Below are 111,252 nucleotides of genomic sequence, written 5' to 3'. Positions count from 1 at the left end.
AGGCTGTCGTGACCGCCGCCCGGCCTGCACGGCCCGACCTCATAGGGTGGGCCGGTGCCGATGACCGCGAAGTACGCCACCACCTGCGGCGTGTGCTCCTCCACCATCTCGCCCGGCGAGCAGATCGCCCGGTCCGGTGAGCGGTGGGCGCACGAGGCGTGCGCGGCGTCGGGGGACCAGCCCGCGGGCGCCGCGGCGAAACCCGCCGCGGCGAAGCGGTCCCGCCCCGCCCGCCCGGACATGCCCGCCGCGGACGGAGCGCTGGAGGTGTGGACCGACGGCGCCTGCTCGGGCAACCCCGGCCCCGGCGGCTGGGCGTGGGCCACCCGCGACGGCCGCCGCGACAGCGGTGGCGAGAACCCCACTACGAACCAGCGCATGGAGATCCGCGCGGCCCTCGAGGCCGTGCGTGCCCTCGACGGGCCGCTCGTCGTCGTCAGTGACTCGACCTACGTGGTCAACTGCTTCCGCGACCAGTGGTGGAAGGGCTGGATCGCGCGGGGCTGGGTGACGAGCGCACGTAAGCCCGTCGTCAGCAGGGACCTGTGGGAGCCGCTGATCACGCTGGTGAACGAGCGTGGCGACGTGTCCTTCCGCTGGGTCAAGGGCCACTCCGGCGACGAGATGAACGACCTCGTCGACGCCCTCGCCGTCGAGCAGTCCCACGCGGTCGCCGGCTGAGCCGAGCATGATCACCGAGAGTGAATTTCACCGCGCCGACCTGCGAATCCTTGCGTCGGCGCCCCGCCGGATGTTTGCGGCGTCGGCCTGGTGAGGTAACCCGATCGTGGCGGTCGGGCCGCGCCCCTCACGGGACGCCGCGGCCGGTCGTCGTGCCCGGCCCCCTCCGCCGGGCACACCGCTCGTCCGTCACTGGGGAGTTGGCCGGGTGAGCGACACGGAGTGGCGGGCGCCGGGCCTCGGGGGGTCCGGCGCCCGCCACTCCCGCCGCCGGTCCTGGCGGGCCGCGCCGGTCGGGGTCAGCCACCGCGCGGGCGGGCGTGGCCGTGATGGCGCCGCTCCACCCGGCGGTCGACGAGTGCGAGCGCGGCGTGGTTGCGGCCCGCGCGGCCCGGGGTGTGGCGAGGACGTCGCCGGAACGTGGTGAGCAGGAAGGCGAGCAGAACGACGACACCTGTGCCGAACACGAGCAGCTGGAGCGACATTGTCCGTCCCGTGGTTCCCGAGGCCTGCGTGTGGTGGGTGGCGTGCGCGGAGAACTTCGTCGGCGGGTACGGCCGGCGTTACAGCGTTCGGCTCCGTGACGACGACGCACGCCGCCGCAGCGGCGAACGGGGCGCTACCAGGTCAGGGAGACGGAGGCCCGGCGCGGGTCGGCCGCGGAGTACGGCACGGTGTCGGGGGACAGGCCCGCCGCGACGACCGAGCCGAACGCCCCGTCGCCATAGGGCCGGGCGAGGACACGGTGCCCCCGCCCCAGCAGCGCCTCGCCCAGCGGGTGGCCGGCCTCGACGAGCAGGTTCCCGTCCTCGCTGCGCCAGCGGTGCGCGGACAGCGCGGTCGCGAGGTCCGCGCCGGCGCGCAGGTGGGCGGTGACCTGCAACAGCGTCTGCACCTGACCGTCGGCGCCGGGAGTGGCGAGGGCGAGCGAGGACCCGTCGGGGCGGGTCGCGAGCATCGGCGCGAGGGTGTGGACCGGGCGGGCGCCGGGGCGCGCGGCGTTGGCGCCGCCGGTGAAGCCGTCGGCCCGGTTGTTGAGGAAGATTCCCAGCTCCGGGACGTGGACGGCGGAACCGAAACCGTCGAACACCGACACCAGTGACGACACGACCCAGCCGTCGGAGTCGGCGGTCGCGACACCGGCGGTGTGCAGGTAGGCACGCGGGCCGCGACGGTGCGTCGCGGCGCGTTCGGTGTCGACGTCGAGGGTCTCGCCGAGCAGCGCGGCGCCGCGGGCGGCGCACTCGTCGCGGTGGGCGAAGACCTCCCCGATGACCTCGGCCATGACGTGGTCGCGGACGTCGGCGTCGATGTCGTCCCAGCGGCCGTCGAGCCACTGCAACGCCATCGCGAGCAGTACACCCTGGCTGGCGGGCGGCTGCACGTGGACCCGTGCCCCGGCCCAGCCGACGGTGACCGGCTCGGTGAGCATCGATGTGTGGGTGCGCAGGTCGGCGGCCGTGAGCGCACCGCCCGCGGCGACCGCGGCCCGGGACACGGCCTCGGCGGCGTCCGCCTCGTACAGGGCGCCGGGCCCGGTCTCGCGGGCCCGGTCGAGCAGCGCGGCGAGCGCCGGCTGGGTCCAGCGCTCGCCGCGGGCGACGTCGAGCACGGGGCAGCCGGGCGAGACGGCGCGGAGGCGGTCGCGGTGGGTCGCCACGGCCGCGACCAGCGCCTCGTCGACGATCATGCCGTCGCGGGCCAGCCGCGCCGCGGGTTCGAGGACCTCGTGCAGTGCCAGCGCGCCGTACCGGTCGTTCAGGTCGGCCCAGCCGGCGAGCGCGCCGGGCACCGTGACCGTGTCGCCCGCGCCGCCGGTGCCGAGGGTCGGCCACACCGCGGGTGAGCGGCCGGTGCCGTTGACCGCGGCGATGGCGCCGTCGGGGGAGCGCACCAGCGCCAGCACGTCCCCGCCGACGCCCGCGGCGTTGGGCATCGTCACGCAGATCACCGACTGCGCGGCGACCGCGGCGTCCACGGCGTTGCCGCCGCGCAGCGCGACGTCGCGGGCGGCCGCGGCGGCGAGCGGGTGGGCGGCGGCGACAGCACCTGATCTGCTCACGCCGCCCACCCTACGAGGATCACGTCCCGCGCAGCCCCAGGTACTCGCGTGCCTCCGCGGGCGAGGCGGGGGTGCGGTCGAACAGTGCCGCCAGGTCGACGACCTTGGTGACGAGGTCGGCGTTCGACTTGGCCTGCTCGCCGCGGCGGACCCGCAGGTTGTCCTCCAGGCCGACGCGCAGGTTCCCGCCCATGACCAGCGCCAGCGCGGCGACCTGGTACTGCCCGGGATAGCCGATGCCGGCGCCCGACCACGTGAACCCGCCGACGCCGAACAGCCGCTCCGCGGTGCGGACCATGTGGACGAGCTGGTCGGCCTCGACGGCGTTGGCGCCGAGGACGCCGAGGACGAACTGCAGGTTGAACGGCGCCTCCAGGATTCCGTCGGCCACGAGCCGGCGCACGTTGTACAGCTGCCCGACGTCGTAGATCTCGATCTCGGGCCGGGTCCGGGCCTCCTTCATCAGCCCGGCCAGGTACTCCATGTCGGAGAACGTGTTGCGGAAGACGTAGTCGCGGGTGCCCTCCAGGTACTCGCGTTCCCAGTCCTGCAGGTCCAGGTCGCGTCGTGCCACCGGGTAGAGGCCGAAGTTGAAGCTGCCGGCGTTGAACGTCGCCATCTCGGGGCGCAGCGCGGGCACGACGGCCGCCCGTTCGGTGATGGTCATGCCCCGGCCGCCGCCGGTCGTCGGCTGCAGGACGGCGTCGGTGCGTTCCCGCAGCCCCTCCACGACGCGGGTGAACAGCTCGACGTCCTGCACCGGCCGCCCGGTCGCCTCCTCCCGCACGTGCAGGTGCAGCACGGCGGCGCCCGCCTCCGCGGCGGCGACGCCCTCCTCGACGATCTGCGCCACCGTGATCGGGATGGCCGGGCTCTGCGCGGGCACCGTCATCCCACCGGTGAGCGCACACGTCACGATGACCTTGCCGGAGTCCATCGGGTCCCCTCCTAGACGACGGCCAGCGGGTCGACCATCGACCCGGTCGCTCCCGCGATCTTCAGCGGCAGCGCGACGAACAGGAACTCGTACACCCGTGCCGCCGCGAGCTCCTCCAGGTCGAGGCTCTCCATGATGTAGACGCCGTTGTCCACCAGCAGGTGCACGTGCACCGGCTGCGGGTTGGCGGGCGAACCGGGGTCGGGGGCGGGCTGGACCTCGAAGGTCTCGGTGTCGCTGCCCGCGGCGATCACGCCGCGCTCGGTGAGCATCCGGGCCACCGAGATGTCCGGTCCCGGCGTGAGGTGCTCGGCCATCCGCGCCCGGTCGGGCCACAGCCCCATGTAGCCGGTGCGGAACAGCACGACGTCCCACTGCCCGATCGTCACCCCCTGCGCGGCGCAGATGTCCTCGACCTCCGCGGCGTCGACGGCCGCGCCCGCGGGCAGGCAGTCGACGCCGCGGTGGCCGGCCAGGTCGAGCAGCACGCCGCGGGTGAACATCGCCGGCATGCTCGACGCGTCGCCGACCGTCGGGCCGAAGTCGCCGAGGTGCTCGGCGGCGTTGGCCCCGCCGTACCAGCGGTTGTCGTCGCCGATCGTGATGTGCGCCAGCGCGTCGACGTGCGCGCCGGAGTGGACCGTCCCGGACACGACCTCGGTCATGCAGCCCAGGCCGACCTCGTTGGGGTGCGGTGCCCACAGGTTCTCGCCGGCCTGGCGCAGCCCCTGCGGGGTCCGGTAGCTCGTCACCTGGAACTGCGGGTGCCCGGGGAACAGCGGCATCCCGGGGAACCGGGTCGCGGCCAGCGAGAACGACCGGCCGGTCCGGGCCAGGCCCGCCGCCCGGGCCCGCGCCGCGTCGGGGACGTCGGCGGCGGGCCCGGCAGCGGGCGGGCGGGTGGTGGTCACGGACGGCCCTCCCGCGCGTCCGTGACCATGCCGACGACGCGCTCGGGCGTCATCGGCAGCTCGTCGACCCACACTCCGAGCGGCTTGAGCGCGTCGTCGACGGCGCTCGCGATCGCGGTCGGCGCCACGAGCCGCCCGCCCTCACCGGCACCCTTCACCCCGTACTCGGTGAACGGCGACGGCGTCTGCAGGTGCTCGACGACGATCTCGGGCACCTCGTGCATGCTCGGCATCAGGTACTCGCGGAACGTCGGGGTGTCGAGCGCCCCGTCCTCGCCGTAGCGGTACTCCTCCATCAGCGCCGCGCCGATGCCCTGCACGATCCCGCCGACGATCTGGCCCTCGACCAGCGTCGGGTTCATGAGCGTCCCGCAGTCGTTGACGGCGTAGTAGGCGCGCATGGTGACGACGCCGGTCTCGATGTCGACCTCGACGATCGGGATGTGGCAGGCGTGCGACACCATCGGGTAGAAGGCGCCCATGTCCTTGCGGTCGTCCGACGGCGGCGTCGAGTAGGGGTGGTCGTAGGTGTGCACGGCGACCAGGCCGCTCGACTCGTCCTCGGGCGTGGAGTGGAAGAACAGCGCCGCCCGCATCCCGATGTCGGCCATCGACATCGACGTGCCCGGGGCGCCCTTGGCGCGGAAGGTCCCGTCGACGCACTCGACGTCGTCGGGGTCCATCTCCATCGCGTGCGCGGCGATCCGGATCATCTTGTCCCGGATGGTCCGCGACGCGCCACGGGTCGCGCCCGACAGCATGATCGTGAGCCGGCTGCCGCCCGGTCCGGCCGACATCGCGCCGGTCGTCGAGTCGGCGTAGGTGACCGAGACGTCGGCGGGGTCGATGCCGAACTCCTCGGCCACGACCTGGCTGACGACGGTCTCGGGGCTGTTGCCCCACAACGGGCAGCCGACCTCGACCCGCACCCCGCCCATGGCGTCGACGTCGATCTTCACGCTCTCGGGCGTGCTCGTCGCGGGCAGCGGCGGGTTGTCGTAGAGGAACCACCACTCGGAGGCGTTGTAACCGGTGCGCTCCTGGCAGGTCGCCAGGCCGATGCCCAGGTAGCGGCCCTCGGCGCGCAGCCGCTCCTGCTCGGCGCGCCAGTCCTCGATCCCGGCGAGCTCCAGCGCCTTGTCGAGCACGGCGGCGTAGTCGCCCGAGTCGTAGACGTTGCCGGGCGGGGTCTTGAACGGGAACTGGTCGGGGGTGATGAAGTTGCGCCGCCGGATCTCGGCGCGGTCGATCCCCATGACCTCCGACGCCTTGTCGACGAGCCGCTCCAGCACGAAGTTGCCCGGGTCGGCGCCGGCGCCGCGGAAGAAGCCCTGCTGCACCTTGTTGGTGAGCACGCACGACACGTCGTAGCGCAGCGACCCGATCCGGTACGGGCCGGTGGGCTGGGCCATCGCGTTGCCGTGCTGGCCGTGGGCGAACTGGAAGTAGGCGCCGTAGTCGTCGACGATCTTCAACGTCAGGCCCAGCATCTCGCCGTCCTCGGCCAGCGCCAGCTCCGCGTCGTAGATGCGGTCGCAGCCGACGTTGTCGTTGGCGGAGATGTTGTCGACCCGGTCCTCCATGTACTGCACCGGCTTGCCGGTCGCCTTGGTCAGCGCCCCGGCGATCGCGAGCACCTTCGTGATGAAGTGCTTGCTGCCGAAGCTGCCGCCGACCGCGCACGGGATCATCCGCATCCGGTTCGTCGACACCCCGAGCATCCCCGCGAACGCCCACGGCAGGAAGTTGTGGAAGTTCGAGTTGGAGTACACGATCATCGACTTGTCGAACGGGTTCCACGACGCGACCGCACCTGCGGTCTCCATCGGCGAGGCACACATCCGGTGCCAGCGGGCCCGCGTCCGGACGATCGTGTGCGCGCGGGCCAGGTCGCCCTCGACGTCACCGAAGTCGAGCGTGCGGTGGAAGGCGACGTTCGAGTCGAGCGTGTCGTGGATCCGCGCCGCGTCCGGGGCCATCGCGGCCTCGGGGTCGACGACGGCGGGCAGCACCTCGTACTCGACGCGGATCGCCGCACACGCGTCCTCGGCGATGTAGCGGTCGGTGGCCGCGACGATCGCGACCGCCTCGCCGGGGTAGCGCACCTTCTCGATCGCGACCGCGGTCTGGGGGACCGGTTCGGCGCAGAACGCCGGCATCGGGTTGACGTGCTCGGCGGCCTGCGCGCCGGTGAGCACCACGGCGACGCCGGGGATGGCCTCGGCGGCGCTGGTGTCGATGGAGACGATGCGGGCGTGGGCGTGCGGGCTGCGCAGCACCGCGCCGTGCAGCATCCCGGGCAGCGTGACGTCGCCGACGTAGGTGGCGCGTCCGGCCAGCAGCTTCGGGTCCTCCTTGCGGGGGACGCTGCGGCCGATCCAGCGGCGCTCGGTCCCGTTCTCGCGGGGGGAGCCGGTGGTGGCGGTGGTGGGGCGGTCCTCGACGGTGCTCATGCCTGCGCTCCGTTCTTCGCAGCGGTCATCGACTGCCCGGCCGCGCACACCGACCTGACGATGTTCTGGTAGCCGGTGCAGCGGCACAGGTTGCCGCCCAACGCCTCCCGGACCTCGTCGGGATCGGGTTCGGCGGTGCGTTCGAGCAGCTCGCACGCGCCCATCAGCATCCCGGGGGTGCAGAAGCCGCACTGCAGGCCGTGGTTCTCGTGGAACGCCTGCTGGATCGGGTGCAGCGTGCCGTCGGCACCGGCGAGGGACTCGACGGTCCGCACCGCCGTGCCGTCGAGCTGCGCGGCGAACACCAGGCAGGAGCGGGTCGCGGCACCGTCGACGAGCACGGTGCACGCCCCGCACACACCCTGCTCGCAGCCGATGTGGGTGCCGGTGAGTTGGAGGTCGCCGCGCAGCAGGTCGGCCAGCAGTGTCCGCGGTTCGACGAGCAGGTCGTGCGCCACGTCGTTGACGGTGATCCGGATGCGGACCTTCTCGGGCGCAGTCGTCTCGGGCATGTCAGGCCTCCCCGGCCGCTCGGTGGATGGCGGTGCGCAGCGCGCGGCCGGTCAGGACGCGCGCGAGGTGGCGACGGAAGTCGGCCGAGCCGTGGCAGTCGGCGATGGGGGACAGGCCGTCGGCGGCACGGGCCGCGGCCTCGGCGATCGCGTCGGCACCCCCGTCGGATCCGGTGAGGGCGTCCTCCGCCGCGCGGGCCCGCACGGGCCGCTCACCGGCCCCGCACAGCGCGATCCGCGCGGCGCCGACGGAGCCGTCGTCACCCCGCGTCACGGTCGCTGCGACCCCGCACACCGGAAGGTCACCGTGGCGACGGGAGACCTCGACGAAGGCGGTGCCCGTCCCGGCCGCCGTCACCGGCACCTCGACGGCGACCACCATCTCGCCGGGGGCCAGCGACGTGGTGAACGGGCCGGTGAAGAAGTCGTCGGCCTCGATCGTGCGCTCCCCGAAGCGGCTGCGCGCGACGACGCGGCCGTCGAGGGCGAGCAGCGCGGTCGGCAGCTCGGCCGAGGGGTCGGCGAACGCGACGCTGCCGACGACGGTCCCCCGGCTGCGCACCGGCGCGTGCGCGACGTGCGCGCCGGCCTCGGCGAGCAGCGGGGCGTGCGCGGCGACGTCGGCGGAGAGCTCGCTGGTGCGCTGGCGGACCGTGGCGCCGAGGCGCAGCGAGCCGTTGCGACGCTCCAGGACGTCCAGGCCGCCGATCCGGTTGATGTCGACGATCACGGCCGGTGACGCGAGCCGTGCATTCATGAGCCGGACGAGACTCTGGCCGCCGGCCAGCACGCGCGCGTCGGCGCCGTGTTCGGCGAGCTGGTCGAGTGCCTCGTCGAGGTCGCGCGGTGCCAGGTAGGCGAACGCCGCAGGCTTCACTCCACACCTCCTTGTGCGGGGGAACTGCTCGGGGAGGACCGGTGCAGGTCCGGTCAGTCGGGACGGGCTGTCGGGCCGGTGAACGCCAGCGCGCCGAAGTGCTCGATGTGGTGGCGCATCTCCTTGCCGGCGAGGGCGGGGTCGCGCTGGCGCAGTGCCAGCAGGATCGGCACGTGGGACTCGACGATCTCGGAGAGTCCCACCCGGACACGGTTGTAGGTGACGAGTGCGCGGATCTCGGCGTGCAGCGAGCGCCACACGTCGAGCAGGAGCGCGTTGCCGGCGGTCTCGAAGACGATCTCGTGGAACCGGGCGTCGTGCACCAGCACCGCGTGCACGTCGCCGTCGCGGGTCGCGGCCCGCATGGCCTCGATCTCGTCCTCGAGCAGGGTGAGCACCTCGTCGGTGATGACGGGTGCGGCAGCGCGGCCCGCGACCTCCTCCAGTGCGGCGCGGACCGGGTACATCTCGGCGAGCTCGCGTTCGGAGATGAGCCGGACCCGGACCCCGCGGTGGGGGAAGCTCTCGACGAACCGCATTGCTTCGAGATCGCGCAACGCCTCGCGGACCGGGGCCTGGCTGACCCCGTACTCCTTCATGACGTGGCTCTCGACGATCCGCTCACCGGGGGCGAACTCGCCGTCGAGGATGCGGGCGAGCAGTCGTTCCCGGAGTTGCTCGCGCAGTACCGCGCGGGCCAGACCACCGGTACGGTCGGCCACTCTGCCTCCGAGGTGTGTTCGCGGTCACCAACGTGCTCGATTATCGATAATCGAGCAGCGGGGTCAAGACATCTGTCGTCCGCCTGCCGACCGCTTCCGCGGACGCGGCGTGACGGGACCAAGAAATCCGCAGATCGGGAGCGCGGTGCGGTGAGCGGTCAGGTCCGGCGGGCGCGGCGGCGCTCCGCCTCGCGGCCGCGCACCCGCAGCCACGTCAGCCCGCCACCGAGCACCCCACCCGCCAGGGCGACGATGACCAGCATCTCCGTACGCGGCTTCTGCTGCGGGACGGCCGTGCCCTCGGGGGAGTTCGTCACCTGCACCACATAGGCGCCCGCAGCCTGCGCGACCGCCGGCCCCGCCTTCTCGACGACCGTCGCGGCCACGGCCTCCGCGCCCGACGGCGACGGCGCCGTCGACGAGATGTCGATCAGCGCGGTGTTGGACCCCGTCGCACTCGCGGTCCCCGGCGCGACCGTCACCGAGACGCGATCGACCGGCACCCCCGCGGCCGCCGCCGCCGGGACCAGCCACTGCCCCTGCCGGAACACCACGATCGCGACCGACGTCGCCCGCCCGTTGTTGATGTCCTTCCACGCCTCCGACGCCTGCTGCGGCGTCAGCCCCGGCGCCGGGACCAGCGCCACCGTCGCCGACGCGTCGTAGGCGGGGCGGGCCGCGCCGAGCGCCACGAACGTCGCCAGCGCCGCCACCACGGCCGTCACCAGCGCGGCCACCGCCACGACGATGCGCGATCGCCGCGACAGCGGCACCCGGCCCCATCGGAGCTGCGGCCCCGAGGCGTCCGGCCGCGCGCCCGCCGGGGCGCTCATGCGGACACCGGAACGGGGGCCGTGGTCAGTCGCAACACCCGTCCGAGGGTATTCGCCCGGCCCCACCGCCCCTGCCGGGGCCCGTGCACGGCGACGGTAGCCACCTCACGTGGGCCGCCGGTTGAAGCGCGCCGGCCGCTTCTCGACGAACGCGGCCACCCCCTCGGCCACGTCCGGCCCGCCCTGCAGCCCCACGGCCGCCCAGTAGTTCGTCGCCAGGCTCGAGGAGAGGTCCTGCTGCCAGGCCGCGCGCAGCGACTGCTTCGTCATCTGCACCGCCCGCCACGACCACGCCGCGATCCGTGACGCCGTGCCCACCGCGTCCTCGATCAGCGCCTCCGGCTCGACCACCCGGTTGACCAGCCCGATCTCCAGCGCCCGCGCCGCGCCGAACACGTCGCCGGTGAGCGCCAGCTCCGCGGCGACCCCCGGCCCCACCAGCCGCGGCAGGAACCACGTCCCCCCGTTGCCCGGCGGCAGACCCAGCCGGATGTAGGTCTCGCCGAACTTCGCGGCCGTCGACGCCACCCGGATGTCGCAGGCCAGTGCGAGGTCGAAACCACCCGCCGTGGCGCCGCCGTTCACCGCCGCGACCACCGGCAGCCGCGACCCGACGACCCGCTCGATCACCGGGAAGATGACCCGCGCGTTGTACGGCTCCCCGGTGCGCGGCATCTCCTCGGCGAGGTAGCGGTGCATCTCCACCAGGTCGGCACCCGCGCAGAACTGCTTCCCGGCGCCGGTGAGCACCAGGGCCCGCACCGACAGGTCGGCCTCCAGCGCGGTCAGCGCCTCCACCATGTCGCGGGCCAGCTCCGGGACCACCCCGTTCGCGCGGTCCGGGCGGTTGAGGGTCAGCAGGACGACGCCGTCGGCGACGTGCTCGGTGAACAGGGTCTCGTAGTCGACACGCGCGCTCATCGCCGCAGGCTACGACGCGCCGCGGGCCGTCACCGGCCGCTCGTCCACCCGCCGCGCAGTCGCACCGGACGGCCTGTCCACGTGGCGCGGTGGTCCCCCCGCTTGTACGGTCGCGAGCAGCAGGACCCGTCCACATCCTTCGAGGTGCAGCCAGTCGCCTCGCGCGTCAGTCGAGACGAGCGGGAGCCCCGATGGCCCTCACCGACGAAGTGGCACCGCCGCCCCCACCCAGCGACCCACCCGGACCCGACCAGCCGCCGCCCAGCGAGTACGCGAGCCTGCTCGAACCCCTGAACCGGATGGTCGCCCTCGACCCCGACGACCCCCACCGCCGCGAACTGCGCGACCGGATCGTCGTCGCCCTCCTGCCGCTGGTGCGCCACCTCGCACAACGCCACGCCGCCGGCCACCCCGCCGGCGTCGAGGAGCTCGTGCAGGTCGGCAGCGTCGGCCTGCTCGGGGCCGTCGACCGCTGGGACCCCGGACGCACCGGCGGGGACCTCCTCGGATACCTCGTCCCGTGCATCCGTGGGGAGATGTTGCGCTGGTTCCGCGACCGCACCTGGGCGACGCGGGTGCCGCGGCGGCTCAAGGACCTCAGCGTCGCGATCAACAGGGCGACGGGCCCACTGTCGCAGCAGCTGGGCCGCTCCCCACGCCCCAGCGAGCTGGCCGCCCACCTCGGGGTCGACGTCGGCGAGGTCGTCGAGGCGCTCACCGCCAAGGCCGGGCACCACGCCGACGCGCTCGACCCCGTCGACCCCGACACCGGAACCGGTGTCGGACGCCGCCTCGGCGGCCTCGACGCGGAGCTCGACCACGTCGAGAACCGGCACGCGCTGCGCCCGCTGCTCGACTCACTGCCCGAACGCGAACGCACGATCCTGGTGCTGCGGTTCTTCAAGGACATGACGCAGACCCAGATCGCCGAGGAGGTCGGCATCTCCCAGATGCACGTCTCCCGGCTGCTCACCCGCACCCTCGCCACGCTGCGCAAGGGCCTGTCCGACAACGGTTAACGCACGCCCTCCAGGGCCTGCTGCACCACCTCGGTCAGTGCCGGGTGGATCCAGTACGGCTGCTCGACGAGAGTGCGGGCGTCGACCCCGAGGGTCATCGCCAGCACGAGCGGCTGGATCAGCGTCGAGGCCTGCGGGCCGAGCACGTGCGCGCCCAGCAGCATGCCCGTGCCGGGGTCGGCGAGCACCTTGACGAAGCCGGTCGTGTCCTGCATGGCCCAGCCGTAGGCCACGTCGCCGACCCGCGCCAGCCCGACCCGGAACGGGGTCCCGGCGCCGGCGAGCTCCTGCTCGGTGGCGCCCACCGCCGCGATCTGGGGACTGGTGAAGATCGCCGACGGGATCGGGGCGCCGCCGGTGGTGTGCAGGTCGTCGGGGTGGCGCAGGTTGTGGCGCACCACGTCGGCCTCCCTGTTGGCGACGTGTTTGAGTGGGACCGGCGTGGACACGTCGCCGAGTGCCCAGACGCCGTCGGCGGTGGTGCGCTGGTACTCGTCGACGACGATCCGGCCGTCGTCGTGGACGTCGATCCCCGCGGTGTCGAGGTCGAGCCCGTCGCCGTTGGGCACCCGGCCGACCGCGACGAGCAGCATGTCGGCCTCGACGGTCGTGTCGTCGTCGAGGGTGAGCACCAGTGCCCCCGGCGAGCCCGACACCGCGGTCACCTCGCGGCCCAGCCGCACGTCCCAGTCCCTCGACACGAGCTCGGTGAACTCACGCGCGACCAGCACGTCCTGCCCGGCGAGCAGCGTGTCGGCCATGTCGATCACCGTGACCGCGCTGCCCGCCGCGGAGAACACGTGGGCCAGCTCCGCGGCGATGTAGCCGCCGCCCAGGACGGCGAGGCGGCGCGGTGGGGCGTCGACACGCATGACGGTGTCCGACGTCTCGTACGGCAACCCCGAGTCGGCTACCGGTGGGGGCACCAGGGGTCGCGACCCGGCCGCGACGACGATCCGGTCCGCGCTCACCGCGGTGCCCCCGATGTCGAGGGTGCGGGGCCCGGTGAACCGGGCGTGCGCGTCGTGGACGGTGATCCACGGTGTGTCCTCGCGACCGGCCCGGCCGTCGCGGGCGAGGGCGTCGAGCCTGCCGAAGACGCGGTCGCGCAGGTCACGCCACCGGATCCCGCGCAGGTCGGCGTCGACGTCGAGGCGGCCCGCGTCGGCGACGTCCTCGGCGAGGTCGGCGGCGCGCACGAGCATCTTGGTCGGGATGCAGCCGACGTTGAGGCACGTGCCGCCGAACGGTCCCTGCTCGACGATCGCGACGTCGAGGTCTGCGAACGAGTCGTCGACGACCGTGTTGCCCGACCCGGCGCCGATGACGAGGAGATCGTGGTGCCGCATCCACGGAGGTTATGGGCGCCCGCACCGGCCCACCACCGGAAGCGGCCCGGCGTCCGCGCTGGTGCGCGCCGCGTCGGCGCTGTTGCGCGCCACCGCGCTGCGGTGCAGCCGCAGCACGGTGGTCGCGCCCGATCCGCGGGCGTTCCGCTGCACCGAACACGCGTCTTCCCAGCGCCAGGCCGCCGATGCCACGGTCCCGGGCATGAGCCAACGGTTCGGGCACGTCATCGACGGCGAGGAGCGCGCGTCGCTCGACGGCGCGGAGTTCGACACCGTCGACCCCTACACGCAGCAGCCGTGGGCGACGGTCGCCCTGGGCGGGGCGCCGGAGGCGGACCTCGCGGTCGCGTCGGCGCGGCGGGCGTTCGACGAGGGCCCGTGGCCGCGGATGGGCTACGCGGAGCGCGGGGCGCTGCTGCACCGCTTCGCCGACCTGGTCATGGCGAACATCGACGAGCTGGCGATGGCCGACACCCGCGACATGGGCAAGCCCGTCGCCGACGCGACGGGCAAGGACGTCCCGCGGACCGCGCAGAACCTCCGGTTCTTCGCCGACCACGCGCGCCTGTCAGCGGCCGAGACCTACCCGACCGACACCGGCCACCACACCTACTCCCGCTACGAGCCCGCGGGTGTGGTCGCGGCGATCGCGCCGTGGAACTTCCCGATGATGCTGGGGAGCTGGAAGTTCGCGCCCGCGCTGGCCTGGGGCAACACCGTCGTGCTCAAGCCGGCGGAGGACTCGCCGGTCTCCGCGACGCTGATGGCGCGCCTCGCCCTGGAGGCGGGCATCCCGGCGGGGGTGTTCAACGTGCTGCACGGCTACGGGCCCGACTCCGCGGGCTCGGCGCTGACCGAGGACCCGCGCGTCGACCGGATCACCTTCACCGGCGAGTCGAACACCGGCCGCGCGATCACCGCGGCGGCGGCGCGCAACCTGACCCCGGTGAGCCTGGAGCTGGGCGGCAAGGGCGCCAACCTGGTGTTCGCCGACGCCGACCTGCAGACGGCCGTCGACTGGTCGATCAAGGCGATCTTCACCAACGCCGGGCAGGTGTGCCTGGCGGGGTCGCGGCTCTACGTGCAGCGCCCGGTGCTCGACGAGTTCCTGGCGCGGTTCGTCGCCGCGGCGGAGGCGCTCGTCGTCGGCGACCCGAAGCAGGCGGGAACCCAGATCGGCCCGCTGTCGTCGGCGACCCACCACCGCAAGGTCACCGGCTATCTCGACGACCCGAGCGGCAAGGTCCTCACCGGTGGCCGGGGCGAGGGGCTGTTCGTGCGGCCCACCGTCGTCGTCGACGCGGCGCCGGACTCGCCGATCCAGTGTGAGGAGATCTTCGGCCCGATCGTGACGGTGACGCCGTTCGACACCGAGGACGAGGCCGTCGCCGCCGCCAACTCCAGCCGCTACGGCCTCAACGCCATGGTGTTCACCGAGAACCTGTCGCGGGCGCACCGGGTGTCGGCGCGGCTGCGAGCGGGCACCGTGTGGACCAACTGCTTCTTCGTCCGCGACCTGCGGGCCCCCTTCGGCGGGTTCGGCGACTCCGGGTGGGGACGTGAGGGCGGCACGTTCAGCCGCGAGTTCTTCACCGAGCCCAAGGCCGTGGTGATGGCGATCGACGGCGGCTGAGGTGCCGATCTTCGAGGTGCACGTCGTGGCGGACCGGCATCCGCCGCAGGTTCTCGACGCGCTGCTGCGCCAGCTGTCGGCGCGCTACGCCGAGGTGCTGGGGTCGCCCGTGGAACGGGTGCGCGGATTCGTCACCGCGCACCCGGCGACGCATGTCGTGGCGGGTGGGGAGGTCGGCGTCGAGGCGCCGTACGCGACGGCGCTGGTGCTGCGGGGGCGCCCGGCCGAGCAGCGGCACCGGCTGATCGCGGCGTTCACCGACGTCCTCACCGACGTCCTGGGCGCGTCGCGGGAGTCGGTGCGGGTCCGCATCGAGCAGGTCGACCCGGACGACTGGGGCATCGCGGGCGTCCCCGCCGGCCGGGCCCGCGCGCAGGAGATCGCCGCCCGCGCGGCGCAACAGCCCTGACCCGGGGCGTGAGGCGACGGATCCGTCGCTCCACGTCCCGGATCGCTGTCAGAACAGGCCGCGGCGGGCGCCCGCGTCGAGGGCCAGGGTCGCGCCGTGCAGCGCGTCGGCCTGCGGCGCGAGCAGCGTCGCAACGGTCCAGGCCACCTCGTCCGGCGTCACGAACCGGCCCAGCGGCGACTCCGCGGCCCGCTCGGCGAGGACCTCGTCGACGTCGACGCCCCGGCGCTGCGCGGCGGCCGCGGCGAGCCCGCGCATCCGCGGGGTGTCGACGGGGCCCGGGGCGATCAGGTGCGCGGTGGTCCCGCGCGGCCCGTAGACGGTCGCGAGCTGGCGCACCAGGTTGGCCAGGGCGGCGTTGGTGACGCCCGCGGCGCAGGCGTCGGGGGAGGGCTCGCTGCCGAAGTGCCCGCCCAGCGCCACGATCCGCGACCCGCCGACCAGCTGGGCGTCGACCGCCCTGACCAGCCGTAACAGCCCGCCGACCTTGAGGGCGACCGTCGTGCCGAGCGCGTCGGGGTCGATGGTCGCGAGCGGCCCGGTGGGCGGGAGGCCGGCGGCCTGGACGACCATCCGCACCGGCCCGCCCAGCCCGGCCACCGCGGCCGTGATCGCCGCGGCCCCCTCGGAGGTCCCGACGTCGGCGGCCACAGCCGTCGTCGCCGGGCCGTCGGAACCGCCGTTGCGGGTCACCGCCACGACGTGCAGCCCCGCGGCCCGCAGCGCGTCCGCGATCGCCGAGCCCAGCGCCCCGGAGGCCCCGGCGACGACGGCCAGCTGCGCCGTCACGACGCCAGCCCGAGCGCCGAGCGGGCCACGGCGAACGCCGCGTCCGGGTCGCGCAGATCCAGCTGCACGGCGTGCAGCCCTGCCGCACGCCCGCCCTCGACGTTCCAGGGCATGTCGTCGACGAACACGATCTCGCCCGCAGCCACCCCGAGACCGTCGATCGCGGCGGCGTAGCTGCGCGGATCGGGCTTGAGGATGCCGCTGAGCGAGCCGTCCACCAGCACGTCGACGTCGGCGAGCCCGCGGTGGGTGCCGAGCGGGCCGTCCCCGTGGAAGGCCGCGAGGTCGTTCGTGAGCACGCCCAGGCGCAGCCCGGCGGCGCGCGCGTCGGCCATCAGGGCCGCCGCCCCGGGCCGCACGATCTCCACGCCGGGGCGTTCGTAGAGCTCGACCATGAACTCGTGCGTCGACCAGCCCGCGCGGCCCAGCGCCACCCCGACCTCCGCGGCCCGCAGCGCCCAGTAGCCGCGCTCGGTGATCTCGCCGCGCAGCATGCGCGCCCAGTCGGGGTCGGGTTCGGGACCGAGCGGCCCACGCCGGGCGGTGACCGCGCGGGCGGCGGGTTGGCGCTCACCCAGCAGCGCCAGCATCTCCGACCCGGACCGGAACACGACGCCACCCACGTCGAGCAGCAGAGCCTTCACCCGCGCGCACCCGTGATCGCCACGCGCCGACCCTACGGAGGGGCCGTCGGGCGGTGGAAGCGTCGCGTTCTCCGCCGGGAAACGGCAGCTCATCGGCGCGGGCGACGGGGCGGGCGTTCGGCAGGGGAGAACGGCCGGGTTGCCGCGGGGTGTGTCCGCTGTCACGGTCCGAGCCAGCGTCCCGATCAGAGGAGATCCGATGGCGAACGTCGTCCCTGTCGAGGAGTACACCGGCGAGTGGTATCCCGGCTACAAGCCGGAGCACTTCGACTTCCCGTACGTCGTCGACGCGCCGTCGCCGTTCCGGCCCGGTGACGAGAACGCCTTCTGGTTCCTCGACTTCCACTGGTCGCGCGGGCTCACCCCGCTCGCGGCGACGCTGTGGAGCGCCGACGGCTACTGCGCCGGCACCCAGAGCGCGTCGGAGAACCTGCCGCTGCCGCCCGGGCGCGGCGTCACCTGCCGCTTCGCCGGCACCCACCTCTACGGCTCGCCGATCCCCGAGGAGGACCCCCGCGAGATCGCGGCACGCGCCAACCGCCTGGGCACCAGCCTCCCGCACTTCCTGCAGAACTACCGCTCGATCTGGGAGGCCGGGCGCGACGAGCTCGAGGCCACGTGGGACTACTTCCAGGGCGTGGACCTGACGACGGTCCCGACCGGCGACCTGGGCACCCTGATCCGCCAGGCCCGGCGATACCACAAGCGCGCCATGGAGATCCACTTCGCGGTCATGTACCCGATGCTGGTCAACTTCCTCGGCTTCTACGGCTCCTGTGCCGAGATGGGCATCGACACCAGCCTCGTCGGCAAGTTCCTCCAGGGCGAGGAGACGAAGATCATGGAGCTCGACCGCGAGCTCTACGCGCTGGCGATCAAGGCCCGCCAGGCCGGGCTGTCGCAGGTCTTCGCCGACAACGAGCCGGGGAACCTGCGGGCGGCACTGTCGGCGCACGGCGGGTCGGCCTCGCAGTGGCTCACCGACTTCGACGACTGGCTGCAGGTGTGGGGCCATCGCACCGACGCGACCTGCGACGTCGGCGTCCCCAGCTGGATCGAGGACAACACCAACGCGTTCGGCAACGTCAAGACGTTCCTGATGAAGGACACCGACCACGACTTCGCCGCCGCGGCCCGCAACGCCCTCGAGGAGCGCGACGCCGCCATCGACGCGGCCCGGTCCGGCCTGACCCGTGAGGAGCAGGCGGTGTTCGACGGCGGGCTCGCCGCGAACCAGGCCGCGAACTTCCCGTGGTGGCAGGACGACCACAACTACTACATCGACCTCAAGGTCATGCTGCCGCTGCGGCAGGCGTGCCAGGAGCTCGCGACCCGCGTCGGCGCCGACCACCGCGACGACATGCTCTACCTGTTCTGGCCCGAGCTGCTCGACGTCGCGGGCGGCAAGCCCTACGCCGGCGAGCTGAGCGGCCTGGTGCGCGAGCGCCGGCAGTACTTCGACCACTGGCACGGGCTGCGGGGCCAGATGCCCAAGGTGCTGGGCACGGTGCCGGACTCGGTCGAGGACCCGGTGCTCATCGAGATCTTCGGCATCAACCCCGGCTCGCTGCGCGCCGTGCAGAACCCCGACGCCGCCGACGAGACGACCCTGACCGGGGTCGCCGCCGCGCGTGGCATGGCCACCGGCATCGCGCGGGTCCTGCAGAGCTCCGACGAGCTGCACCGTGTCGCGCCCGGTGAGATCCTCGTCTGCGAGTCGACGTCGCCGAACTGGACCCCGGCGTTCGGCAAGATCGCCGGCGCGGTGTGCGACGGCGGTGGCATGCTCAGCCACGCGGCCATCGTCGGCCGCGAGTACGGGGTCCCCACGGTCACCGCCGTCGGCATCGCCACGCTCGCGATCGGGGACGGCGACAAGGTCGAGGTCGACGGTACGAACGGCAAGGTCACGATCCTCAAGCGGGCCGCCGAGCTCGCCGACGCCGACCCGGGACAGCCGTGACGGGGGTTCTCATGCGCAGCGTGGTGTGGGTCGACGCGGTCGAGCCCGACGAGGCGGTCGCGGCCGCCGGGTCGAAGATCGGCAGGCTCGCCGACCTGTACCGCACCGGGGTCGAGGTGCCGCAGGGCTTCGCCGTGACCGTCGACGCCTACCGCCGGCACTGCGCCGACGCCGGGCTCGACCCCCGCATCGACGCGATCGTCGGCCGCCTCGGTGCCGACCCGTCGGAGAACGAGGTCGAGACGGCGTCGGCGGAGATCCGGGAGCTGTTCGTCGCGACGCCGATGTCGCAGGCGCTGGCGAGCGAGATCACCGACGCCTACGAGGAGCTGTGCGTGCGGTGCGTCGACGTCAACGTGCCGACGGCCGTGCGCTCCTCGGCGACGGGCGAGGACGCCGCCGACGCGAGCTTCGCCGGCATCTTCGACACCTACCTCGGGGTGTCCGGGGCGCCGCGGGTGCTCGCCGCGATCCGCGCGTGCTGGGGGTCGCTGTTCACCGGCCGGGCCCTGGCCTACCGGCTGCGCAAGGGCATCAGCCACCACGACATGCCGATCGCCGTCGGCGTGATCGAGCTGATCCATGCCCGCGCGTCGGGGGTGGCGTTCTCGGTGCACCCGGTGACGGGCAGGCCCGACCGCGTCGTCATCGAGACGTCGTGGGGCTGGGGTGAGGCGATCGTGCAGGGCGTCGTCGACCCCGACCACATCGAGGTGGGCAAGGCCGACGGCCGCGTCCTGCGCTACGACGTCGCCCACAAGGCCATCGTCTCCGCGTTCGACTTCGCCGACGGCCGCGTCACCGAGGTGGAGATGCCGGCGCGGCTGGCCGACCGCAAGGTGCTCGACGAGGAACAGATCGGTGCCGTCGTCTACGCGGTCACCGCGATCGAGGAGCACTACGGCTACCCCGTCGACGTCGAGTGGGTCATCTCCCGGCACCGCCGGGCGGGCGACCCCATCTGCATCGTGCAGTCGCGACCCGTGACGGTCACCGCGCAGGAGTCGACGCCGGCCGCCTACGACCCGGTGGCGCTGGCGCAGAAGTACGTGTTCAGCGGTAGGCCGGTCCCCGGGCGCTGACCGGTGCCGGGTGGGCCGCCCGCTCGCGGCCCACCCGGCCTCTCAGCACTCCGAGGCCCGGCCCAGCAGCAGCGTCCGCTCGGCCTCGTTGCCCGTCGTCGCCGCGGCCCGCGTGAACTCCGCCCGCGCCTCGTCGCGACGGTCCAGGCGCAGCAGCAGGTCGCCGCGCACCGCTGCCAGCAGGTGGTAGCGGCGCATCTCCGGCAGCTGCGCCAGCCCCTCGACGATCTCCATCGCCGCCGCGGGGCCGTCGGCCCTCGACACCGCGACGGCCCGGTTCAGCTCCACCACCGGCGACCCCGTCAGCGCTGCGAGGGCGGCGTAGAGATCGGCGATCCGCCGCCAGTCGGTGGCCTCGGCCGTCGGTGCGTGTGCGTGGCACGCCGCGATGGCCGCCTGCAGCGCGTACGACCCGCTCCCACCCAGCTCGCCGGCCCGGCGCAGGGCCCCGTCGGCGTGGGTGATCAGCAGCCGGTCCCAGCGCCGGCGGTCCTGCCGGTCCAGCGGCACCGGCTCGCCGTCGGCGCCGGTCCGGGCCCGCAGCCGCGACGCCTGGAACTCCATCAGGGCGACCAGCCCGTGGGCCTCGGGCTCGGCGGGCACCAGCGCCGCGAGCATGCGGCCGAGCCGCATCGCCTCGGCGCACAGCTCCGCCCGTGTCCACGACTCGCCGCCGGTGGCGGAGTAGCCCTCGTTGAAGACGAGGTAGACGACCTCCAGCACCGACGCGAGCCGGGCCTCCAGCTCGTCGCCCGCGGGCATCTCGAACGGCACGCCCGCGTTCGACAGCGCCTTCTTCGCCCGCGACACCCGCTGGCCCAGCGTCGTCGACGGCACCAGGAACGCCCGCGCGATCTCCTCGGTCGACATGCCCGCGACCGTCTTGAGCGTCAGCGCGACCCGCGCGTCGCGGCCGAGCACCGGATGGCAGGCGATGAACATCAGCCGCAGCACGTCGTCCTCGACGTGGGTGTCGACGTGGGCGTCGACGTCGAGGTCCGCCACCGGGTCCTCGCCCTCCGGGAGGTCGCGCGCGACGAGCGCGAGCTTGCGGCGCAGGGTGGTCCGGCGGCGGATCGTGTCGACACCCCGGCGGCGGGCGACGGCCAGCAGCCAGGCGCCCGGCTCATCCGGGACACCCTCGCCCGGCCACTGCTCCAGCGCGGCGAGCAGCGCGTCCTGGGCCAGGTCCTCGGCCAGGCCCAGGTCGCCGACGGTCCGGGTCAGCACGGCTACGAGCCGCGCCGACTCGATCCGCCAGACCGCCTCGACCGTGCGCCGGCTCGCGTCCGCCACGGGTCTACTGCTCGGCGGGGTCGGCGATGCCGGCGAAGTCCTCCGCCGAGTACAGCGGCCGGATCTCGACCTCGCCGCCGCGGACCGGCGACCTGCTCACCCAGGCGACGGCCTCCTCGATCGAGGCCACCTCCCAGATCTGGTAGCCGGCGACCAGCTCCTTGGTCTCCGCGAACGGCCCGTCGGTCACACTCACGCGGCCGTCGGCGTCGAAGCCGACGCGCTTCCCGGCCGCGCTCGGCTTCAGCCCCTCGCTCGCCAGCACGATGCCGGACTTCTCCAGCTCGTCGTTGAACGCCTCCATCGCCGCGAACTCCTCGGCGGTGGGCATCGTCGCGTTCTCGGTGGCCTCGGTCGCCTTGCCCAGGATCATGACCCGCATGGCGCGCTCCCTCGTGTCCGCCGGACTCGTTCCGGCTCACCCTCCTGTCGAACGGCGCACGACGGTTTCGACAACGACCCCGGGAGATCCTCCGCCGAGTTCGACGTGAGCCTGGCCCGATCATTCTCGGGGGGCGTCGCACGTCGAACCCGGCGGAGCCCGTCAGCCGGCGAGGCTCGTCCGCACCGGGGTGGGGTTGCGGAACAGGTCGAGCACGGGGCAGTGCTCGTCGACGGTGTCCTTGAGCCGCTGGTAGTCCTGCGCGGAGGCGGGTCCGCGCAGGTCGACGGCGAGGCGGACCTCGCCGAAGCCCGGACGGACGGCGTCGTCGAGGCCGAAGAAGCCGCGGACGTCGAGGTCGCCCTCGGTGCGGACGCTGACGTCGTCGAGCGGGATGCCGAGCTTCGCCGCCCAGAACCGGTAGGTGACGACCTGGCAGGACAGCAGCGCCGCCAGCGCCGACTCGACGGGGTTGATGGCGGCGTCCTGACCGCCGAGCGCGGGCGGCTCGTCGATGGTGACCGCGTGGCGGCCGATGCGGATCTCGGTGCGGACGCCGTCGCTGCCCTCGCCGTCGGCGCGGAAGAGGGCGGCCGCCTTGGCGGGGTCGTCGGCGACGGCGGAGCTGGTGGCCTCGACGATGGCGCGCAGGTCGTCGTCGCGGCTGGTGGCAGTGGTCATGGGGGTCTCCGGGGTGGGTCGGGCCTGTGGTCGGCCCGCGCGGCTCCCGCGCGGGCGGGCAGCGGCACGCCGGTGTCAGCTCTCCCGGCGTGCCCGCGGACACAGGTCGGCCCCGGTGCGGCACAGGTCGACGTGGCGGCGCTCGGTGAGGCCCGCACCGCTCGCGCACGTGATCACGGTTGCAGCACAGCCGTTCGGCGGCCGGGAGTCAACGCCGGTCCCGGATGGCGGGTGGCGCCTGCCAATGTCCGGGCAGCTGCGGTCAGCCGTGGCCGTGGCCGTGGCCGTGATCGTCGGGCGCGGCCGTGGGCGCCCGCCGAGCGGATCGCGAGCCAGGCGATCGGCCGCGGTGTTGGGAGATGACGCTTCCCGAACATCGATCCTGGCTTCGGGTCGGAAGCGTCGACCTACGACCGAGCGGTGGGCGCCGTGGGCCCGCCGTCCCGCTGCCGATCGCGCCGCAGCGGGAGCCGACCCTGTCGTGCGAGATGACGCTTCTCGGATGTCGAAGGTGACTCTGTTTCGAGAGCGTCAACTCGAGACAGAAGCCGGCGGCCGCACCGGGCTTCCGAGTCGATCGGCTCCTCGATGCCGACCCGGCTGCAGGCCCCGGCGCCGCTGCGGCGGGTCCGCCCCGACCCCGACCCCGACGCCGACCCCGACGCCGACCCGACGCCGTCCTGCGGCAGCCGTCCGAGCCATCCGAGGCGCCGAGTCATCGAGGTCGTTCGCGGCCTCCAGGGGGTCGGGCTCGGCGCAGCCGGGCGCGGCCCCGCAGGTCAGGCGCTGTCGTCCTCGGGGCGCAGCAGGGTGCGGGTGCGGGCGCGGACCTAAGGGTCGGGGGAGAAGGGCAGGGCCACGAACTCGTCGACGCCGACCTCGCGCAGCTGCGCGATCCGGGCCGCGACCTCCGCCTCGCCGCCGACGATCGCCGCGTCGCCGGGACCGGAGTACCCCTCGCGGTCGAGCATCGCCCGGTACGACGGCAGCTTCCCGTAGACGGCGAACTGCGTCGCTGCCTCGGCGCGCGCGGCGGGGACGTCGTCGGTGACCGCGACCGGCAGGGACGCGACGACCCGCGCGGTACGGCCGACCTCCGCGGCGGCCTCGCGGAGCGTCGGCACCACGTGCTCGGCCAGGGTGCGGGGCCCGGTCATCCAGGTGACCGTCCCGGCGGTGCGCCGGCCGGCGAGGCGCAGCATCTGCGGGCCGAGGGCGGCGAGGTGGACCTCGGGGGTGGGCGCGCCGGGGTAGCGCAGCGACCCGCGGGCGGTGACGGTCTCGCCCTCCGCGGACACCCGCCGCCCGGCCAGCAGCGGCAGCAGCGCGTCGAGGTACTCCGACATCCGCCGCACCGGCCTGTCGAACGGCAGCCCCCACACCCCCTCGACGACGGGCTTGTGGCTCAGCCCGAGCCCGAGCGTCAACCGCCCGCCCCCGATCTCGTTGACCGTCAACGCCCGCTGCGCCAGCGAGTACGGGTGCTGCGGCTGGATCGGGACGACCCCGGTGCCGACCTCGATGTCGGGCACCTCCCGCAGCGCGACCGCGAGGACGGTGAGCAGGTCGGGGTCGGTGGGCAGCTGGGCGGTCCAGTACCGCCGGAACCCGTCCGCACGTACCTGCGCGAGCTCGGCGACGTAGGCGTCGGTGACGGTGCGCCCGCCGCCGGCGGGGAGGTACCCGAAGAGGCTGATCCGCATCACCCGAATCTAGGCGTGACCCAGCCGTCGCGACAGGACCCGCGCCGCCTCGACGACGGCCTCCCGGATCCGTTGCAGCGCAGCGGGTGCGGCCCGCGCGGTCGGGGCGGCGACGGACAGTGCCGCGATGACGACGCCGTCGCCACCGCGCACCGGCGCCGCGCACGACACGACGCCGACGCGGCTCTCCTCGCGGTTCTCCGCCCAGCCGCGCTCACCGATCTCCCGAAGCCGCGCCCGCAGGACCTCGACGTCGACGATCGAGTACGGCGTCGACCGCTCGGGGCGCCAGCCGGCGAGCCGGGCGTCGAGGTCGGCGGCGGGCAGCGCGGCGAGCAGGGCCTTGCCGGTGGCGGTCGTCGTCGCCGGCAGCCGGGTGCCGACCCGGGAGAAGATCCGCACCGTGTGCGGGCTCTCCAGCCGGTCGACGTACACCGACTCCAGCCCGTCGAGCACCGCGAGCTGCACGGTCTCACCGGTGGTCTGGCGCAGCACCGCCATCACGGGAAGGGCGGCCTCGTGCAGGTCGAGCCGGGGTGCGACGGCGGCGCCGAGGTCGAACATCGCCAGGCCGAGCCGGTAGGACCCCGCCGCGGTGCCCCGATCCAGCAGGCGTTCGGCGGCCAGCGTCGCGAGCATCCGGTGCACGGTGCTGGTCGCGAGCCCGAGGCGCCGCGCCAGCTCGGAGACGCCCAGCTCGCGGTCGGTCCGGGAGAACTCCTTGAGCAGCCGCGCGGCATTGCGCACCGACGTCAGCTCCCACGACGGCCGTTGCTGCCGGTTTCCCTCCATGCGGGAAGGATTCCTTGTCGGGGCCCGTGGTGCCACCTACCTTTCGGCCACCACCACGAGCAGGGGGAGCACCGGATGCTGACGGCGGAACAGAACGACGAGCTGACCCAGGTCGACGCCGGCACGCCGATGGGGGAGGTGCTGCGCCGCTACTGGTACCCGGTGGCGTTCACCCGCGAGCTCGCCGAGTTCCCCGTCAAGCGGGTCGAGCTGCTGGGGGAGTTCTTCGCCCTGTGGCGCTCGCCCAGCGGCCGGTACGGGATCGTGCCCGAGGCCTGCCCGCACCGGAAGGCGTCGCTGGCCTACGGCGTCGTCGAGCCCGACGGCCTGCGCTGCCCCTACCACGGCTGGGTGTTCGACGAGGCCGGCGCATGCGTCGACCAGCCCGCCGAACGCGACGACACCCGCTTCGGCGCCCGCGTCTCCGCCCAGGCCGGACTCGCCGAGGAGATGGGTGGGCTCGTCTGGGCCTACGTCGGGCCGCACTCGCCCGCCAACCCCGCGCCCAAGCTGCCGCGGTTCGACACCTACGTCATGGAGGGCTTCCGCGACATCGGCTGGGCCGACCTGCCCTGCAACTACGTCCAGATCATGGAGAACGCCGTCGACCCGCACCACGTCGAATGGCTGCACGGCCGGTTCTTCCAGTTCATCGGCCGTCACGAGGGGTTCACCTCGCCGGCGTCGTTCGCGAAGAAGCACCAGAAGGTCGGGTTCACGCCGTTCGAGTGGGGGATCATCAAGCGCCGCGTGCTCGAGGGCGCCAGCGAGGAGAACGACGACTGGAAGGTCGGCCACCCGCTCGTCTTCCCGTACAACATGCGCGTGGGCGGCGGCGGGGTGCACCAGATGCAGATCCGCGTGCCGGTCAACCGGACCACCACCCGGTTCATGCTCTACACGGTGCACCGCCCCGACGAGGGCTACGAGCACGTCGAGCAGCCGGTCGTGCCCGACTACGAGATCCCGGTGCTCGACGAGAAGGGCCGCCACGTCGTCAACTACGTCGAGGGCCAGGACATCATGGCCTGGGTGACCCAGGGCGCGATCACCGACCGCACCACCGAGCACCTCGGGCGTTCCGACATCGGGGTGGCCATGCTGCGCAAGATGTTCCGTGAGCAGATGGACTGCGTCGCCCGCGGCGAGGACCCGCTCGGCACGATCCGCGAGGACCACGAGCGCATCGACCTGCCGTGCGAGAAGGACAAGTTCCACGCCGGTGCCCAGTTCGCGCTCGACTTCTGCGACATGGGCTCGACGCGCTTCTCGCCGATGCTCGACGCCATCAAGAAGATCCACGTCAGCGCAGCGGAGCGGGTGGCCTCGTCATGACGGCGCGGGTGTCGGGCCGGGTCGAGCGCGGCCCGGACCGGCGCTTCGCCGCCGACGCCGACGCCCACCGCCGTGATGCGCCCCGGCACTGCCCGCGGTGCGCCGCCCCGCCCGCCCTGGCGACCGAGTTCTGGGAGGGCACCGCCCGCCGGTTCTACTGCTCCTGCTCGGCCTGCGGCTGGACCGGCGAGATCACCCCGACCGGCGACGTCGCCGTCGGCCACGAACCGGAGCACTGACCAGGCCCCGAGCGCTCGAACGCGAACGTGTCGTCAGCGCGGTGACACCGCGCTGAGGACACGTCCGTGCTCCGCGCCGCGCGTGAGCGTGACGTGAGAGCGCCACCTGTGCGCCGGTGACACGGTCGATGCGTCGGCCTCGCCGGCGCCGACCCCGGAGGACACGACGGACGGACGGCCGGCGAGCGTGTGACCAGCGCCGGAGCCCGACGCTGACGACACGCTCGGCCGCGGGTGCGCCGACCCGGCCGCGGGCGTGGCGGCCCGGAGGCGGGCGCGGCGGCCCGGAGGCAGGTGCGACGACGTGGCTGCGGCGGGTCAGCGGCGGGCGAGGCTCAGGGGGTCTCGCCGCGGGCGTGGGCGCGCAGGCGTTGCGACAGCGACATCGCGACGGGCGTCTCGCCGATCTCGGCGACCCAGCCGTCGCCGTCGCGGCGCACCGGGTACACCCGCAGGCGCAGCGCAGGCTGGGTGAGACAGTCGCCGGTGGCGAGGTCGAAGCGGTACCAGTGCCAGGGGCAGCGCAGGATCGCGCCGTCGACCTGCCCCTCCACCAGCGGCCCCTTGTTGTGGGGGCACAGCGGGTCGGTGACCAGGTAGGACCCGTCGACGACGTGCACGGCGAAGGTGCGCCCGTCCTCGGCGCGCAGCACCCGCGCCCCCTCGCCGGCGGCGGGATCGCCGCCGAGGGGGAGCAGGGTCATCGGCGTCCGCTCGCCCGCAGATCCGCGAGCGACTCGCCGCCGACGAACCACAGCTCGGGTTCGCACTCGTTGACGACGACGCGCACGGCCTCCTTCGGCGCCCCGATCGACTCCTCGACGGCGGCGGTGACCGCGGCGCCGAGGGCGGCCAGCTGCTCGGGGGTACGGCCCCGGGCGAGGGTGATCTGCACGAGCGGCATGGTTCCTCCTGGCGGACGGGCGGGTCAGCGACAGCCGAGCTCGAGTGACCCGATGCGGTCGATCGAGGCGACGACGACGTCGCCGGGGGAGACGGGCACGGCGGCGGTGAGCCCACCGGACAGGACGACGTCGCCCGCGTGCAGGCCCTCGCCGTCGGCGGCCATGCGGCGCACCATCCAGGCGACCGCGGCGGCGGGGTGGCCGAGTGACGCGGCGCCCGACGCCGTCGCCACCACCTCGCCGTTGTGTTCGAGGACGACGCCGACGACGCGCAGGTCGATGCCGTCGAGCGGTACCGGGGTGCCGACGACGAAGCGGGCGGCCGAGGTGTTGTCGGCGACGACGTCGGCCATCGTGAACCTGTAGTCGCGGTAGCGGGAGTCGAGCACCTCGATGCCGACGGCGACCCCGGACGCCGCGGCGACGACGTCGGCGGCGCTCACGTGCGGCCCGGCGAGGTCACGCCCCATCACGAACACGATCTCGGGCTCGCACCGCGGCTGGATGAGCTGTGAGGTGTCGAGCGGCTCGCCGATGTCGAGCGCGCCGGAGCCGGGCAGGAACCCGTAGACGGGCGAGGAGACGCCGACCTGGGCCTGCTTGGCGCGTGAGGTGACGCCGAGCTTCCAGCCGACGAGCGGCCCGGCCGCGTCGCGCAGGATCCGTTGCACCGCGTAGCCGGTGTCGAGGTCGAGGTCCGGGAACTCGGCGTTGAGCGAGTCGATGGCGGTGCGCTCGGCGGCGGCCTTCTGCAGCCGCGTCGCCAGCTCGGTGACGTTGACGCTCATGCGGTTCCCTTTCCGACGCGCGCGGTGACGGCCCCGAGCCGGTCGAACTCGGCGCGGAACACGTCGCCGGGCTGCATGGGGACGGCGGCGTGCAGCGCACCCGTCATGACGATGTGCCCGGGTTCGAGGGCGACCCCGTTGGCGCCCAGCACGTTCGCGAGCCAGGCGACGACGGCGACGGGGTCGCCCAGCGCGGCGGCGCCGGCCCCGGTGTCGACGAGTTCGCCGTTGCGGGTGAGCGTCATCCCGAGCAGCCGGGTGTCGATGCCCTCGATCGGCACGATCCGCGACGAGGTGACGATCGCGCCGCAGGAGGCGAGGTCGGCGACGGTGTCGGCGAGCTTGATGCGCCAGTCGGCGATGCGGGAGTCGACGATCTCGAACCCGGCGACGGCCCCGGCGATGGCCTGGCGTGCCGCGGTCACGGTGACGCCCGGCCCGGCGAGCCGCGAGCCCATGACGAAGACGATCTCGGCCTCGGCCTTGGGGGCGATGAAGCCGGCGGGGTCGATGACGTCGCCGTCGGCGTAGACGGTGGAGCCGAGGACGGGCGAGTGGTCGGGGGAGTCGACGCCGATCATGCGCTGCATGGGTTTCGACGTCAGCCCGACCTTGTGCCCGACGATCGTGTCGCCGTCGGCGAGCAGCAGCGGGACCAGCTCCTGCTGGATGGCGTAGCCGTCGGCCATCCCGAGGTCGGGTTCGGCGTCGGTGAACGGTGCGATGGGCACGCGGGTGCGCCGGGCTTCGTAGAGCGCCCGGGCCTTCGCGGGCGCGTCCGTCACGGGCATGGTCCTCCTCGTGCTGCCGCCGGGCGGGGAGCCCGGACGTGCTGACCGCCCGGCGCGGGCCCGGACGTACTCCTGCCGGGCGCCGCGCGCCCGGGGTGGCGACGATCGTCGCCGGGGCGGGCCGACCCTGTCAGCCCGCCCGTTCCGCTCAATGGACCGGCGCCACCACCCGTCGTTCGCCTTCGGGGATCCAGCCGAGCCGGCGCGACACGGCCTCGCCCGCCTCGACGAGCAGCCGCGCGTACCGGCGCCGCGACACCGCGCCGAGCCGAGCCGACGGCGCCCCGATGCTCACGGCCGCTACGACGTCGCCGTGCACGTCGCGGATCGGGGCGGCGACCGAGGTCACGCCGATCTCGCGCTCGTCGACCGACCGGGCCCAGCCCTGCGCGCGGACCGCGGCGAGCTCGGCGCGCAACGCGTCGGGATCGGTGACGGTGTGCGGGGTGAACCGGGGGAGCCCGGCGGCGAGGACGCGCTCGCGCTCGCGGTCGGGCAGGAACGCGAGCAGGATCTTGCCGGAGCTGGTGGCGTGCGCCGGCACGCGGCGGCCGGTCTCGGTGAACAGCCGCAGCGAGTAGGCGCTCTCCAGCCGGTCGACGTAGACGACCTCGGCGCCGTCGAGAATCCCGACCTGCGAGGACTCGCCGGTCTCCTCGCGGAGCCGGACCAGGACGGGTCCGGCGGCGGCGTGCAGGTCGAGATGGATCTTGACGGCTTCGCCGAGCTCGTAGACGACGATGCCGAGCCGGTAGCCGCCGGTGCGGGGGTCCTGCTCGACCAGGCCCTCGTTCGCGAGGGTCGTCAGCAGGCGGTGGACGTTGGACTTGCCGATGCCCAGGCGCCGCGACAGCTCGGAGACGCCGATCGACTCCTCGCGGGTGAGGAAGGCCTTGAGCAGCCGCGCGGCGTTGGTGACGGTGGAGAGCGGGGCGTCGGTCACGGCGTGGGCCGCCACTCGCTGCGCCCGCCGACCGACGCGAGCAGCGCCTTGCGGATGGCGTCGGGGTCGAGGCCGTCGGCGGCCGCCGCGACGCCCGGGTTGTGCGGCGAGATCGCCCTGGCCAGCAACGCCTGCGCGTGCGGCAGGCCCGCGGTCGCGGCGCCGGCCAGCTCGTCGACGAGGTGTTCGCGGCCCCGGACCCGGCTGCGGATCGTCTCGAAGTCGCGCGCCGCCGACGAGTGGCCGCTGGCGAGCCCGGACCCGACGTGGCCGGCGTGGTGCGGGGTCAGCCCGGACCCGGGCTGGGCGACGACGTGGTAGACGACGGTGCCGATCCCGAGGGCGGCCTTCACACCGTCGTAGGCGGGACCGTCGTTCTCGTCGAGCGTGCCCAGCGACGGGACGACGACGGGGTCGTAGAACCGCAGGGCCCAGGCGAGCCCGTCGAGGGAGCCGGCCACCTCGACCTCCTGGCCGCGCAGCGGGCCGAGCCCTTCGCGGGTGGCGAGCAGGTGCAGGTTGCGCACGCCGACGGCGGCCACGGTCAGTGGCGGTCCGCCCGTGAGCAGCGGCATCGCCCCGCGGACGGCGGGGGCGAACGTGTCGGCCTGGGCCAGGTAGGCGCGGTGCAGCGCGGTGATGTAGTCGGCGACGGCGGCGCGCATGTTCTCCGGACTGCTCATGACCCCGTTCCGGGCAGTGATCCACGCTGGGGGCACCGTTCCGATTTGCGGAACGGGATATCTGTTCTCCGGAACGCTAGAGCGGCTACCGTCGACCCGTCAAGACGCCCCGCCACTCCAGGGAGCTTGCGCCGTGGGGATCCTCAGACTCGCTCACGTCGACGTCCGCACGCCGGACCTCGACCTGTCCGCCGCCTACTACACCGAGGTCATGGGCCTGCAGCAGGTGATGCGGACCGACGACACCGTCTACTTCAAGTGCTGGGACGAGGAGGACCACCACTCGCTGCGGATGCGCTACAACCCCCGCACCGGGCTGGACTCGTTCACCTTCCGCGTCGAGTCCGAGGACGACCTGCACGACTTCGAGAGGCGTGTCGAGGCCTACGGCTGCCCGACGACGCGCGTCAGCCACGGCGACGCCGTCGGCCAGGGGGAGTCGCTGCGGTTCGAGGTCCCGAGCGGCCAGATCATGGAACTGGTCTGGGACATCGAGAAGACCGGCAACATCCTCGGCAAGCACAACCCCTCGCCCGTCCCGCCGCCCGACCTGCCCGGCATCGCCCCGCCCCGGATGGACCACATGCTGGTCAACGCCGAGGAGGTCGCCGAGGCCGCACGCTTCTTCATCGACGTCCTCGGCATGCGGCTCACCGAACAGGTCCTCGACGGCAACGGCCACCAGCTCGGGGTGTGGCTCGCCGGGCGCACCAACTCGCCGCACGACATCGCGATCGTCAACGGCCCCAACGGCGCCCTGCACCACTGGGCCTACTGGCTCGACGACTGGGACCACATCCGCAAGGCCGCCGACACGCTGGCCTACAACGGCGTCCAGATCGACCAGGGCCCGACGCGCCACGGCGTCACCCGCGGCAACACCATCTACTTCTTCGACCCGCTCGGCATTCGCAACGAGGTCTTCACCGGCGGGTACTGGGTCGATCCCGACCACGAGATCATCACCTGGACCGAGCAGGAGTTCGGGAAGGGCCTCTTCTACTACGAGAACGTCATCAGCCAGCGCTTCCTGCGTATGCACACTTGATCGACCCGCCCCGCCGGTTCCGCAGTCTTCACCGGCTTCCACCCCCCTCCCGCGCGGGTGGTCGATCGAGCAGGCGCCGCCGGCGTCCATCCCTCCCGCGCGGGTGCTCATCCGCGTCGCGTGTGCCGCACCGGTCGACGAAGTCGGTAAGCGAAGGAGCCCCACACATGCCCGACCGAATCCTGAGGCTGCAGCACGTCGAGGTCCGCGTCCCCGATCTCGAGCTCTGCACCGCCTACTACACCGAGGTCCTCGGCCTGATCGAGACCGCGCGCGACGTCCGCGACGGCGCCGACCGCGTCTTCCTCAAGTGCTGGGACGAGCAGGAGCACCACTCCGTGGTCCTGCGCCAGGCCCCGACCTACGGGCTCGACCACATGTCGTTCAAGGTCGCCGACGCCGGCGACCTCGACCATTTCACGACGAAACTCGAGGCGGCGGGTGTGGTGGTCAAGCGGTTCGCCTCCCGCGAGCTCGGTCCGGGCTGGGGTGCGGCGATCCGGTTCGAGGCTCCGTCGGGGCACCTCGTCGAGCTCGTCCACGGCATGGAGCGCCTGGGCAACATGCTGCCGATGACGAACCCGCCGCCCCGGCCCCAGGACCTCGTCGGCATCGCGCCGCCGCGGCTGGACCACGTGTTCGTGATGGCCGAGGACGTCGAGGCGTTCACGACGTTCTTCACCGACCTGCTGGAGTTCCGGCTCACCGAGCAGATCCTGGCCAACGACGGGCACCAGCTCGCGACGTTCCTGGAGCGCAGCCACACCCCGCACGACATCGCCGTCATCACCGGACCGAACGGCGGGCTGCACCACTTCGCGTTCTGGATGGACGACTGGAACGGCATCCGCGACGCCGCGGACACGCTGGCCTACCACGGGGTCCAGATCGACGTGGCGCCCACGCGCCACGGCGTGACCCGCGGCTACACGACGTACTTCTTCGACCCCGTCGGAAACCGCAACGAGCTGTTCACCGGCGGCTACTGGGTCGACCCGGACTTCGAGCCGATCACGTGGACCGAGGAGGAGATGGGGCGGGCCATCTTCTACTACCACCGCGAGGTCAACGAACGCTTCTTCACGGTGCACTCATGACCGACGCGCGCAAGCTCGACCGCTACGAGGCCCCCGGCTACCTGGCCCGCTACCGGGAGCGGCGCGAGGCCGCGGCCCCGGAGCAGAACGGTTCCGACGGGACACCGCTGTACCTGCGCCGGTTCCGTGATCGCGGCGCGATCGCCACGGTGGCCCCGCCGTCGCCGGTCGTCGAGTTCGACGGCGCGACGTTCACCCCCGCCCTCGCGGAGGCCAGCCGGGGCAAGGAGATCGCGGCGCCCGTCGAGCGGCGGGCGTCGGAGAAGGTCGTCTGCGAGATCTCGATCATCCGTCACGGCGTCACGCAGGGCTACTCGACCGACGCCGGCCTGACGCCGATGGGTGGCTGGCAGGCGCATCGCCGCGGCCACGAGCTGGCCCGGCGCTGGGACGCGGGTGACAAGGTGCGGCTGGTGTGCGCGGCGACCAACCGCGCCCGCCAGACCGCCGAGCAGATCTACCGCGGTGCCACCGACGGCATGCAGATGTGGGGCCACGACGTCGAGCTGTCCGAGCCCGAGGCGATCCCCGAGCTGCGCAACTTCGGGGTCTGGACCCCCGACGGGCTGCGCGACGTGACGTCGGCGTTCCGCCAGTACCAGGCCACCATGGAGAAGCTCGAACGGATGGCGGTGGGGGACCGGCCGCGCTGGCTCGTCGAGATCGACCGTTTCTACCGCGCCCAGCTGGGCGGGGCCGACCCGATCCAGATGTGGCTGACGATCCCGCTCATGTACTTCGAGCCGCCGGCGCTGTGCGTGCGCCGGTTCTGGCGGGGGTTCCACCGGCTGATGGCCGAGAGCCCCGACCACGGGCGGATCGTCGCGGCCACCCACTCCGGCCCGATGCGCGCCTTCGCGACGTGGGCGCACGGCTACGACCCCGGCGAGCCCTTGAACACCGAGGAGATCCGGGTCAAGCTGCGCGAGGGCGGCCGGACGGCGTTCGTGTCCTACCGCAACCGTGTCACCGAGGTGCACGTGCCACCCGCCGACGAGTTCCCGGCCTGGGACGAGGTGTGAGTCCATGACGGTGCTCGACGGACGGCCGGTCCTCGCCGACGCTGTGGACACCGCCGACGGGGACCCGGGAGAGGACCCGGGCCCGCTGCGGTCGGTCGCCATCGCGATGGCGGTGCTCGACTGCTTCGGCGAGGAGCCGGAGCTGGGGGCGACGAAGGTCGCGCAACGGCTCGGCGTCGCGAAGAGCACCGCGTGCCGGATGCTGGCGGCGCTGGCGTCGGGCGGGCTGCTCGAACGCAGCGGCGCCGGCCGTTACCGGCTGGGGCTACGGCTGTTCGAGATGGGTCAGCTGGCCGTCGACCGGCTGATGCTGCGCGAGGTGGCGCTGCCGGTCCTGGGGGAGCTGCGCGACGTGCTGCGTGAGACCGCCCAGCTCGCCGTCCCCGTCGGTGCCGACGTGCTCTACGTCGAGCGGCTGGAGAACTCCGACGTCGGCATCATGTTCCACACCGAGCTCTACCGGCGCGGCCCGGGCCATTCGTCCAGCGCGGGCAAGGCGATGGCGGCGGTGAACCCGGCGATGGCCCGGGCGATCCTGGACCGCGGGTTCGTGCGGCGGACGCCGTTCACGATCGTCGACCCGGGCCGCTACCGGCAGGTGCTGCGGCAGGTGCGGGTCGACGGCTTCGCCGTGTCGCGGGAGGAGCACACGATCGGCATGTCGTCGATCGCGGCGCCGGTCGTCGTCACGCGCGGGGACCACCGGGTCGCCGTCGCCGCGATCTCGGTGGTCGGGCGGACGGCGAGCATCCTGGGCGCGCGCAAGATGGCCGTGGTCCAGAACGTGCGCCGGGCCGCGGCCGCGGTGTCGGCGGAGCTGGACCGCTCCCTGTGAGCGGCGTCGGTCGCTGTGGCGACCACCGCCGCTCGACCGCTCACTGGGTGCGGTAGGGGCGGAGCCGGACGAGGGTGATCCGGCGACGCACGCCGGCCTGGTACTTGTCGTACATCGCGCCGATCGCGCGGAAGCGCTCCCACGTCGCCGCGTGGTCGGCGTCGGACACCGGCTCGGCGACGACGGCGCGCCGCTCGCCCCGGATCTCGATCTCGGCGTACGGGCATTCCTGCAGGTTCAGCCACCACTGCGGCTCGGCGTCGACCCCACCGTTGGAGGCGGCGACCAGCACGTCCTCGCCGTCGCGCAGGTACAGCAGCGGCACGGTGAAGTGTGTGCCGCTGCGCCGTCCGGTGTGGGTGAGCAGTACGACGTCGCCACCTCGGAAGCGCCACATCGCCCGGCCGCGGAACGCGCGCAGCACGGCGGTGTGCAGCGGCCCGAAGCGCCGCATGAGGGTCGTCGCGCGGCGGTCCTGCGGGGTCATGGTCGGGGTGGTCATGGCGCCTCCTCAATTCGCTGTAGTCATGACTCTATGAATTGAGCAATGCTACAGTCAAGAGGTGGCCACGCGTTCGTACACCTCCGCCCTGCGCGACGAGCAGGCCCGGCGCACCCGTGCCACCGTGCTCGACGCGGCGACCCGCTGCTTCGAGCGCGACGGCTACGCGGCCACCACGATGAAGGCGATCGCCGCCGAGGCGGGGGTGTCGGCGCAGACCGTCTTCACCCAGGGCACCAAGCCCGCCCTGCTGCTCGCGGCCGTCGACCGCGGGTTCACCGGCGACGACGAGGACGTCCCGTTGCTGGCCCGGGACGCCTTCCAGGCGTTCATCGCCGAGACCGACCGCGGCCGCAAGCTCGCGATGCTGCGCGACCTCGCCGTCGGCTACTACTCCGGGGCGCCGGCGATGCTGCGGGTCTTCCGCAACGCGGCGGGCGGCGACGCCGAGCTCGCGGCGGCGTGGCAGGAGTACGAACGGCGTCGCTACCAGGACATCCGCGCGATCACCGAGTCGTTCGCGCCGATGCTGCGCCTCGACCTGGACCAGGCCACCGACGTCTACTGGGCGCTGGCCGGCCTGGAGTTCGCCGACGACCTGATCCGCGTCCGGGGCTGGACCGTCGAGGCGTACGCGGACTGGATGGCCGACTCGATCGAACGCCTGCTCCTCGCACCGTTGTGAGGAGCGGTCAGTAGAGTCGCTGCGTCGCCAGCCGCGCACCCTCGGACAGCGCCCGGAACTTCTCCCACACGACGGTCGGGTGTACCTCGGGGTGGAACGACGCGCGCGAGGAGAACCCGCAGTCCGCACCGGCGATGACGTTCTCCCTGCCGACGATCCCCGCGTACAGCTCCAGGGTGTCGGCGATCAGCTCCGGGTGCTCGACGTAGTTGCTCGCGTGCCCCAGCAGCCCGGGGATCAGGACCTTGCCGTCGGGGAGCGGCACGTCGCGCCAGATCTTCCACTCGTGCTGGTGGCGCGGGTTGGCGACCTCGAAGGAGTAGGCGCCCGCGTCGACCTTGAGCATGAGCGGGGCGATGTCGCGGAACGCCAGGTCGTGGATGCGGGGGCCGTGGTTGAGGCCGTAGCAGGTGTGGAGGCGGACCTTCTCCGCCGGGATGCCGCGCAGCGCGTGGTTGAGGATCTCGATGTGCTGCTCGGCGTCGCGGACGCGCTGCTCGGGGGTGGTCGCCGGGTTCTCCGACAGGTACTCGATGAGCCACGGGTCGTCGACCTGCAGGACGAGACCGGCGTCGACGATCGCCAGGTACTCCTCGCGCAGCGCCTCGGCGACGGCCGCCAGGTACTCGCCGTGCGAGCCGTAGAACTCGTTGCGCCCGAACCCGCTCGGGCTGGTCGAGGGCAGGAACGCCTCGGTGACCTCGCCGGGTGCCGCGGCGATCGCGGCGCGCAGGTTCTCGATGTCGGTCTGCAGCTGCGCGTGGCCGTCGTAGGTGACGGGCCCCGTGCAGACCATCGTCGTCATCGGTGAGACCTGGTCCTTGTACTTGCCCAGGTAGCCGGCGTAGTAGTCGGGGAAGGCGTCGATCTCGACCTGCCACGACGGTGGCATCAGCTTCTCACCGGTCCCGGTGTCGAAGCCGGTGAGCCGGTCCTTGACGTAGGTCAGGAAGCTGACCTTGCTCATCTCGCCGTCGGTGACGACGTCGATCCCCGCCGAGGCCTGCTCGCGGACGACCTCGTCGACCGCCGCGGTGACGCGCTTGGCGTACCCGTCGACGTCGTAGGGGCGGCCGTGCTCCTTCTCCCGCATCACCTCGAGCAGGTCGCGCGGCCGTGCGAGGCTCCCGACGTGCGTGGTGAGGATCCGGTCGTCGCTGCGCTGCATGGCCGGGACCCTAGGAGCCCGTGATCGGACCGGCCAGGGCGTTGTTCCCGCTCAGGGAACGCCGCCCGCGTTAGGCTCCCGGGATGCCCCGTCCCAGTCGTTGGTCGGAGATCCTCGTCGCCGCGGGGGCGGAGTTCCGCGAGCGCGGCTTCGAGACGGCGACCCTGGAGAGCATCGGCGCCCGCGTCGGGATCCTGAAGGGCAGCATCTACAACTACGTCGCCAGCAAGGAGGAGCTGCTGCTGGCGGTCGTGGAACAGCCGGCCAAGCAGCTGCTCGCCGAGCTCGACCGGCTCAACCAGGACACGGGCAGCAGCGCCTCGGTGCGGCTGCGGGAGCTGATCCGCACGCAGGTGCGCATCTTCAGCGACTGCTATCCGGCCGCGTTCGTGTACCTGCAGCACATCGGGCGGATGGGTGGCGAACGGTTCGACGAGTTCCGCGCGATGGACGCCCGCTACATGGCGGCCGTCGAGGAGCTGGTCGGGGAGGGCGTCCGGACGGGGGAGTTCTCGCTGGCGGGCGACGCACGCACGACGGCCCGCGCGATCGTCGGCATGCTCGACTGGATGCAGCACTGGTTCTCCCCGCGCGGCGAGCGGGCCGACCGGGAGCTCGCCGACCAGCTGTTCGCGATGGCCCTCGGCGGCCTCGCCGCGGGCGGCGCCGTGCACGCGCTGGCCCGGGACGTGCCCTGAGGTCGCCACTCAGCGGGGTTCGAAGGTCACCGGCAGGTGCACGAGGCCGCGGGAGAGCAGCACCGGGTGCCAGCTCAGCGGCTCGGCGGTGAGAGCGAGGTCCGGGAGCCGGCGCATCGCCGCCGGGATCGCGACGGACCCCTCCAGCCGGGCCAGCGGCGCGCCCAGGCAGTAGTGCAGCCCCACGCCGAAGCCGAGCTGGCGGCCCGTGGCGCGGCCGGGGTCGAAGCGGTCGGGGTCGTCGAACACCGCCGGGTCGCGGTTGGCCGCCGACGGGCACAGGAACACCCGGTCGCCGCGGCGCAGCGTCCGGCCCCGGACCTCGACGTCGGTGGCCATCAGCCGGGCGATGGTCTTGGCGGGCCCGTCGTAGCGCAGGACCTCCTCGACGAGCCCGTCGGCGTCGGCGCCGACCCCGGGGTGGCGCAGCAGGGCGAGCAGCCCGTTGCCGATGAGGTTCGTCGTCGTCTCGTGGCCGGCGAACAGCAGCAGGACGCCGGTGGACACGACCTCGTCGTGGGTGAGGGCGTCGCTTGCGTCGCGGGCCTGGATGAGGGCGGTCAGCAGGTCGTCGGCCGGCTCGCGCTCGTGCCGGGCGACCAGCTCGGTGAGGTAGGCGGTCAGCTCGGCCATCCCGGCGGCCCCCGCGGAGTGCCGCTGCGGGTCGCCCATGCCGCCGAACACCAGTCCGGCGATGGCGTCGGACCAGTCCTTGAACAGGTCGCGGTCGGCGCGCGGCACCCCGAGCAGCTCGGCGACGACGGACGCGGTGAGCGGGTAGGCGAAGTCCCCGACGAGGTCGGCCCGTCCCCGGGGGGCGAGCGCGTCGAGCAGCTCGTCGACCAGCTCCCGCACCCGCGGGCGCACCCGCTCCACCGCGCGGGGGGTGAACGCGCGCGACAGCAGCTTGCGCAGCCGGGTGTGGTCGGGCGGGTCCTTGAACACCATCCAGTCCTCGAGCACCCCGAACGCCGCGCGCACGGCGGGGTCGGCGTCGTCGCGGTCGAGGCGGGCCCGGCGGTAGGGGGCGATGCGGTCCGACGAGAAGCGCGGGTCGCGCAGGGCCGCGTCGACGTCGTCGTAGCGGGTGAGGAACCAGGAGCGGTAGCGCTCGCTCCAGTGCACCGGGTCGCGCTCGCGCAGCGCCGCGAGCAGCGGGTAGGGATCGGCGACGGCGTCGGGCCCGAGGATGTCGGGGACCACGGAGGTCACGGTGCCTCCAGGACGGCGACGACGCAGGCGTTCCCGTCGAGCGCGCTGACCCCGCCACCCATGGTCTCGACGAGCCCGAGCCGCGCGCCCTCGACCTGGCGCCCGCCCGCCTCGCCCCGCAGCTGCCAGACGATCTCGGCGAGCTGGGCCAGCCCGGTCGCGCCCAGGGGGTGCCCGCGCGAGAGCAGCCCGCCCGACGGGTTGACCGGGTGCGCGCCGCCGAGCGCGGTCACCCCGGTCTCGGCGGCCTTCCCGCCCTCGCCGGGCGCGACGAGGCCGAGCGCCTCGGTGGTGACGATCTCGCCGATGGTGAACGCGTCGTGCACCTCGACGACGTCGACGTCGGTGGCGGCGTGCAGGCCGGCGGCGGCGAGCGCCTCGGCGGCGGTCTCGGCGACGATGTCGTGGCCCCACACGTGGGGCGAGCGGCGGCCCCAGGGCGCGCCGGAGCGCAGCGCGACCCCGCGGACGCCGACCTCGCGCGTGCCCCCGGTCGCCGGACCGACGACGGCCGCGGCCGCACCGTCGGAGGTGGGGCAGCACTGCAGCAGTGTCAGTGGGTCGGCGATCATCCGTGAGGCCAGCACCTCCTCGACGGTGTAGCGCCCGGAGTACTGGGCGCGCGGGTTGTGCAGGGCGTGCGCGTGGTTCTTCACCGACACCGCCGCGAGCTGGGCGGGGGTGACGGCGCCGTCGTGCAGGTAGCGGGTGGCGGCCATCGCGTAGAGGGCCGGCAGGGCCAGGCCGGCGGCACCCTCGGGGTCGGTGCTCTCGGGCGTGATCGCGCCGTCGAACGCGGTGCTCATCTGCTCGATGCCGAGCGCGAGGACGCGTCCGTAGCGGCCCGTGCGGACGGCCTCGCACGCCTCGGCGAATGCGGTGGTCCCGCTGGCGCAGGCGTTCTCGACGGTGACGACGGGGACGCGGGTGATGCCCATGGCGCGCAGGACCCGTTGCGCCACACCGGCCGGCGCGAACACGGTGCCGACCCAGACCGCGTCGACGGGCTCGGGCCCGGCATCGGCCAGTGCCTCGGAGACGGCGTTCCAGGCCAGGGTGACCAGGTCGGTCCCGGGGGCCCGGCCGAAGTGCGAGGTCCCGACACCGTGTACCGCGACGTCGCTCATCCGATGACCTCCACGTGTGGATCGGGAGCTCCCGCGCGGAGCCGGACCCGGGCGCCGACCGCGGGTGCGGTGTCCCCGTCGACGTGGGCGAGCAGCCGCGGGCCGTCGTCGAGGTCGACGTAGGCCAGCGCGTACGGGGGAGTGCGGCCGGCGACGGGGATGCGGACGACGGTCGCGCTCCACACCACACCGTCGGGGCCGAACTCGGCCGCGACGACGGGACCGCCGCATTCCGGGCACGCGGGCCAGGGGTAGGCGACCGGTTCGGCGCACGCCTGGCAGCGGACCCCGGCGACGTGCGCCGCGCCGTCGGGCGCGACGACGATGCGCGGGCGTGGATCGACGTCGGTCACGCCGACATGAAACCAAACCACGGGTCGGCTATCAATGGTACGCAGTGTGTTCGCCCTTCGGGATGACCACCCGCAGGAGCACGTTGATTGCGGAGTCTTGACACCCGGCGAGGGCTGGGGACACAGTGACCTGGAGCACCTTCAGCAAACCGGCGTTTGTCAAGTTCGTCGACCGGGGCCGTCGGGCTGACCGCCCGGAACCGGACGACCGGAGCCGTCGAAAGGACCCCGACCGATGAAGTTCGGCTTCTTCACCATGCCCGAGCACCCGCCGCGCGAGAACTGGACGCTGTCCTACGACCGCGACATCGCGAACATCGTGGATGCCGAGCGGCTGGGCTTCCACGAGTTCTGGGTCGGTGAGCACCACACCGGCGGCTACGAGAACGTGCCCGTCCCCGAGTACATGATCGCCAAGGCGTCGGCCCTGACCCACCGGATCAGGCTGGGCACCGGCGTCATCAACCTGCCCTACCAGGACCCGTTCATGGTCGCCGAGCGCATGGCGTTCCTCGACCACCTCACCCACGGGCGCCTGGAGTACGGCTTCGGCGGCGGCGGTCTGCCGACGGACAAGGAGCTGTTCGGGCTGGAACCGTCGGAGGCCGCGCCGCGGACCAACGAGGCGCTCGAGATCATCTGGGAGCTCCTGACGTCGGAGGACCCGGTCAGCTACGAGGGCCAGTACTGGAAGTACGAGAACCGCCAGCTGCAGGTCGGCCCCTACCAGGACGTTCCGCCGTTCGCGATCGCGGGCCTGACCGGCACCCACAACTACGCCAAGTGCGGCGAGCGCGGCTGGAAGCCCCTGTCGGTGCACTTCGCCCCGATCGACAACGGCACCTACGACATCGCGCCCGACCTCAAGGGGATGGGCAAGGCGATGCTCGACGCCGGCGCGGCCGCCGGGATCGACCCCGCCGTGACCCGTGAGAACTGGCGGATCGTCCGCGAGGTCTACGTCACCGACGACAAGAACCAGGCGCTCAAGGACATCCGCGAGGGCGTGAAGCTCTCCTACGACTACCTGTTCGGGCTCGGCCTCGGCGCGCTGATGAAGATCGGCGACGGCATGGAGGACGCGGACCTGTCGTTCGAGTGGATGGTCGACAACATCCCGTGGATCGTCGGCAGCCCGGAGGACTGCACCCGTCAGCTCAAGGAGCTCGAGGAGGAGGTCGGCGGCTTCGGCACGCTGCTGATCAACGTCCGTGACTGGGTGACCACCGACAAGTGGAACCGGTCGAACGAGATGTTCGCCCGCTACGTCATGCCGCACTTCACCAAGCGTGAGCGGCTGGACCGGCGCCAGAAGCTCGCGAACCGCGCGCTCGGGATCGACTGACGTCCTCGGCGGTGCGCACGACCCTGGGTGAGGAGTTCGACCACGCGTTCCGGCGGTACCGGGCGCGGGTCGCGGTGGAGTACGCCGGCCGGCGGTGGACGTTCTGCGACGTCGACCGCTGGTCGGCGGCTGTCGCCCTGCAGCTCGCCGACCACGGCGTGCGCCCCGGCGACGCCGTCGCGCTGCATCTGCGCAACTGCGTCGAGTTCGTGGTCGCCGACGTCGCGGTGGCCCGGCTCGGCGCGGTGAAGGTGCCGGTCAACCCGCTGCTGCCGCCGTCGACGGTCGAGCACGTCCTGCGCGCGTCGGGCGCCCGCGTGGTGGTGCGGGGCACGAGCCTCGCTCCGGCCGGTCAGGTCCCGGCGCTGGTCGTCGACGACGGGGGCGGGCGGCCCCGCGCCCGCGACGAGGTGCTGGTGCCCCCGCCGCCGCCCGGCCGCCCCCCGCCCGGGGCGGCGCCGGCGCCGCCCCGTCCCGGGATCGGCCCCGGGGACCGGGCCGCGATCTACTTCACCGGCGGCACGACCGGCTTGCCGAAGGGGGTCGTCCACACCCAGGCGTCGACGGTCGCGCTGCACCGGGCCCAGCTGCTCGAGGCCGAGATCACCGCCGACGACCGGCTGCTGCTCGCCACCCCGCTCGCCCACGCCGCCGGGCTGTTCGCCCAGAGCGCGCTGATCCGGGGCGCGACGTCGGTGATCGAACCCGGCTTCGACGCGGAGCGGGTCCTGGAAATGTTGCGCGACAACGGAATCACCTGGACCTTCCTGGTCCCGACGATGCTCTACCGGCTCCTCGACGCCGCCGGTGGGTCGGCGGAGCACGCGCTGCGGACGGTCGTCTACGGCGCCGCCCCGATCGCCCCGAGCCGCCTCGCCGCCGCCCTGGACGTGTTCGGCCCGGTGTTCGTGCAGCTCTACGGGCAGACCGAGTGCCCGAACTGGGGGACCCGGCTCGCCAAGTCCGACCACGACCCCGCGCGTCCCGAGCTCCTGGGATCGGCCGGGCAGGCGTCGATCGACGCGGACGTGCAGGTCGTCTCCGACTCCGGCGAGACCCTCCCCGCGGGCGAGACCGGTGAGATCTGCCTGCGCTCGCCCTACACGCTGGAGTGCTACCTCGACGACCCCGACGCCACCGCGGCCAAGTTCCTCCCAGCGGGCTGGATCCGCACCGGCGACGTCGGGTTCCTCGACGAGGACGGCTACCTCCACCTGCGCGACCGCACGTCGGACATGGTGATCAGCGGTGGGATGAACGTGTACTGCCGCGAGGTGGAGGACGCGCTGGCCCGCCACCCGGCGGTCGCCCGCGTCGCCGTCATCGGTGTGCCGCACGAGGACTGGGGCGAGGCGGTGCACGCCGTCGTCGTCCCCGGCCCCGCCTTCGATGCCGCGGATCTGCTGGAATGGGCGCGCGACGAGCTCGCCGGCTATGCCCGGCCCAAGACGGTCGAGGTCGTCGACGCGCTTCCCGAGACCCCGTTCGGGAAGATCGACAAGAAGGTCCTGCGTGCTCCCCACTGGGCGGGCCGGGACCGCGCGATCGGATAGGAGCCCCCATGTCCGGACCCCGCTCGGTCGCGGTCGACGCCCGCGGCTGGCCCCGCTTCTGGGACGAGGAGCGCGAGACCCTCGACCCTGCGCGGCGCGACGTCCTGATCCTCGACCGAATCCGCCACCAGCTCGCCTACGCGTGGGCCGAGCTGCCGTTCTACCGGCGCCACTGGCAGGCCCACGGCTTCCACCCCGACCAGGTCACCGCGCTCGAGGACTTCACCACGAAGGTCCCGGTGATCACGAAGAAGATGCTGGTCGCCGACCAGGCCGAGCACCCGCCGTTCGGCAGCTACGCCCGCGACGTCCCGCCGGGGGGCATCGCCCGCATCCACGGCTCGTCCGGCACCTCCGGCACGCCGACGATGTACGCGGTGTCCAAGGCCGACTGGGACCGCGCGGGCGACGTGCACGCCATGGCGCAGTGGTGCGCCGGCGTGCGACCCGACGACGTCGTCCAGGTCGGGTTCCCGTTCGGGCTGTTCTTCGGCGGCTGGGGTGTGGTGCAGGGCGCCGAGCGGATCGGCGCGACCCTGTTCCCGCTGGGGATCACCGACTCCGAGAAGCACCTGCAGCTGATCTCCCGCCTGGGCTCGACGGTGTTCAGCGCGACACCGTCGTACTGCATCCATCTGCTCTCGGTGGCCGAGAAGCTGGGGATCGACCTGCGCGCGTCGACGATCCGGCACCTGCTCGTCGGCGGCGAGCCCGGCGGGTCGCTGCCCGGCACCCGGAAGATCATCGAGGAGGGCTGGGACGCGATCGTGTCCGACGCCGGGTCGACCTCGGAGATGTACCCGTTCCAGACCAGCGTCGGCTGCGAGGCCGGCACGGGGACCCATCTCTACACCGACGAGGTGTACACCGAGGTCGTCGACGGTTCCGACCTCAACGCGCCCGTCCCGGTGGGGGAGCGCGGCGCCGTCGTCTACACCCACCTCTGGCGCGACTCCCAGCCGATGATCCGCTTCGCCCCCGGCGACGAGACCTACCTGGCGACCGACCCCTGTCCCTGCGGGCGCACCTATCCGCGGATGCCCGAGGGGGTGCTCGGCCGCCTCGACGACATGCTCGTGATCCGCGGTGCCAACGTCTTCCCGTCCGCGGTGGAGACGGCGCTGCGCAGCGTCCCCGAGCTGGGCCCGGAGTTCCGCATCCGGGTGTCCAAGCGGGGCGCTCTCGACGAGCTGACCGTCGAGGCCGAGGCCGACCCCGGTGACGACGGGCTGCGCGCCCGCACCGAGGAGGCGCTGCAGCGGGTCCTGGGGATCCGTACCGGTGTCACGCTCCTGGCGCCCGGCACGCTCCCGGAGACGACGTTCAAGGCCCGCCGGGTGGTCGACGAACGCTGACCCCACGCCCCTCACGCGGGCTCATCGCGGCCAGAGCGGCTCCGTCGCCGCCTGTTCGGCGTCGTGCAGGACGCGCAGGACGTTGCGGCCGGTCAGGGCCTCGAGGTCGGCGCGCGACCAGCCGCGGCGGGCCGGCTCCGCGAGCAGCCGCGGGTAGCCGGAGACGTCCTCCAGGCCGGTGGGCTGCACGTCGACACCGTCGTAGTCGCCCCCGATCCCGACGTGCGCGACTCCCGGACACGGCGTCGATCTGTTCCAGTGTCGCGACGACGGCGTCGGGCTCGGGCAGGTCCGAGGGCACCCACACCGACCAGAACTGGGCGCCGACCCCGCCGGCGCGCAGCCGGGGCAGGTCGGTGTGCAGCTCGGGCCGGGGGCCGTCGAGCCCGTCGACGGCGTAGCCCGCGACGCCGCGCAGCGCGGCGGGCAGGTCGTTGTGCCCGTCGATCACCGGCACGTCGCGCAACACGGTGGCCACCAACGACTCCGGGCGAACGGTCGCTGTCGTCGTGCACCTCCTCGCCGCCCGACGGTGCCACACCGGGTGGCCCCGGACGAGCAGGTCACGGTCGGTGGCGAAGACGGGCGCCGAGGCTACGGAAAGTGAGGCCGACGGTGCCCGGCCGCTGCGGACGTTCGGTCCCGTCGCACCTCGAGGTGAGGCGCGGCCGTTCGGGTCTTGTGTCGTTGCTGTTGGGGTGCATCATGATCCGATGCTGTTCACCGGGACGATGCCCGGAGTGGAGGGGCACGTCGGATACCTGGCCGGTCGGTACCGCAACGGAGCGTTGAGCGACGTGTGGACCGACGTCTCACGCTGCGCCGAGCGCACCTTCACCGCGTGGGCGGCGGGGTGTTCGTGCGGCTGGTACGGCCCCCTCCAACCGCTGACGACGGTCGGCCAGTACGGCGCCCGCCGGCAGTGGGCCGGCGAGCACCTTCCCGAGGTGATCGCGACGGCGGCGGACGCCGCGGTCACGCCTGCGGCGGGCTGAGCGCGGTCACCCCTGCGGTGGGCTGAGCGCGGTCACGCCGCGGCGCCGACGTCGCGGGCAGCGGTCGTCCGCACGAGGTGGCGGTCGTCGGCGTGCTGCAGCAGCGGGACCGCGACGGCGCCCAGCAGGCAGATGGCGACCCCGCCCCACGCGGCGACGTTCCAGCCGCTCACCAGGCTCGCCACCGGGTCGGGGGAGTCGGGGCGGATCGCCAGCACCGCGGCGATGGTGACGCCGAACGCGGCGCCGACGTAGCGGGCGGAGTTGTTGATGCCGCTGCCGGTGGCGGCCCGCTCGGGCGGTACGGCGGCGACGGCCTCCCGGCCGAGGGTGGCGTTGGCCAGCCCGGTCCCGGCACCGGACACGATCAGCCCGGGCAGCAGCGCCCAGAGTCCGCTCGCCGGGGTGAGCAGGGCGAGCGGCACGAACCCGGCGGCGGCGACGGCCAGGCCGATCGCGAGCCGCGCGCCGCCCGACAGGCCGGCGGGCAGCTGCCGGGCGCCGAGCGAGGCGAGGACGCTCGTCAGCGACCAGGCCAGCAGGATCACCGACGCCGCGACGGCGGACTGGGCCAGCCCGCGTTCGAGGACGGTGCCGATGAACGACATCAGGCCGATGATCGCGCCGCCGGTGACGAAGGCCGCGAGCGTCGCGCCGACGAGGGCGGGCCTGCGGAACAGCGATGGCGGGAAGAGCGGTTCGGCGCTGCGCGCGAGGTGGATTCCGGTGGCGACGAGTGCGGCGACGGCGACGGCGGCCAGGATCGCGACGAGCGGTTGGGTCCAGCCCTGGCGGCCCTCGGTGAGGGCGGCGAGCAGGCAGCCGAGCCCGGTGCCGAGCAGGAGTGCGCCGAGGACGTCGGTTCGCCGTGCGGTGTCGCCGCGGGACTCGCGCAGCCACTGCTGCCCGGCGGCCGCGATGACGACGGACAGGACGGCGAGGACGAGGTAGCTCCACCGCCAGCTGTGGACCGCGTCGCTGACCGAGCCGAGCAGGGGGCCGATGCTGGGGCCCGCGCCCATCGCGGCGCCCCAGACGGCGGTCGCGCGGGTGCGGGGCGGGCCGGGGGCGAAGGTAGCGCTGATCAGCGCGAGCGCGCAGGCGAGGAGCGCGGCGGAGCCGAGGCCCTGGACGACCCGCCCGGCGACGAAGAGTGCGGTGGTGGGCGCGATCCCCGACAGGGCCGCCCCGACGGCGGTGAGCACGGCGCCGGCGACGAACACGCGCCGCCTGCCGACGATGTCGCCGACCGCGCCCGCGCTGAGCAGTGCGACGGCGAGCCCGAGGCTCATGGAGCTGAGGATCCACGCGGTGCCGACGGGTCCTGCCCCGAGGTCGGTACTCACGGTCGGGACGATCGAGAGCGGCGCGGTGAACGCCGTCATGGCCACGAGGGTGCCGCCTGCGGTGATGGCCAGGCAGCGCCCCGGAGCCGTGTCGGGTGCGGTCATCGTTGCTCCAGGCGTCGGCGTGATGTCGGTGGGGACCGTACCACTGGTGGTTCGGTGAACGAACTGTGTGCGACGATGGTCGCATGGCGCTGCCCCGCGAGTACCCCGGCCAGTCGTGCGCGATCGCACGGGCGCTGGAGATCGTCGGTGAACGCTGGACGTTGCTGATCCTGCGCGACGCGGTCTTCGGCGTCCGCCGGTTCAGCGACTTCTCCCGCCATCTCGGGGTGCCCCGCGCGGTGCTCGCCGAGCGCCTGGAGTTCCTCGTCGCCGAGGGGGTCCTCGAGCGGGTGGCCGGATCCCGGGGGCGCGACGAGTACGTGGTGACGGACAAGGGGCTGGGCCTGTGGCCCGTCCTGCGGGCGCTGGGTGCGTGGGGCGACGCGCACTACTCGCCCGCGGGGCCGCGCCGGGTCTTCGAGCACGCCGGCTGCGGCGGCGACGTCGCATCCGGAGGGCGCTGCGCCCGCTGTGGGGCCCAGGTGCCCGTCGCGGCCACGGTGCTCGTCCCGGGGCCCGGCTACGAGGGCCCGGCCGAGGGCGACGCGATCAGCGCCGCCCTGGCCGCGCCGCACCGGCTGCTGGAGCAACTGGGGTGAACCCGCGCCCGGCTCCGGGGCCGGGCGCGGCCTACTCCGACAGGAACCCGCCGGACTGCCGCTCCCACAGCCGTGCGTAACCGCCGCCGCGGGCGAGCAGCTCGGCGTGCGCCCCCTCCTCGACGACGGCGCCCTTGTCGAGCACGACGAGCCGGTCCATTCCCGCGACCGTGCTCAGCCGGTGTGCCACCGCGATGGCGGTGCGCCCCTCCATGAGCCGCCACAGCGCCGCCTGGATCAGCGCCTCGCTCTCCGAGTCGAGCGCGCTCGTCGCCTCGTCGAGCAGCAGGATCGGCGCGTCGCGCAGGACGGCGCGCGCGATCGCGACCCGCTGCCGCTGCCCGCCCGACAGCGTCACCCCGCGCTCGCCGACGAGTGTGTCGAACCCGTCGGGGAGCGCCTCGACGAACTCGAGCACGTGCGCCGCCCGGGCCGCGTCGAGGATCTCCTGGTCGCTCGCCCCGGGGCGGCCGAACGCGATGTTCTCCCGCAGTGTGCGGTGGAACATCACCGGGTCCTGGGGCACTGATGCGATCAGTCCGCGCAGGTCGGCCTGCGACAGCTTCGTGACGTCCTGGCCGCCGACGAGGATCCGGCCGCCCTGGACGTCCATGAGCCGCAGCAGCAGCCGCACGATCGTCGTCTTGCCGCCGCCCGAGCGGCCGACCAGCCCGACCCGCTCGCCGGGCGCGATCACCAGGTCGAGCCCGTCGAACAGCGGCGCGGTGCGGCCGGCGTGGGTGAACCGCACACCGTCGAACGCCACCCCCGCGGGCCCGCCCGAGACCGGTTCCGGATCGGGGTCGTCGACCACCGTCGGGTCGTCGAGCAGCAGTTCGGCGAACTGGGCGGCCTCGGTCAGCGACCGTTCGAGGTGGCGGTAGGTCTGATTGAACTCGAACAGGATCCGGGTGGTCTGGGTGAAGTACGCGACCGTCACCACGACCGCGCCCACACCCGGGCCGCCCTCGCGCACCGCGACCAGCAGTGCCAGCACGAGGCCGGCCGTGTTGGTGAGCACCGACATCGGTGCGACGAGGGTGTCGATCCGCAGGTTGTTGTAGTCCCACGCCCGCAGCGTCAGCCGCTTGTGCTCGGCCACCCGCCTGCGGTGCTCCGCGGCTTCGCGCAGCTCGGAGGCGTAGGCGCGCACCGCGTCCATGTTGGTGAGCGTGTCGGCGACGTGCCCGGACAGCCGCGTCCACGACGCCTCCCTGGCGTCGACGAGCACCTGGCGCCGGCGGATCAGCGGGACCACGACGATCGCGGTCACGACGATCATCCCGACCAGCACGACGACCAGCCACGGGTCGTAGCGCCACAGCACGACCGACGCGAAGGTCAGCGGCAGCAGCTGCGCGACGACCTGGAACGCCAGCGTGTCGACGAAGTCCTCGTACTGCGAGGCGAAGCTCAGCACGCGTTTGGTGAGCGAGCCCGAGAAGTTCTCGTGGAAGAACGACGCGTCCTTGGCGAGCAGCGCGTCCATGCCGTCGACGTAGAGGTTCTCGATGCCCCGCGCGTCGGACCGGTTGAGGCAGTGGATGCCGAGCCGCCAGCACGCCTGGCCGGCGAGCAGCGACGCGAGGAAGCCGAGCACGAGCGGCAGCACCGTCGCCGTGGTGAGGGCTGTGCCGGTGGCGAGCTCGTCGACCAGGGCCGCGACGGCCAGCGGTGGCAGGTAGGACAGTGCGATGTTGCCCATCGCCGGCAGCAGGAGCGCGGAGCCGGTGAGCAGTTTGTGGCGAGCGAGCTCGCGTCCATAGATTCGGGTGGCCAGGCGCAGCGCCGCCCCACGGCGCGACCGGACCTCCGGCCCGGCGGGGATGCCGGTCGGTGGTGCGGGCGCGGCCGCGGGATGTGCTCGGGCCGGAGCGGACACAGGTCTCCTCACAGACGGTGGACGGGGAACCGAACATGGTCCGCCTGCGGCGTGGGTGGGTCCACCGGGTTTCGTGACGGCGACGTGGCCGGTTTCCGGTCGGCGCCGAACGGTCTGCCGTGACGGTGCCCGGTGCGGTGTACACGACGAACGGCGGAGTCTAGGGTCATCGTTATCAGTCATTGCCGACTGTCGACGAGGAGGACGCGTGGCCCGGATCCGGATGTTGCCCGCCGAGGAGTTCCCCGATGACCTGCGCGACATGGCGGAGTCGCGGACCCCGCTCGAGTTGGGCAACCTGCGCTTCTACGCGCACCGCCCCGCACTGGCCCGCGCCTACGCCACCTACATGGCCGAGCTGCGCAGACCAGGGTTGCTGTCGCGGCGCCTGGTCGAGCTGCTGAGGCTGCGCGTGGCGTTCCACAACCAGTGCCGCAGCTGCATGGCGGTGCGCTACGCCGACGGCGCCGAGGACGGTGTCGACGAGAACCTCGTCTGCCAGCTCGCGAGCCCCGAGGACCCGACAGCCGCGCCCGACCTCACCGACGCCGAGCGGGCCGCGCTGCGCTTCGCCGACCTCATGGCGACCAACCACCTCGCGATCGACGACGCGACGATCGCCGACCTGCGGGGGCACTTCTCCGAGGCGGAGGTCGTCGAGATCGGGATGAACGTCGCCGCGTTCGTCGGCTACGGCCGGCTCTCGATGGCCCTGCACATGGTCGACGAGCTGCCCGAACGCTTCCGGTCCCCGTCGGGGGCGGTGGTGACGCCCTGGAACTCCGAAGGCCAGGACGACAGCGTGCTGATCGGAGGTTCCCGGTGACCGCGCAGATCGACCTCTCCGGTCGCGTCATCGTCGTGACCGGTGCGGGCCAGGGGCTGGGGGAGTCGACCGCCCACGTCTGCGCGGGGCTCGGGGCCTCGGTCGTCGTGCTCGACGTCGACGGGGCCGCCGCGAAGCGCGTCGCCGGGGAGCTCGGGGAGACGGCGCTGGCCGTCGAGGCCGACGTTTCCGACGAGGAGCAGATGGCCGCGGCCGCCGCCGCGACGGTCGCGCGGTTCGGGACGGTGCACGGGCTCGTCGCGAACGCCGGCGTGATCAGCTGGACCCCGATCGAGGACCTCGACGTGGCCGAGTGGGACCGGGTCATGGCCGTCAACGCGCGGGGGCTCTTCCTGGGCGCCAAGTACTTCGGCCCACCCATGCTCGACCAGCGCGCCGGCAGCGTCGTGACGATCAGCTCCGTGGCCGGGACCGTTCCCGAGGCCCGGGCGGGCGCCTACGCCCCGAGCAAGGCGGCCGCGATCATGTTCGCCCGCCAGCTCGCGGTGGAGTGGGGCCCGCGCGGGGTGCGCAGCAACTGCGTGAGCCCCGGCATCATGCGCACGCCGATGGCGGAGAAGTTCAACTCCGACCCCGACGCGCTGCGCCGGCGCCTGGAGATGATCGCGAGCCGGCGCATCGGCGACCCCGCCGAGATCGCCGCCGTGATCGCGTTCCTGCTCTCGGACGCGTCCAGCTTCGTCAACGCCCAGAACCTCGAGGTCGACGGGGGAATGATGCAGATGCTCATCGACGTCCTCCCGCGCCCGGGTGTCCCGGAGGTGCGCTCGTGACCGACGACCCGCTGTTCATCGAGGTCCGCTGCAACGAGTCGACGATGCGCGGGGCCAACCCGCACCTGCCGTACTCGAACGAGGAGATCGTCCGCGAGGCCGTCCGCGGGGCCGACGCCGGCGCCGCGATCTTCCACTGGCACGGCCGCGACCCCGACACCGGCGCCCCCGACAACAGCATCGAGTGCTACCGCGAGGCGCACCAGGGCATCCGTGCCGCGACCGACCTGATCACCAAGCCGACGCTGGGCTACATCAGCCAGACCGGCGTCGAGGACCGGGTCAAGCACCTGCGGGCGCTGGCCGACGACCCGTGGCTGCGCTTCGACGCCGCCGCGGTCGACTTCGGGTCGCTCAACATCGACACCTGGGACGGCCGCCGGTTCACCCCCGGCGACGGCGTGTACGTCAACAGCCGCAACGACATCGAGGCCGTGCTGCGGATCCTCGAGGACATCGACACCTACCTCACGACCGTCGTGTGGGACATCGGCCAGATCCGGACGGCCAAGTGTTTCCGGGAGATGGGACTGGCCCAGGCGCCGACGTTCTGGGAGCTGGTGTTCACCGGCGACGCCCGGCCGTCGGGCGCGGGCACGAACCTGTTGGCGCTGCAGGCGATGGTCGCCGAGCTGCCGCCGGGGGAGCCGTGGCAGCTGATGTGCTACGGCGGCGACGTCCTCCCGCTGGCCGCGGCGGCGATCGTGCTCGGCGGGCACGTCGCGATCGGGCTGGGCGACCACGACTACGCCCGCTTCGGCACCCCGCACAACGGCGAGCTGGTCGCGCGGGTCGTGGCCCTGGCCGAGACGATCGGCCGGCCCGTCGCGACCCCGGCGCAGGCCCGCGAGCTGCTGGGGATGCGGGCCCTGCCGGAGCGGTCGGCTCACACCGCGGTGAGCAGTACCGGGTAGCTGTCGTGGCGGCGCTGGGCCGTCGGAGCGAGCAGGGGCGTGCGGTCCGGATCGGGCCGCACGCCCAGCTCGCGCAACCGCGCCAGGATCTGCAGGTGCACCCCGGGGGTCACGGCGGTACCCGTCACGACGGCCCGGCCCAGGCACAGGTGCGGACCGCTGCCGAAGGTGAGCCCCCACGGCCGCGCCCGCTCGGCGAGCGCGCGACCGGGGCGGAACGTGTCGGCGTCGGGCCCGAAGACGCCCGGGTCGCGGTTGGCGGCGTGCAGGTCGACGGCCACGTACTCGCCCGCGCGGACGGCCCGGCCGTCGCGCAGGGTGACGTCGACCAGCGCGCGGCGCAGCAGCGCTACCGTCGGCGGGTAGAGCCGCAGGGTCTCGGCGAGGGCATCGGTCAGCCGCTCGTCGGGCAGCGGGCACCGTGACAGCTCGTCGACGACGTGCACCAGCAGCGCCGCGTTGTTCAGGGTCGACGCCGCGAGGAACAGCACGACCTCGCGGACCGCGGCCTCGTCGTCCCACTCGTCGGGGTGGGCGGCCATGATCGCCGCGAGCGTCGACCCCTCGGCGAGCCGGGGGAAGTCCGCGACGAGCGCGTCGCGCGCCGCCAGGCCCTCGGCGAGCACGACCTCGTGGTCGCGTGTCGACCACTCGACCGTCACCGCCTCCAGCAGCGGCCCGAGCAGGGCGAGCAGCCGGGGCGTTCGTTCGCCGAGGTCGCCGAGCCCGATCATCGACGCCGCGAGCTGCAGGAACACCGAGCGTCCGAGGGGGACGAGGTCATCGCCCTGCGCGCGGATGCACTCGTCGAGGGTCGCGGCCACGACGCTGTCGTAGTCCGCGAGCGCCGTCCGTGACATCAACGGCGCCAGGAGCCGACGCCTGCGCAGGTGGGCGGGACCGTCCATCACCAGGACGGTCCCGCCCACGAGCGGCGCGCTCTCGTACTTGGACTCCTGCGCGAACAGGCGCGACGTCAGGATCTCGTCGGCCTCCGCGAAGGAGGTCACGCGCGCGAGTGTCACTCCTTCTCGATCACACCAAGCAGCTCGAGCATCCGGGTCGGGGTGATCGGGGTCTCGGTGATCCGCGGCCGTCCGACCTGCGCGAGCGCGTCGTCGATCGCGTTGAGCAGCGCGGCCGGGGCGAGCACCGTGCCGCCCTCGCCGACACCGCGCGACCCGACGACCTTGTCCGACTCGAACTCCATGTGCTCGATCTCGATCTCCGGCAGTTCCGGAGCGCTCGGCATCAGGTAGTCCATGAACGTCGCCGACAGGTACTGGCCGTCGTCGGAGTAGGCCGAGTGCTCCAGCAGCATGCCGCCGACGCCCATCGCGATCCCACCGATGACCTGGCCCTCCACGACGGCAGGGTTGATCATCTTGCCGCAGTCCTCGACGACGAGGAACCGCTTGACCTGGACCTTCCCGGTGTCCTGGTCGATCTCGACCCAGCAGGCGTGGCTGGCCTGGGAGAACCCGCCGCCCTCGCCGTCGTAGTTGGCGACGAACTCCATCTCGGTGTTGGTGCCGGGGGGCATCTGGTCGGCGGCGAGCCAGCAGCCCATCGCGATCTGGGCCATCGGCACCGAGGCGCCCGAAACACCCTTGACCGAGACGATGCCGTCGACGATGTCGAGGTCGTCGACGCTCGCCTCCAGCATGTGCGAGGCGATCTCCAGGACGCGCCTGCGCAGCTCCCGTGAGCCGTAGACGACCGCGCCGCTGGCCATGGTGGCGGCCCGGCTGCCGCCGGTGCCCAGCATGGAGAACGGGGTGGCGTCGGTGTCGCCGTAGACGATGCGGATGTCGTCGAAGCCGACGCCGAGCTCGTCGGCGATCAGCTGCGACAGCGTCGTCTCGTGGCTCTGCCCGTGCGGGGTCTGCGGGGTGAACGCGGTGACCTTGCCGTCGATCTCGATGCGGATGCGGCAGGGCTCGGAGCCGAACGGGAAGCCGACGGCCGCCCAGAACTCCTGCGTACCCGGCGCCGGCTCGATGAACGTCCCGACCCCGAACCCGAGCAGCCTGCCCTCGGCGCGGGCGGCCTCCTGCTCACGGCGGACCTCGTCGAGGTCGACGATCTCGACGAGCCGGTGGAAGGTCTCCGCCGCGGTGACGTTCTCCAGCGTCACGTTGGTGATCATCTTCGTGGGCTGGTCGTCGAGGGTGATGAGGTTGCGGGTGCGGACCTCGACGGGGGAGATGCCGCACGTCTCGGCGATCTTGTCCATCAGCCGCTCGCGCACCAGCGTCTCCACGGCCCACGGCCCGCGCAGCGAGATGTAGGACGCCTTGTTGGTGGCGACGATGTGGTGCTGGAAGTGGTAGGCGGGCAGCTTGTACGGGCCGGGCAGGGTGGTGCGGACGAGGCCCGCGTACACCGTGGCCGGCGGGTTGATCGGGTAGGCACCGGCGTCGAGCTTCATCGTGACGCGCAGGCCCAGCAGGGTGCCGTCGGCCTTGACCGCGGCCTGCAGGGTCAGCTGCTCCTCGCGGGCCGCCCCGGCCGCGACGAGGTGCTCGTTGCGGTCCTCCACCCACTTCACGGTGCCGCCGATGGCCTTGGCCGCGGCGCAGACGGCCACGTCCTCGCGGTAGGCGGAGAACTTCAGCCCGAATCCGCCGCCGATGTTGTTGGCGGTGACCCGGAACTGGTGGATGGGCTGGCGGATCCAGCCGGCGAGCAGGAACCGCAGCGTGTGCGTGGTCTGCGTGGACGCCTCGTAGGTGAGCTGGCCGCTGCCCGTCTCGTAGCTGGCGACGCCACCGCGGGTCTCCATCGGGTTGCAGGCCCAGCGGTGCTGGTCCAGCGACTGCTCGACGACGTGGTCGGCCTGGGAGAACGCGGCCTCGATGTCGCCGAACAGCTGCTCGTCGGTGTGCACGACGTTGCCCGGGACGACGTCGCCGAACAGCTGCGGCGCGCCGTCGGCCAGGCCCGCGGTGGTGCTCATGACCGGGTCGAGGGGCTCGATGTCGATCTCGATCAGACCGGCCGCGTCCTCGGCGATGTAGCGGCTCTCGGCGACGACCAGCGCCACCGGCTCGCCGACGAAACGCACCACGTCGTGCGCGATCGCGGGGTACGACGGGCTGTTCAGGCCGGGGATCGGCTGAGCGAAGCTCAGGTCCTCGGTGATCGCGCTCATGTCGGCGCCGGTGAAGACGCGCACGACGCCCTCGACCTCGCGGGCCGCGGATACGTCGATCGAGGTGATCCGCCCGTGGGCGACGTTGCTGCGCAGGAAGTGGGCGTGGAGCATGCCGCGTTCCTGCACGTCGTCGATGTAGCGACCGGTGCCGGTCAGGATCGTGCGGTCCTCCTTGCGGTGGACCGATGCCCCGACGAGCCCGGAGATCGCGCTGCCGCCGGCCATCAGGCCTGCCCTCCCGTGGTCTCCGAGCCGGCGCCGGCGAGCGCCGCCTCGGCACCGTCGACGATCGACTGGTAGCCGGTGCACCGGCAGATGTTGCCCGAGAGCTCCTCGCGGATCTCCTCGCGCGAGCACGGCACCGGCCGGCCCGCCTTCTTCTCCTCGCACATGCCGTAGATCGACATGACGAAACCGGGGGTGCAGAACCCGCACTGGAAGGAGTGGTTGTCTCGCAACGCCTGCTGCACCGGGTGCAGCGTCCCGTCGGCGGCCGCGAGGCCTTCGACCGTGGTGATCTCGCGGCCGTCGGCCTGCACGGCGAGCTGGGTGCAGGAGCGCTCGGTCCGGCCGTCGACGACGACGGTGCACGCCCCGCACACCCCGTGCTCACAGCCGAGGTGCGTGGCGGTCAGGCCCAGGTCCTCGCGCAGGAAGTCGGCCAGCGTGCGCCGGACCTCGACGCTCACGGTCCGCTTGCGGCCGTTGACGGTGACGGTGATCTCTCGGGAACTCATCGCACGCCCTCGCTGACGGTCGGTCGGCGCTTCGCGCAGACGCTGTGTCGACTGTTCACTCGCTGACGCTCTTTCACTGGTTCTCCCGGGCGCGGGCGGCGGCGGTGGCGACGGCCTTGCGGATCAGGACGCCCGCGACGTGCTTGCGGTACGCGGCCGATCCGTGCAGGTCCGACGACGGGGACAGGTCGGCGACGGCGGCCTGGGCGGCCTCCTCGAGGATCGAGTCGTCGACGGTGCGCCCGGTCAGTGCGGCCTCGGCGCTGCCGGCGCGGACGGGTGCGATTCCGACCCCGGACAGCGCGATCCGCGCCTCGGCGACGACGTCGCCGTCGAGCCGGACCTGGGCGGCGACGCCGACCATCGCGAAGTCGCCGTGCCTGCGGGCGACCTCCTCGTAGGCGGCTCCGGTGGCCGGGCCGGCGGACCGCACGCGGATCGCGGTGAGGATCTCGTCCTCGGCGAGCGCGGTGGTGAAGAAGCCGGTGAAGAACTCGGCCGCGGGGATGGTCCGCTCACCTGCGGGGCCGCGGGCCACCATGTCGGCGTCGAGGCACGCGGCGACCGTCGGGAGCTCGGCGGCGGGGTCGGCGTGGGCGATGCTGCCGCCGATCGTGCCGCGGTTGCGGATCGCGGTGTGCCCGATGAACGGGATGGCCTCGGCCATCAGCGGGCAGGCCTTCGCCACGACGTCGGAGTGCTCGGCATCGCGCTGGCGCACGAGCGAGCCGATCGTCAGGACGCCGGCGTTCTCGGTGATGCCGGTCAGCTCGTCGATGCCGTTGATGTCGACGACCAGGCTCGGCTGGGCGAGGCGCAGGCTCAGCAGCGGGACGAAGCTCTGTCCGCCGGCCAAGACCTTCACGTCGCCCGCATCGGGTGCGGACATGGCAGCGATGGCGTCGTCCAGCGACGCCGGTGATACGTACTCGAAGACGGGGGGCTTCATTGGGCGCCCTCACCTCTCTGTGAGATCGTCCGTGGCTGGGGATATTGTTATCAGAGATTGCTGTGGCGGGACAGCCCGGGGACGGTATTCCGGGTTCGCGGCGAGAGCCTCGAGATAGTTCCGAGAATGCGGATTTCTCGCCGCATGCAGGTGCGCGACAACCATAGGATCACCGCCGGGACGAGGGGAAGTACCGCCCGTGACCAGCACCCAGGACCTGCAGACCGTCGTCGCCGAGCACGAACGCGGACGCGTGATCGCGATCGACTCGGCCTACGACGTCGACGACCGCAACACCGGTCGCGACGTCGTCGTCTCCGCGTCCTACTCCGGCGTCCTGCCGGCCCGCTTCGTCGCCGACCGGCGGCCCCGCGGCGCGATCGGCCTCGACTGCGGGATCGGCCCCGAGGGCGCCGGGATCGCCGGGCTCTGGTTCTACGAGGCGCTCGGCATCCCCGCCGCGACCGCCGACGTCAGTGGCGTCCTGCTCGGTGACGGCGTCGACGTCCACCGCAACGGCCGGGTCAGCCGGGTCAACGCCGTCGCCGCGGCCTGCGGCGTCACCGTCGGCATGGCGGTGGCCGACGCCGCGCACCTGCTGCTCACCACCGACCCCGCCGCGCAGGCGCCCTCGGAGATCACCAACCGCACCGTCGTGGAGCAGGGTCCCGGCGGGCGCGCCGTCGTCTGCACCGACTCCATCGCCTTCGGCACCCCGGCCGACCGTGACACCAACGTGCTGGTCACCGCCGGGCACACCGGCCGCTCCAGCGTCCCGTACCTGCGGAAGTTCCGTCCCCACGGGTTCATCTGCTCCGACGGCGGCCGCGGCCGCGACGACTCCGGCGTCGCCGGGCTCGCGATCGTCGAGGCCGACGGGCTGGCCGGGGCGACCGTCGACGCCCGCACCGCGATGATGGGCGACGGCCTGTCGAGCTACCGCGACGGCGTCATCAGTGCGCGCAACACCCTCGCCGCCGCGTGCGGGGTCGAGGTCGGGATGGCCGCCCGCGACGCCGCCCACCTGCTGTTGCAGCGATGATCACCCGCTTCGGGTTCGCGCCCCGCAAGGCGGGGTTCACCGTCGCACAGTTCCAGGACCACTGGCGCGACCGCCACGGCCCCGTCATCGGCGTCCTGCCCGGACTGCGCCGGTACTGGCAGAACCACGCCGTCGACGTGCCGCTGCCGTGGCCGGGTTTCGACGCCTGCTCCGAGATGGACGCCGACGACGTCGCCGGCTTCGACACCGCCTTCTCGCACCCGCACTACCTCGGAGCGGGACAGGCCGACGAGCGCCGGTTCGTCGACCGCAGCGGCGGAGGTGCGGTGCTCACCGCGCGGGTCGCGGGCAGCAGCCCCGAGGTCCCGGCCGGTGTCCGGCTGCTGACGGTGATGCGCGCCGCGCCCGGCGTCGCCACCGGCGACCTGGCGACGGCGCTCGCCACCCCCGGCCGGGGTGGCGCCGCGACCGCGGTCGAGGCGTTCGTCCGGCTCCCGGAGCTGCCGGGGATCGTCGACGCCGTCGAGGCGCTGTGGTTCCCGGACACCGACGCCGCGCTCGCGCACGTCGGGTCCGGGGAGGCGCAGGTCGACCGCCGCGCACTGTCAGGGCTGGTGGCGGCCACCGAGCGGGTCGTCGCGGCCGTCCACGTCGTCGCGCTGCCTCAGCTGCGCGTGTAGGCCTGCCACGTCGGCAGCGACTCGGGGATGTCGGCGGCGGCGGGCTCGGTCCCGGGCCAGCGCCTGCGCAGCGTCCCCGCCAGGACGTCGGGCAGGTCGGCGAGGGGCGCGGCGTAGAGCTGCAGCGCCCGGCGCGACACGAACCGCCAGCGCCCGTCCTCGCGGCGGTAGACGTCGAGGTAGCGCAGCGCGACGACGAACGGCGTCGGCAGGATCGCCAGCTCCGCGTGTGCGGAGACGACGCCGGTCGCGTCGTCGGGGCCGGTGAACTCGATCGTGTGGCTGTGCGGGTAGTGGTAGGTCATCCCGTAGCGGTCGAGCTGGCCGCGGTAGTACCTCATCACCGCCTCGCGGCCGGTCATCGGGCCGTCGGTGGAGTCGAAGACGCAGTCCTCGGTGAACAGCGCGGCCACCCCGTCGACGTCGCGGTCGTCGAGCACCCGGCCGTAGACGGCGACGAGCTCGCCGAGCTCCGCCCGGTCCTCGAGTCGTCGGATGCGTGCCTGCAGGTCCTCGTCGACCATGGTTCCTCCGTTGTGATCCCGAATCCAGGGTGATAGTAGTCAGCATATGAACGACGGTTCCGGAGATGTGACGGTCGAACGACGCGGCGACGTGGCCTGGATCCGGCTGAACAGGCCGGACCGGATGAACGCCTACGACGCCGCGATGGGGCGCGAGCTCACCGACGCCGTCCGCGACGCGTCGACGGCAGGGGTGATCGTCCTGACCGGCAGCGGCCGCGCCTTCTGCGCCGGCGGCTACCTCGCCAACCTCACCGACCCGGACCCCGAGGAGCTGCGCGGCATGTTCTACGCCTCGCTGGAGCTCTTCGACGTCATCCGGAACTCGCCCCGGCCCGTCATCGCCGCCGTCAACGGCGCCGCCGCAGGTGGCGGCAACGAGCTCGTCGTCGCCTGCGACCTCGCCATCGCCGCCCGCAGCGCCAAGCTCGGGCAGACCGGCCCCCGCGTCGGCAGCGCCCCCGTCCTCGGCGGAACCAACCTGCTCGCGATCTCGGTGGGGGAGAAGCGCGCCAAGGAGATCTCCATGATGTGCCGGCGCTACACCGCCGAGCAGGCCATGGAGCTGGGCTGGCTCAACGCCGTCGTCGACGACGACGAGCTCGAGGCCGAGGTGACCCGCTGGGCCGACGAGCTGCTCGCGCTCTCGCCGCGCTACCTGGAGATCGCGAAGATCAGCTCCAACGTGTGGTGGAACGCCTGCCGCGACAACTACGCCTCCGGCCTCGGCATGCTGGTGCAGGCCATCGGATCGCCGGACATGCGCGAGGGCGCGTCGGCGTTCATGGACAAGCGCGCGCCCCGCTTCCGGGACCTGTGATGCAGACCTACCGCGACCTGACGCTCACCTTCCCCGACCGCACCACCTGGACGTTGCCCGCGGTCCTGCGCCACCGCGCGCGGACCCACGCCGACTCCGTGTTCCTCGACGTCCCCTTCCAGGACGCGCGCCTCACCTACGCCGAGACCCTCGACGCGGCCGAACGCGTCGGCGGCGGGCTGCTCACCGGCGGCTGCGTCCAGGGCGACCGGGTGCTGATCATGGGCGCCAACAGCCTCGACTACCTGCTCGCGTGGATGGGCGCGTCGGTCGCGGGGCTCGTCGAGGTCCCGATCAACACCGCCTACCGCGGCACGTTCCTCGAACACCAGGTGCGCACCGTCTCGCCCGTCGCGGCGGTCGTCGACCCCGAGTTCGTCGAGCACTTCCTGAGCCTCGACGCCGCCCGCGCGATCAGGACCTTCTACGTCACCGGCTCCGCCTCCGGCGAGGCGATCGCCGCGCTGCGCGCGGCGGGGTGGGCCGCCGAACCCTTCTCCGCACTCACCGGCGCCGACCGGCCCGCGGCGCTGCCCGAGGTCGCCGCCGCCGACCTCGCCGCGATCCTGTTCACCAGCGGCACCACCGGCCTGTCCAAGGGCGTGATGATGCCCCACGCCCACTTCCACTTCTTCGCCGACGAGTGCGTGTCGCTGTGCCGGCTCACCGACGCCGACGCCCACATGGCCGTCGGCCCTCTCTTCCACGGCAACGCCCAGTTCCTCGCCTGCTACCCGGCGATGATCGTCGGCGCCCGGTTCGTGCTGCAGCAGCGCTTCAGCGCGTCGCGCTGGGTCGACCAGCTGCGCGAGTCACGCGTGACCGTCACCAACTTCATCGGCGTGATGATGGACTGGGTCCACAAGCAGCCCCGCCGCGACGACGACGCCGACAACCCCCTGCGCTGCCTCTACGCCGTCCCGCTCGCCACCTCGATCGCCCCGGACTTCAAGGAGCGCTTCGGGATCGAGGCGTTCGTCGAGAACTTCGGCCTCACCGAGATCTCCATGCCGATCCTCACCCCCTACGGCGCGCAGCGGCCCGCGGGGGCGGCGGGCCTGCTCGTCGAGGACTACTTCGACGTCCGGCTCGTCGACCCGGAGACCGACGAGGAGGTGCCCGACGGTGAGGTCGGGGAGCTGGTCGTGCGGGCCCACCTGCCGTTCACGATGACGGCCGGCTACTACGGCATGCCCGAGCGCACCGTCGAGGCCCAGCGCAACCTGTGGTTCCACACCGGCGACGGCCTGCGCCGCGACGCCGACGGCTGGTACTACTTCGTCGACCGGCTCAAGGACGCCCTGCGCCGGCGCGGGGAGAACATCAGCTCCTTCGAGGTCGAACAGCCGATCCTGGCCCATCCCGGGGTGGCCGACTGCGCGGTCGTCGGGGTCCCGGCCGACTCGGAGGCGGGCGAGGACGAGCTCCTGCTCGTCGTCGTCCCCGAGGAGGGCACGACGCTGACCGCCGCCGAGGTCTGGCAGTGGTGCGAGCCCCGCCTGCCCGCCTTCGCGATCCCGCGCTACGTCCGGATCGCCGAGTCGCTGCCGATGACCCCCTCGGGCAAGGTCCGCAAACTGGAGCTCCGGGAGGCAGGCATGTCCGGCGCAGCGGACCGCGAGACCCTGTGAGCGACCCCAGGCCTGCGGCCCTCACGAGCGCGGAGCGTGCCGTCCGGGTCGGGGCGCTCCGCCGAGCCCATCGCGCCTGGAACGCCGAGATGCACCTCAGCGTCGCTGAAGCCGGGGCGGACAGCCCTCATGTGCATCTCGGCGGCCGGGCTCGGCGGGCGGGCCGGTCGGGATCGGCGGCCGGTCGGGCCATGAGCCGGCGCCGGCCGAGATGCACACCAGTGCTGTCCGGGCGCGGGCCGACCGCGCTCAGGTGCATCTCGGCGCCGGGGGCACCCGCGCGCAACCTCACGGTCGGATCGTGGCGCGAAAACAGCAGTGAGGTTGCGGCCGATCTTCGGTGCGCAACCTCATTGCTGTGCCGAGCCCCCGAGGCAGCAGTGAGGTTGCGCGCCGGGAGTTGCTGCTTCGTTACGAGGCGACCCAGCCCGCGTCGACGGGGAAGACCTGGCCCGTGATCATCCTTGCCTCGTCGGAGGCCAGGTAGACGACCATCGAGGAGATGTCGTCGACGGTCACGTGGCCGCGTTCGCCCTTGAACATGTTGTTGGCGTTGAAGTCGACGAAGGCGGCGTCGGAGTCGACGCCCAGCTGCCCGGCGATGCCGGTGATCATGCCGGTGTAGATGGTGCCGGGGGCGATGCCGTTGACGTTGATGCCCCACTCCGACAGCTCGTTGGCCCAGCTCTTGGTGGCGAGGACGACGCCGCCCTTGGCCGCCGCGTAGTGCGACACCATCGGCAGGGCCTTCAGCCCACCCGCGGACGACGTGTTGATGACCTTGCCCGAGCCCTGCGCCTTCATGATCGGCGCGATGAACCGCATGGTGTTGAAGATGCCCTTGAGGCAGACGTCGATGACGGCGTCGAGGCTCTCGTCGGAGATCTCGTCGACGGCCTCGACGATGCAGACGCCGGCGTTGTTGCAGAGGATGTCGATGGTGCCGAAGCGGTCGACGGCGGTGGCGACGGCGTCGCGCATCTGGGCGGAGGAACGGACGTCGGCCTGGATGGCGATGGCCTCGGAGCCGATCGCCTCGACGGCGGCGACGGTGGCGTCGAGCTCCTCGCGGGTGGCGAGGGGGTAGATGGGCTTGATGTCCTCGCAAATGTCGACGGCGACGATCTTCGCGCCTTCGCGGGCGAGGTACTCGGCGTGCGAGGCACCCTGACCGTGCCCGGCACCGGTGATGAACGCGACCTTGCCCTGCAGCTTCACTGTGTCCTCCTTGTCAGAGTCGTTCTGCCACCAGCAACCCCAGCGTGATCGCGCGGCTCAGTGAGAAGCCGCTGTTGTAGGCGGTGCCCGACGACGTGAACGCCGCCGCGGCGCCCGCCGCGTGCAGGCCCTCGACGGGCCCTCCGGTCGAGGTGAGGACCTGGCCGTCGGGGTCGACGGCGATACCGGTGAGCCCGATCCCGGTACTGACCATCGTGAGCCGCATGCCGAAGAACGGCGGCTCGTCGACGGGCCCGAGGTTGGGGTGTCCCGGGTTCGAGGGGTCGCCCTGGAATCGTTGCCACGTGGTGTTGGTGCCGCGGCCGAACTCGGGGTCGGAGCCACTCGCGACGTCGGCGCTGAACCGGGCGGCGGTGGCCTCCAGCGCCACGCCGTCGATGCCCAGCGCGGTGCCGAGATCCCGCAGTGAGGACGCGGACGACACGACCTCCGGCGGGTAGACGCCGCCGGGCGGGGTGGGGCCCAGGCCGTAGCGGCGGTGGTGGCGGGAGTCCCAGATCATGAAGCAGGGCAGGTGCTCGCTGCCGGGCTCCAGGACCGACTCGGCGATCTCCCAGTAGACGGCGTCGTCGCAGAACCGCCTGCCCGTGCGGTCGACGACGAACGTGTGCGGCAGCGAGTGCTCGCGGGCGACCTGGAAGCCGGGGTAGCCGTCGACGGGGTAGCCGACCTGCACGGGTACCCGGGCGGCGGGGAACTCGACGACGGCGCCCCCGGCCTGGCGGGCCAGCCGGATGCCGTCGCCGGTGAGGGTGCGGGGTGCGACGCTGCCGCGGTCGGCGGGGGTGAGGCCGAGGAAGTCGTGGGCGAGTTCGTCGTCCCAGTCGTAGCCGCTGGTGGCCAGGACGACGGGCCCGTCGAGGATGCGCCGGGCGCCGTCGGGGGTCTCGGCGACCACGCCGGTGACGCGGCCGTCGTCGACGCACAGCTCGGTCGCGGTGTGCTCGAGCAGGATCTCCACACCGCGTTCGAGGGCGGCGACGAGGAACCCGGCGACGACGCCGGTCCCGAAGGTGTAGCGGTCCTCGCGGCGCAGCGGGTCGGCCTCCGGTGGGGCGCCGAACGCCGATGCCCGCAGCCCGGCGCCCAGGATCTCGGCGTATCCGGTGCCGACGGGGAAGTGCGGTGACACCCGCAGCCGGTCGCGCCAGGCGCCGAGGCGCCGCGCGTCGTAGGCGGCGGTGAGGTAGCGGCCGGTGGCCCGGGAGCCGGGCGCGTCCTGGTGGTAGTCGGGGTAGTCGGGGATGATCTCCCAGGTCACGGCGCCCGCATCCTCGAAGTACCGCGCGGCGCGCGGTGCCTCGGTGAGCCAGCGGGCCAGCGCGGCGTCGTCGATGAGCTCGGGGTGCGAGGCGCCGACGGCGCGGACGTACTGTTCGGCGGCGTCGAGGTCGTCGGGAATCCCCTGTGCCGCTTCGAGGTGGTTCGCGGCGACCCAGACCTGACCGCCGGAGAAGGACGCCGCGCCACCGGCGAGGTCGCCCTTCTCCAGCACGGTCACGGCGACGCCGCGGTCCGCGGCGGCGACGGCCGTCGCGAGGCCGGCCAGGCCGGCCCCGACGACGACCGCCGTGCGTGCAGCGGTCACTGGCAGACCGGGTCGCCGCTGGACTTGAACACGCCCTGGGTGACCTTGGCCAGCTGGATGCAGGTGCTGGCGGTGCGATCGGTGGCGCTGATCGAGATGGGCGGCATGATCCCGCCGATCTGGAGGTCCTTGGTCTCCTGCAGCGCGGCGAGGAACGAGTCACGGGTGACGTCCTTGCCGGCCCGCTGCAGCGCGTCGACGATGATCTTGCCGCCGACCCAGCTGTTGAGCGCGTACATGCTCTGCGACTTGCCGGGCTCGTACTTGTCCATCGCGGCGCGGAACTCGGCGGTGCCGGGGACGTCGGACTGCGGCGGCGCGTACGGGTTGACGGTGACGACGCCCTCGGCGAGCGGGCCGGTGAGCTTGGCGAGGTCGGGGCTGGTGTTGCCCAGCGAGCTGTACCACTGGGGCTTGTAGCCGGTCTGGTCGGCTTCCTTGAGCGCCACCGAGATCTGGTTGACGTTGCCGATGAACACCAGGTCGCTCACGCCGGCGGCCTGCAGCTTCTGCAGCTGGGTGGCGTAGCTGGTGGTGGTGCGCTCGAAGCTGACGTTCTCGGTGAGGACGGTCTTGCCCTTCTTGAAGCCGTCGGCGACCTCGGAGGACGTGCCGTCGTTCTGGTAGAGGATGCCCCACTTGCCGGCGGCCAGGTCCGGCTGCGTGGCGACCCAGTCCGAGAGCAGCTGGAACTGTGCCGACAGCGGCAGCATGGAGGCGAACGAGCGGTCGTAGGTCGCCAGCTGCGTGCTCAGCGCCATCGGGAACAGCAGGGGTACGCCGGCCTGCTGCAGGGTCGGCATCCCGGCGAGGGTGGTCGCGGTGCCGTTGTTGCCCCAGACCCCGAGGACGGGCTGCTGGGTGGCGAAGTACCGGGCGCCCGCGACGGCCTGCTTGGGGTCGTACTGGTCGTCCTGCACGGCGAGCGCGAGCTTGCGGCCGTGGATGCCGCCGGCGGCGTTGACGGTCTGGATGAGCGCGTCGGCGCCGGCCTGCCCGTCGGTGCCGAGGGCTGCGAAGGGTCCGGTCATCGGGCTGACCATGCCGAGCGTGATCGTGTCGGCCGTGATGCCGGGGGACGCTGCTCCACCTCCGCCCCCGGACTCCGACGACGACACTGTCGCGCCGCCACAACCTGCGAGAACGGTGGCGGCGATCGCTGCTACGGCTACGCCCACTACTCGACGCATGGGGTCGTCCTTCCCCGGCGGCAGCACTGCCGCCTCGGCGGAGAATCTATGTTAATAGTGTGGCGACATTAGGACCGCCGACCCTCGTGCGCAAGATGCCCGGACGGGGTTCCCTCTGCCCCAATCCATGTATATCTTTATCATTTGAATCGGCCGGCGCCCGCCGTGGGAGCCGCCGGAACGGGAGGTCGACGATGACCGCGCGCGTTCCGCCCGACCGGGTCGGACTCTCCTCGTGAGCGCCCTCCTGCAGGCGATCGTCAACGGCCTCATGACCGGCGGCGTGTACGCCCTGCTCGCGCTGTCCATCGCCCTGATCTTCAAGACGATGGACGCGGTCAACTTCGCGACCGCCTCGATGGGCGCGTTCTGCGCATTCCTGTTCTTCCAGGTGGGGACGATCCTCAACTTCGGGTGGACCGCCGGGCTCGCGGTCTCCGTCGTCGGCGCGGTCCTGCTGGGCTGGGCGGTCGAACGCGGCATCGTCCGGCCGCTGGGCTCGGGCGACCTGTTCCGGCTCGTGCTCGCCACGATGGGGCTCGACATCGTCCTCAACAACGCGACGCAGATCTTCTTCGGCTCGGGTGTGCAGAACATCAACGCCCCCCTGCCCTCGGGCGGGGTCGGCGTCGCGGGCATCAACATCGACCTGACCCGGCTGGTCATCCTCGGGGTCGCCGTCGCGGGCGCGATCGTGCTCGGCGTCGTGCTGCGCTACACCAACCTCGGCGTCGGGATGCGCGCCTACGCCCAGGACCCGCAGGCCGCGACGCTCATGGGGGTCCCCGCCCGCACCGTCTCGCGCTGGACGTGGATCATCTCCAGCCTGCTCGGGCTCATCGCGGCGATCATGGTCGCGTCGGTGTCGGTGCTCTCGGTCGGCTTCCTGCAGGGCACCTTCATCTCCGCCTTCACCGCGGCCGTCCTCGGGGGCCTGTCCAGCCTGCCCGGCGCCGTCGCGGGTGGGTTCATCCTCGGCGTCCTCGAGGCGCTCTCGATCGCCTACGCCCCGCGCGCGGTGACCATCGCGCTGCCCGTCCTGATCATCCTGGTGGTCCTGCTGATCCGGCCCGCCGGCCTGTTCGGCCGACTCTCGGCATCGCGGGCATGAGCGCGCCCACGCCCGGCGCGCCCGCCGGCACGGACACGGCGCCGACGCTCGCGGGCCGGCTGTCGCGCATCCCCGGGCGCGACGTCCTGCTCGCCGTGCTGGCGATCGTCGTCGTCTTCGGGATCTCCGGCATCCTCACCGGCTACCAGGCCTACGTCGTCACCGTCGTCGTCATCTTCACGATCATCGGCGCCAGCCACACCGTCCTGTTCGGCGCCGCGGGCCAGCCCTCGGTGGGGCACGCGGCGCTGCTCGGCGCCGGGGTCTACGCGACGATCGCCGTCTCCCGCATCACGACGTTCGGGATGGAGGGCGAGCTCGTCGCCGGCGTCGTCATCGGTGCCCTCATCGGTGTCCTCATCGGCCTGCCGTCACTGCGCATCGGCAGCCTCTACCTCGCGATCGCGACGCTCGCGCTGTGCATCGTCGCCCAGCAGGTCTTCTTCGAGTGGACGAGCCTCACCGGTGGCGGCGGCGGGACCCAGGTGCCGCCCCCGACCCTGTTCGGCACCACGTACACCCCCCTCGGGCTGCTCTACATCGCGCTCGTCGTCATGGGCGTGGCGATGCTGTTCGCCCGCAACCTCCTGCGCGGCAGGCAGGGCCGGGCCTGGAACGCGGTCCGGACGAGCCCGCTCGCGGCGTCGAGCCTGGGGATGTCGCTGGGCTGGCAGAAGGTCGGCGCCTTCGGGGTCTCGGGCGCGATGGTCGGCTGCGCGGGCGTGCTCTACGCCCACACCGTCAACTACGTCTCGCCGCAGGACTTCTCGCTGGAGCTCTCGATCGTCACGCTGGTCATCGCGATCATCGGCGGCCAGCGCTACCTGTGGGGCGCCGCGCTCGGCGCGATCTTCGTCGAGGGCCTGCCGGAGATGCTGCGCACCACCGGCGAGTTCCGCTACGTCATCTACGGCGCCGTGTTCGTCGTCATCATGATCTTCTTCCCCGGTGGTTTCGCGGGCGGCGTCGTCGCGCTGTGGCGGCGGTTCGGCCCGGGCCGCAGGCGCACCGCGCCCGGGGAGATCGAGCTCGCACCCACGGCGACGATCGTCGAGGCCGAGCTGGCCCAGAACACCGCCCGCGGTAGCGAACCGGCGCCGCCCCCCACCGCGGGGGAGGGCGGCGTCGGGCTCAGCATCCGCGACGTCCGCGTCGCCTTCGGCGGCGTCACCGCCGTCGACGGGGTGTCCGCCGAGATCGTTCCCGGCTCGGTGGTCGGGCTCGTCGGACCCAACGGCGCGGGGAAGACCACGTTGCTCAACGCGATCTCCGGCTTCGTCGGCCTCGCGGGCGGGGAGATCGCCGTCGGCGACGCCGTGCTGCGCCCGCGCAAGCCCGCGCAGCGGCGCGCCCTCGGGGTGGGCCGGACCTTCCAGAACCTCAGCCTGCACGAGGGCCTGACGGTCATGGACCACCTGATGATCGGCCAGCACGCCGTCGCGGGCTACGGGTCGGTGAGCCAGGTGCTGCGGCTGCCGCCGTTCGTCCGCGGGGAACGCCGGATGCGGGCGAACGCCGTCGAGACCGCCGAGATGCTGGGGCTCGCCGACCTGCTCGACGAGAACGTCGAGAACCTCGCCTACGGCGTACAGAAGCGGGTCGACGTGGCGCGGGCCGTCGTGGCCCGGCCACGGCTGCTGCTCCTCGACGAGCCCGCGGCCGGACTCACCCCCGACGAGGGTGACGACCTCGTCGGCCGGGTACTGGTGCACAGCCGCCACGTGGGCGCGACCGTCGTGCTCGTCGAGCACAACATCGAGCTGGTCATGCGGGTCACCGACCGGGTCGTGGCCCTGAACTTCGGCCGGGTCATCGCCGACGACGTCCCCGACGTGGTGCGGCGCCAGGACGACTTCGTGGAGGCCTACCTTGGCGGCTGAAGGGCTCGCTCTCCGTGGCGTCACCGGCGGCTACGGCCGGTCCACGGTCCTGCACGGCATCGACGTCGAGGTCCGGCCCGGCCAGAAGGTCGCGATCCTCGGCCCCAACGGCGCCGGCAAGACGACGATGCTGCGCGCCGTGTCCGGGCTGGTCGACGTCCGGGCGGGGGAGATCCTGCTCGGCGACGAACCACTGACCGGGCTGCGTCCCGACCAGGTCGTCGCCCGCGGTGTCGCCCACGTGCCGCAGGGACGGCGGGTGTTCCCCGACTTCACCGTCGTGGAGAACCTGCGCGCCGCCGCCTACACCCGCGGGGGCCGCGACGTCGACGACGACATCGCCAAGGTCCTCGACGCGTTCCCGCGGCTGGGCGAACGCAGCGGCATCCGCGCGGGGTTCCTCTCCGGTGGCGAGCAGCAGATGCTCGCGATCGGCCGGGCCGTGGTGCAGCGGCCGCGGATCGTGCTGATCGACGAGATGTCGCTGGGCCTCGCGCCCATCCTGATCAAGGAGCTGTACGGCCGGTTCGACGTGCTGTTCGCCGACACCCCCGCGCTGATCGTCGAGCAGAACCCGTCGGTCGCCCTGGAGCACTGCAGCTACGTCTACGTCCTGAGCAACGGCGAGGTGAAGGCGTCGGGCCCGGCGGCGGAGTTCACCTCGCACGAGCGCCTCATGCAGGCCTACGCCGGGGCCGTCGACTGATGCGCGCCGACACCGGGAGGGTGGTCCGGCCGCGATGACGCCCGCTCCGGCCCTCCCGCGAACGAGCACCGCCGCAGCCCGGCGCAGCCCCGCGGCCGCGCCTGCTGTACACGATCGTCCTGCGTGGCGGCCTCGCCGAGGTCCTCGCAGGACCACACCAGCGACCTCGACCGGTCCGGACACGAGGTCGTCCCGCTGCTGTGCAGGCAGCGGGTGTGAAAGGGGGGAAAGATGGATGAGCCGTTCCTGATCGACGCCGTGCGGTCGCCGATGGGCAGGGGCAAGGCCGGCGGCGCCCTGTCCGGGCTGCACGCCGTGGACCTGCTCGCGCAGACGATCGCGGGGCTGGTGGCGCGCACCGGGATCGACCCCGGCCGTGTCGACGACGTCGTCACGGGCTGCGTGAGCCAGGCCGGTGAGCAGTCGGGCAACGTCGGCCGGATGGCCTGGCTCGCGGCGGGCCTGCCCGAACACGTGCCGGCGGTGACGGTGGAGCGCAAGTGCGGGTCGAGCCAGCAGGCCGTGCACTTCGCCGCGCAGGGGATCATGGCAGGCGCCTACGACCTCGTGGTCGTCGCGGGCGTCGAGTCGATGAGCCGCGTCCCGATGGGCGCGGCGCGGCTCGGAGCCGACTCCGCCGGGCCGTCGGTGACCGAGCGGTACGCGCCCGGCCTGGTGTCGCAGGGGGTGTCGGCCGAGCTGGTCGCGGCCCGCTGGAAGCTCTCGCGCGCACAGCTCGACGACTACGCCGCCCGCTCCCACACCCGTGCCGCCGAGGCCGCCGACTCCGGCGGGTTCGACGGCGAGATCGTGCCGATCACCGTGGGGGACACGGTCGTCTCCGCCGACGAGTCGATCCGCCGCGGCACGACCACGGAGAAGCTCGCCGCCCTGAAGCCGGCCTTCACCGACGAGGCGATGGCGGCCCGCTTCCCCGAGATCAGCTGGTCGGTCACCGCGGGCAACTCCTCGCAGATCACCGACGGCGCGTCCGCCCTGGTGCTGGCGAGCGAGCGCACCGCCCGCGAGCTCGGCCTCACCCCGCGGGCGAGGTTCCGCGGGTTCTCTGTGTGCGCCGACGACCCGGTCGAGATGCTCACCGCGCCGATCCCCGCGACCCGGCGGCTGCTCGACCGGGCCGGTGTGCGGGTCGGTGACGTCGACCTCTACGAGGTCAACGAGGCGTTCGCGTCGGTGCCGCTGGCCTGGCAGGCAGCGTTCGACGCCGACCCCGACCGGCTCAACGTCCGCGGTGGCGCGATCGCGCTCGGTCATCCGCTCGGTGCCTCGGGCGCCAGGCTGGCGACCACGCTGCTCGGTGCCCTGGAGGCGCGTGGCGGCGGGCTCGGGCTGCAGACGATGTGCGAGGCGGGCGGCATGGCAAACGCCATGCTGCTCGAGACGGTCTGACGGTTCAGTCGGCCAGGCCAGAAGACATCCGGAAGGAATCACGTGGACATCGCAGGCATCTCCGCCGTCGTGACCGGCGGCGCGTCCGGGCTCGGGCTCGCGACGGCGCGCCGGCTCGTCAAGGCCGGGGCCGGGGTCGTGCTGCTCGACCTGGAGTCCTCGCCCGGCGCCGAGGCCGCCGCCGAACTGGGGGACCGCGCCCGGTTCGTCGTCGGTGACGTCCGGACCGAGGAGGGCGTCACCCCCGCGCTCGACGCCGCCGCCGAGCTCGGCCCGCTACGCGCGGTCGTGCACTGCGCAGGGCGCGGGCACGCGATGCGCATCCTGCAGCGCGACGGCAGCCCGGGCTCGCTCGAGGACTACGCCGCGATCGTCGAGCTCAACCTGATCGGCTCGTTCAACGTGCTGCGGCTGGCCGCGGCGCGGATGGCGCAGCTCGACCCGGTCGACGGGGAGCGCGGCGCGATCGTGCTGACGGCGTCCGTGGCGGCGTGGGAGGGCCAGATCGGGCAGATCCCGTACGCGTCGTCGAAGGCCGGTGTCGTGGGCATGACGATCGTGGCCGCGCGCGACCTCGCCACCAAACAGATCCGGGTGGCGACGATCGCGCCCGGCATCTTCGACACCCCGCTGCTGGGGCGGCTGCCCCAGGAGGTGCGCGACTCGCTGGGCAAGATGGTCCCGCATCCGAGCAGGCTGGGCGCCCCCGACGAGTTCGGGGCGCTCGCCGCCCACGTCCTGGAGAACCCGATGATCAACGGCGAGACGATCCGCCTCGACGGCGGCATCCGGATGGCCCCGAGATGACCTCGTCCTCGAGCGGCACCGCCGCCGCGCAGGTCGACGCCGGCGCGGGCCTCGTCGTCGACCGCGACGGGCCCGTCCTGGTCCTGACGATCGACCGGCCGCGGCGGCGCAACGCCGTCGACCTGGCGACGGCACGGCTGATCAGCGCGGCGATCGACGAGCTCGACGCGGACCCCGAGCTGCGGGTCGGCGTGCTGACGGGGTCGTCGGGCTTCTTCTCCGCCGGCATGGACCTGGCGGCGTACGCGGCGACGGGCGAGCGTCCGGTCGACGAGCGCCGCGGCGGGTTCGGCATCGTCGGTGTGCCGCCGCGCAAGCCGATCATCGCCGCGGTCGAGGGCCCGGCGCTGGGCGGCGGGTTCGAGATCGCGCTGGCCTGCGATCTCGTCGTCGCGGGGGAGAGCGCGTCGTTCGGGTTGCCGGAGGTCAAACGCGGCCTGGTCGCCGCGGGCGGCGGCGTGCTGCGGCTGCCGCGGCTGGTGCCGCGCAACGTCGCCACCGAGGCGGTGCTGACGGGCCGCCCGCTCACCGCGGCCCGCTGTGTGGAGCTGGGCCTGGTCAGCCGGGTCGTCGCCGACGGTGGCGCGCTCGCCGCGGCGACGGAGCTGGCCGGTGAGATCGCCGGGAACGCGCCGCTGGCGGTGCAGGCGTCGAAGGCGGTGATGGCGGCGTCGGCGCTGTGGCCCGACGACGAGCTGTTCACCCGCCAGGAGCCGCTGCTCGCCCACGTCCGCACGTCGGAGGACGCCAAGGAAGGGGCGCGCGCGTTCGTCGAGAAGCGGGCGCCGCGCTGGTCGGGCCGGTGATCCCGGTGAGTGGCAACAGGCGCCGCGGCGCCTGTCGCCACTCACCGGCGGGACGGTCAGACCTCGTCGCACAGGGCCCGGGCGATGCCCAGCTTGAGCACCTCCGAGGCGCCCTCGTAGATCCGCATCGGGCGGGCCTGTCGGTAGTAGCGCTCGATCGGGCTGTTCGCGACGAGGCCCCAGCGGCCCATCACCTGCACACACCGGTCGACGACCCGGCTCGCGGCCTCGGTGGCCGCCACCTTGGCCATCGACGAGCGGTTCAGCGCGCCGGCGGCGTCGCCGCGGGCGGCGGTCGCCGCCTGGTAGGTGAGCAGCCGGGCCATCTCGACGTCGTTCCAGGAGTCGGCCAGCAGCTGCGCGACTGGCCCGTGCCTGAGCAGCGGGCGGCCGAACTGCTCGCGGGTGCGGGCGTGGCGGGCGGCCTCGGCGAGGGCGCCCGCGGCGAGCCCGCACGCGGCGCCGGCGACGGACACCCGGAAGACGGCGAGCGTGCCCAGGACCAGCGACATCGCCTTGCCGGGCACGCCGAGGCGCGCTTCGGGCGGGAGCACGACGTCGTCGAACTCGACCTCGCCGAGCACGTGCGGGGCGATCAGCTCGGGGCTGGGTGTCGTGGTCAGGCCGGGGGTGTCGGCGGGGACGAGCACGAGGGAGAGCCCGGCCTCCTCGGACACGAGCGTCACGAAGAAGTCGGCCGCGCCGGCGTTGGAGATGAACGACTTCGCCCCGCGGACGACCAGCGAGCCGTCCTTCTCCGTCAGCGTCGTGGAGACGTTCTTGAGGTCGGAACCGGCCTGCTCCTCGGTGAGCGCGAGCGCCGCGAGGGTCTCCAGCGACGCGACCTTCGGCAGCCACCGGGCGCGCTGCTCGTCGGTGCCGCCGACGGTGATCGCGTAGCTGCCGATGCCCTGCAGAGCGAACATGGAGTCGAGGTGCGAGGAGGCGCGCATGAACACCTCGCGGACCAGGCAGACGGCCAGCGGGTCGACGCTCTCGGAGCGGCCACCGTAGGCGGCGGGGACCATCAGCCCGGACAGTCCGCTGGCGCGCAACGCCTCCCGGATCCCGGGATGGATCTCGCTCATCGCGTCGGCCTCGGCGGCGATGTCGGCGACGGACGCCGCGACAGCCTCGGCCTCCTCGCGCAGGGCCGCCTCAGCGGGCCCGAGACCGAACCACTTCTCCGGGGAGTCCATGCATACTATGTTACTTTATTAGCGGGCTGAGCGACAGGACGGTCACGTCCCCCGCCCCTCGAACCGGTGTACTCGATGAGGAGTGGTCACCATGGCAGGCACTGTCTCGACCTCGGGCGGGCGGCGCACGTCGGAGCTGGTCGGCGAGGCGCCCTGGCTCTCCCGCCTGGAGGTCTCGACGCCCAAGTTCGTCGAGGGCCTCGCCCGCGTCGCCGACGTCATCACCACCGACGGGACGCTGACCGTCGGCCTCAAGGCACTGTTCGCCGCCGCGATCTGCGCGGTCAAGCGCGACGAGGCGCTCGTCGACCACTTCCTCGCCGTCGCCGCCAAGGCCGGGGTCCCACGCGAGCACGCCGAGGGTGCGTCCGTCGGTCTGCTGATCTCGCGCGGCATCGTCCCGCACGGGCTCTTCGTCGCCGCGACCGACGCCGCGTACGGCCCGGCCGAGCACGCGCCCGCCGCCGCCGACGCCACCGACTCCTTCACCGCCGACGTCCCCGGGGCCTACGCCTACTTCGAGCGCTACTTCGGTGTCGTGCCCGACTACGTCGAGCTCCTCGGCGACCGTGTCGGCGCGGGCCTGGAGGGCTACTTCCTCATGCGCGAGTCGTCGCTGGGGGAGACGCCGCTGCCCGCGATGGACATGGAGCTGCTGCTCTGCGCGGTCAACGCTGCGGAGTACCAGCCGCGGTTCGTCGCCATCCACTCCCGTGGCGCCCGCCGCGCCGGCGCCACCGAGGAACAGCTCGTCGAGGCCACCCTCGTCGCGATGCCCTTCGCCGGGGTCGCGTCCTGGCTGCCCGCGGCACAGGGTGTCATCGACTCCCGCGACGTCGCCGGCTCCTGAGCCGGTCTTCAGCCGACGCCGTCGACGTGGTCGCGGGCCGGTGCGGCCGCCCGGGGGCACCGGCGGGGCGCCCGCGCCCGAGCGATCCGCCCCGGCCGGGCGCGGGTAGGTTCTGCGCCACCGGTCGGCCCCGTACCGTCGTGGACGGCGCATTGCTGAGTATCATCGCCAGGATCTGGGTCGCCTCCGACCCGGGCCGACAGCAGTCCGGGCCGTAGAGCAGGGAGCCGACATGTCCGTCGTCCGCAGGGACGTTCCGCCGCGCTCGGCGCCGACGGGAATGCCGCCCAAGCGCGCCACCGTCATCGCGCAGCGGATCGTGAAGGAGATCAAGGACCGCAACCTGCAGCCGGGCAGCCACCTGCCGCCCGAGCGCGACATGCTCGAGACCTACAACGTCGGCCGCAACACCTTGCGTGAGGCGCTGCGGGTACTGGAGCTGCAGGGTGTGCTGACGATCCGCCCCGGTCCCGGCGGCGGCCCGGTCATCACCTCGCCCGACTCGCGGCACCTGGCCAGCACGCTGGCGCTGCTGATGCAGTTCGCCGACACCCCGTTCCGGGCGGTGATCGAGACCCGTCAGCTGCTCGAGCCGATCACGGCGCGGCTGTGTGCCGAGCGCGGTGACGCGGGCCTGCTTGCCGACCTCCGCCACTCGGTCGACCGCATGGGCGAGAGCCTCGACGACCGCGACGCGTTCCTCGCCGAGAACCGCCGCTTCCACGATCTCGTGGCGTGGGGTTCGGACAACCCGCTGTTCGGCTACTGCATCAACTCGCTGCACTGGATCACCGACGGCTCGGTCCTGGGTGTCGAGTACCCGCGCCGGTTCCGCAAGCTCGTCTGGCAGGCCCACGACGCGGTGTGCATCGGCATCGAGTCCGGTGAGGGCGACAAGGCCGAGGCCGCGATGCGCACGCACATGGACGACACGCTCGTCTACTTCGAGCGGCACTACCAGCGGCAGATGGACGAGGTCCTGAGCTGGGAGATGTACGGCACCTGAGTCCAGGCCGGACGCTGGATCCACGGCGCCGCCTCCCGCATATTGGGATGCGGCGCCGTTGTGTGTCCGGGGTGTGGCGGATTCGCACCTGGTCCGGTAGTGCTGTTAATGATATACAGAGATTTCGGCGCTGACCGGGATCGGCGCCACTCGACGCACACCGCATGAACGACGACGACGTCAGGACGGCGCATGGACGGCAAGACGCTGCTGGAGCGGGAGCAGGACCACCCGCAGGACATCGTGGTCGAGCGCGACCGCGGCCGGATCTGCACCATGGACTCGGCCCGCTACGTCGACGCCCGCAACACCGGTCGCGACGTCGTCGTCCCGGCCTCCTACGTCGGCGTGCTCCCCGCGCGCATGATGGCGATCCACCGCCCCCGCGGGGTCATCGGGCACGACGCGTGCGTCGGCAAGGACGGCGCCGGCATCGCGGGGCTCTGGTATCTCGAGGCCCTGGGCATCGCCGCCGCCACGGCCGACGGCATGACCGCCGAGATGGGCAACGGCGAGGACCTCTACCGCAACGGCATCGTCAAGCACGTCAACTACGTCGCCGAGACGTGCGGGGTCAGGCCGGGCATGCCCGTGTCCGAGGCCGCGGAGATCCTGCTGGCCAACGACCCCACCGACGTCGAGGTCGGCAACAAGGTCCGCCGCGAGATCGTGGAGACCCACCCCAGCGGGCGCCGCGTCGTCGTCACCGACTCGATCGTCTGGGCCTACCCCGAGGACGAGAACCGCAGCGTCCTCGTCACCGCCGGGCACACCGGCCGCAGCGGCGCGAAGTTCCTCCTCGAAGCCAGCCCCTGGGGCTTCATCTGCCACGACGGCGGCATGAGCAAGAACCGCTCCGGTGTCTCCGGGCTGGTCACCGCCGACGAGGCAGGGCTCGCGGGTGCCTGCATCGACGGCACCACCGCGCCCGTCGGGGACGCGTTCCTGGGCTACGAGCACGGTCTGATCAGCGCCCACAACGAGTCCGCCGCGAAGCGCGGTGTCGAGGTCGGGATGACGGTCAAGGAGGCCGCGCACCGACTGCTCCTGGGTGGAGAGTGACCACCACGGTTCCCGGGCTGACCGACCTCTTCTGGGAGGCGGTCGGCCGGCGCGAGCTCGTCCGGCCGGTCTGTGCCGACTGCGGGCGCAACTTCTTCACCCCCCAGATCGCGTGCCCCGCGTGCCTGTCGGAGAACTGGAGCTACCAGCCCTCCGACGGCCGCGGCCGCGTGTACTCGGCGACGGTCGTGCACAAGCCGCCGAGCCCCGGGTTCGCCGTGCCGTTCCGGCTGGGCATCGTCGACCTCGACGAGGGCTGGAGCATGCTCACCGAGCTCGTCGGCGGCCCAGGCGAGCGGTTGCCGGAGCTCGACACCCCGGTGCGCGTGACGTGGATCGAGCGCGACGGCCGGGTCCTGCCGGCGTTCACCGAGGACGCGCCGTGAACCTCTCGGACATCGCGATCGTCGGCGTCGGGCTGACCCCGCAGCGCAAGCGCTCGGACCGCAACTCGCTGCAGGTCGCCCTCGACGCCGCCAAGCTCGCCGTGGCCGACGCCGGGCTGCGCCACACCGATCTCGACGGCATCGCCGCGCGTTGGCCCGGGCCCGGCGGCACGGTGCTCGCACCGGGCTCCGCGGACTGGTCGACGCTGCTGGGCGTCCCGCTCGACTGGATCGGCGACTCCTACCCCCAGGGCGTGCCCGCGCTCGTCGACGCCGCCGGTGCGATCCTCACCGGGCAGGCCACCACCGTCCTGATCACCGGCGGGCAGGCCGGGGTGCTCGGCGGCGGCAGCGTCGCGGCCTACACCCAGCCGGGCAACGAGTTCGTGGCCCCGTTCGGCGCGTTCACCTCGGCCCACTTCGCGCTCGTCGCGCAGCGCCACCTCGCGAAGTATCCCCATGCGCGCCAGGGGATGGCGGAGATCGCCGCGACGATCCGCAACGTCGGGTCGGCCAACCCCGAGGCCGTCATGGCCGGGCGCGGTCCCTACACCGCCGCCGACGTCCTCGCCGCGCCGCCGATCGTCGACCCCTTCACACTGCTGGACCTGTGCCTGGCGTCGGAGGGCGGTGCCGCCGTCGTCGTCACCACGCTCGAACGGGCCCGCGACCTGCCGCACCCGCCCGTCGTCGTGCTCGGCGCCGGGATGGAGTGGCTGCGCCAGCAGTACGTCGACCCCGCCCGCTACGACGACACCTGGACGATCGGGGCGGCCGCCGCGCGCAAGGCGTTCGGGCAGGCCGGGATCGGCCCGTCCGACGTCGACGTCGCCCAGCTCTACGACGTGAACTCCCTCGAGGTGGCCCGCCAGTTCGAGGCGCTGGGCTTCTGCGGGCCCGGCGAGGGCACCGACTTCGCGCTCGCCACCGGCATCGGCCTCGACGGCAAGCTCCCCACCTGCACCGACGGCGGCCTGCTGGCCTGCAGCCACATCGGCTGGGGCGGGCCCACGCTCAAGCTCGTGGAGGCGGTCCGCCAGCTGCGCGGGGACCAGGGCGACCGGCAGGTCGCCGGCGCCGAGGTCGCGCTCGCATCCGGCGCCGGATCGGGCGCCCAGTACTACAACCTCGCGCTGCTCGGCCGGGCGCGGTAACTCGGGAGGAGACGCACATGACGACCGTCGAGGCGCAACGGAGCGCCGAACAGACCGATCCCAAGAAGACCGGGATCATCGACTCGGACGTGCACCCGAACTTCGTCAACGGCATCCGGGACCTCACCCCGTACATGACCGAGACCTGGCGCAACCGGCTCGGCGTCAGCGGCGACGACTGGGCGAAGGGCATGGCCGCCGCCCAGTTCACGCTGCCCCTGGACTACCTCTACATCAACGCCGCGGGCGCCTACCGCGAGGACGCGGCCCGGCCGGGGATGCCGCCCGCGACCGACCCCGACTTCACCGCCCAGCACCTGCTCGACAAGCACGGCATCTACCGGGCCGTGCTGCTCGCCGGGCAGTGCCTGGGCATCGGCGCGATGCCCGACGGCATGGTCGCCGCCACCATCGCGTCGGCCTACAACGAATGGATGTGCGAGCGCTGGCTGCAGAACGACGTGCGCTGGCGCGGCGCGCTCGTCGTCGCCCCCCAGGACCCCGAGGCCGCCGTCGCCGAGATCGACCGCGTCGCCAAGCGTGACGGGATCGTCGCGGTGTTCATGCCGCTGGGCGAGATCCTGATGGGGGAGAAGCACTACTGGCCGATCTACGAGGCCTGTGCCCGCCACGAGCTGCCGCTGATCGTGCACCCGTCGGGGTGTGAGAACGTGTTCGCCAAGGCCCCGCGGATGGCCGGGACGCCCACGTTCTACCTGGAGTGGCACACCGCGCTCGGCCAGATCCACCAGTCCAACACGCTGTCGATGATCTGCCACGGCGTGTTCGAGAAGTTCCCGAAGCTGAAGTACATCATCGCCGAGGGCGGCTTCCTGTGGGCGCTGGAGGTCATGTGGAAGCTCGACCGTGACTGGAAGGGCCTGCGCAACGAGGTCCCGTGGCTGGTCAAGCCGCCGTCGGAGTACCTGCTCGACCACATCCGCTTCACGACGCAGCCGTTCATCGAGCCGCACGACCCGAAGCACATCGCGCCGCTGATGGAGATGCTGCACGCCGACCGGACGCTGATGTTCTCCTCCGACTATCCGCACTGGGACTTCGACAACCCGCAGCGCTCGCTGCAGGCCGTGTCGAAGGAGCTGCGGCAGAAGATCCTCGTCGACACCCCGCGCGCCGTCTACGGAGACCGCCTTGACTGAGACGATGCCCGAGACGGGCCGCGGGACCCGGGTCGTCGTGGAGAAGCTGGCCGACTTCGCCTGGGGCGACCGGCGGATCGTCGAGGTCGACGGCCGTTCGATCGGCGTGATCAATGTGGGCGGGACGTTCCACGCCCTGCGCAACAACTGCCCGCACCACGGAGCGCCGCTGTGCGAGGGGGTGGTCAAGGGCACGATGGCCGACACCCCGGCCCACGAGTACTCCTACGTGCGGCACAACGAGTACATCGTCTGCCCGTGGCACGGCTACGAGTTCACGCTCGCCACGGGCCGCTCGCTCGTCGAGCCGGAGAAGACCCGTGTGCGCGTATACGAGGTCGTCGTCGAGGGCGACGACGTAGTCCTGTACGTCTGAGGGGTCTCTCGCATGGACATCGGTGTCGCCGTCTCGGCGCATGCCCGCAAGACACCCGGCGCCGACGCGGCGTTCGAGGGTGACCGCACGCTCAGCTATGCCGAGCTCGACGAGCGCACCAACCGGCTCGCCAACCTGTTGCAGGGCCGCTACGGCGTCGAACCCGGCGACCGGGTGGCGGTGTTGCTGCGCAACAGGTTGGAGGTCGCGGAGGCGATCGTCGGGGTCACCAAGGCCGCGGCCGTCTACTGCGGGCTCAACTTCCGGATGAGCCTGGAGGAGTACCGCTCCATCCTCGGCAACGCGCAGGCCCGGGTGCTCGTCACCGAGTCGGGCTTCCGCGAGATGGCGGCGACGCTGGCCGCGGAGTTCGGCCTGGTGGTGGTCGACGTCGACGACCCGTCGGAGGCGGGCTGGGGCGGCCTCGCGGCGGCGTCGGCCTCGGCCCCGCCCACCCTGCACGCGCGGGCGCCGTCCGACGAGTTCTGCATCGTCTACACCAGCGGGACGACCGGCCAGCCCAAGGGCATCCTGTTCGACGCGGCCGCCGTCGCGACGCACGCGATGGTCGCCGGGCTGGAGTACGCGATGACGCGGCACTCCCGCTGGCTGACGACGATCCCGCACAACTCGTCGGTGCAGATCACGCTGGCGCCCACGTTCTTCCTGGGCGGGGCGGTCGGGTTCCTCGACGGCCGCGGGTTCGACCCGCACGAGTTCGCCGCCGAGGCCACGAAGCAGGCCGCGACGCACACCTACCTGGTCCCGACGCAGCTCTACCGCGTGCTGGAAGCGGGTCTGGGCCACGACGACGTCGCCACCCTGACCTCGATCGGCTACGGCGCCGCGCCCATCGCGCACGACCGCGTCGGCGAGCTGGTCGGGCGGTTCGGGCCGGTGTTCAGCCAGCTCTACGGGATGGCCGAGGTCGCCTCGATCGCGACGATGCTCACCCAGGACGACCACCGGCAGATCGCGGCGGGCCGCACCGGGCTGATGGCGTCGGCGGGGCGGGCGTCCTACCTCGCAGACGTGCGCGTCGTCGATGCCGAGGGCAACGACTGTGCGCCCGGCGAGCGCGGCGAGGTCCGGTTCCACACCCCGTACACGATGCGCGGCTACCACCGGAACCCGGAGAAGACGGCCGAGACGCTGGTCGACGGCTGGGTCCGGTCCGGCGACGTCGGCACGTTCGACGACGAGGGCTACCTCTACATCGTCGACCGGATGAAGGACCTGATCATCCGGGGCGGCTACAACATCACGCCGTCGGAGATCGAGCACGTCCTCTACTCCCACCCCGCGGTCATCGAGGCGGCGGTCGTCGGTGTGCCCGACCGGGAGTGGGGCGAGGCGGTGCTCGCGGCGGTGGCGCTGCGGGAGGGGTCGGGGGTCGACGAGGCCGAGATCCGGGCGCACTGCAAGGCGGCCGGCCTGCCGAGCATCAAGATCCCGGAACGGGTGCTGACGATGGACTCGCTGCCGAAGAACGCCGTCGGCAAGATCGCGAAGCGTGCGGTCGCCGAGATCGCCGCGTCCGGGGGGAACTGATGGATCTCGGTCTGGACGGCAAGGTCGCGATCGTCACCGGCGCCAGCCGCGGGCTCGGTGCAGCGGCGGTGGAGGCACTCGTCGCGGAGGGCGCGTTCGTGCTGGCGGCGGCCCGGACCACCGACGCGCTGGAGAAGCTGCAGGCCACGGCTCCGGAGAAGATCGCGGTCGCGACCGTCGACATGCGTGACGCCGACGCCGTCGCCGCGCTGGCCGACCTCGCGGTGGAGCGCTTCGGGCGCCTGGACATCGTCGTCAACAACGCCGGCATCGCGCCCGCGGGCAAGTTCTCCGCCCAGCCGCAGGCCGAGTGGGACGAGGTGTTCGCGGTCAACGTCGCCGCCCCCGCCGTCCTGGCCCGGGCGGCGGGCAGGCACTTCCTCGCGCAGCGCTCCGGCAAGGTCATCAACGTCGCGAGCACGTCGGGGATCAACGGCAAGCCGATCCTCGTGTCGTACTCGGCGTCGAAGGGCGCGCTGGTGCAGTTCACCAAGGCCCTCGGCGCGGAGTGGGCGCCCTTCGGCATCCAGGTCAACGCGATCGCGCCCGGCGCGTTCACGACGGACGCACAGGCGGCCGTGACGGGCGACCCGACGATGTTGGAACGGCGGCTGCGCAAGATCCCGGCCGGGCGGATGGCCGACCCGGCCGAGTTCGGCCCGCTCGTCTGCTACCTGGCGTCGCCGCTGTCGGACTTCGTCAGCGGGTCGGTACTGGTCATCGACGGTGGAGAGGTCACGAAGCTGTGATCATCGACGGACACACCCACGTCTACCCGGACGCGGTGGCACGCAAGGCGATCGCCGGGTCTCCGGCCGACCTGAAGCGCTTCGGCGACGGCACCGTCGCCTCGCTCACCGAGGTCATGGCCGCATCGGGCGTCGACCGCTCGGTGTGCCTCGGGATCGCCAACACCCCCGACCGCGTCGACAACGCCAACCGCTTCGCCGGCTCGCTGGACCCGGACCGGTTCATCGGGTTCGGCTCGGTGCACCCCGGCCTGTCGCCGGAGGAGAACGTCGCGAGCCTGCGCGCCCACGGCCTGCGCGGTGCCAAGGTGCATCCGATGTTCCAGCAGCTCACCCTCGACGACCCGCGGCTGCTCGCGACCCTCGACGCGATGTCGGGGGAGTTCGCGGTGATCGTGCACGTCGGCGGTGCGGGTGACGATCCGGGCGACCGCTGCAGCCCCGCGATGCTCGCCGACCTCGTCCGGGAGTTCCCCCGCCTGGACCTCATCGCCTGCCACTTCGGCGGCTACAAGCGTTTCGAGGAGGCCGCCGAGGTCGTCATCGGGCTCCCGGTGCACCTCGACACGTCGTGGCCGCCGAGCCTGGCGACGCTGGACCCCGGCCGCGTCCGGGAGATCATCGGCAAGCACGGCCCGGAGCGGATCTGTTTCGCCTCGGACTGGCCCATGGCCGACCCGGCCGCCGAGATCGCGACGATCCGTGAGCTCGGGTTCTCCGACGACGACACCGACGCGATCCTCGGCGGGAACCTCGCCCGGCTGCTGAAGCTCTGACCGTGACCCGAGCCTCGGCCCCACGGCAATCCTCGGCCCCACAGCACTCCTCGGCCCCACAGCACTCCTCGGCCCCACAGCACTCGTCGGCCACTGCGCACGCCCCGACCGCGGAGCGACGGGTGGCGCTCGTGACCGGCAGTGCGCGCGGGATCGGCCGCGCGATCGCCGAGCGGCTCGCGGTGGACCACCACTGCGTCGTGCACGGCCGTCGCGACGCCCGCGCCGCCGCCGAGACCGCGCGTGCCGTCGAGGCCCGGGGGGCGCAGGCACTCGTCGTCACCGCGGACCTGGCCGATCCCGCGCAGGTCGCCGGCCTGGCAGACGCTGCGCTCGAACGGTTCGGGCGGGTGGACACCCTCGTCGCCAACGCCGCGGCCACCGCGTTCCGCCCGCTCGTCGACGTGACGGGGCGGCACAGCCGGCTCACCTTCGCCACGGTCGTCGACGGCCTGGTGGAGCTCGTGCACCGCCTCGCACCGGGGATGGGCGACGGCGGGCGGCTGCTCACCATCGGGGGGCTCGACGCCCGCTTCGCCCAGTCCGGGCACGGCCTGCTCGGCGGGGCGAAGGCCGCGCTGGAGGCGCTGACCCGGTCGTGGGCGGTCGAGCTCGGGCCGCGCGGCGTCACCGCCAACACGATCGTGCCCGGCCCGGTGCTGACCGACTCGCTGGAGGCCTACCTGGGCGGGCGTGAGGACGTGCGGGCGCTGCTCGTCGACAGCACCCCAGCGGGACGGCTGTGCTCGCCGACCGACATCGCCGAGGTGGCCGCGTTCCTGGTCTCCCCGGCCGCGGTGATGATCTCGGGGCAGGTGATCACCGTCGACGGCGGGATCAGTGCGCAGGGCGGGCCGTGGGGGGCGATGCGCGACCTGTGGTAGCCGGGACGCCCCGGTCGCGGCCGACGCCGCGGCACCACAGGAAGCACGCCGCGGCGGCCGTCGTCAGCGCGGCGCTGATGATCCAGGCGAGCGGGTAGCCGCCGGTGACGTCGACGACGAGCCCGAACAGCGGCGCGGCGAACAGTGCACCGAGGTAGAACCCCGCCATCGCCGCACCCGATCCGCGGCCGACCGCGTGCGGTGCGGCCGCGACGACCGAGGCGTGCATCAGCGACACCGCACCCAGCTGGGCGCCGGTCGCGATCACGAGTGCGACGGCCGCGCCGGCGAGGCCCCACCCGGTCGAGAGGACGATCTCGGCGGCGGCGAGCATCACGCACAGCGCCGCGGCGAGGGGTAGCCGCCAGGTGGTGCCGAGCCGGTCGGCGAGGCGGGCGGCGCCGATCATGGGGGCGAGCGCCACGAGGGAGGCGACGGCGGTGAGCACGCCGGCGACGGGCAGGGTCGCGCCCGCCCCTTCGTGCAGGAACGGCACCGCCCACGAGTAGATGGCCTGGGAGCCGCCGATGAGCAGGGTGGCGGCGAGGGTGAAGCGCCAGAACCCGCGCGGGAGCCGGGGGTCGGTGGGGGCGGCGGGGGCGAGGGCGGCCGGGTCGTCGGCGGGGTCGTGGGTGCGTCCCTTGGCGTCGGGAAGCACGAGCGCCGCGGCGATCCCGACCACCACGACGACGGGGATCGACCACAGCAGCACCGGGCGCCAGCCGTAGGCCGCGCCGAGACCGGGCACGACGAACGAGGTCAGCGCGACCGCGGCGGGCACACCGGCCGTCTTGACGGCGAGCCCGACCGCGTGGCGTGCCGCGGGCAGCGCCGCGGTCACCGAGACGTTGGTGCCGACGTTGGCCAGCGCGTAGGCGATTCCGGACACGAGGGCGCAGACGAGGAGCGCGGGGTAGCCGGGTGCGAGTACCGGCACGCCGAGCGCGACGGTCAGCAGGACGGTGGCTGCCACGACGGTCCGGCGTGCGCCGATCCGTTCGGTGACGCGGCCCGCCAGGAGGCAGCCGATGCCCGTGAGCCCGAACATGAGCCCGACGAGCAGTCCGATCCTGGTCCGGGAGAGGTCGAGGTCGACCTGCAGGACGGGGCCAAGGAATCCGAACAGGAACGCCGGTGCGGTGCCCAGCCCGACGGCGACGGTGCTGACGGCGACGACCGCCCGTTCCCCGCCGGTCCGGCGCACCCGGCCTCCCCCGCAGCTCCCTCGTCGTCTGCTCACCGCAAACAAGGGTCATGGTATTCATCAAACGGAGCCTTGAGAAGCCCGGAAAAATGCTGTTGACTATGACCCTGGATTTCAGGCCCGCTGGATCGACGACGACCCCGGGAGACCCCCATGCGCGAGTGGACCCCACCGCCGCACATCGCGACGATGACGCAGATCTCCGACTTCCGGGAGATCGACGAGATCTTGCGCTCCAAGGACTTCCGGCAGGGCTCGCACACCGAGAGCCGCCCGCTGTTCGCCGACTCGCTGCTCCTGCTCGACGGCCCCGGCCACCGGGAGCGGCGCCGGCTGGAGAACCCGCTGTTCGACCGCACCGCCCTCATGTACTACGACCACGAGGCGCTCAACCCGGTCGTGGAGAAGATGGTGCGCGACTGCCTCGCCGACGCCGGCGACGACGGCACCGTGACCGTCGACCTCGTCCCGCTCGTGCGGGCCATGCTGCACCGCATCGCGGCGACGACGACCGGCATCGACGGCGTCGACACCCCCGAGGCGACCGAGCGGTTCCGTCGCTTCCTCGAGGACCTGGGCGCCGCCGCGACCGTCGAGTGGTCGACCATGGACCACGACGAGGTGCTCGCCCACGGGCTGGCGCGGCGGGACGAGTTCGTCGAGGAGTTCTTCGGGCCGTCGGTGGAGCGCCGCAAGAAGATCGTGGCGGACTTCCACGCCGGCCGGATCGAGCGCGACGACGTGCCCGTCGACCTGCTCACCCTGCTGTACCTGCACTGGGACGACGCGTGGGACGACGAGTTCCCGCTGCGGGAGGCGACGCTGTTCCTCGTCGCCGCCACCCAGACGACGACGCACACGCTCCCGCACGTCATCGTGCACATGGAGGAGTGGCTGCGCGAGCACCCCGAGGACGCCGACAAGCGCACCGACCCGGACTTCCTGCGGCTCATGGTCAACGAGTCGCTGCGGCTGCACCAGCCGGCGCCGACCCTGCTGCGCTACGCCACCGCGGCCGTGACGCTCGCGTCGGGGCGCGAGGTCGCCGAGGGGGAGCGGGTCGCGCTGCTGTTCACCCCGGCCAACCGCGATCCCGCCGTCTTCGGCGAGGACGCCGGGAGCTTCAACCCCTACCGCGGCAGCCCGGAGCTGACCGGGGTGCGCCCGTGGGGGCTGACCTTCGGTGGCGGGGCGCACGTCTGCGTCGGGCGGCCGCTGGTCACGGGCCTGGCCAAGCGTGACGGCCAGGCGCCGACCGAGGGCACGATGATGCGCATCCTGCGCGCCCTCTACGCCGCCGACGTGCGTCTCGACCCGGCGAACCCGCCGGTCGCGGCCACGTCGAGCAGCCAGGACATGTACGAGAGCATGCCCGTGATCCTGACGCGGCGTTAGGTTTATAGCTACTATCACCCCGGATCTCGACGACGGCGTCGGGACCCGCCCCTGGAGGCTTCATGACCACGACGACGCCGACGGCGCTCGCCGAGCTCGAGGCGTTCGCCGCCGGTGCGAACACTCCCGACCCCTACCCGGTGTTCGCCCGGCTGCGTGCCGAGGCGCCCGTCGTGTGGAGCGAGCCGCTGCAGACCTGGATCGTCACCGGCTGGGCCGAGGTCACGCGCGGGTTCAAGGACGCCGAGACGTTCGGGCCGCTCACCGAGGGCGCCGGCAGCAGTGCGATCTACGGCCGCACCATCCTGCACATGTCCGGCGACGAGCACCGCCGCAAGGCCGCGATCGTCGCCCGCCGCATCCGCAACCGTCGCGAGCTGCGGGGCCCGCTGCGCGAGCGCATCGGCGCGCTCGTCGAGGCGCTCGGTGCGGAGCTGCCCGAGGCACCCGGCGTGGCCGACATCCGCGCCGCGCTCACGACCCCGTTGCCGCTCACCGTCATCGCCGAGCTGACGACGATGCACGAGGCCGTCAACTTCCCGCAGTGGTACCACGACCTCGCCGGCGCCAGCGTCTCCAACGTCTCCCGAGACCCCGCAGTGCACGCCCGCGGCGTGGCCGCCCGCGAGGAGATCGACGCCTGGCTCGACCCCGCGATCACCCGCAAACGCGCCGACCCCGGCGACGACCTGCTCTCCGACCTGTGCACCGTCGAGTACGAGGGCCAGCGGCTCTCGGACACCGAGATCAAGTCCAACACCGCGTTCTTCCTCGCCGCCGGCATCGAGACCACCGACCGCGCCCTGGTCAACCTGCTCGGCGGGCTCATCCGCCACCCCGAGCAGTGGGAACGGCTGCGCGCCGAGCCCGCCCTCGTGCCCTCCGCCGTCGCCGAGGTGCTGCGCTGGAAGGCGCCCGTGCAGGGATCGGTGCGCCAGGCCCTCGTCGACGCACAGCTGGGCGGGGCCTCGATCGCCGCGGGGGAGAAGCTGATCCTGCTGCTCGGCGCGGCCAACCGGGACCCGGCGGTCTTCCCCGACCCGGACACCTTCGACGTCGGGCGCTTCGCCGAGAACGCCGACCCGCAGTTCACGCCCGTCGGGCCGTTGCGCGCCTTCGGCGGCGGCGAGCACACGTGTTCGGGGTCGCTGCTGGCGAAGCTGGAGATGGAGCTCGCGCTCGAGCACCTCCTGCGGCGCTACCGGCGGCTCTCCTTCGCCGGCGAACCGCCCGTCGACGCCGGGTTCATGCTTCGTTCCGCTCCCGACCTGCAGCTGCTGCTGCACCCCTGAGGAGGACACCGTGACCCGCCTGTCGGGCAAGAGAGCCGTGATCACCGGGGCAGGCTCCGGCATCGGCCGGGGGACGGCGCTGCGGTACGCCGCGGAGGGCGCGTCCGTCGTGTGCGTCGACCGCGACGCCGCCGGTGCGGCCGAGACCGTCGCCATGATCACCGGCACGGGCGGTACGGCGCTCGCGCACGCCGCCGACGTCACCGAGGAGGCCGACGCCGAAGCGATGGTAGCGGCCTGCGTCGACACCTACGGCGGCCTCGACGTCCTGTTCGCCAACGCCGGGATCCCCGGCGTCGGCACCGGCGCCGACACGACGCTGCAGGCCTGGCAGCGGGTCATCGACGTCAACCTCACCGGGGTCTTCCTCTCCGACAAGTACGCCCTCAAACAGCTGATCGCGCAGGGGACGGGCGGGTCGATCGTCAACCAGGCGAGCGTCGGCGGGCTCGTCGGGGTCGCCGGGATCGCGCCCTACGCCGCCGCCAAGGCGGGAGTGATCGGGCTGACCCGCCAGCTCGCCGTCGAGTACGGGCCCGCGCAGATCCGGGTCAACGCGCTGTGCCCCGGCACGGTCCCGACCCCGCTCGTGCGCGCCACCTACGAGGCCCGCGGCGGGTTCGGCACCGATACGGGGGAGTCGGTCGACGAGACCCTGGAGATGCAGCGCACCCTGCGCTTCCCGCTCGGCCGCCTCGGCACCGAGGAGGACATCGCGATGGCCGCGGTCTACCTGGGCAGTGACGAGTCGACGTGGGTCACCGGCCAGATCTGGGCCGTCGACGGCGGGCAGACGGCGGCATGAGCGGGTATCCCGTGGACGGCATCGCGCGGATGCACCACGTCGGCATCCAGGTCGCCGACCTCGACCGCTCGCTCGCCTTCTACGAGGGACTGCTCGGGTTCGAGGTGATCACCCGCCAGGTGCGCGGCGAGGCCTACGCCGGCGAGGTCGTCGGCTACCCCGGGGTCGAGCTGCACCTCGCGCACCTGCGGCCGCCGAACTCCTCGGTCGTCGTCGAGCTGACCGAGTACCGCGGCGTGCAGCGCTCACCCGTCGACACCTCCACGGCCAACCCCGGCACGGCCCACACCTGCTACGTCGTCGACGACGTCGAGGCCGTCCACACCGCCCTGCTGGCCGCAGGCGTCCGCCCGGTGTCGCGCACGATCGTCTCCCCGGAGATCGGGATCGCCAAGGGCGGCAAGGTCGTCTACGTCCAGGACCCCGACGGCGTGCGCGTCGAGCTGCTGCAACTGCCACCGTCTCCGCCGAGCTGAGGGGATCCTCGTGCGCATCGACATCGATCTCGCCGCCTGCGCGGGCCACGGCCAGTGTGCCGCAACGTCGCCGGACGTCTATCACCTCGACGACGACGGGTTCGTCCTGGACGGCGCGACGGTCGCCGACGGGGCGGAGGACGACGCCCGCGAGGGCGCGTCGGCGTGCCCGGAGAACGCGATCACCATTCGGGACTGACCGCCCGGCGCGGTCGACCCACTGACAAGGAGGTGCGGACCCGTGCGTGTCTGGAACGGCGATCTCGGTCCGGAACACGACGTGCTCGTCGTCGGGGCGGGTGCGATCGGCCTGACCGCGGCCCTGGTCGCCGCCGACGCCGGCGCCCGCGTCGCCGTCCTGGAGAAGGCGCCCTACCTCGGTGGGACGTCGGCGGTGTCGGGCGGGATGTTCTGGATCCCGATGAACACCCGGATGGCGGCGCTGGGCCTGACCGACGACCGTGACGACGCGCTGCGCTACCTGCGCGCCGTCACCGCCGGGCGCACCGCCGACGACGTGCTGGCCGCCCTCGTCGACCGCGGCCCCGAGATGCTCGACTTCCTCGAGCGCCGGGCCGGGCTGCTCATGGCGCCCATGGACAACTTCCCCGACTACCACCCCGAGTGGGACGGCGCCCACCCGGGCGGGCGCTCGCTCGACCCCGAGCTCTACGACATCCGGCAGCTGGGTGAGCTGGCCGAGAGCCTGCGCCCCGACGCGCGGCTGCCGTTCACGATGCGCGAGTACGAGGAGTGGCGCATCTTCACCCGCTTCCCGACGGAGCTGCTGGAGCGCCGGGCCGCCGACGGCCTCGTGGCCCGGGGGCGCGCGCTGGTCGCACCGCTCGTCGCCGCGTGTGCCGATGCGGGCGTCACGCTCGTGACCGACTGCGGCGCGCAGCGGCTCCTCGTCTCCGACGACGCGATCGCGGGTGTCGTCACCGCCGACGGGCAGCACCTCGGCGCGAAGGCCGTCGTGATCGCGTGCGGCGGGTTCGAATGGTCACCGGAGATGGTCGACAACTATCTGTCCGGACCCGTGCACGGCAGCTGCAGCCCACCCCACAACACCGGCGACGGCATCCGGATGGCGGCCAAGGCCGGCGTGAAGCTCGGGTCGATGCGCGAGGCGTGGTGGGGCCCGATGGTGCTCGTCCCCGGCGACGAGACCGACGGCTCCCAGACCGGGACGTTGCTGCGCTTCGAACGCACCGGGCCGCACACCGTGATCGTCAACCGCAACGGGCAGCGGTTCGTCAACGAGGCCCACAACTACAACGACATGACCAAGGCGTTCCACCTGTTCGACCCGGGCGCCTACGACTTCGCCAACCTGCCCGCCTACCTGATCTTCGACGAGCAGCACCTGCGCGAGTACGGCTTCCTGGCCCACCGGGCCGGGCAGCCGACACCGTCGTGGATCCACACCGCGCCCACGATCACCGAGCTCGCCGCCCTGCTGGAGATCGACCCGGCCGGCCTCACCGAGACCCTCGACCGCTTCAACGCCAACGCGCGCAACGGCGTCGACCCCGACTTCCACCGCGGCGCCAGTGCCTACGACCGGTACTGGGGGGACCAGCACGCGCCGCACCCCGCGCTCGGGCCCGTCGAGACCGCACCGTTCTACGCCGTCGAGGTCGTCTCCGGGGTCATCGGCACCAAGGGTGGCATCGTCACCGACGGCACCGGCCGGGCCCTCGACGCCTTCGGTGATCCCGTCCCGGGCCTCTACGCCGCGGGCAACACCACCGCGCACCCGATGGGCCCCGGCTACCCGGGCGCCGGCGCCACCCTCGGCCCCGGCTCGACGATGGCCTACACCGCGGGCCTCGCAGCGGTCGAACAACTCGGCCTGCGCCCGGTCTCCACCTGATCCACGGTGCCGGGGGTGGCGCGGTGCCGTTCCCGCACCCGAGCGCGCCGCCGCACGCCGGGCGGCTGCACCTGGAGAGCCGCCCGGCCCGCGAGCTGCGCGAGCACGGCGGGGTCGACCCGCACGCTCACAGGGTGACGAAGACCTTGACCACCGACGCGGCGCCCGTGATCGCGTGGTCGAAGGCGGCGGCGACGTCGTCGAGGGGGTAGGTGCCGGTCACGAACCGCGCCACCGAGTCCTTCTGCGCGCCGACGACCTCCAGGGCCTCCGGGAACAGGCCCGCGCGGGCGCCGACGACGGTCACGCCCCGGAACAGCACCGTCGGCACGGGGACGACGATGTCGTGGGCGGCGACGCCGACGACGACGAGCCGGCCCCCGTTGCCCACCGCACCCAGCGCGGACTCCAGCCCGGGCTTCGTGCCGGAGGCCTCGAAGGCGACGTCGGCACCCTCGCCGTGGGACCAGTCCGCGACCGCGCCGGGCTCGGCCGCCGGGTCGACGACGCGGGCGGCGCCCAGCTCCGCGGCGAGGGCGCGGCGCGCCGGGACGGGGTCGCTGACCAGGATCTCGTGGCCCGCCGCGGCGGCGCAGACCGTGATCGCCAGCCCGATCGGGCCGGCGCCGACGATCGCGAGCCGCTCGTCCCCGCGCAGCTCGGCGCGGGCCACGGCCATGGTCGCGATCGAGAAGGGCTCGACGAGCGCGGCCTCGGTCGGGGTCAGTCCGGGGGCGCCGTGGAGCTGGCCGACGGGGGCGACGACCTGGTCGGCCAGCCCTCCCGGCAGCGCGACGCCCAGCGCCCGGAACGACGTGCAGGCCGGCCACGCCCCGCGGGTGCAGGGGCGGCAGGCACCGCACGGGATCGCCGGGTTGATCGTGACGGTGTCGCCGACCTGCAGCGGGCCGTCGTAGCCGCGGGGGAGCGCGGCCAGCGTGCCGCCGACCTCGTGTCCCTGCCGCAGCGGGAACCCGGTGTCGTGGCGTTCACCCAGGTACATGTGCAGGTCGGTGCCGCAGAGCCCGACGGTGCCGACGTCGACGACGGCGTCGCCGGGGCCGGGGTCGGGGTCGGCGACGGCCTCGACGCGGATGTCGCGGGGTCCGGTGGTGACGGCGGCGCGCACGGTCTACTCCTGTCCGGGGAGCACGGCCCGCGTCGCCTTCAGGAGGTGGCGGGCGCGGCTGGTGGGGTCGAGGTCGGCGGTCAGCCGGTCGGACTGCACCTCGACGCTGACGGGCAGCCCGGCCGGCAGGGCGGCGAGCAGGTCGTGCAGCGCCAGGTCGCCCTCGCCGGGTGCGAGCCGGTGGTGGCGGGCCTCGTCGGCGACGGCGTCGAGGTCGGCGGGGCCGGCGGCGGGTCCGTCGCAGATCTGCCAGTAGCCGATCCGCTCGGGCGCGACGGCCGCGACGTCGGCGGGGGACTCGCCGCTGCGCCGCAGGTGCAGGGCGTCGACGAGGACGGCGGCGACGTCCGGCCCGGCGCCGCTGTCGTCGAGGGTGGCGACGGCCGCGGCGAGCGTCGGGATCCGGGTGAACCGCATGAACTCCAGCGCGATCCGGGTCGGCCCGCCGCGGGCGGCCCCGACGAGGGTCGCGAGCTCGGCGCGGGTGGCGGCGGGGTCGGGGTGGCTGCTGACGGTGAGCAGGAAGCGCGCGCCGAGGACGACGGCGAGGTCGAGCAGGCGCAGCGCCTCGCCGATGTCGCGGTCGGGGCCGAGGCGGACGACCTCGAGGTCGAGCAGGGTGAGGCCGTGGTCGTCGGCGCGGCGGCGCAGCGCCGCGACGACCGTCGGGCCGGTGTCGGCGTCGAGGCGCAGCCCGGCGGCGTCGTAGCCGGTCGCCGCGGCCGCGTCGAGGGTCGCCTCGGGCCCGGCATCGAGCACCGTCCCGGCTGCCAAGGAGATCAACGAATGCTCCGAACGTAGTAGCTAGGGTTGGGACGACGGGTGCTCGGCGTCACTGCACACCGGCGAGGGCGAGCAGGCCGAGCACCGTCGTGTGGACGGGCACCGGGATGCCGTGTGCGTCGGCGAGCCGCGCGACGGCCGCGGCCATCCCTGACAGCTCGGTGCGGCGGCCGTTGCGGACGTCGGTGCACATCGACGTGTAGTGCTCCCCGGTGCCGGCCCAGACCGAGCGGGCGTGGGCCAGCGCCGCCTCGCGGTCGAGCTCGACGCCCTCGGCGTGGGCCACCGCGACGACCTCGGCGACCATGCGCTCGGCCAGGTCGCGGCCCTCGGGGCTGTTCCACACGGTCGCGACGGTGACGCGCGGGACCGCGCTCAGCGGGCTCATCGACGCCAGCGCCAGCTTGTTCCAGATCAGGGTGTCGACCTTCGGGACCGCCTCCGCGCCGAGGCCGGCCGCCTGCAGGGCGGCCGCGACGGCGGCGCCGCGCTCCAGCGGGGCACGGCCACGGCCCATCCGGCCGAGGTCGGTGCGTGAGGCGCCGGCGGCCGTCGACACCGAGACGGTGATCCGGCCCGGCTCGGCCAGCGCCGCGCCGACCGTCGTGGTGCCCACGAGCGTGCGTTCCTCGCCGAACACGTCGGCGACCAGCGCGTCGGTGCCCAGCCCGTTCTGCAGCGGGACCGCGACGCCGTCGGGTGCGAGGACGTGGGCGGCAGAGGCGGCGGCCGCACCGAGGTCGTAGGACTTGGTGAGCAGCAGCAGGACGTCGAGCGACCCGGGCGCGACGTCGGTGGTGCGGGCGGCGACGGGGACGTCGACCTTCCACGGGTCGCCGCCGGGCGGGTCGACCTGCAACGGTCCGGCGGCGAGTGCCCGGACGTGGGCGCTGCCGCGTCCGACGAGCACCACGTCGGCTCCCGCACGGGCCAGCTGGGCGGCGTAGGCGGAGCCCACCCCGCCCGCCCCCAGTACCCCGATACGTCCCGTCATCGCGACTCCCTCCGGTCGGTCGCGGCGTCGCGACCCGTAGCAGCGCCCCTCGGATTCCGGGAGCCCGGTCCGGTGCAAACCCTGACCATAAAAGCGTCACTAGAACCCTAGCGCCGCAGCTACGGGCCGGGCTAGCCTTCCGGTCAGGCGACGCCGCCCAGGCCGGAGGTGGCGTCCCGGACCGGAGGAAGCGATGAGTCTCACCGAGAGCGAGAAGGCGCCGACCACCGCGACGGGCGTGACCGCCGTCGTCAGCGAGAGCGACCCGCGGTTCCAGATCGCCGCGGCGCGCCGGATCCTCCACCGCGAAGGACTGGACAGTCAGGTCGGCGGCCACGTGAGCGTGCGGGTTCCCGGCGAGCAGGCCTTCCTCGTCACGCCCTTCCAGTACTTCGACGAGACCCTGCCCGAGCACGTCAGCAAGGTCGGGTTCGACCTGAAGGTCATCGAGCAGGGCACGCTGCCCGCCTCGCCCGGCATCAACTTCCACGCGTCCATCTACCTGGCGCGCCCGGACGTCAACTGCGTGATCCACACGCACGCGAAGAACATGTCGGTGCTGAGCACCACGGGTGAGCCCTTCGGCATGTACTACGACTACGCCTCGCTGCTGCTCGACGAGGTCGTCCCGTGGACCGACGACCCGAACCTCGTCCCGTCCGAGGAGGGCGACCTCATGGTCGCGCAGCTCGGCGGGAAGAAGGCCCTGCTCATGGGCCACCACGGCTCGCTGCACGTGGGCGACACGCTCGAGCGGGTCACCATGGAGGCGCTGATCATGGAGATGTGCGCCGGCTACCAGCTGGCGGCCATGGCGGTGAACGGCAAGCAGCTCGACCGCCGGATCGCCGAGAGCTACCGCGGCGCGTACCTCAAGAACGAGTTCCGCGAGCAGATGTGGATCGCGAACTACCGCCGTCTCCTGCGTAGCGATCCGGACCTCTTCGCCACACTCAAGCAGGACTGACAACCAAGCGTCGTCGGTCGGGTCACGACGGTCACGACGCCCGGGGAGCTTTCCGACGGGAGCTCCGGCGGGCCGTCGTGACCGTCGCGGCGTGCCCGCGACCGGAGGGATGGACGTGGCAGGAGACGGACGCGGGACGGGTCGTCCGACGGGCCTTCGGGCCCGGCGGGCCGCCGCCGCGATCACGGTCGCCGATCTACGCCGCGCGGCGCGCAAGCGGTTGCCGCGCATGGTCTTCGATTTCGTCGACGGCGGTGCCGAGGACGAGCTGACCGTCACCGAGAACGAGGCGGCGTTCGACCGGGTGGCGTTGCGGCCACGGGTGCTCGTCGACGTCTCCGAGCGGCCACAGGCCGTCACGGTGCTCGGCAGGCGCCTGGAGATGCCGGTCATCCTGGGCCCGACCGGGCTCATGCGGATGGTCTCCCACGAGGGCGAGCTCGCCTCGGCCGCCGCGGCGCATGCGTTCGGCACGGTGTCGGTGACGAGCTCCGGATCGAGCGTCTCCATCGAGGACGTGGCCGCCTCGGTGGACTCGCCGCAGTGGTTCCAGCTCTACCCCTGGGGCGACCGCTCGACCGTCGAGAACATCATCGCCCGCGCGCGCGACCTCGGGTTCGGGGCGATGGTCGTGACCGTCGACGTGCCGGTCGTCGGCGCGCGGGAGAAGGACCTGCGCAACGGGCTCACCGTCCCGCCGCAGGTCAACCCGCGTACGGGCTGGGACCTGGTGCGCCATCCGGGCTGGCTCGCAGGGTTGCTGAGCCACCCGAGGCCGACGTTCGCGAACTTCACCGGACTCATGACCGAGGCCAAGGGCACGACGGGCCTGGCCGTCTACACCAACGGGCTGCTCAACCCGGCGCACACGTGGCGCGACCTCGAGTGGATGATCGAGCGCTGGGGCGGACCGGTGGTGCTCAAGGGCGTCATGACCGGCGAGGACGCCAAACGCGCCGTCGACGTCGGCTGCGGGGCGATCGCGGTGTCGAACCACGGTGGCAGGCAGGCCGACTCGGTGCCCGCCGCGCTCGACGTGCTGCCCGAGGTCGTCGACGCCGTACCCGCCGACGTCGACGTGCTCCTCGACGGCGGCATCCGCCGCGGCGGGGACGTGGTCAAGGCGCTCGCGCTGGGCGCCAGGGCCTGTCTCGTGGGCCGGCCCTGGGTCTACGGGCTCGCCGCGGGCGGCACCGCGGGTGTCGAGCGGGCGCTCGCGATCCTGCGCGACGAGATCGACCGCACACTCGCTCTCGTCGGACGGCCGGGCGTCGGGGCGCTCGACCGGTCCGTCGTCGGCCCGTGGCCGCGCGCCGCCGCAGCCCTCCGCGACCCGTTCGCGGGCGACGCGGCGGCTCCGTCTCCAAATCGTGAACATCGCAATCGTCGTTAGCTTCTTGACGACGCTTCTTTGTGACCCCTACATTTCCGCGGAGTTGCGGGCGTCACACGTCCGTGCACCACTCCCAGCCGGAGGAACCCCGATGATGCGTAAGCCCCTCCTGTTTGCGGCAGCGGCCGTCACCGCGCTGCTCGCGACCGCATGTGGAAACGTCTCGAGCAGCTCGGGCGCCGGGGGAGGTGAGACCCCGCCGGGGATCACGGCCGACCAGATCACGATCGGCGCCACGCTGCCGATCACCGGCACCGCGGCGGTGTCGGGGCAGGGCCTGCAGGCCGGCATCGAGATCGCCGTCGACGAGATCAACGCCAACGGCGGCATCGGTGGCCGCAAGGTCACGGCGGTCATCCTCGACGACGGCTTCACTCCCGACCGCGTCGTCACCAACGTCCGGCGCCTGGTCTCGCAGGAGAACGTCTACGCGATCGTCGCCCCCGCGGGCTCGCAGGGCCTGCCCGGGACCTGGCAGTTCCTCGCCGAGAGCAAGACGCCGATGTGGGGCCCGATCTCCCCGGCCGACCCGAAGCAGGCCGAGGTCTACCTGCTCAGCGCCACCCGCGCCGCGCAGGGCGCGGTCGCGATCGACTACTTCGCCAAGAAGGGCGCCAAGCGCCTCGCGGTCATCAAGCAGGACAACGACCTCGGTGTCTCGGCCAAGCAGGCGCTCGACGCGCAGCTGCCCAAGCACCCGGACATGCAGCTCGTCGCCGACGAGACCACGGCCACCGGCAGCACCGAGGTCAGCTCCGCGGTCAACAAGGTCGTCGCGGCCAAGCCCGACGCCGTGCTGCTCGCCGAGGACAACACCTCGACCGCGCTGATCCTCAAGCAGCTGCGGGCGCAGGGCTTCACCGGAATGGTCTTCGCCGACCAGGGCGCCGGCGGCACCGGCGGCCCGTCGACCGTCGGCCCGGCGGGCGAGGCGGCCGAGGGCTTCCTCGGCGGCATGCAGGCCGACACCGTCTCCACCGACAACCCCGCCGTCGAGCACTGGCGTGAGCTGGCGAAGAAGAGCGGCAAGCTGCAGGCCGAGAGCGGGTTCTCGCTGCAGACCTACAGCTTCGTCCAGGCGTTCGGTGAGCTGGTCAAGCGCATGGGTGACGACGTCTCCTACGCGAACTTCCAGAAGACCGCCGAGGGCCTCAAGTCCGACCCGATCAAGCTCGGGTCGATCCCGGACATCGAGTGCGGACCGCTGCCCGACGGACACACCTGCGCCAGGCAGGCCGGTATCGCGAAGTACACCGGTGGTAAGTGGGTCGTCGAGCAGGAGTTCATGGCCCCCATCTGATCCGCACCACCCCGGGAAATGACCCGGTCCTGACGGGCCGGGCCGAGCAGGAAGGAGAGAAAACGTGCTGCAGACCATCGTCAGCGGGCTGGAGTCCGGAAGCTGGTTCGCCCTGCTCGGCCTGGCCATCGTCGTCGTCATGAAAGCTGCCGACGTCCCCAACTTCGCCATGGCGGAGATGGGGCTCGTCGCCACCTACGTCGGGATCTCCCTCGCCGCGGCGGGGTTGCCGTTCTGGATCACCGTGCTCGCGACACTCGTCGTCGGCATCGCACTCGGGGTGGTCATCGACGCCGGGCTCATGCGCAGGCTGTCGAAGTACGGGCACTTCCCGTTGCTGCTGATGACGATCGGCCTCTCGCTCGCGCTCAACGCGGTCGTCGGCCTGATCTGGGGCCACGACCCCCGCAGCTTCCCCGCACCCTGGTCGGGTGTATCGGTGGGCGTCGGCGGCGGTGTGTCGATCGGCGTCTCGCAGATCGTGTCGATCGTCGTCGGGCTCGTCGGCGCCGTCGCGATCACGATGTTCTTCCGGTCGCCGACCGGGGCGCAGATGCGCGCCGTCGCCGAGAACCGGGCGACCGCACGGCTGATCGGTGTCAACGCGGGCCGGCTGTCGGCCATCGCGTGGGGCATCGGCGGCCTGATCGCCGCGGTCACCGTCATGCTGCAGGCGCAGTCGTCGCTCGTCTCGACGATCTCGCCGACCTCGTTGATCATCTACGGCTTCGTCGCCGCCACGATGGGCGGCTTCACGTCGCTGATCGGCACCTTCGTCGGCGGCCTGATCCTGGGAGTCATCCAGCAGTTCGTCGGCACCTACATGTCGACCGCGGCGCAGTTCTCCGTCGCGCTGCTGGTCGTGTTCCTGGTCCTGGTCCTGCGCCCCGACGGATTCACCAAGGGAGTGAGGTTGCGCGATGTCTGACTCGACCGAGGTGCTCGCGAGCGCCCCGACCCCCGGGCCGGCCGCCGTCGCGGCCGGGATCCGGGCCAACGCCGGCGCCGCCGACGAGGGCGGGCACGGCTCGGGCCTGCGCAAGGGCATCGTCGCGATCGTCGCCCTGCTGCTCCTGTTCACGGTGCCGTTCGTCGCCAACACCTACCTGGTGTTCGTCCTGAGCCTCACGCTCGTCTACGCGATCTCGACCGTCGGGTTCAACCTGCTCGTGGGCTGGTCGGGCCAGATCGGGCTCGCCCACGCGGCGTTGTTCGCACTCGGCGCCTACGGGAGCGCGGTCATCGTCAAGCAGGGGATCCCGTTCCTGATCACGATCCCGCTCGCGGGTGCCGTGGCCGCCCTGCTCGCGGTGGTCATCGGGTTCCCGGCCGTCCGGATGAAGGGCTTCTTCCTCGCCATCGCGACGCTCGCGCTCGGCATGGCGATCGTCGAGCTGCTGGTGTTCGCACGGCCGATCACCGGCGGCGGCGCGGGTATGAACGTCCAGGTCTGGACGCTGCCCGGCATCACCGGCAGCGCCTCGACCTACTTCGCGATCGTCGTCGTCGCCGCGCTGACGTTCTTCCTCACCCGCCGGGCCCTGCTCGGCCGCTTCGGCCGCACCCTGCAGGCGGTGCGCGACCTCGGGCCGCTCACCGGCTCGCTCGGGGTGTCGGTGCTGCGCTACCGACTCGTCGCGTTCGGGCTGTCCGGGTTCATCGCCGCCGTCGCCGGCACGCTGTACTCCCAGCTGCAGACGTTCATCTTCCCGGCCATGTTCCACATGAACCTGCTGGTCCCGATGCTGGTCATGGTCTTCGTCGGTGGCGCCGGGTCGCTGTGGGGCCCGCTGGTGGGCGCGGCGTTCGCCGTCGTCATCATCGAGTTCTTCCAGGACCTCGGCGACCAGCAGGCCATCGCCTACGGCCTCGTCCTGATGGTCGTGATCGCGCTGCTGCCGGGCGGGCTCACCTCGCTGTTCCGTACCGTCCGCGACTCCCGGTTCGGGGCGGCACTGTTGCGGCGCAAGCCCGCGACGCCGGTCCCCGGTACCGAGGGCACCGCCGCACCGGCGACCGCCGTGGCGGAGACCTCTGCGCCGGGCACCGCTGCGAAGGAGGACGCGTGATGTCCACCGAGACCGTCGGCGCCGGCGACACGGCCACCCCGTCGCGGGAGGCCACGCCGGTCGTCGAGTTCGACGGGGTCGACAAGTCCTTCGGCGGCAACTCCGTGCTGGAGGGCGTGAACCTCGCGGTGCGCCCCGGGTTCACCGGGCTCATCGGCCCCAACGGCGCCGGCAAGACGACCTGCCTCAACGTCGTCTCCGGCTACCTCAAGCCCGACGCCGGCGACGTGCGCCTGCGTGGGGAGAGCGTCATCGGCCTGCGGCCCGACAAGGTCGCCCGGCTCGGCGTCTCCCGCACCTTCCAGACCCCGCGGCTGATCCCGAACCTGTCGGCGGTCGAGAACGTGATGGTCGGTGGCGGCCGCCATCACCGGCACGGGCACATCGCCGAGCTGTTCGGTGTCCCCGCCGCCCGCCGCGACGAGAAGGACCAGCGCGCCCGCGCCCGCGAGCTGCTGGGTATCTTCGGCCTCGGCGAGCACCCCGACCGGGCGGCGAACCAGTTCCCGATCGGCAGCCAGAAGATCATCGAGGTCGCCCGGGGCCTGCTCAACGACCCCTCCCTGCTGCTGCTCGACGAACCCGCCGCCGGTCTCGGTGCCGAGGACGTCGACCGGCTCGTCGACGGCCTCAACGGCTGGCTGGCGGAGCGGCCCGAGGCCGCCGTCATGATCATCGAGCACGATCTCGAGCTCATCACCCGGCTGTGTCCCACGGCCGCGGTGCTGCACTTCGGGCGGATCATCCAGAACGGACCGCCCGCAGACGTCCTGCGCGACCCCGTCGTCGTCGAGGCCTACCTGGGAGCCGACGTTGCTGCTGGAGATTGACGATGCCCGGACCGGCTACGGCGGTCTGGAGGTCCTGCACGGGGTGTCGCTGCACGTCGAAGAGGGTGAGATCGTCACCGTCCTCGGGCCCAACGGCACCGGGAAGACGTCGCTGATGCGCCTGCTGTCGGGGGTGCTGCCGCTGTGGTCTGGCCGCATCACCTTCGACGGCAAGGACCTCGGCAAGCTGCCCCCCAACAAGCGGGCGGGCCTCGGGCTCTGCCAGCTGCCCGAGGGCCGCGGCATCTTCCAGACGCTCACCGTGGGGGAGAACCTCGACCTGGGGCTCGCCGCCCGCCGCGTGCAGGGCTCCGCCGCGAAGGCCGACCGCGACCGCGTCCTCGAGTTGTTCCCGGAGCTCGCGGGCCGCCTCGACCAGTCGGCGTCGTCGCTGTCGGGCGGGCAGCAGCAGATGCTCGCGCTCGGCCGCGCGCTGATGAGCCAGCCCCGGCTGCTGCTCATCGACGAGCTGTCGTTCGGCCTCGCGCCGCGCATCGTGCGGGACCTGTTCGACGTCGTGCGCGACCTGCGCGATCACGGCGTGACGCTGCTGGTCGTCGAGCAGCAGGCCGCCGCGCTGCGCGTCTCGGACCGCACCTACATCCTGCGCGGCGGGCGCAACGAGCTGACCCGCAACTCCGACGAGCTGCTGGCCTCCGACGAGCTGGTGAGCTCCTACCTGCGCTGACCGCGGTACACCCGAGGGGGACGGATGACGGGGGACACAGGGGAGCTGCACCTGCTGCAGCTGCCCGACCAGCTGCGCGCGCTCGACCCACCGGTCGACCCGCGCGTCCTGGAACTGGTCGAGGCCGAACACGCCCGCTGGCGCGGGCTGCACGACCGGCTCATCGCACTGATCGTGCAGCTCATCGACGTCGCCGCCGACGCGACGGGCGGTGAGCACGCCGTGAACGACGTCATCACCCGGATGATCGGCGAGACGACCGTCAGCATCGACGACCTCGTCGGCTCCGGCGCCGCCGTCGACCCGGCGGAGATCGCGGCGCTGCTGCGGGCGCACGGATCGGTCGGCACGGTCTCCTCGGCCGGGCCGACCACGACGTTCCGGCACGCCTGCGGCAGCGGCGGGCACTACTGGCGTGAGAACCCCGACGTCGCGATGGTCGCCGAGGGCGAGGTGCCCGGCGTCCCCGGCGGCCACCCGCGCTACTGCGCGCGCTGCATCCGCAGCATCGAGAGCCACGCCCACGGGGCCTGGACGGTCACCCCGCCCGACACCCCGGAACAGACCTGCACCTGGCAGGTCACGGTCGCGCAGTGAACGTTCGTCGTATCGAGGAGAAGCCATGAGTGCCGTAGCGACGGCCGTCGTCACCGGCGCGGGCAGCGGCATCGGTGCCGTCATCGCCCGCCACGCCGGCAAGGCCGGCTACCGCGTCGCCTGCTGGGACATCGACGAGGCGGCCGCCGCGGCCACCGCGTCGGCGATCGGTGACGCCGCCACCGCCCGACGTGTCGACGTGGCCTCCGAGGAGTCCGTCGTCGCCGGGTTCGAGGCCCTCGACGGGCCGCCGTCGCTCGTGGTCAACAACGCCGGCCTGGTCCGCTTCGGCCCGCTCGCGACGCTGTCGGTCGCCGACTGGAAGGCCGCGCTCGACGTCAACCTCACCGGCACGTTCATCGTCGCCCGCCACGGTGCCACCCGCATGCGTGGGGGCGGGGCCGTCGTCAACATCTCGTCGATCAACGGGATCGCCGCCGCCCCCAACGGGGGCGCCTACACCGCGACGAAGGCCGCGGTCATCCGGCTGACCGAGCAGATGGCGCTGGAGTGGGCGGCGACGGGGGTGCGTGTCAACTGCGTGGCCCCGGGCCTGATCAACGCCGGCATGTCCGACGCCATCTACGCCGACCCGGAGATCCGCGCGCTCCGGCAGGGGCAGGTGCCCCTCGGCGAGCTGGGCACGGCCGAGCAGGTCGCCGACGCCGTCATGTTCCTGGCCTCGCCCGCCGCCGCGTACATCACCGGGCAGACCATCGCCGTCGACGGCGGCATCACGGTCGCCGCACTGGCGCGGATGGCGCGCCCGAAGTCGGTCGACTCGGTCGGGGCCGAGGGCCCCGGCCCGACGCAGGAGGTCTCGTGAAGCAGGTCGCCGGGACGTCGGTGCTGGTCACCGGCGGTGGCAGCGGAATCGGTGAAGGCGTGGCGCGGCTGTTCACCGCCCGCGGCGCGCGCGTGACGATCAGCGGCCGCCGCGAGGACAAGATCCGCAAGGTCGCCGACGACATCGGGCCCGGGTGCATCGCCGTCGCGGGGGACGTCACCGTCCCCGCCGACCGCGAGCGGATGCTGGCCGCCGCGATCGAGCACGGCGGCGGGCTGGACACGCTCGTCAACGCCGCGGGCAACATGTACCGCGGGAAGATCGACGAGCTCGACGAGCAGCAGATGCTCGAGCTCTACCACGCCAACGTCGTCGGCCCGGTGCAGCTGACCGGGCTCGCGATGCCCGCGCTGCGGGAGCGGTCCGGCTCGGTCGTGGTCTTCGGGTCGGTGCACACCCAGCGCGCGTTCCCCGGCGCCTCCCCGTACGCCGCGACCAAGGGCGCGCTCGAGGCGCTGACCGGTGTGCTGGCCGCCGAGCTGGGCCCGCAGGGCGTCCGGATCAACTGCATCCGCCCCGGCGGCGTCTACACCGAGATCAACGAGCGGGCCGGTCTCGGCACCCCCGAGCAGGCCCAGGAGCGGCTCAAGGGGCTGGCGGCGGCGCACGCGATCGGCCGGATCGGCACCACCGAGGAGGTGGCGGAGGCCGTCCTCTACCTCGCCGAGGCGGAGTGGGCCACCGGCAGCATCCTGACGATCGACGGCGGACTGTCGCTCGGCGTCACGAACGACTGAAAGGCCTTCCGAGATGGAGCTCTACCACGTCGGCTACGTCGTCGACGACATCGAGAAGGCGATGGCGGCACTGTCGGCCACGGCCGGCCGGACCTGGTCGGAGATCCGGCCGCGGCACCTGAAGGTCCGGGTGCACGACGACCCGACGATCGTCGAGATCGAGCTCCTGGCCGCGTACTCCCGTCCCGGCCCGCCCTACGTCGAGCTGATCCAGGACGTGCGCGGCGGCATCTGGTCCGGTGCCGCCCACGGCGGGGCCAGGCTCGACCACCTCGGCTACTGGGAGGCCGACCTCCCCGGGCGCGTCGCCGCGCTGCGCGAGGCCGGCGCCACCCAGGTCGTGCACGCCGTCGACGACTCGGGCGACCCCGTCCGCTTCGCCTACGTGCGCGCCCCCGGCGGCGGGCCGTGGCTGGAGCTGGTCGACGAGGCCGTCAAGCCGGAGCTGATGGCGTGGATCGAGGGCTCGTCGTGACCTCGGCCGACGAGCTGACCTGCGACGTCGTCGTCCTCGGGACGGGGCCGGCCGGGATGGCCGCCGTCGCGGCGGCCGCCGCCGAAGGGGCCGACGTGGTCGCCGTCGAGGCGCTGGACCACATCGGCGGCAACTGCGTCTGGTCCACCGGCTACCTGACGTTCGTGTGCTCGGCGATGCAGGCCGAGCAGGGGCTGGCCGACGACGTCGAGACCTTCGTCGCCGACGCCGCGCGGATGACGGCCGAGGCCGCCGAGGGCTACGGCATGGTCGTCGACGAGGATTTGGTGCGGCTGTTCGGCCGCGAGAGCGCCGAGACCTACGACATCCTCACCGCCCGCGGCGTGCGGTTCAGCCGCTTCATCCCACGCCCGAAGCAGCACACCGTCGACCGGATGGCCGCCGTCGTCGACCCGTGGATGTTCTCCGCGGCGTTCGAACCCGACTTCGCCCTGCCCAACGTCCGGACCCTGTTCGCGACGACCGCGCGCCGGCTGCGCACCGACGGCGGCCGGGTCACCGGCGTCCTGGCCGACGGCCCCGGCGGCACGGTGTCGATCACCGCCCGCGGCGGCGTGGTCCTCGCGACCGGCGGCTACCAGTCCAACCCCGAGCTGCGGCAGCGCTACCAGCCGAACTTCCTCGCCCGCGGGCCCTACCTCGGGGTCGACACCTGCCGCGGCGACGGCCACCTCATGGGCCAGGCCGTCGGCGGCGACCTGGTCAACATGACGTTCGTGCCACCGCTGGTGATCGTGTCGTCGTCGCTGGTGGAGGACGCGATCGCGGTCAACGGGTCCGGCGAGCGGTTCCACGACGAGGCCGGTGTCTACGAGGAGCGCGTCGAGGCGCTGCTGGCCCAGCCCGGCCGGCGCGGCTGGTACGTCGTCGACGACGTCGTCGCCCGGGAGAAGGCGACGCTGATCGGGCAGATGCCCGAGCCTGCGGTGCAGGCGCCGACCCTCGGCTCGCTCGCGGATGCGATCGGAGTGCCGCGCACGGCGCTGGAGGCGACCGTCGAGGGCTGGAACGCCTTCCTCGCCACCGACGCCGCCCGTGATCCGCTGACCGGGCGCGTCGTCATGCCGCCCGACCGGCGCACCTGCGCGACCGCGCCGTTCACCGCGATCCCCATGGTGGTCGGGGTCAACTTCGTCTCCGGTGGCTTCCGGGCCACGCAGTCGTTGCAGGTCATCGACGTGTTCGGGGCCCCGATCCCCGGGCTGTACGCGGCGGGGGACTGCCTCGGCGGGCTCGGCGGGACCGCGGAGCTGGGCGGCACCCGCATCTCCGGCGGCTTCACCCTCGGCCGCCTCGCCGGGCGGGCCGCGGCCCGCGGCGAGTCCGACACGACGGTGCGCCACAGCGTCCAGGGTGCGTTCCTGCCGACCAAGCTGGACACGAAGATCGCGCTCGTGCACCTGGCCGACCGATGACGGTTCCCGATGGTGTCGTCGCCCAGCTCCAGGAGCTGGGCATGTCGATGTACGAGGCCAAGGCCTACCTCGCGCTGGTCGCCGCGGGGGAGCCGCTCAACGGCTACGAGGTCGCGAAGCGTTCCGGCGTGCCGCGCAGCACCGTCTACGAGACGCTCGGCAAGCTCACCGCCAGCGGCGCGACCTACGAGGTCCGCACCCACGACGACACCGTCACCTACCTGCCGCTGCCGCCCGCGTCGCTGATCGACCGGCTCGGTCGCCGTTACGAGTCGACCCTCGGCGCGCTGCGCGCCGCACTGCCCTCGATCGCGCCGCCTGCACGGGTACACCTGATCCACAACCTCACCGGCCGCGAACCGCTGCTCGAACGCGCGGGCGACGTCGTGTCCGGGGCCCGGCACGACCTGTTCCTGTCCACCTGGCCCCAGGAGGGCACGGAGCTCGCGGGCCTGGTCCGCGACGCCGACGCCCGCGGCGTCGCCGTCACCACGCTCACCTACGGCGACGACGAGGACCTGCCCGGCCACGCCTACGAGCACACGCTCTCCCCGCCCGCGGTGGTGCTGGAGAACCTGGGCTGCCGGCTGTTCGTGGCCGTCGCCGACCGCCGCGAATGCGTCATCGGCGGGTTCGTCGACTCCGACGCGTGGGGCATCTTCTCCGACAACCCCGCCGTCGTCCTGGTCGCGGTCGAGTACGTCCGTCACGACATCGCCATGCAGCTCGTGGCCGCCCGGTTCCCCGCCGACGAGGTCGCCAGCTTCTGGAGCACCGACGACGACATCACACGGCTGCGCTCCGACCACGGTTTCGCCGCCAGCGCCCTGCGCGCGGGGGGGACCGAGGGGGACCGTCCCACCGGCCCGCGCCGTGGCGGCCGCCGCCGGGGCCGCAGCGCCTGACCGCCTCCCGCCGGGGTCGAGCGGGCCGGTGCCGGCCACGGTCGACCCGCCGCGCCCGGACCCGCCACCCCTCGACCCCGACGGGTCCGCGGCGGGAGCCGTCGAGCTGTTCTCCGCGGGCCCGAACACCGTTATCGTCCGTCGGATGTCGCTGCCGACGATGCCGTCGCCCGGTGCACCGTCACCGTCACCGTCGACGGCGAGGGTGTCGTCGTGACCACGACCCGCGAGGCGCCGCCGGACGAGGTGGTCGCCGCCGACGACGACGACCCCGGGCGCCCGGTGCGGCGGTGGTTCGCGCCGAGCCTGCCCGGGCTGTGGGGTGCGCTGATCCTCGCGTGCCTGTCGTTCACCCCGTCGCTGCTGCCGCGCACCGGGCTCCTGCAGGGCGCGGTCGCGGGCATCGGCGCGATCCTCGGTTACGGGATCGGCGTCCTCGTCGCCGTCGTGTGGCGGGCCTTCGCCGGGCGCGACCCGCGCCGGGCCCGGCGGGCGTCGGCGGTCGTGTTCGCCGTCGTGGCCGTGCTCGCCGTCGCGGCGGCGGTGGTCGCGGGCCGGCTCTGGCAGGGCCGGCTCCGGGAGCTGATGGGCCTCCCGGCGCAGGGGTGGGGGGAGAGCCTGCTGGCGGTGCCGGTCGCCGTCGTCGCCTTCGTCGTCCTGCTGGCGGTGTGCCGGCTGCTGTTCCTGCTGGGGCGCGGCACCGGCCGGTTGCTCTCGCGCTGGATGGGCCGCCGCGGCGCCCGGGCGCTGGGCGGGCTCCTCGTCGGTGCGGTGGTGGTGTACCTCGTCAGCGGGCTCGCCCTCGACAGCTTCTTCACCGCCACCGACCGCGCCTTCGCCGCCGCCAACGACGTCACCCCCGACGGGGTCACCCGCCCCACCTCCGACCTGCGCTCCGGCGGCTCCGAGTCGCTGATCAGCTGGGACTCGCTCGGCCGGGAGGGGCGCATCTTCGTCGCGGGCGGGCCGTCGGCCGCCGACATCGCCGCCTTCACCGGCACCCGCGCCGCCGACCCGATCCGCGTCTACGCCGGTGTCGACTCCGCCGACACCGCCGAGGCCCGCGCCGCGCTCGCCGTCGCCGACCTCGAACGGGCCGGTGCGTTCGACCGGGCGCGGCTGCTCGTCGCCACCACCACGGGGCAGGGCTGGCTGGACGCGGGCGCGATGTCGTCGTTCGAGTACGTCGCGGGCGGCGACTCCGCGATCGTCGCCCTCCAGTACTCGTTCGTGCCGTCGGGCTTCTCCTACCTCGTCGACGCCTCCCGGGCGCGGGCCGCGGGCCGGGCACTGTTCGACGCCGTCTACGGGAGGTGGGCCTCGCTGCCGGTGGATCGTCGTCCGCAGCTCTACGTCTTCGGGGAGAGCCTGGGGTCGTTCGGGGCGGAGGCGGCGTTCAGCGGTGAGGCCGACCTGCGCAACCGCACCTCGGGCGCCCTGTTCGTCGGCCCGCCCAACTTCAACGCCCTGCACACCGAGTTCCGTGACGACCGCGATCCCGGCAGCCGCGAGGTCGAGCCCGTCTACCGCGACGGCCGTACGGTCCGGTTCAGCACCGACGTCGCCGCCGGGGCCCCGCCCGTCGCCGCACCGTGGGCCGGTTCGCGGACGTTGATCCTGCAGCACCCGTCGGACCCGATCACGTGGTGGAGCCCGCGGCTGCTGTTCAGCCGGCCCGACTGGCTCGCCGAGCCGCGCGGGCGCGACGTGCTCCCGTCGATGACGTGGCTGCCGATCGTCACGTTCTGGCAGGTCACGCTCGACATGCCCGCTGCCGCCGAGGTCCCCGAGGGCCACGGTCACCGCTACACGGCCGAGTCCGTCGACGCCTGGGCGCTGCTGCTGCGCCCGCCCGACTGGACACCGGAGCGGGCCGACCAGCTGCGCGCGATCGTCGCGCCCCGCTGACCTGCGCGGTCAGCTGCCCGCGAGCAGCTCGACGACCGGGGCGAACTGCTCCACGAACTGGACGTTGACGCTGATGTAGGAGGTGCCGATCTTCTCGCGGCGGCGCTGCAGCTCGTCGGCCATCTGCTGCGGGGTGCCGCGCAGCATCGTGAGGGCCTCGGCGGCGATCAGCTCGTCGGCGTCGACGCCCATGAACTGCGTCGTCCACGGCGGCACCTCGTCGCCGACGACGAAGATGTTCATGGCCAGTTCGACGGCGCCGGCGCGGTCGCCTGCCCGGGCGCGCAGGTCGTCGGCCATGGCGGCCATCTCGTCGATGTTCGCGAGCGGGCCTGCGGCGAGGGTGACGATGTCGGCCTTGGCCGCGGCCAGCGCGCGGGACCTGGGCCCGCCGGCGGCGACGAGGACGGGCGTGCGCGGTCCGTCGCCGTCGAGCTCGCGGACGCGGTCGATCGTGGCCCCGACCTGGGCCAGGCGTTCGGCAGCGCTGCCGTAGGGCATGCCGAGACGCTCGGCCGACTGCTTCGCCGCCGGGATGCCGGTACCGATGCCGAGCTCGAAGCGCCCGCCGGTCAGCACCGTCATCGAGTGCGCGTCCCAGGCGGCGGCCATCGGCGTGCGCAGCGGGGAGGCCAGGACGAAGGTCGCGACGCGCAGGTCGGGAGCCGCCGTCGCGGCGACGGCCAGCGACGGGAACGGTGAGAGCAGCGCGAACCCGTCGGGCATCAGCAGGGTCGAGTAGCCGAGCCCGGCGACGCGGCGGGCGGTGGCACACCAGGAGTCACCGTCGCCCTGCGGTGTGGCGACGACGCCGAAGCGGAAGGTGCCGGTCATGGTTCCTCCTCGTCAGATCGTTACACCACAGAACGATTCTCCGACGACTATCGTTTGTCAACTGATACGGTGCCGCCATGACCACCGAGGTGTCGCCGCCGGGTCCCGGACCCGGGTCGGCGTTCCTGCTCGCCCAGATCGGCGCGCACGCCGCGATGCGCTTCGCCGAGCGGATCGGTGCGCTCGACCTGACGCCGCCGCAGACGGGGCTGCTACGGGCGGTCGCGGCCGCGCCGGGGCAGTCGCAGCAGACGCTCGCCGGGATCCTGGGGACGCCGCCGAGCCGGCTCGTCGCGCTCGTCGACCAGCTCGACGAGCGGGGTCTGGTGGAGCGCAGGCGCAACCCGGCGGACCGCAGGCTGCACGCCCTGCACGTCACCGCGGCGGGGGAGAAGTTGTTGCAGCGCATCGCCGACGTCGGCCGTGAACACGACGACGCGATGTGTGCGGCGCTCGACGACGGCGAGCGCGCGACGCTGCGGGTCCTGCTCGGGCGGATCGCCGACGAGCAGGGCCTCACGCCGGGGGTGCACCCCGGCTACCGGCACGCGTGAGTCAGGCTCCCGCGAGCTCCAGTGCGACCTCGAGCGCCGCGGCCTGCCGTTCGTCGGCCGAGACCGGCAGGCTCTCCTGGTCCATGAATGCCCCGAGGTGCAGCGCGATGACGGCCAGGCGCATGCGCATCTGGTCGGCGGCCGACGCGTCGGGGTCGACGACGGCGCGGCTCATCGCGAAGAACCGCGCCTTCATGTCCTTCGCCGCCGCGACGTCGCGCAGTGACGACTGGCCCTCCTGCATGAGCCGTGCGACCTGCGCGGCCGACGGTCCGGCCAGCAGGCCCTGGTAGCGGCGGATCACCTCGGAGCGGGTCCCGGGGCCCGGGCCCTCGCCGCGTGCCCACTCGACGATCTCGTCGACCCCGGCGAGGAAGTCGTCGAACAGGGCGCCGACGATCTCCTCCTTGGTCTTGTAGTGGTAGTACACCGCGGCCTTGGTGATGCCCAGGCGTTCCGCGATCTCGCGCAGTGACGTGCCGTCGTAGCCGCGTTCGGCGAACAGCTCGAGTGCCACCGCGCGGATCTGCGCACGGGTGTCCGTGCGTCGTGCGTCCGTCACCACTCACCTCCGGGCCGTGATGGCCGTCATCTTACTTGCCGACCGGCTAGTGTCGGCGTAGCTTACCTCCCAGAGCCTACTAGCCGGCTGGCTAGTAAGAGCAGATGCATCCGGGGGAGGACCGAGATGAACGAGGCGACCGGGACCGCGACCGCCACGCCGGGCGAGGCACAGCGGGCCGGCACGCACCGCGCCGGGCCCGGCAGCGGCCCGCCGGCCATGTCGTCCACGACCCGGGCGACGGCGACGGAGACGGAGACGGAGACACGGCCGGGCCGCCACGTGGCGACCACGGCCCCCGCCGAGGAGGACCCGCCACGCAGCAGACGCGAGATCTACACCGTCCTGTCCGGACTGATGATCGCGATGCTGCTGGCGATGCTCGACAACATGATCGTCGGCACCGCGATGCCGACGATCGTCGGCGAGCTGGGCGGGCTGGCCCACCTGTCGTGGGTCGTCACCGCCTACGCCCTCGCCACCGCCGTCGCGACACCGGTCTGGGCCAAGCTCGGTGACCTGTTCGGCCGCAAGGGCGTCTTCATGGTCTCGATCGTCGTGTTCCTCGCCGGGTCCGCGCTGTCGGGGCTGGCACAGAACATGGGCGAGCTGATCGCGTTCCGCGGCATCCAGGGCCTCGGCGCCGGTGGCCTGATGGTCGGCGCCATGGCGATCATCGGCGACCTCGTCCCACCGCGTGAGCGGGGCCGCTACCAGGGAATGATGGCCGCGGTCATGCCGATCGCGTTCGTCGGCGGCCCGCTGCTCGGCGGGTTCCTCACCGACAACCTGAGCTGGCGCTGGGCGTTCTACATCAACATCCCGCTCGGCGTGCTGGCCCTGGTCGTCATCTGGTTCACGATGAAGCTGCCGGGCCGCCGTGCGCAGGTCTCCATCGACTGGGCCGGTGCGGGCCTGCTGGCCGCCGCCGTGTCGGCGCTGACCCTGCTCACCAGCTGGGGCGGCACCGAGTACCCGTGGGGCTCGTGGCAGATCATCGGGCTGGGGGTGCTCGCCGTCGTCGCCACCGTCTGGTTCGTCCGGGTCGAGCGCCGCGTCGCCGAGCCGATCCTGCCGCTCGCGCTGTTCAAGGCCCCGAACTTCACCCCCGCCGTCGCGCTGACGTTCCTGACCGGCTTCGCGATGTTCGGTGCGGTGACGTTCCTGCCGCAGTACCAGCAGATCGTCCAGGGCGCGTCGGCGACGAGCAGCGGGCTGCTCCTGCTGCCGCTGATGGCGGGCATGCTCGTCACCTCGCTCGCGGGTGGGCAGTTCGTCACCCGCACCGGCCGCTACCGGATCCTGCTGATCGCGGGCTCGTTCGCGATGGCCGCCGGCCTCGGCCTGCTGTCACTGCTGGCCGTCGACACCACGCGGCTCACCAGCTCGCTGTTCATGGTCGTGCTCGGCGTCGGGATGGGCTTTCTGATGCAGACGACGATGCTCGTCGTGCAGAACAGCGTCGACCGCAAGGACATGGGCGCCGCCAGCGGTGCGGCCACCCTGTTCCGGACGATCGGCGGCTCGCTCGGGGTGTCGCTGCTGGGCACGCTCTACGCCCAGCACCTGCAGTCCTCGCTCACCGCCGGCCTCGGCGCTGCGGCGGGTGCGCAGGTCAGCGGGGGCCAGCTCACCCCGGCGATGCTGAGCGGGCTGCCCGTGCAGGTGCAGGAGGCGTTCCGCGCCGCGGTCACCTCGGGGGTGTCGACGGCGTTCCTGTGGGCGGCCGGGGTCGCGCTGGTCGCGGTCGTCGCGGCCTTCGTGATCCGCGAGGTGACGTTGCGGGGGAGCACCCCGGCGGCGCCCGCACCCGAGGCGGTCGCCGCGGGCTGACCGCGGCGGTACCGCCGGCTGATCGCACGAACGGCACGGTCGCGCAGCCCGGGTGGTGTCTCGGGGTCGTCGCAACACCTTGATCGTGGAGGGTTGCGATGGCCCCGAGTGCCCGGCGAGATGTGGGATGGCGCAAGCCTGACCGGTTCACCACCTACGTTGCCCTGGTGAACCAG

112 protein-coding genes and 1 pseudogene are annotated in these 111,252 nt (G+C 73.0%); 65 read left to right on the top strand and 48 right to left on the bottom strand.

What is annotated here, in order from left to right; all coding sequences use genetic code 11:
• Positions 1 to 60: 60 nt before the first annotated feature.
• Positions 61 to 681 (top strand): ribonuclease H family protein, encoded by a 621-nt coding sequence (locus AB7F12_RS10155; protein WP_428499661.1) that lies wholly within the window; start codon positions 61 to 63, stop codon positions 679 to 681.
• A gap of 299 nt (positions 682 to 980) precedes the next feature.
• Here the strand turns inward: AB7F12_RS10155 and AB7F12_RS10150 are convergent, their stop codons facing one another.
• The 10 genes from AB7F12_RS10150 to AB7F12_RS10105 form a co-directional block, all read right to left on the bottom strand.
• Positions 981 to 1,166: a hypothetical protein gene (locus tag AB7F12_RS10150; RefSeq protein ID WP_428499641.1), complete on the bottom strand. Its 186-nt coding sequence runs from the start codon at positions 1,164 to 1,166 to the stop codon at positions 981 to 983.
• 134 nt (positions 1,167 to 1,300) lie between these two features.
• Entirely contained in the window at positions 1,301 to 2,743 is a 1,443-nt protein-coding gene (locus tag AB7F12_RS10145; RefSeq protein WP_428499639.1) for a gamma-glutamyltransferase, read from the bottom strand.
• Positions 2,744 to 2,762: 19 nt separating this feature from the next.
• Positions 2,763 to 3,680, bottom strand: a complete 918-nt coding sequence (locus AB7F12_RS10140) for a 3-keto-5-aminohexanoate cleavage protein (RefSeq protein WP_428499638.1) — start codon at positions 3,678 to 3,680, stop codon at positions 2,763 to 2,765.
• Positions 3,681 to 3,691: 11 nt separating this feature from the next.
• On the bottom strand, positions 3,692 to 4,591 hold the full coding sequence (locus AB7F12_RS10135) for a cyclase family protein (RefSeq protein WP_428499637.1): 900 nt from the start codon (positions 4,589 to 4,591) through the stop codon (positions 3,692 to 3,694).
• Complete coding sequence (locus AB7F12_RS10130; RefSeq protein WP_428499636.1) at positions 4,588 to 7,044, bottom strand: xanthine dehydrogenase family protein molybdopterin-binding subunit; 2,457 nt, start codon at positions 7,042 to 7,044, stop codon at positions 4,588 to 4,590. The genes AB7F12_RS10135 and AB7F12_RS10130 overlap by 4 nt, the downstream gene beginning before the upstream one ends.
• On the bottom strand, positions 7,041 to 7,556 hold the full coding sequence (locus AB7F12_RS10125) for a (2Fe-2S)-binding protein (RefSeq protein ID WP_428499635.1): 516 nt from the start codon (positions 7,554 to 7,556) through the stop codon (positions 7,041 to 7,043). Before AB7F12_RS10125 ends, AB7F12_RS10130 begins: the two co-directional genes overlap by 4 nt.
• A gap of 1 nt (position 7,557) precedes the next feature.
• Positions 7,558 to 8,433: an FAD binding domain-containing protein gene (locus AB7F12_RS10120; RefSeq protein ID WP_428499634.1), complete on the bottom strand. Its 876-nt coding sequence runs from the start codon at positions 8,431 to 8,433 to the stop codon at positions 7,558 to 7,560.
• 53 nt (positions 8,434 to 8,486) lie between these two features.
• Positions 8,487 to 9,155 (bottom strand): GntR family transcriptional regulator, encoded by a 669-nt coding sequence (locus AB7F12_RS10115; RefSeq protein WP_428499633.1) that lies wholly within the window; start codon positions 9,153 to 9,155, stop codon positions 8,487 to 8,489.
• A gap of 158 nt (positions 9,156 to 9,313) precedes the next feature.
• Positions 9,314 to 9,988 (bottom strand): hypothetical protein, encoded by a 675-nt coding sequence (locus AB7F12_RS10110; RefSeq protein WP_428499632.1) that lies wholly within the window; start codon positions 9,986 to 9,988, stop codon positions 9,314 to 9,316.
• Positions 9,989 to 10,093: 105 nt separating this feature from the next.
• Positions 10,094 to 10,909 carry an enoyl-CoA hydratase/isomerase family protein gene (locus AB7F12_RS10105; RefSeq protein WP_428499631.1) on the bottom strand — a complete coding sequence of 272 codons (816 nt, stop codon included), beginning with the start codon at positions 10,907 to 10,909 and terminating at the stop codon, positions 10,094 to 10,096.
• 191 nt (positions 10,910 to 11,100) lie between these two features.
• On the opposite strand from AB7F12_RS10105, the gene AB7F12_RS10100 reads away from it, so the two are divergent.
• Positions 11,101 to 11,928, top strand: a complete 828-nt coding sequence (locus AB7F12_RS10100) for a sigma-70 family RNA polymerase sigma factor (protein ID WP_428499630.1) — start codon at positions 11,101 to 11,103, stop codon at positions 11,926 to 11,928.
• Here AB7F12_RS10100 and AB7F12_RS10095 read toward each other — a convergent pair.
• A complete protein-coding gene (locus tag AB7F12_RS10095) occupies positions 11,925 to 13,277 on the bottom strand; it encodes a mycothione reductase (protein ID WP_428499629.1) in 1,353 nt (450 codons plus the stop codon). The genes AB7F12_RS10100 and AB7F12_RS10095 overlap by 4 nt on opposite strands.
• Before the next feature lie 202 nt (positions 13,278 to 13,479).
• Between AB7F12_RS10095 and AB7F12_RS10090 the strand changes: the two genes are divergently transcribed.
• A complete protein-coding gene (locus tag AB7F12_RS10090) occupies positions 13,480 to 14,910 on the top strand; it encodes an aldehyde dehydrogenase (protein ID WP_428499628.1) in 1,431 nt (476 codons plus the stop codon).
• Between the two features lies 1 nt (position 14,911).
• On the top strand, positions 14,912 to 15,319 hold the full coding sequence (locus AB7F12_RS10085; RefSeq protein ID WP_428499627.1) for a tautomerase family protein: 408 nt from the start codon (positions 14,912 to 14,914) through the stop codon (positions 15,317 to 15,319).
• 48 nt (positions 15,320 to 15,367) lie between these two features.
• On the opposite strand, the gene AB7F12_RS10080 is transcribed toward AB7F12_RS10085, so the two are convergent.
• Both AB7F12_RS10080 and AB7F12_RS10075 read right to left on the bottom strand, forming a co-directional pair.
• A complete protein-coding gene (locus AB7F12_RS10080; protein ID WP_428499626.1) occupies positions 15,368 to 16,108 on the bottom strand; it encodes an SDR family oxidoreductase in 741 nt (246 codons plus the stop codon).
• Positions 16,105 to 16,752 (bottom strand): HAD-IA family hydrolase, encoded by a 648-nt coding sequence (locus AB7F12_RS10075; protein WP_428499625.1) that lies wholly within the window; start codon positions 16,750 to 16,752, stop codon positions 16,105 to 16,107. Before AB7F12_RS10075 ends, AB7F12_RS10080 begins: the two co-directional genes overlap by 4 nt.
• Before the next feature lie 199 nt (positions 16,753 to 16,951).
• Between AB7F12_RS10075 and AB7F12_RS10070 the strand changes: the two genes are divergently transcribed.
• Positions 16,952 to 18,715: a PEP-utilizing enzyme gene (locus AB7F12_RS10070; RefSeq protein WP_428499624.1), complete on the top strand. Its 1,764-nt coding sequence runs from the start codon at positions 16,952 to 16,954 to the stop codon at positions 18,713 to 18,715.
• Positions 18,712 to 19,797: a PEP/pyruvate-binding domain-containing protein gene (locus tag AB7F12_RS10065; protein WP_428499623.1), complete on the top strand. Its 1,086-nt coding sequence runs from the start codon at positions 18,712 to 18,714 to the stop codon at positions 19,795 to 19,797. The genes AB7F12_RS10070 and AB7F12_RS10065 overlap by 4 nt, the downstream gene beginning before the upstream one ends.
• A 42-nt stretch (positions 19,798 to 19,839) precedes the next feature.
• Here the strand turns inward: AB7F12_RS10065 and AB7F12_RS10060 are convergent, their stop codons facing one another.
• The 5 genes from AB7F12_RS10060 to AB7F12_RS10040 form a co-directional block, all read right to left on the bottom strand.
• Positions 19,840 to 21,093 carry an RNA polymerase sigma factor gene (locus AB7F12_RS10060; protein ID WP_428499622.1) on the bottom strand — a complete coding sequence of 418 codons (1,254 nt, stop codon included), beginning with the start codon at positions 21,091 to 21,093 and terminating at the stop codon, positions 19,840 to 19,842.
• A 4-nt stretch (positions 21,094 to 21,097) separates the two neighbouring features.
• Positions 21,098 to 21,475 (bottom strand): YciI family protein, encoded by a 378-nt coding sequence (locus tag AB7F12_RS10055; RefSeq protein WP_428499621.1) that lies wholly within the window; start codon positions 21,473 to 21,475, stop codon positions 21,098 to 21,100.
• A 162-nt stretch (positions 21,476 to 21,637) separates the two neighbouring features.
• The gene (locus AB7F12_RS10050) at positions 21,638 to 22,156 is read right to left on the bottom strand and encodes an OsmC family protein (RefSeq protein ID WP_428499620.1); all 519 of its coding nucleotides are present in this window, start codon (positions 22,154 to 22,156) and stop codon (positions 21,638 to 21,640) included.
• A gap of 830 nt (positions 22,157 to 22,986) precedes the next feature.
• Positions 22,987 to 23,859 carry a TIGR03564 family F420-dependent LLM class oxidoreductase gene (locus AB7F12_RS10045; protein WP_428497162.1) on the bottom strand — a complete coding sequence of 291 codons (873 nt, stop codon included), beginning with the start codon at positions 23,857 to 23,859 and terminating at the stop codon, positions 22,987 to 22,989.
• Positions 23,860 to 23,868: 9 nt separating this feature from the next.
• A complete protein-coding gene (locus tag AB7F12_RS10040; RefSeq protein ID WP_428497163.1) occupies positions 23,869 to 24,651 on the bottom strand; it encodes an IclR family transcriptional regulator in 783 nt (260 codons plus the stop codon).
• A 75-nt stretch (positions 24,652 to 24,726) separates the two neighbouring features.
• Between AB7F12_RS10040 and AB7F12_RS10035 the strand changes: the two genes are divergently transcribed.
• Together AB7F12_RS10035 and AB7F12_RS10030 are read left to right on the top strand one after the other, a co-directional pair.
• Positions 24,727 to 25,986, top strand: a complete 1,260-nt coding sequence (locus AB7F12_RS10035) for a Rieske 2Fe-2S domain-containing protein (protein WP_428497164.1) — start codon at positions 24,727 to 24,729, stop codon at positions 25,984 to 25,986.
• Complete coding sequence (locus AB7F12_RS10030; RefSeq protein ID WP_428497165.1) at positions 25,983 to 26,225, top strand: hypothetical protein; 243 nt, start codon at positions 25,983 to 25,985, stop codon at positions 26,223 to 26,225. Before AB7F12_RS10035 ends, AB7F12_RS10030 begins: the two co-directional genes overlap by 4 nt.
• Before the next feature lie 335 nt (positions 26,226 to 26,560).
• On the opposite strand, the gene AB7F12_RS10025 is transcribed toward AB7F12_RS10030, so the two are convergent.
• The 6 genes from AB7F12_RS10025 to AB7F12_RS10000 form a co-directional block, all read right to left on the bottom strand.
• On the bottom strand, positions 26,561 to 26,929 hold the full coding sequence (locus AB7F12_RS10025; protein WP_428497166.1) for a Rieske (2Fe-2S) protein: 369 nt from the start codon (positions 26,927 to 26,929) through the stop codon (positions 26,561 to 26,563).
• Entirely contained in the window at positions 26,926 to 27,129 is a 204-nt protein-coding gene (locus tag AB7F12_RS10020; RefSeq protein WP_296140365.1) for a 2-hydroxymuconate tautomerase, read from the bottom strand. The genes AB7F12_RS10025 and AB7F12_RS10020 overlap by 4 nt, the downstream gene beginning before the upstream one ends.
• Positions 27,130 to 27,153: 24 nt before the next feature.
• Positions 27,154 to 27,918 carry a 2-keto-4-pentenoate hydratase gene (locus AB7F12_RS10015; RefSeq protein ID WP_428497167.1) on the bottom strand — a complete coding sequence of 255 codons (765 nt, stop codon included), beginning with the start codon at positions 27,916 to 27,918 and terminating at the stop codon, positions 27,154 to 27,156.
• A complete protein-coding gene (locus AB7F12_RS10010) occupies positions 27,915 to 28,709 on the bottom strand; it encodes a 2-keto-4-pentenoate hydratase (RefSeq protein ID WP_428497168.1) in 795 nt (264 codons plus the stop codon). Before AB7F12_RS10010 ends, AB7F12_RS10015 begins: the two co-directional genes overlap by 4 nt.
• 148 nt (positions 28,710 to 28,857) lie before the next feature.
• Positions 28,858 to 29,652 carry an IclR family transcriptional regulator gene (locus AB7F12_RS10005; RefSeq protein ID WP_428497169.1) on the bottom strand — a complete coding sequence of 265 codons (795 nt, stop codon included), beginning with the start codon at positions 29,650 to 29,652 and terminating at the stop codon, positions 28,858 to 28,860.
• Positions 29,649 to 30,335 carry a hypothetical protein gene (locus AB7F12_RS10000; protein WP_428497170.1) on the bottom strand — a complete coding sequence of 229 codons (687 nt, stop codon included), beginning with the start codon at positions 30,333 to 30,335 and terminating at the stop codon, positions 29,649 to 29,651. The genes AB7F12_RS10005 and AB7F12_RS10000 overlap by 4 nt, the downstream gene beginning before the upstream one ends.
• A 133-nt stretch (positions 30,336 to 30,468) precedes the next feature.
• Between AB7F12_RS10000 and AB7F12_RS09995 the strand changes: the two genes are divergently transcribed.
• From AB7F12_RS09995 to AB7F12_RS09980, 4 genes are all read left to right on the top strand, one after another.
• Positions 30,469 to 31,383, top strand: coding sequence for a catechol 2,3-dioxygenase (locus AB7F12_RS09995; RefSeq protein WP_428497171.1), 915 nt, complete (start codon positions 30,469 to 30,471; stop codon positions 31,381 to 31,383).
• A 167-nt stretch (positions 31,384 to 31,550) separates the two neighbouring features.
• Positions 31,551 to 32,480 carry a catechol 2,3-dioxygenase gene (locus tag AB7F12_RS09990; protein ID WP_428497172.1) on the top strand — a complete coding sequence of 310 codons (930 nt, stop codon included), beginning with the start codon at positions 31,551 to 31,553 and terminating at the stop codon, positions 32,478 to 32,480.
• Complete coding sequence (locus tag AB7F12_RS09985; protein ID WP_428497173.1) at positions 32,477 to 33,502, top strand: histidine phosphatase family protein; 1,026 nt, start codon at positions 32,477 to 32,479, stop codon at positions 33,500 to 33,502. The genes AB7F12_RS09990 and AB7F12_RS09985 overlap by 4 nt, the downstream gene beginning before the upstream one ends.
• Before the next feature lie 4 nt (positions 33,503 to 33,506).
• Positions 33,507 to 34,337 (top strand): IclR family transcriptional regulator, encoded by an 831-nt coding sequence (locus tag AB7F12_RS09980; RefSeq protein ID WP_428497174.1) that lies wholly within the window; start codon positions 33,507 to 33,509, stop codon positions 34,335 to 34,337.
• Positions 34,338 to 34,377: 40 nt separating this feature from the next.
• Here the strand turns inward: AB7F12_RS09980 and AB7F12_RS09975 are convergent, their stop codons facing one another.
• Positions 34,378 to 34,839 carry a nitroreductase/quinone reductase family protein gene (locus AB7F12_RS09975; protein ID WP_428497175.1) on the bottom strand — a complete coding sequence of 154 codons (462 nt, stop codon included), beginning with the start codon at positions 34,837 to 34,839 and terminating at the stop codon, positions 34,378 to 34,380.
• Positions 34,840 to 34,900: 61 nt separating this feature from the next.
• Between AB7F12_RS09975 and AB7F12_RS09970 the strand changes: the two genes are divergently transcribed.
• A complete protein-coding gene (locus tag AB7F12_RS09970; RefSeq protein ID WP_428497176.1) occupies positions 34,901 to 35,524 on the top strand; it encodes a TetR/AcrR family transcriptional regulator in 624 nt (207 codons plus the stop codon).
• Between the two features lie 7 nt (positions 35,525 to 35,531).
• On the opposite strand, the gene AB7F12_RS09965 is transcribed toward AB7F12_RS09970, so the two are convergent.
• On the bottom strand, positions 35,532 to 36,692 hold the full coding sequence (locus AB7F12_RS09965) for a cobalamin-independent methionine synthase II family protein (protein ID WP_428497177.1): 1,161 nt from the start codon (positions 36,690 to 36,692) through the stop codon (positions 35,532 to 35,534).
• Positions 36,693 to 36,775: 83 nt separating this feature from the next.
• On the opposite strand from AB7F12_RS09965, the gene AB7F12_RS09960 reads away from it, so the two are divergent.
• A complete protein-coding gene (locus tag AB7F12_RS09960) occupies positions 36,776 to 37,390 on the top strand; it encodes a TetR/AcrR family transcriptional regulator (protein WP_428497178.1) in 615 nt (204 codons plus the stop codon).
• Positions 37,391 to 37,399: 9 nt separating this feature from the next.
• Here AB7F12_RS09960 and AB7F12_RS09955 read toward each other — a convergent pair whose 3' ends face one another.
• From AB7F12_RS09955 to AB7F12_RS09945, 3 genes are read right to left on the bottom strand one after another with little or no spacing between them, the layout of a single operon-like run.
• The gene (locus tag AB7F12_RS09955; RefSeq protein ID WP_428497179.1) at positions 37,400 to 38,602 is read right to left on the bottom strand and encodes a cytochrome P450; all 1,203 of its coding nucleotides are present in this window, start codon (positions 38,600 to 38,602) and stop codon (positions 37,400 to 37,402) included.
• Positions 38,599 to 39,729, bottom strand: a complete 1,131-nt coding sequence (locus AB7F12_RS09950) for a thiolase family protein (RefSeq protein ID WP_428497180.1) — start codon at positions 39,727 to 39,729, stop codon at positions 38,599 to 38,601. The genes AB7F12_RS09955 and AB7F12_RS09950 overlap by 4 nt, the downstream gene beginning before the upstream one ends.
• The gene (locus tag AB7F12_RS09945; protein WP_428497181.1) at positions 39,726 to 40,082 is read right to left on the bottom strand and encodes a Zn-ribbon domain-containing OB-fold protein; all 357 of its coding nucleotides are present in this window, start codon (positions 40,080 to 40,082) and stop codon (positions 39,726 to 39,728) included. The genes AB7F12_RS09950 and AB7F12_RS09945 overlap by 4 nt, the downstream gene beginning before the upstream one ends.
• Before the next feature lie 235 nt (positions 40,083 to 40,317).
• Between AB7F12_RS09945 and AB7F12_RS09940 the strand changes: the two genes are divergently transcribed.
• The 3 genes from AB7F12_RS09940 to AB7F12_RS09930 are packed head-to-tail and all read left to right on the top strand — an operon-like array spanning position 40,318 to position 44,335.
• Positions 40,318 to 41,427, top strand: coding sequence for an LLM class flavin-dependent oxidoreductase (locus AB7F12_RS09940; RefSeq protein ID WP_428497182.1), 1,110 nt, complete (start codon positions 40,318 to 40,320; stop codon positions 41,425 to 41,427).
• An 11-nt stretch (positions 41,428 to 41,438) separates the two neighbouring features.
• Complete coding sequence (locus AB7F12_RS09935; RefSeq protein WP_428497183.1) at positions 41,439 to 42,980, top strand: class I adenylate-forming enzyme family protein; 1,542 nt, start codon at positions 41,439 to 41,441, stop codon at positions 42,978 to 42,980.
• Positions 42,981 to 42,988: 8 nt separating this feature from the next.
• Entirely contained in the window at positions 42,989 to 44,335 is a 1,347-nt protein-coding gene (locus AB7F12_RS09930; RefSeq protein ID WP_428497184.1) for a phenylacetate--CoA ligase family protein, read from the top strand.
• Between the two features lie 21 nt (positions 44,336 to 44,356).
• On the opposite strand, the gene AB7F12_RS09925 is transcribed toward AB7F12_RS09930, so the two are convergent.
• Positions 44,357 to 44,524 carry a membrane dipeptidase gene (locus AB7F12_RS09925; RefSeq protein WP_428497185.1) on the bottom strand — a complete coding sequence of 56 codons (168 nt, stop codon included), beginning with the start codon at positions 44,522 to 44,524 and terminating at the stop codon, positions 44,357 to 44,359.
• Between the two features lie 108 nt (positions 44,525 to 44,632).
• Positions 44,633 to 44,786, bottom strand: a pseudogene (locus tag AB7F12_RS09920) (membrane dipeptidase); the annotation flags it as partial.
• 262 nt (positions 44,787 to 45,048) lie between these two features.
• On the opposite strand from AB7F12_RS09920, the gene AB7F12_RS09915 reads away from it, so the two are divergent.
• Positions 45,049 to 45,330 (top strand): hypothetical protein, encoded by a 282-nt coding sequence (locus tag AB7F12_RS09915; RefSeq protein WP_428497186.1) that lies wholly within the window; start codon positions 45,049 to 45,051, stop codon positions 45,328 to 45,330.
• Positions 45,331 to 45,362: 32 nt separating this feature from the next.
• Here AB7F12_RS09915 and AB7F12_RS09910 read toward each other — a convergent pair whose 3' ends face one another.
• Positions 45,363 to 46,781, bottom strand: a complete 1,419-nt coding sequence (locus AB7F12_RS09910; RefSeq protein WP_428497187.1) for an MFS transporter — start codon at positions 46,779 to 46,781, stop codon at positions 45,363 to 45,365.
• A gap of 83 nt (positions 46,782 to 46,864) precedes the next feature.
• Here AB7F12_RS09910 and AB7F12_RS09905 point away from each other — a divergent pair, with 83 nt between their 5' ends.
• The gene (locus AB7F12_RS09905) at positions 46,865 to 47,380 is read left to right on the top strand and encodes a winged helix-turn-helix transcriptional regulator (RefSeq protein ID WP_428497188.1); all 516 of its coding nucleotides are present in this window, start codon (positions 46,865 to 46,867) and stop codon (positions 47,378 to 47,380) included.
• Positions 47,381 to 47,411: 31 nt separating this feature from the next.
• Here AB7F12_RS09905 and AB7F12_RS09900 read toward each other — a convergent pair whose 3' ends face one another.
• The gene (locus AB7F12_RS09900; protein ID WP_428497189.1) at positions 47,412 to 49,262 is read right to left on the bottom strand and encodes an ABC transporter ATP-binding protein; all 1,851 of its coding nucleotides are present in this window, start codon (positions 49,260 to 49,262) and stop codon (positions 47,412 to 47,414) included.
• A 208-nt stretch (positions 49,263 to 49,470) separates the two neighbouring features.
• Between AB7F12_RS09900 and AB7F12_RS09895 the strand changes: the two genes are divergently transcribed.
• From AB7F12_RS09895 to AB7F12_RS09885, 3 genes are read left to right on the top strand one after another with little or no spacing between them, the layout of a single operon-like run.
• Entirely contained in the window at positions 49,471 to 50,088 is a 618-nt protein-coding gene (locus tag AB7F12_RS09895) for a carboxymuconolactone decarboxylase family protein (RefSeq protein ID WP_428497190.1), read from the top strand.
• On the top strand, positions 50,085 to 50,882 hold the full coding sequence (locus AB7F12_RS09890; protein WP_428497191.1) for an SDR family NAD(P)-dependent oxidoreductase: 798 nt from the start codon (positions 50,085 to 50,087) through the stop codon (positions 50,880 to 50,882). Before AB7F12_RS09895 ends, AB7F12_RS09890 begins: the two co-directional genes overlap by 4 nt.
• Positions 50,879 to 51,796: a 3-keto-5-aminohexanoate cleavage protein gene (locus AB7F12_RS09885; RefSeq protein ID WP_428497192.1), complete on the top strand. Its 918-nt coding sequence runs from the start codon at positions 50,879 to 50,881 to the stop codon at positions 51,794 to 51,796. The genes AB7F12_RS09890 and AB7F12_RS09885 overlap by 4 nt, the downstream gene beginning before the upstream one ends.
• Here the strand turns inward: AB7F12_RS09885 and AB7F12_RS09880 are convergent.
• The 4 genes from AB7F12_RS09880 to AB7F12_RS09865 all read right to left on the bottom strand — a co-directional run bounded on the left by AB7F12_RS09880 (position 51,769) and on the right by AB7F12_RS09865 (position 56,639).
• Positions 51,769 to 52,806: a cytochrome P450 gene (locus tag AB7F12_RS09880; RefSeq protein ID WP_428497193.1), complete on the bottom strand. Its 1,038-nt coding sequence runs from the start codon at positions 52,804 to 52,806 to the stop codon at positions 51,769 to 51,771. The two genes, AB7F12_RS09885 and AB7F12_RS09880, sit on opposite strands and share 28 nt — an antisense overlap.
• Positions 52,807 to 52,817: 11 nt before the next feature.
• The gene (locus tag AB7F12_RS09875; protein WP_428497194.1) at positions 52,818 to 55,178 is read right to left on the bottom strand and encodes a xanthine dehydrogenase family protein molybdopterin-binding subunit; all 2,361 of its coding nucleotides are present in this window, start codon (positions 55,176 to 55,178) and stop codon (positions 52,818 to 52,820) included.
• A complete protein-coding gene (locus AB7F12_RS09870; RefSeq protein WP_428497195.1) occupies positions 55,178 to 55,690 on the bottom strand; it encodes a (2Fe-2S)-binding protein in 513 nt (170 codons plus the stop codon). Before AB7F12_RS09870 ends, AB7F12_RS09875 begins: the two co-directional genes overlap by 1 nt.
• Positions 55,691 to 55,763: 73 nt before the next feature.
• On the bottom strand, positions 55,764 to 56,639 hold the full coding sequence (locus AB7F12_RS09865; protein WP_428497196.1) for an FAD binding domain-containing protein: 876 nt from the start codon (positions 56,637 to 56,639) through the stop codon (positions 55,764 to 55,766).
• A 199-nt stretch (positions 56,640 to 56,838) separates the two neighbouring features.
• On the opposite strand from AB7F12_RS09865, the gene AB7F12_RS09860 reads away from it, so the two are divergent.
• Both AB7F12_RS09860 and AB7F12_RS09855 read left to right on the top strand, forming a co-directional pair.
• On the top strand, positions 56,839 to 57,681 hold the full coding sequence (locus AB7F12_RS09860) for a hypothetical protein (protein WP_428497197.1): 843 nt from the start codon (positions 56,839 to 56,841) through the stop codon (positions 57,679 to 57,681).
• Entirely contained in the window at positions 57,678 to 58,322 is a 645-nt protein-coding gene (locus AB7F12_RS09855) for an EthD domain-containing protein (RefSeq protein ID WP_428497198.1), read from the top strand. Before AB7F12_RS09860 ends, AB7F12_RS09855 begins: the two co-directional genes overlap by 4 nt.
• Here AB7F12_RS09855 and AB7F12_RS09850 read toward each other — a convergent pair.
• Complete coding sequence (locus tag AB7F12_RS09850) at positions 58,307 to 58,846, bottom strand: nuclear transport factor 2 family protein (protein WP_428497199.1); 540 nt, start codon at positions 58,844 to 58,846, stop codon at positions 58,307 to 58,309. The two genes, AB7F12_RS09855 and AB7F12_RS09850, sit on opposite strands and share 16 nt — an antisense overlap.
• A gap of 67 nt (positions 58,847 to 58,913) precedes the next feature.
• Between AB7F12_RS09850 and AB7F12_RS09845 the strand changes: the two genes are divergently transcribed.
• Together AB7F12_RS09845 and AB7F12_RS09840 are read left to right on the top strand one after the other, a co-directional pair.
• Complete coding sequence (locus AB7F12_RS09845; RefSeq protein WP_428516748.1) at positions 58,914 to 59,666, top strand: enoyl-CoA hydratase/isomerase family protein; 753 nt, start codon at positions 58,914 to 58,916, stop codon at positions 59,664 to 59,666.
• Positions 59,666 to 61,297, top strand: a complete 1,632-nt coding sequence (locus AB7F12_RS09840; protein ID WP_428497201.1) for an AMP-binding protein — start codon at positions 59,666 to 59,668, stop codon at positions 61,295 to 61,297. Before AB7F12_RS09845 ends, AB7F12_RS09840 begins: the two co-directional genes overlap by 1 nt.
• A 411-nt stretch (positions 61,298 to 61,708) precedes the next feature.
• Here AB7F12_RS09840 and AB7F12_RS09835 read toward each other — a convergent pair whose 3' ends face one another.
• Genes AB7F12_RS09835 through AB7F12_RS09825 form a run of 3 tightly spaced genes read right to left on the bottom strand, consistent with a single transcriptional unit; the run spans position 61,709 to position 65,314 of the window.
• Positions 61,709 to 62,515: an SDR family NAD(P)-dependent oxidoreductase gene (locus AB7F12_RS09835; protein WP_428497202.1), complete on the bottom strand. Its 807-nt coding sequence runs from the start codon at positions 62,513 to 62,515 to the stop codon at positions 61,709 to 61,711.
• A gap of 13 nt (positions 62,516 to 62,528) precedes the next feature.
• On the bottom strand, positions 62,529 to 64,124 hold the full coding sequence (locus AB7F12_RS09830) for an FAD-dependent oxidoreductase (protein WP_428497203.1): 1,596 nt from the start codon (positions 64,122 to 64,124) through the stop codon (positions 62,529 to 62,531).
• On the bottom strand, positions 64,121 to 65,314 hold the full coding sequence (locus tag AB7F12_RS09825) for an ABC transporter substrate-binding protein (RefSeq protein ID WP_428497204.1): 1,194 nt from the start codon (positions 65,312 to 65,314) through the stop codon (positions 64,121 to 64,123). Before AB7F12_RS09825 ends, AB7F12_RS09830 begins: the two co-directional genes overlap by 4 nt.
• A 235-nt stretch (positions 65,315 to 65,549) precedes the next feature.
• On the opposite strand from AB7F12_RS09825, the gene AB7F12_RS09820 reads away from it, so the two are divergent.
• The 6 genes from AB7F12_RS09820 (at position 65,550) to AB7F12_RS09795 (ending at position 72,034) form a co-directional block, all read left to right on the top strand.
• The gene (locus AB7F12_RS09820; protein WP_428516750.1) at positions 65,550 to 66,425 is read left to right on the top strand and encodes a branched-chain amino acid ABC transporter permease; all 876 of its coding nucleotides are present in this window, start codon (positions 65,550 to 65,552) and stop codon (positions 66,423 to 66,425) included.
• Positions 66,422 to 68,305: an ABC transporter permease subunit gene (locus AB7F12_RS09815; protein WP_428497206.1), complete on the top strand. Its 1,884-nt coding sequence runs from the start codon at positions 66,422 to 66,424 to the stop codon at positions 68,303 to 68,305. The genes AB7F12_RS09820 and AB7F12_RS09815 overlap by 4 nt, the downstream gene beginning before the upstream one ends.
• On the top strand, positions 68,295 to 69,011 hold the full coding sequence (locus AB7F12_RS09810) for an ABC transporter ATP-binding protein (RefSeq protein ID WP_428497207.1): 717 nt from the start codon (positions 68,295 to 68,297) through the stop codon (positions 69,009 to 69,011). The genes AB7F12_RS09815 and AB7F12_RS09810 overlap by 11 nt, the downstream gene beginning before the upstream one ends.
• Before the next feature lie 231 nt (positions 69,012 to 69,242).
• Entirely contained in the window at positions 69,243 to 70,421 is a 1,179-nt protein-coding gene (locus AB7F12_RS09805) for a thiolase family protein (RefSeq protein ID WP_428497208.1), read from the top strand.
• 42 nt (positions 70,422 to 70,463) lie between these two features.
• A complete protein-coding gene (locus AB7F12_RS09800; RefSeq protein WP_428497209.1) occupies positions 70,464 to 71,228 on the top strand; it encodes an SDR family NAD(P)-dependent oxidoreductase in 765 nt (254 codons plus the stop codon).
• The gene (locus AB7F12_RS09795; RefSeq protein ID WP_428497210.1) at positions 71,225 to 72,034 is read left to right on the top strand and encodes a crotonase/enoyl-CoA hydratase family protein; all 810 of its coding nucleotides are present in this window, start codon (positions 71,225 to 71,227) and stop codon (positions 72,032 to 72,034) included. Before AB7F12_RS09800 ends, AB7F12_RS09795 begins: the two co-directional genes overlap by 4 nt.
• Before the next feature lie 56 nt (positions 72,035 to 72,090).
• Here AB7F12_RS09795 and AB7F12_RS09790 read toward each other — a convergent pair whose 3' ends face one another.
• Positions 72,091 to 73,233 (bottom strand): acyl-CoA dehydrogenase family protein, encoded by a 1,143-nt coding sequence (locus tag AB7F12_RS09790; RefSeq protein WP_428497211.1) that lies wholly within the window; start codon positions 73,231 to 73,233, stop codon positions 72,091 to 72,093.
• Positions 73,234 to 73,324: 91 nt separating this feature from the next.
• Here AB7F12_RS09790 and AB7F12_RS09785 point away from each other — a divergent pair, with 91 nt between their 5' ends.
• The 11 genes from AB7F12_RS09785 (at position 73,325) to AB7F12_RS09735 (ending at position 83,187) form a co-directional block, all read left to right on the top strand.
• Positions 73,325 to 74,083: a carboxymuconolactone decarboxylase family protein gene (locus AB7F12_RS09785; protein ID WP_428497212.1), complete on the top strand. Its 759-nt coding sequence runs from the start codon at positions 73,325 to 73,327 to the stop codon at positions 74,081 to 74,083.
• Positions 74,084 to 74,315: 232 nt separating this feature from the next.
• On the top strand, positions 74,316 to 75,089 hold the full coding sequence (locus AB7F12_RS09780; protein WP_428497213.1) for a FadR/GntR family transcriptional regulator: 774 nt from the start codon (positions 74,316 to 74,318) through the stop codon (positions 75,087 to 75,089).
• Positions 75,090 to 75,281: 192 nt separating this feature from the next.
• Positions 75,282 to 76,151: a hypothetical protein gene (locus AB7F12_RS09775; protein WP_428497214.1), complete on the top strand. Its 870-nt coding sequence runs from the start codon at positions 75,282 to 75,284 to the stop codon at positions 76,149 to 76,151.
• Positions 76,148 to 76,537: a Zn-ribbon domain-containing OB-fold protein gene (locus AB7F12_RS09770; RefSeq protein ID WP_428497215.1), complete on the top strand. Its 390-nt coding sequence runs from the start codon at positions 76,148 to 76,150 to the stop codon at positions 76,535 to 76,537. The genes AB7F12_RS09775 and AB7F12_RS09770 overlap by 4 nt, the downstream gene beginning before the upstream one ends.
• The gene (locus AB7F12_RS09765) at positions 76,534 to 77,691 is read left to right on the top strand and encodes a thiolase family protein (protein ID WP_428497216.1); all 1,158 of its coding nucleotides are present in this window, start codon (positions 76,534 to 76,536) and stop codon (positions 77,689 to 77,691) included. Before AB7F12_RS09770 ends, AB7F12_RS09765 begins: the two co-directional genes overlap by 4 nt.
• 17 nt (positions 77,692 to 77,708) lie before the next feature.
• Entirely contained in the window at positions 77,709 to 78,851 is a 1,143-nt protein-coding gene (locus AB7F12_RS09760; RefSeq protein ID WP_428497217.1) for an amidohydrolase family protein, read from the top strand.
• Entirely contained in the window at positions 78,844 to 79,227 is a 384-nt protein-coding gene (locus tag AB7F12_RS09755; RefSeq protein ID WP_428497218.1) for a Rieske (2Fe-2S) protein, read from the top strand. The genes AB7F12_RS09760 and AB7F12_RS09755 overlap by 8 nt, the downstream gene beginning before the upstream one ends.
• A gap of 12 nt (positions 79,228 to 79,239) precedes the next feature.
• Entirely contained in the window at positions 79,240 to 80,778 is a 1,539-nt protein-coding gene (locus AB7F12_RS09750; RefSeq protein ID WP_428497219.1) for a class I adenylate-forming enzyme family protein, read from the top strand.
• A complete protein-coding gene (locus AB7F12_RS09745) occupies positions 80,778 to 81,527 on the top strand; it encodes an SDR family NAD(P)-dependent oxidoreductase (RefSeq protein ID WP_428497220.1) in 750 nt (249 codons plus the stop codon). Before AB7F12_RS09750 ends, AB7F12_RS09745 begins: the two co-directional genes overlap by 1 nt.
• Entirely contained in the window at positions 81,524 to 82,303 is a 780-nt protein-coding gene (locus AB7F12_RS09740; RefSeq protein ID WP_428497221.1) for an amidohydrolase family protein, read from the top strand. The genes AB7F12_RS09745 and AB7F12_RS09740 overlap by 4 nt, the downstream gene beginning before the upstream one ends.
• A 122-nt stretch (positions 82,304 to 82,425) precedes the next feature.
• A complete protein-coding gene (locus tag AB7F12_RS09735) occupies positions 82,426 to 83,187 on the top strand; it encodes an SDR family NAD(P)-dependent oxidoreductase (RefSeq protein WP_428516752.1) in 762 nt (253 codons plus the stop codon).
• On the opposite strand, the gene AB7F12_RS09730 is transcribed toward AB7F12_RS09735, so the two are convergent.
• Entirely contained in the window at positions 83,141 to 84,391 is a 1,251-nt protein-coding gene (locus tag AB7F12_RS09730) for an MFS transporter (protein ID WP_428497223.1), read from the bottom strand. The two genes, AB7F12_RS09735 and AB7F12_RS09730, sit on opposite strands and share 47 nt — an antisense overlap.
• A gap of 153 nt (positions 84,392 to 84,544) precedes the next feature.
• Between AB7F12_RS09730 and AB7F12_RS09725 the strand changes: the two genes are divergently transcribed.
• From AB7F12_RS09725 to AB7F12_RS09700, 6 genes are all read left to right on the top strand, one after another.
• Positions 84,545 to 85,786: a cytochrome P450 gene (locus tag AB7F12_RS09725; protein ID WP_428497224.1), complete on the top strand. Its 1,242-nt coding sequence runs from the start codon at positions 84,545 to 84,547 to the stop codon at positions 85,784 to 85,786.
• A 62-nt stretch (positions 85,787 to 85,848) separates the two neighbouring features.
• Complete coding sequence (locus tag AB7F12_RS09720) at positions 85,849 to 87,078, top strand: cytochrome P450 (RefSeq protein ID WP_428497225.1); 1,230 nt, start codon at positions 85,849 to 85,851, stop codon at positions 87,076 to 87,078.
• 10 nt (positions 87,079 to 87,088) lie between these two features.
• Entirely contained in the window at positions 87,089 to 87,883 is a 795-nt protein-coding gene (locus AB7F12_RS09715) for an SDR family NAD(P)-dependent oxidoreductase (RefSeq protein ID WP_428497226.1), read from the top strand.
• A complete protein-coding gene (locus AB7F12_RS09710; protein ID WP_428497227.1) occupies positions 87,880 to 88,359 on the top strand; it encodes a VOC family protein in 480 nt (159 codons plus the stop codon). Before AB7F12_RS09715 ends, AB7F12_RS09710 begins: the two co-directional genes overlap by 4 nt.
• 10 nt (positions 88,360 to 88,369) lie before the next feature.
• Entirely contained in the window at positions 88,370 to 88,558 is a 189-nt protein-coding gene (locus tag AB7F12_RS09705; RefSeq protein ID WP_428497228.1) for a ferredoxin, read from the top strand.
• A 42-nt stretch (positions 88,559 to 88,600) separates the two neighbouring features.
• Positions 88,601 to 90,235 carry an FAD-dependent oxidoreductase gene (locus AB7F12_RS09700; protein WP_428497229.1) on the top strand — a complete coding sequence of 545 codons (1,635 nt, stop codon included), beginning with the start codon at positions 88,601 to 88,603 and terminating at the stop codon, positions 90,233 to 90,235.
• A gap of 127 nt (positions 90,236 to 90,362) precedes the next feature.
• On the opposite strand, the gene AB7F12_RS09695 is transcribed toward AB7F12_RS09700, so the two are convergent.
• From AB7F12_RS09695 to AB7F12_RS09685, 3 genes are read right to left on the bottom strand one after another with little or no spacing between them, the layout of a single operon-like run.
• Entirely contained in the window at positions 90,363 to 91,364 is a 1,002-nt protein-coding gene (locus AB7F12_RS09695; protein ID WP_428497230.1) for a zinc-dependent alcohol dehydrogenase, read from the bottom strand.
• 3 nt (positions 91,365 to 91,367) lie between these two features.
• Positions 91,368 to 92,147, bottom strand: coding sequence for a sugar phosphate isomerase/epimerase family protein (locus AB7F12_RS09690; protein ID WP_428497231.1), 780 nt, complete (start codon positions 92,145 to 92,147; stop codon positions 91,368 to 91,370).
• Between the two features lie 49 nt (positions 92,148 to 92,196).
• Positions 92,197 to 93,141: a ketopantoate reductase family protein gene (locus tag AB7F12_RS09685; RefSeq protein WP_428516754.1), complete on the bottom strand. Its 945-nt coding sequence runs from the start codon at positions 93,139 to 93,141 to the stop codon at positions 92,197 to 92,199.
• Positions 93,142 to 93,334: 193 nt separating this feature from the next.
• Here AB7F12_RS09685 and AB7F12_RS09680 point away from each other — a divergent pair, with 193 nt between their 5' ends.
• From AB7F12_RS09680 to AB7F12_RS09615, 14 genes are all read left to right on the top strand, one after another.
• Positions 93,335 to 94,108, top strand: coding sequence for a class II aldolase/adducin family protein (locus tag AB7F12_RS09680; protein WP_428497233.1), 774 nt, complete (start codon positions 93,335 to 93,337; stop codon positions 94,106 to 94,108).
• 109 nt (positions 94,109 to 94,217) lie between these two features.
• On the top strand, positions 94,218 to 95,501 hold the full coding sequence (locus AB7F12_RS09675; RefSeq protein WP_428497245.1) for an alpha-hydroxy acid oxidase: 1,284 nt from the start codon (positions 94,218 to 94,220) through the stop codon (positions 95,499 to 95,501).
• A 94-nt stretch (positions 95,502 to 95,595) separates the two neighbouring features.
• Positions 95,596 to 96,801 (top strand): ABC transporter substrate-binding protein, encoded by a 1,206-nt coding sequence (locus AB7F12_RS09670; protein ID WP_428517202.1) that lies wholly within the window; start codon positions 95,596 to 95,598, stop codon positions 96,799 to 96,801.
• 64 nt (positions 96,802 to 96,865) lie between these two features.
• The gene (locus AB7F12_RS09665; protein ID WP_428497235.1) at positions 96,866 to 97,729 is read left to right on the top strand and encodes a branched-chain amino acid ABC transporter permease; all 864 of its coding nucleotides are present in this window, start codon (positions 96,866 to 96,868) and stop codon (positions 97,727 to 97,729) included.
• Complete coding sequence (locus AB7F12_RS09660) at positions 97,722 to 98,870, top strand: branched-chain amino acid ABC transporter permease (protein ID WP_428497236.1); 1,149 nt, start codon at positions 97,722 to 97,724, stop codon at positions 98,868 to 98,870. The genes AB7F12_RS09665 and AB7F12_RS09660 overlap by 8 nt, the downstream gene beginning before the upstream one ends.
• Positions 98,870 to 99,700, top strand: coding sequence for an ABC transporter ATP-binding protein (locus AB7F12_RS09655; protein ID WP_428497237.1), 831 nt, complete (start codon positions 98,870 to 98,872; stop codon positions 99,698 to 99,700). The genes AB7F12_RS09660 and AB7F12_RS09655 overlap by 1 nt, the downstream gene beginning before the upstream one ends.
• Positions 99,684 to 100,388 carry an ABC transporter ATP-binding protein gene (locus AB7F12_RS09650; protein WP_428497238.1) on the top strand — a complete coding sequence of 235 codons (705 nt, stop codon included), beginning with the start codon at positions 99,684 to 99,686 and terminating at the stop codon, positions 100,386 to 100,388. Before AB7F12_RS09655 ends, AB7F12_RS09650 begins: the two co-directional genes overlap by 17 nt.
• Before the next feature lie 24 nt (positions 100,389 to 100,412).
• The gene (locus AB7F12_RS09645; RefSeq protein WP_428497239.1) at positions 100,413 to 100,985 is read left to right on the top strand and encodes a hypothetical protein; all 573 of its coding nucleotides are present in this window, start codon (positions 100,413 to 100,415) and stop codon (positions 100,983 to 100,985) included.
• A 25-nt stretch (positions 100,986 to 101,010) separates the two neighbouring features.
• Entirely contained in the window at positions 101,011 to 101,811 is an 801-nt protein-coding gene (locus AB7F12_RS09640) for an SDR family NAD(P)-dependent oxidoreductase (RefSeq protein WP_428497240.1), read from the top strand.
• Positions 101,808 to 102,569: an SDR family NAD(P)-dependent oxidoreductase gene (locus AB7F12_RS09635; RefSeq protein WP_428497241.1), complete on the top strand. Its 762-nt coding sequence runs from the start codon at positions 101,808 to 101,810 to the stop codon at positions 102,567 to 102,569. The genes AB7F12_RS09640 and AB7F12_RS09635 overlap by 4 nt, the downstream gene beginning before the upstream one ends.
• A 13-nt stretch (positions 102,570 to 102,582) precedes the next feature.
• Positions 102,583 to 103,044 carry a VOC family protein gene (locus AB7F12_RS09630; RefSeq protein ID WP_428497242.1) on the top strand — a complete coding sequence of 154 codons (462 nt, stop codon included), beginning with the start codon at positions 102,583 to 102,585 and terminating at the stop codon, positions 103,042 to 103,044.
• Complete coding sequence (locus AB7F12_RS09625; protein WP_428497243.1) at positions 103,023 to 104,480, top strand: FAD-dependent oxidoreductase; 1,458 nt, start codon at positions 103,023 to 103,025, stop codon at positions 104,478 to 104,480. Before AB7F12_RS09630 ends, AB7F12_RS09625 begins: the two co-directional genes overlap by 22 nt.
• On the top strand, positions 104,477 to 105,385 hold the full coding sequence (locus tag AB7F12_RS09620) for a TrmB family transcriptional regulator (protein WP_428497244.1): 909 nt from the start codon (positions 104,477 to 104,479) through the stop codon (positions 105,383 to 105,385). The genes AB7F12_RS09625 and AB7F12_RS09620 overlap by 4 nt, the downstream gene beginning before the upstream one ends.
• A 213-nt stretch (positions 105,386 to 105,598) precedes the next feature.
• Positions 105,599 to 107,293, top strand: coding sequence for an alpha/beta hydrolase (locus AB7F12_RS09615; protein ID WP_428517200.1), 1,695 nt, complete (start codon positions 105,599 to 105,601; stop codon positions 107,291 to 107,293).
• A gap of 9 nt (positions 107,294 to 107,302) precedes the next feature.
• Here AB7F12_RS09615 and AB7F12_RS09610 read toward each other — a convergent pair whose 3' ends face one another.
• On the bottom strand, positions 107,303 to 108,127 hold the full coding sequence (locus tag AB7F12_RS09610) for an LLM class flavin-dependent oxidoreductase (protein ID WP_428502748.1): 825 nt from the start codon (positions 108,125 to 108,127) through the stop codon (positions 107,303 to 107,305).
• A 77-nt stretch (positions 108,128 to 108,204) separates the two neighbouring features.
• Here AB7F12_RS09610 and AB7F12_RS09605 point away from each other — a divergent pair, with 77 nt between their 5' ends.
• Positions 108,205 to 108,681 carry a MarR family winged helix-turn-helix transcriptional regulator gene (locus AB7F12_RS09605; protein ID WP_428502749.1) on the top strand — a complete coding sequence of 159 codons (477 nt, stop codon included), beginning with the start codon at positions 108,205 to 108,207 and terminating at the stop codon, positions 108,679 to 108,681.
• A 1-nt stretch (position 108,682) separates the two neighbouring features.
• On the opposite strand, the gene AB7F12_RS09600 is transcribed toward AB7F12_RS09605, so the two are convergent.
• On the bottom strand, positions 108,683 to 109,243 hold the full coding sequence (locus AB7F12_RS09600) for a TetR/AcrR family transcriptional regulator (protein ID WP_428502750.1): 561 nt from the start codon (positions 109,241 to 109,243) through the stop codon (positions 108,683 to 108,685).
• Between the two features lie 126 nt (positions 109,244 to 109,369).
• On the opposite strand from AB7F12_RS09600, the gene AB7F12_RS09595 reads away from it, so the two are divergent.
• Entirely contained in the window at positions 109,370 to 111,076 is a 1,707-nt protein-coding gene (locus AB7F12_RS09595) for an MDR family MFS transporter (RefSeq protein WP_428502751.1), read from the top strand.
• Positions 111,077 to 111,252: the final 176 nt, after the last annotated feature.

The sequence above is a fragment of the Pseudonocardia sp. genome (genome assembly GCF_050250275.1).
Classification (GTDB): domain Bacteria; phylum Actinomycetota; class Actinomycetes; order Mycobacteriales; family Pseudonocardiaceae; genus Pseudonocardia.
The sequence above is the reverse complement of the archived record's forward strand: the minus strand, read 5'-3'. Positions and strand labels throughout refer to the sequence as shown.

What these genes read in the sequence shown, in the direction of transcription:
- AB7F12_RS10155 (WP_428499661.1), top strand. Translation starts at nt 61, where the DNA reads ATGACCGCGAAGTACGCCACCACCTGCGGCGTGTGCTCCTCCACCATC.
- AB7F12_RS10150 (WP_428499641.1), bottom strand. Translation starts at nt 1,166, where the DNA reads ATGTCGCTCCAGCTGCTCGTGTTCGGCACAGGTGTCGTCGTTCTGCTC.
- AB7F12_RS10140 (WP_428499638.1), bottom strand. Translation starts at nt 3,680, where the DNA reads ATGGACTCCGGCAAGGTCATCGTGACGTGTGCGCTCACCGGTGGGATG.
- AB7F12_RS10130 (WP_428499636.1), bottom strand. Translation starts at nt 7,044, where the DNA reads ATGAGCACCGTCGAGGACCGCCCCACCACCGCCACCACCGGCTCCCCC.
- AB7F12_RS10125 (WP_428499635.1), bottom strand. Translation starts at nt 7,556, where the DNA reads ATGCCCGAGACGACTGCGCCCGAGAAGGTCCGCATCCGGATCACCGTC.
- AB7F12_RS10110 (WP_428499632.1), bottom strand. Translation starts at nt 9,988, where the DNA reads ATGAGCGCCCCGGCGGGCGCGCGGCCGGACGCCTCGGGGCCGCAGCTC.
- AB7F12_RS10105 (WP_428499631.1), bottom strand. Translation starts at nt 10,909, where the DNA reads ATGAGCGCGCGTGTCGACTACGAGACCCTGTTCACCGAGCACGTCGCC.
- AB7F12_RS10100 (WP_428499630.1), top strand. Translation starts at nt 11,101, where the DNA reads ATGGCCCTCACCGACGAAGTGGCACCGCCGCCCCCACCCAGCGACCCA.
- AB7F12_RS10095 (WP_428499629.1), bottom strand. Translation starts at nt 13,277, where the DNA reads ATGCGGCACCACGATCTCCTCGTCATCGGCGCCGGGTCGGGCAACACG.
- AB7F12_RS10090 (WP_428499628.1), top strand. Translation starts at nt 13,480, where the DNA reads ATGAGCCAACGGTTCGGGCACGTCATCGACGGCGAGGAGCGCGCGTCG.
- AB7F12_RS10070 (WP_428499624.1), top strand. Translation starts at nt 16,952, where the DNA reads ATGGCGAACGTCGTCCCTGTCGAGGAGTACACCGGCGAGTGGTATCCC.
- AB7F12_RS10055 (WP_428499621.1), bottom strand. Translation starts at nt 21,475, where the DNA reads ATGCGGGTCATGATCCTGGGCAAGGCGACCGAGGCCACCGAGAACGCG.
- AB7F12_RS10050 (WP_428499620.1), bottom strand. Translation starts at nt 22,156, where the DNA reads ATGACCACTGCCACCAGCCGCGACGACGACCTGCGCGCCATCGTCGAG.
- AB7F12_RS10045 (WP_428497162.1), bottom strand. Translation starts at nt 23,859, where the DNA reads ATGCGGATCAGCCTCTTCGGGTACCTCCCCGCCGGCGGCGGGCGCACC.
- AB7F12_RS10040 (WP_428497163.1), bottom strand. Translation starts at nt 24,651, where the DNA reads ATGGAGGGAAACCGGCAGCAACGGCCGTCGTGGGAGCTGACGTCGGTG.
- AB7F12_RS10035 (WP_428497164.1), top strand. Translation starts at nt 24,727, where the DNA reads ATGCTGACGGCGGAACAGAACGACGAGCTGACCCAGGTCGACGCCGGC.
- AB7F12_RS10030 (WP_428497165.1), top strand. Translation starts at nt 25,983, where the DNA reads ATGACGGCGCGGGTGTCGGGCCGGGTCGAGCGCGGCCCGGACCGGCGC.
- AB7F12_RS10025 (WP_428497166.1), bottom strand. Translation starts at nt 26,929, where the DNA reads ATGACCCTGCTCCCCCTCGGCGGCGATCCCGCCGCCGGCGAGGGGGCG.
- AB7F12_RS10020 (WP_296140365.1), bottom strand. Translation starts at nt 27,129, where the DNA reads ATGCCGCTCGTGCAGATCACCCTCGCCCGGGGCCGTACCCCCGAGCAG.
- AB7F12_RS10015 (WP_428497167.1), bottom strand. Translation starts at nt 27,918, where the DNA reads ATGAGCGTCAACGTCACCGAGCTGGCGACGCGGCTGCAGAAGGCCGCC.
- AB7F12_RS10010 (WP_428497168.1), bottom strand. Translation starts at nt 28,709, where the DNA reads ATGCCCGTGACGGACGCGCCCGCGAAGGCCCGGGCGCTCTACGAAGCC.
- AB7F12_RS10000 (WP_428497170.1), bottom strand. Translation starts at nt 30,335, where the DNA reads ATGAGCAGTCCGGAGAACATGCGCGCCGCCGTCGCCGACTACATCACC.
- AB7F12_RS09990 (WP_428497172.1), top strand. Translation starts at nt 31,551, where the DNA reads ATGCCCGACCGAATCCTGAGGCTGCAGCACGTCGAGGTCCGCGTCCCC.
- AB7F12_RS09985 (WP_428497173.1), top strand. Translation starts at nt 32,477, where the DNA reads ATGACCGACGCGCGCAAGCTCGACCGCTACGAGGCCCCCGGCTACCTG.
- AB7F12_RS09980 (WP_428497174.1), top strand. Translation starts at nt 33,507, where the DNA reads ATGACGGTGCTCGACGGACGGCCGGTCCTCGCCGACGCTGTGGACACC.
- AB7F12_RS09975 (WP_428497175.1), bottom strand. Translation starts at nt 34,839, where the DNA reads ATGACCACCCCGACCATGACCCCGCAGGACCGCCGCGCGACGACCCTC.
- AB7F12_RS09965 (WP_428497177.1), bottom strand. Translation starts at nt 36,692, where the DNA reads ATGCAGCGCAGCGACGACCGGATCCTCACCACGCACGTCGGGAGCCTC.
- AB7F12_RS09960 (WP_428497178.1), top strand. Translation starts at nt 36,776, where the DNA reads ATGCCCCGTCCCAGTCGTTGGTCGGAGATCCTCGTCGCCGCGGGGGCG.
- AB7F12_RS09950 (WP_428497180.1), bottom strand. Translation starts at nt 39,729, where the DNA reads ATGAGCGACGTCGCGGTACACGGTGTCGGGACCTCGCACTTCGGCCGG.
- AB7F12_RS09940 (WP_428497182.1), top strand. Translation starts at nt 40,318, where the DNA reads ATGAAGTTCGGCTTCTTCACCATGCCCGAGCACCCGCCGCGCGAGAAC.
- AB7F12_RS09930 (WP_428497184.1), top strand. Translation starts at nt 42,989, where the DNA reads ATGTCCGGACCCCGCTCGGTCGCGGTCGACGCCCGCGGCTGGCCCCGC.
- AB7F12_RS09915 (WP_428497186.1), top strand. Translation starts at nt 45,049, where the DNA reads ATGCTGTTCACCGGGACGATGCCCGGAGTGGAGGGGCACGTCGGATAC.
- AB7F12_RS09910 (WP_428497187.1), bottom strand. Translation starts at nt 46,781, where the DNA reads ATGACCGCACCCGACACGGCTCCGGGGCGCTGCCTGGCCATCACCGCA.
- AB7F12_RS09905 (WP_428497188.1), top strand. Translation starts at nt 46,865, where the DNA reads ATGGCGCTGCCCCGCGAGTACCCCGGCCAGTCGTGCGCGATCGCACGG.
- AB7F12_RS09875 (WP_428497194.1), bottom strand. Translation starts at nt 55,178, where the DNA reads ATGGCCGGCGGCAGCGCGATCTCCGGGCTCGTCGGGGCATCGGTCCAC.
- AB7F12_RS09870 (WP_428497195.1), bottom strand. Translation starts at nt 55,690, where the DNA reads ATGAGTTCCCGAGAGATCACCGTCACCGTCAACGGCCGCAAGCGGACC.
- AB7F12_RS09865 (WP_428497196.1), bottom strand. Translation starts at nt 56,639, where the DNA reads ATGAAGCCCCCCGTCTTCGAGTACGTATCACCGGCGTCGCTGGACGAC.
- AB7F12_RS09855 (WP_428497198.1), top strand. Translation starts at nt 57,678, where the DNA reads ATGATCACCCGCTTCGGGTTCGCGCCCCGCAAGGCGGGGTTCACCGTC.
- AB7F12_RS09850 (WP_428497199.1), bottom strand. Translation starts at nt 58,846, where the DNA reads ATGGTCGACGAGGACCTGCAGGCACGCATCCGACGACTCGAGGACCGG.
- AB7F12_RS09840 (WP_428497201.1), top strand. Translation starts at nt 59,666, where the DNA reads ATGCAGACCTACCGCGACCTGACGCTCACCTTCCCCGACCGCACCACC.
- AB7F12_RS09825 (WP_428497204.1), bottom strand. Translation starts at nt 65,314, where the DNA reads ATGCGTCGAGTAGTGGGCGTAGCCGTAGCAGCGATCGCCGCCACCGTT.
- AB7F12_RS09815 (WP_428497206.1), top strand. Translation starts at nt 66,422, where the DNA reads ATGAGCGCGCCCACGCCCGGCGCGCCCGCCGGCACGGACACGGCGCCG.
- AB7F12_RS09805 (WP_428497208.1), top strand. Translation starts at nt 69,243, where the DNA reads ATGGATGAGCCGTTCCTGATCGACGCCGTGCGGTCGCCGATGGGCAGG.
- AB7F12_RS09795 (WP_428497210.1), top strand. Translation starts at nt 71,225, where the DNA reads ATGACCTCGTCCTCGAGCGGCACCGCCGCCGCGCAGGTCGACGCCGGC.
- AB7F12_RS09790 (WP_428497211.1), bottom strand. Translation starts at nt 73,233, where the DNA reads ATGGACTCCCCGGAGAAGTGGTTCGGTCTCGGGCCCGCTGAGGCGGCC.
- AB7F12_RS09785 (WP_428497212.1), top strand. Translation starts at nt 73,325, where the DNA reads ATGGCAGGCACTGTCTCGACCTCGGGCGGGCGGCGCACGTCGGAGCTG.
- AB7F12_RS09780 (WP_428497213.1), top strand. Translation starts at nt 74,316, where the DNA reads ATGTCCGTCGTCCGCAGGGACGTTCCGCCGCGCTCGGCGCCGACGGGA.
- AB7F12_RS09775 (WP_428497214.1), top strand. Translation starts at nt 75,282, where the DNA reads ATGGACGGCAAGACGCTGCTGGAGCGGGAGCAGGACCACCCGCAGGAC.
- AB7F12_RS09760 (WP_428497217.1), top strand. Translation starts at nt 77,709, where the DNA reads ATGACGACCGTCGAGGCGCAACGGAGCGCCGAACAGACCGATCCCAAG.
- AB7F12_RS09750 (WP_428497219.1), top strand. Translation starts at nt 79,240, where the DNA reads ATGGACATCGGTGTCGCCGTCTCGGCGCATGCCCGCAAGACACCCGGC.
- AB7F12_RS09745 (WP_428497220.1), top strand. Translation starts at nt 80,778, where the DNA reads ATGGATCTCGGTCTGGACGGCAAGGTCGCGATCGTCACCGGCGCCAGC.
- AB7F12_RS09725 (WP_428497224.1), top strand. Translation starts at nt 84,545, where the DNA reads ATGCGCGAGTGGACCCCACCGCCGCACATCGCGACGATGACGCAGATC.
- AB7F12_RS09720 (WP_428497225.1), top strand. Translation starts at nt 85,849, where the DNA reads ATGACCACGACGACGCCGACGGCGCTCGCCGAGCTCGAGGCGTTCGCC.
- AB7F12_RS09710 (WP_428497227.1), top strand. Translation starts at nt 87,880, where the DNA reads ATGAGCGGGTATCCCGTGGACGGCATCGCGCGGATGCACCACGTCGGC.
- AB7F12_RS09685 (WP_428516754.1), bottom strand. Translation starts at nt 93,141, where the DNA reads ATGACGGGACGTATCGGGGTACTGGGGGCGGGCGGGGTGGGCTCCGCC.
- AB7F12_RS09680 (WP_428497233.1), top strand. Translation starts at nt 93,335, where the DNA reads ATGAGTCTCACCGAGAGCGAGAAGGCGCCGACCACCGCGACGGGCGTG.
- AB7F12_RS09675 (WP_428497245.1), top strand. Translation starts at nt 94,218, where the DNA reads ATGGACGTGGCAGGAGACGGACGCGGGACGGGTCGTCCGACGGGCCTT.
- AB7F12_RS09670 (WP_428517202.1), top strand. Translation starts at nt 95,596, where the DNA reads ATGCGTAAGCCCCTCCTGTTTGCGGCAGCGGCCGTCACCGCGCTGCTC.
- AB7F12_RS09660 (WP_428497236.1), top strand. Translation starts at nt 97,722, where the DNA reads ATGTCTGACTCGACCGAGGTGCTCGCGAGCGCCCCGACCCCCGGGCCG.
- AB7F12_RS09655 (WP_428497237.1), top strand. Translation starts at nt 98,870, where the DNA reads ATGTCCACCGAGACCGTCGGCGCCGGCGACACGGCCACCCCGTCGCGG.
- AB7F12_RS09645 (WP_428497239.1), top strand. Translation starts at nt 100,413, where the DNA reads ATGACGGGGGACACAGGGGAGCTGCACCTGCTGCAGCTGCCCGACCAG.
- AB7F12_RS09640 (WP_428497240.1), top strand. Translation starts at nt 101,011, where the DNA reads ATGAGTGCCGTAGCGACGGCCGTCGTCACCGGCGCGGGCAGCGGCATC.
- AB7F12_RS09630 (WP_428497242.1), top strand. Translation starts at nt 102,583, where the DNA reads ATGGAGCTCTACCACGTCGGCTACGTCGTCGACGACATCGAGAAGGCG.
- AB7F12_RS09620 (WP_428497244.1), top strand. Translation starts at nt 104,477, where the DNA reads ATGACGGTTCCCGATGGTGTCGTCGCCCAGCTCCAGGAGCTGGGCATG.
- AB7F12_RS09610 (WP_428502748.1), bottom strand. Translation starts at nt 108,127, where the DNA reads ATGACCGGCACCTTCCGCTTCGGCGTCGTCGCCACACCGCAGGGCGAC.
- AB7F12_RS09605 (WP_428502749.1), top strand. Translation starts at nt 108,205, where the DNA reads ATGACCACCGAGGTGTCGCCGCCGGGTCCCGGACCCGGGTCGGCGTTC.
- AB7F12_RS09595 (WP_428502751.1), top strand. Translation starts at nt 109,370, where the DNA reads ATGAACGAGGCGACCGGGACCGCGACCGCCACGCCGGGCGAGGCACAG.